We start from the raw sequence: 94,853 nt of genomic DNA, 5'->3' as shown, positions 1-94,853 counted from the left end.
GAAGCACCGCCGCCCGACGCCGAACGGCGAGTGCGCCGGACAGGTGCCTCGGACTCCTCGTCGGGTTCCTGATCCGTGGCACTGTCCTGCAGGTCCTCGTCCTCTTCGTCCTCTGGAGGTTCGGTGTCGTCCAGTGCCTTGCGGGGGTTCCTGATCCGATCACTCAGCGAGTCGATGCGGCTGCTCGTCGCGCTCAGGGCGGCGGCCTTGACGGCGCCGACCAACTCACCGCGAATGGTCTCGGTCATCTTCGCCAGCTCTGGGGATGCGCTGAGACCGCGCTGCAACAACGCCTCCGGTGAGCCGACCTTGCCCGCGGCCCCTGCCGCCGCGACCATCAGTGCCAGCCGCATCTTGTGCGAGCGCCCGAGGAGGTAGCCGATCCCGACCCCCAGCGCCATGCGCGCTCCTGTTTTCATAGTTCATTCCTTTGCGATCAATGCCGTTGTGAGTCCACGACGGACCCGACGACCGCCGGTGTGGCGCGAAGAGAACCGCTTCCCGGTGGCCGTCGTCCCGACCGGTTGGGTCAACTGATGTGTCCGCGGCTGGGGAACGCGCGCAGGGCCCAGATCGCGTGGTTGTTACGGCCGCGGTCCTTCCGGGGGTGAAGTCCGGGGCCCGACCGGTGGCATGGTCTCGGATGCCGCGTGCCGTGGGCGTTCGCTGAATGCGACATCCTGGTCACGCATGGCGTCTTCGCGACCCCGTTGGTACGCCTCGGTGTGCGCCCGGGCCTCCGGAATCTCCGCTTCCACGCGGTTGAGCCACCGATCCCACCGCTGCTGCATCGGCCGCAACAGACCGCCGCCGACACCGATCACGATCACGCCGCCGACGGTGGCGAGGATGGCGATCAGGACCGGGGTCGTCACCTGGGTCGCGACACCGATCTGGTTGAGCGCGGCGATGACACCGAGACCGATGATGATCGCCTGCACCACCCTGGCCAGCACCCTGCCGTAGCTCAGTCCGCCAAGCGCACCGAGCATGAGTTCGGCGACGGCGTTGGCCACAGCGGTGACCACGACCACGATGATGACCGCCACGATCGCCCTGGGCAGCCACGCCACGATCGCCGACAGAATGTCGCTGACCGGATTCGGTCCGAACACGGAGAAAGCCAGCTGCAGGGCAACCAGCAACACCGCGTAGTAGACCAGTGTCGCAATGAGACCACTGGCGTCGTATCTGGACCGAGCGAGAGCGTTCTTGACACCTCCGCGTTCCACCGCGCGGTCGAAGCCGACCCGCTCCAGGAGTACTTTCACCACCTTGCGCAAGGCCTTCGCGATCAACCAGCCGATCAGCAGGATGATCAGGAAGATGACGACCTTCGGCGCCCACAATATGATGTTGCGAACAACATCGTTCCACGCGCCACGAATGTCCATTCGATTCCACTTCCTTCCGGCGCACGCACGTGCTCACACACCGACGCCCGCGGCAGACCGTCTCGATCTACCTGTCCGACTACCCCCACACCGTCCACAAGAAACTGTCTTCTCACATATATCCCCGCAACCGTCCATTTCGGACCGAACGGCGCCGGAGATATAAGATCCACACTGAGCCAACCAAAGGCGACAGATTTCGACTCCGCCACAGCAGACCGTCACCGACGCCTGCCAGGAGGCTTCATCGTGGCGACTCAAAGATCAAAGCGAGGCCTTGCGGAGAGGCAGGAAACTCATCTTGCGACACCTTGCGAGCGCACGAACACCGAGCGTCGCAAGTGGCGCACCGTCCACTTATGACCGGCGTTTGACGCTTTCCACCACGGCTATCCACACACCACAACAGCTCCAAACGCGATCAACGTGAGCGGGATGGCGCGGCGGGCTTGTTCCGCCGGCACGTTGTCGCGGGGGAAGCGCTCAGGCGGCGGGACACCCGCCGTCGACAAATGAGTGGAGACGTCATGGACATCACCGGCATCCTCAGCGCCTTGATCATTGGCCTGGTCATCGGCGTACTCGCCAAACTGATCGTTCCTGGCAGGCAGAAGACGCCAATCTGGCTGACGATCCTCGTCGGCATCGTCGCCGCGTTCATCGGCACAGCGATCGCCCGAGGGATCGGCGTCGAAAACACCGAAGGCATCGACTGGATCGAGGTGGCCATCCAGGTCGCCATCGCGGCCGTCGGCGTCGCACTCGTCGCCGGCACCCGTCGGCGCAAGTCGATCCTGTGACGGTCAGCCTGGTTTGCGGTGATCCATTGCCGCCGCACGTCCTCGCTGGCGGTGGAAGCGCGCCCGCGGGCGATCAGAATTCAATCTGCGTGCGCGGCGCTCAAAACATGTGGGCGTGACTACACCGGTTCGAGCTATCCAATAGCGCGCGAACATACAAACCGCGCAAGCTTGCCACCTGCGGGGACACAAACCCCCTTCAGACACGAAATATCGCAAATTTGCGACCTCTGCGTGGCCAACTCGTCGAACGGCACCGGATGAGCACTGCTGAGGCTGTGCACCGCGGGAAGATGCCACGCGATCGCGTCATGGCTTGCCATTCGCCCTTCGCCGGCGATCAGCACCGGCGGTGCCGCGCCGAGTACCGCCTCCACCATCGCGTGGCACGACGCGGTGACAACGGATGCGTCGGGCTGCACGATCAACGTGCGACGGCCGATCCGGATTCAGAGAGCGGAGTGTCGCAGCAGCTGGCCAAGCGGCTCATGGAGTCCTGTCACCGAGGACCAGACGCGGCCGGTCGTCGAGCTGATGGGCCACCTTGAAGGTCGCGTCCAGTGTGGACGGTGAGGTCGGCACCTCTTGGAAGGTGATGGCAGCAGATCGTTGGTGTTTTCGTTGAGGCCGCGCTGCCACGGTGAGTGCGGGTCGCAGAAGTAGATCTGGAATCCTGTCAGTGCCTCGCGATCTCCTCGTGCAGGATGAGTTCGCGGTCCTGGTCCCAGCTGAGAGTTCTGCCAAGCGGTGCGGAGATGTCGGCGGTCTGCGCAACGAGCGCGTCTCGGGTCTGCGGACGCCCCCTGAGGAAGTTCGCAACCAACCGATCGGATTGCGGGCGGGTGACGGTGGCGAGGGCGCCAAAGTGACTCATCACCCGATGAGGTGAACCCTGCAGCAGCAGCTGATCGGACGCTCCGAGTGGCCGCTATCTACATCGAGCAGGTCTTGCCTCGGAAGTGGAGGGAACTGGCGCGGGCGATCCTGCGGTCACCGAGACGGTTGCGCCTCAACACAGTGCTGACCTCAGCGCAGAGCGGACGACTCGACCACGGCGGAGGCAACGTGACAAAGGCGATCAAGATTGCGAGCATCACCACCGGTGGGGTTTTCGTCCTCGTGGTGTTCATCAGCCTGATCGGCTCATCGCCGGAAACCGTACGGGCAGGCAAGACCGAACCGACGGCGTCAGCGATCACCACGACGGCCGACGTGCCACTTCCCCCAGCGGCCACAACGGCAGCACCAACGAAACCTGCGGCCGCACCAACGACCGAGAGCAAGCAAGCAGCCGTGCCGGTTGAGCACAGGTCCGCCCTCAAGAAGGCCGAGTCGTACGTCGATCTCATGCACATGTCGAAGCAGGGAGTTTACGATCAGCTCACATCCGACTACGGCGAGAAGTTTTCCGCGGCTGCCGCACAGTATGCGGTCGACAACCTGAAGGCCGACTGGAACGCTCAAGCCCTGGCAAGTGCGAAGAATTATCAGGACACCATGCACATGTCGCCGTCCGCTATTCACGATCAGCTGACCTCCGAGTACGGCGAGAAGTTCACGGTGGCGGAGGCGGACTATGCCATTGCCCATTTGAACGACTGACGACGTGACATGTTGCGGAATCACGTTGCCGATCGAGGAGGAACGACCTCGTGCCGCTCGGCGGGAACAACCGCACCGCAGGAGCTTGCGTCGGGGCCCAGACCCGTCCTGGGCTCGCAGGCGGGCGACGACGCGATTCAGCCCAACGGGTGGCTCACGACAAACATCGAATGGTCGCTTCTCCCTGCAAAATGGAGGACCGGACGCGGATGCCGGATCAGCGGCCCGGTCATCGGAGCGACCACCTTGACGAAGTCCGACGACAGCATCGACACAGCAGCCAGCACGCTCGAGGACGAGCTCGGCCTGCGACATGTCGTCGTGCACGGCTACCGCCGCGCGTTCAGGATGGCCGGCAGTGGCCCGGCCCTGCTGTTCATTCACGGGATCGGCGACAGCTCGGCCACCTGGCTGCACGTGCTGCCGAAGCTGGCCCGGCATTTCACCGTGATCGCACCGGATCTGCTCGGCCACGGAGGGTCCGACAAGCCGAGTGCCGACTACTCCGTTGCCGGGTACGCGTGTGGCATGCGGGATCTGCTGGCTGTGCTGGACATCGATCGGGTGACCGTGGTCGGACACTCGCTCGGCGGTGGCGTGGCGATCCAGTTCGCCTACCAGTTTCCCGAGCGGTGTGAACGGCTCGTTCTGGTGGGAAGCGGCGGCATCGGCAAGCACGTGCATCCGCTGCTTCGGCTGGCTTGCCTGCCCGGCGCCGACCTGGTCATCTCACTGGCCACCACTGCGCCGGTCCTGCTGGCCACCTCGCTTCTCGCCCCGCTCGTGCGCGACGTCGGTGGCCTCGGACTCGGGTCCGACCTCCACTACGCCCTGGAGCGGTTCCGCTCGTTGGCCGACGACACCAGCCGACGAGCGTTCCTGAGGACCTTGCGGTCCGCGGTCGACTGGCGTGGGCAAACAGTCACCATGCTCGACCGGACCTATCTGCTCCTCGGGATCCCCACCCTGTTGGTGTGGGGTGATCGGGACCGGGTCGTCTCGATCGACCACGCGGATCTCGCACGGGCGGCCATGCCCAACAGCCGCCTGGAGATCTTCACGGGCGCCGGTCACTTTCCCCACCAGGCCGATCCCGAACGATTCGTCGCGCTGCTGGCAGACTTCCACGCCGCCACCGCGGCTGCCCGGCACGACCACAACCTCTGGCGCACGATGCTGTGCACCGGCCACTTCAACCGCGCCCAGCAGGAGCCAGTCGCACCGGAAATCCTCGATGCGGTGCACCAGGCCACTCACCCCAGCGGCTCGTGACGGCGTCCGCCACGGGCTGAGTTCAACGGTCGGCCGCGGCAGCGGTTCTCCTCGATCGGCCTGCGCAGCGCTGTGAACTGGTCGGCAGCCTCGAGGAACAGCGCGGCGGCCTGGGTGGTCTGCCCGGCCGCGCGGCGCAGTTCGGCCCGGACCTCCCACAACACGGCCGACCACGGACCGCCCTGCCACAGCCCGCTGATCCGCTCCGCCTCGGCGAGGTGGCGGCGTGCCCTGCCCAGGTCGTTCGCGCGGGCGCAGGCCCGTGCCGCCTCGATCCGGAAGCCCGTCGAGCACGGCCGGATGCACGTGCGGATGGACGACGGCACCGAGGCCGAGGCGGGCCCCGGCGACGCGGTCCTGATCGAGCCGGGTCACGACGCCTGGATCGTCGGCGCACGCGGCCATCCCCGGCACCGGCACCGTCACCAGCCCGGTGACCGTTTCCGGCCGCACGGGCAATGCCCCTGCCAACCTGAGGGTGAACGTGGACATCAAGCACAGCGCACGCGGCGACCTGACCATCGACCTGCTCGCGCCGGACGGCAGTGCCTACCCGCTGCTGACCGCCAAGGAGTCCGACGACTCCGCCAACCTGGCAGCTCCCCACACCGTCAACGCCTCCGGCGAGGCCGCCAACGGCGTGTGGCGGCTACGGGTGCAAGACGTCTACCGCGCCACCGACAGCGGCTACGTCGACTCCTGGCAGCTCGTTTTCTGATCGAGGTCGTGGTGCGTGAGTGTCATCGGAGACTGACAGATTCTGCGCCGAGGTCGGCGAACCGGCATCGTCCACACAGAACGTTGCCGCTGGAGAGTCACCCGCGGGCTCCCACCGCGTGGCACAGGTCCCGGAGAACCTGCACTCCGACGGTGAGCATCGCCACGTCGATGTCGGTGCTGCCGGCCAGCCCGGCATAGGCGGAGCGGGCGCGGGAGAGGGCGTCGTGGTTCTTGCGCGTCCACTCGTGCAGGCCGTTGGCCGCGAGGACGTCGGTGGCGATCGCGACGGTGAGCGCGGTGAGCTCGTCACGCAGAGCGGCCTTGGCCAGCTGGACCCAGTGCGAGTCCGCCGGCGTGATCGGAATCGTGGCGTACAGCCATGTGAGCCCCAGGGTCTCCTCCGCCGCAGCACAGGTCATCTGGAGGTCCACCACGTCGAACCCGCTGTCTTCAGCGGCCGCGGCCAGAGGGAGAGCCGCCTGCATCCGCGACGCCGCCCAGCAGGCTGTCAGCAGTTCCTCGGAGATGCCGAGGCCGGCGAGGTCGCGCAGGCTCCCGCCGAGCGACGAACCGTCCTCAGCGGGAGGTTGTGCGGCCATGGCCGCGCCGAGCCGGCCGACGGCAGGGCGGAACACCGCCGCCTCGGCGTCGATCGCCCCCAGTTTGCTCTTCCGCCGAACCAGCCACGCCACGTTGTACTCCAAGGCCCGCTCGAGCGAACGCCGGAGCGGGATGGTCGGCGTGACGGGGTACGGCGCGAGCCCGTCCCACAGCTCGTTCAGGCCGAGGAGGTTCTCGACGACCAGCACCGACCTGATCACCTGATCGGTGGGGGCGCCGGTGCGGTCCTCGACGCGATAGATGAAACCGGGGCCGACCCGGTTGATCAGCTCGTTGGCCAGCCGCGTCGCGACGATCTCGCGCGCCAGCTGATGAGACGAGATCTGCTCGGCGTACTCCTCGCGCAGGGCCTCCGGGAAGTAGCCGGTCAGGACGTCCGCCATCCCGGCATCCTCCGGAATGGTGCTCTTCCGCAGGATTTCGTGCACGAGGTTCTTGGCATGCGCCAGAATCACCGCGATCTCCGGCCGGGTGAGTCCGCGACCAGTTGCCCGCCGCCGCTCGATCTCCTGGGCGTCGGGCAGGTGTTCGCGGACACGAACGAAACCGTCGTGGGTCTCGAGATCGTGGATCACCTGCTCGTGCCGGTCCAGGGCCGTCAGGCCGTATCCCTCCTCGACGCTCATCGCGAGCGTCAGCCGCTCGCTGTCGACCAGTACGGCATCAACGACCTCGGCGGAGCAGGCGGCGAGGATCCTGTTGCGCCGCATGCGGTCGATGAGCCCCGACTGCTCCGCCGAACCCAGCAGGATCTTGAGGTTGACCTCGCGGTCGGAGGTGTTGACTCCCGCGGCGTTGTCGATGAAGTCGGCGTTCACGCGTCCTCCGGCCGTGGAGAACTCGATGCGCGCGAGCTGGGTCAGTCCCAGGTTGCCCCCTTCGCCGACCACGCGGCAACGCAGCCGGTCGACCGGCACCCGCACCCGGTCGTTGCCGCGATCCGCCACATCGGTGTCGGACTCGTGCGAGGCCCGCACGTAGGTGCCGATCCCCCCGTTCCACAGCAGGTCCACCGGCGCCTGGAGCACCGCCTTGACGAGTTCGTCGGCAGACAGCACTTCCGCGTCGACACCGAGCGCGGCCCGCGCTTGCCTCGACAGCGCGACAGCTCGGCCCGACCGCGAGAACACACCGCCGCCGGCAGAGATCAACACGGGGTCGTAGTCCGCCCACGACGATCCCTGCAGTGCGGCAAGCCTCGCTCGCTCAGCGAACGAGGTCATCGGATCGGGATCGGGGTCCAGGAAGATGTGCCGGTGGTCGAAGGCGGCGACGAGGCGAAGCCGGTTGGACAGGAGCATGCCGTTGCCGAAGACGTCTCCTGACATGTCGCCGATCCCCACGGCGGTGATCTCGTCCTGCTCCGGGTCGATGCCGAGCTCGGTGAAGTGCCGGCGCACCGCCACCCAGGCTCCTCGTGCCGTCACGCCGAGCAGCTTGTGGTTGAAGCCGGTGGAGCCACCGGAGGCGAACGCGTCGTCGAGCCAGTGCCCGGACTCGGCCGACTCCGCGTTCGCGAGGTCGGAGAAGGCCGCAGTGCCCTTGTCCGCCGCCACCACGAGGTACGGGTCGGGGCCGTCGATGGCCACGACGGCGGGTGGGGTCACCACGCCGGCATCGGTGATCGTGTCAGTGACGTCCAGCAGGCCACGCACGAACAGCCGATAGCAGCGACGCACCACGTCCGCCGACTCGGCAGGCGCCAGATCGGCGATGGAGGCCTTCACGACGAACGCGCCCTTTGCTCCGGCTGGAACGATCAGTGAGTTCTTGACCTGCTGGGCCTTGGCGAGCGCGATCACCTCATCCCGGTAGTCCTCGGCCCGATCCGACCACCTCAGGCCTCCCCTGGCCAGCGGGCCGTACCGCACGTGCAGACCTTCGACGTCCGGGTGGTGCACGAACGTCTCCACCCGAACCGCGGGGTCAGCGGGAAAGGGCAGCCTCGCCGGGTCGAGCTTGAGCACGATGGTGGCCGGTGCCCGGCCGGCCTGGTCGCGCCGGAAGTAGCTGGTCCGCGTGACCGCGTCCACCAGACCCGTGTACCAGTCGAGCACCCTGAACTCGTCCCTGGTCGTGGCGGCGTCGGCGTACTTCGCGAGCCTGTTGTCGACCGGTGGGAATCCGCTGGGGTCGAACCGCTGCTCGAACACCTCGATCCAGTGCTGGACGAACTGCGGGTGAGCCGACAGGATGCCGCGCACGTACGACGCGCTGGCGCCGAGCCCCGCCTGGCGGAGGTACTGACCGGCCGCGCGAACGAGCTGAACCTGCCTGGGGCTCAGATGCGCCTTGAGCACCAGCGAGGCGAACTCGTCGCGGTCCACCTCACGTTCCCACGCTGCGGTGAACGCCTCGGCGAGCAACGGCAGCAACTCGTCCAGACGAGGGTCCTCGACCGGCGCGAACACGAAGCTGTCCTCGGCCTCATCGGGCTCGTGGTCGGTGAGGACCAGTCCGAGGTGCTCGAACAAGGGCAACACGTGCGCCAGCGGAGGCCGGCCGCCGCGCCAGCCGACCACGCAACTGAGCCGCGAATCGTCGGCCGCCCACGCGACGCGGGGTGGCACTGCCGGTGCCCTGCGCAGGTCGGCCACAGCCATGTCGCGCCTCCGCTACCAGGCTATGTCCGACCGGCGAGGACCGCAGGAGGACTCCATCATCCCGTGGCCGGGCTACTGGGTCTTCCACTCCGCGTTGTCGGGAATCGACTTGTCCGGCACCACGACCTGGATGATGGACGGGCTGGTCGAGTTCGCCAGGGCACCCGCCACGGCGTCCTGCAGCTCCCCGTACGTGCTGACCTTCCAGCCCCGGCACCCGAACACGTCGGCCAGCTTGCTGTAGTTCCACGGGTGCAGGACGCATGACTCGTAGAACGGCTTGTCCGTGTGGAAGACCGTTGAGTCGGCGAGCCATTGCTCCACGCCGTAGACGCCGTTGTCGATCACGAAGATGACGGGGTTGAGCTTGAAACGAGTTTGCGTCGAGAGGCACTGGGCGGTCATCTGGAAGCCGCCGTCACCCGAGAACACCATCACTCTCCGGCTGGGCCCCTTCGCCAGGCAGAGTCCGGTCGCCGCGGCTGCGATGTAACCGATCGACGAGTAGGACGACTGAGCGACGAACGCTCCCTGGCCGGGTACGTCGAGCAGCAGGCTGCCGAAGTAGTTCAGGCTCGAATCGCTGCCGACGATGGTGTCCTCGTCGATGTACTGCTGAACGAAGTCGTAGAACCCCTGATAGGTGATCTGATCAGTGGAAGCCGTGGTCGGTGCGCCGTAAACCGGCTTCTCCGGCACACTCCACACCTTGGGTGCGAGCCGTTTTTCCAGGATCCCGTCGATCAGGTGTTCCAACGCGACCTGGCCGCCGAAATAGGTTCCGAGCTTGACCGCGTCCATCGACGCGAAGGCGGTCGTGTCGAAGTCCGGATCCCAGCCCAACGAGTTGATGTCGGTCAGCCAGACGCCGAGGGCCAGTGTGAAATCGGACCTCTTGACCAGGTCCGCGACGGCGGCCGACGACGCCTGGCCGTCGAGCACGCCGAAGAAGTGCGGGTCGTCTTCAGGGAGTACGGACTTGCTCATGAGTTCCGTGACGAACGGGACGTTCAGTTGCCGGATCAGGCTCATGGCCTTGTCCTGAAGGCCCAGCCGGTCGATCTCCACACCGACCCAGATCAGGGGGTTCTCCGCGCTGTCGAGCTTCGCGCAGATCTGCGCCACCGACTGTTCCAGACTGACCTCGTCCGACAACACCCTGGCCGGCTTCAGAACGCCTCTCGGCGGCTCGCACTCCAGGTCGACCATGTCCTCGAGCAGTTCGACGTACACCGGGCGCCGTTCGCTGATGCACTGAGTCAGCGCATAGTCGATCTCCAAAGGAGCAAGGTCGGGATTGTCGATTCGCACGGTTGCGACAGTGATGTGCTCGAACGACTGCCGATCGGTTTCTCGCCCGCTGATGAAGTGATGCGAACTGAAGCCGGTCTGTTCGAAGGTGAGCGTCCTCTTGATGCTCGGCGTGCCGTTGATCAGTACGAGCGGAACCTTCTCGACGTAAGCACCGGCGACGGCGTTCACCGCGCACAACGCACCCGCGGAGTAGGTGACGCAGAGAGCCCCGATGCCCTTCAGCCTCGCGTACCCGTCCGCCGCATAACCGGCGTTCACCTCGTTGACTTCTTCGATTATCTCAATGCTGCTCGGCGTGACATACCGGTTCAGCCAGTCGATCGAGTAGTCGCCCGCGATGGAGAACAGGTGGTCCAGGCCCAGTTGATGGAGCCGGTCCACCAGGTATTGCCCTACGGTGTATCGCTCGTTCATGGTTGAGCACCTTCGCAGTCAGTAGTCGCTGGCGTCGCCGAACAGTCGGGGCAGGTAGATGTCGAAAATGCCCGGACATTTGCGTTCGGGATACCGTTGCAGCATGAAGTCCTTGAAGGCGTCGTTCGTCAACCCGCTACCGATCGCCCGTTGAGCGGCCAAGAGGTACTCGATGTTGCGAGCGACTTCGTTCTTGTCGGCCGGCAGACCGTGGCCCGGCATGAACAGTTCGTAGTCCGACACCAGCATTTCCCGCAGTACCCGGATCCAGTGAGCCATCTGTTTGGTCAGATAGAGATGGGTACCGCTGTAGATCAGATCCTGGGCGAAGCACACCCCGAGGTCGGGAAGCCCGATGGTGAGCTGGAAGTCGATTTCCGCCTCTTCCACCTGCTCGAAGACGTACCTGACCCCGTCGATCGTCTCTTCACTGAGGCTGACGACCTTCTGGGGCACGACCACTTCGCCCGGCACCAGGTCACCGAGCTTCCAGTGGTCGCTCACCGAGTCTTCGCCGTGTTCCTGGATGAAGCTCGCGGTTTCAGCCAACGCGTAGACGGTGACGTCGCTGAACGCGGTACCCAGACCGAACCAGTGATCGGGGTGCCGGTGCGAGACGTACAGCCGTTCGATCGGCTTGCCCAGACTGTCGGCGTAGTCCCGGAACGCCCTCGCGTACGGAGCGAGAAACTGCGCGTCGACGAGGACTAGTTGGTTCCTGGTCTCGATGATGTGCGTGGCATTCGCGATGTTGTCGTACGTGAAGGACGAGACGAAGGTGTGAATCCGGACATCGCCCGCCTGCTTGGCGACCATGGTGATGGGATCTGACAGTTGAGCCGGCATTCGGGGCCCTCCTGAGGTGGTGGAGAGATGCGCCTGTCAAGCAGGGTCAGACGCGGCTGGTGGCCAGGCGCGACGGGTCGGATGACTTCCGGGCGGCGCGAGCGACCTGCTCTCGCAGTTCGTCCAGCGCGGCCATGGCAACGTCGTAGGCGCTGTCGGCGTTGGGCGTCGGCTCGTCCTCGCCCGGCCGCCAGAAGCGCCGGCGGGCCATTCGCATGGAGCTGTCGAACGGCGGGATCGCGTTGAACACCTCGATCAGGTACGGCCCGCGATAGACGGGTTCGAGCTCGTTCAGGACGATGTCCCACGGGATCCAGCTGTCCCGCACCGCGCCCCGGTCAGGTGCGGAGAGGTGGACGTAGTAGAGCCGATCCCGTCGTGCCGCTCGGGCGACGTTGTCCCTGAAGACCGATGGCCCCTGGCTTTCCATCACGACCTGGGCGGTGTCGATCGTCACGCCGCAGTGCCGGTGCTCGAGGCCGTCCAGGAAGTCCAGCACCTCGGAGACCATGTTGGGCGGGGGTGTCTCCCAGCTCTTCACCGGTTCGATGGCGAGCTTCACCTTCTGCGTCTCGGCGTAGGCGGCCAGATCCTCGAAGACCGAACGCGCCGCGTGATAGCGCGACTTCATCCAGTCGAGGAGGGCGTCGCTCCAGATCGGCTCACCGGAGTCCGTGACCGGAAAGACGCCGTAGGGGTAGAGGAACGGTCCTGACATGATCGAGTCGCCGCCCAGGACCCGGGTGATGTCGACGCGTGACTTGAGGTAGGACAGGGCCTGGCTGCGCTGTTCCTCGTAGGGCGACGTCGGGTCGAAGGTCCGCGTGGTCCCGACGTTGGTCGTGAACTTCACGTCCTTCAGCCCTGCCTTGTCGAACGCTTTCTTCAGGCCGACGTAGCTTTCGACCTCGAGCCGGTGGTCGACGGCCACGGGCCGGGAGGCGATGTGCAGGTCGAAGCCGTCGTAACCCATGTCGACGAGGGTTTTCAGATGGTTGATCAGGATCTGTGTGTAGCGCGGGTCCTGTGGCCTCAAGTCGGCCGTGAACATGAAGAAGCTGAAGAACACGTCTCGTTCGAATGTCGCGTCCATACCTGATGTCCTCGCTGTTCTGAGTGGTGCCCGAACGCCAGTCCAACGGCTGCGATTCCGGAGTGCGCTACCAGCCCAAGACGTCGGCGAGGTAGGCGCGGGCCTTCTTGGCGTACTCGAGCGGGATGGCCTTGTTCGGGTCCTGCTCGGCCTCCACGACGAGCCACCCCTGGTAGTCGGCGTCGGCCAGCGCCTCGAGGATCGGCCGGAAGTCGATCGCGCCGTCGCCGGGCACGGTGAAGACGCCGAGCTCGACGGCCTCCTGGAACGACAGACCTTCTTCACGCACCTGGCTCACGACCTCGGGCCGGATGCTCTTCAGGTGGACGTGGCCGATGCGGTCGGCGTGAGCTCGTGCCAGGTCCAGCGGATCATCGCCGGCGAAGGCGATGTGGGCGGTGTCGAGCAACAGGTGGACCAGGGCCGGGTCGGTCGAGGCCATCAGCCGGTCGACGTCGGCTCTGGTCATGACGCCGGTTCCCATGTGGTGGTGGTAGCTGAGCCTCATCCCGGCCGAGTTGGCGATCTTGCCGAGTTCCTCCAGGCCCGACGTCAGGCTGTCCCACTGCTCGTCGGTGAAGACCGGGCGGTTGGCGAACACGTCGACGGGGAGCAGGTGCGACGAAGCTCCGAACTCCGCCACGACCACTTCGGTCCCGCCCAGCGCCTTGACGTGGGCCAGCGTCTCCTCGAAGGCGGCGATCGTCTTCTGCCGCATCTTGCTGATCGTGAAGTACGTGCTCGTCCAGGGTTCGGACACCTGCAGTCCGCGGAGATCGAGAGCGGCCTTGAGCACGGCGGCATCGGTCGGGTACTTGTGCCCGATGCTGCAGCCCTGGAAGCCGGCGAGCGCCATCTCGCTCACGGCCTGGCCGAAGGGAATGCCGGCGTCGATGGAGGGGAAGTCGTCGTTCCACCACAGGGTGCAGCAGACGCCGAGCTTCACCTTGTCCGGGCTGAGGCGGTCACCCAGTTCTGTCATTTGGCTGCTCTTTTCAGGTAGCGGGGCTCGATGCGAGGTGGCTCGGCCCAGGTGCCGTAGCCGGGCGCCTTGGCGCCGGGAGGATTGGCTCCGATGGCGCGCCAGAGCAGCCCTTCCTGGTAGGAGGCGGCGGTGACGGTGGAGGTTTCGGCTGCCGCGTTGGCGCCGTAGCAGTCGGTCCACTCGGGTGGCAGGCCGTACCACGTCCCGGAGTACCAGAGCTTGATCACGTTGCGGGCGACCGGTCCGAGGCGGTCGTCGCTGAAGATCCGGTGACGCAGGGCCCGGTCGAGCCGGTTCCTGTCGGGGCTGCCGTTGTGACCGGCTGCGTCGGCCCTCGCCGCCCGGTGGGCGTTCAGGAGTGCGGTGACGACCTCGTCGCCGCAGGCAGCCCGCGCCTTGGCGAGGTAGTCGTCGGCCAGACCGGTGCCGAGCAGGTCGGTCTCCCCGAAGGCCGTGAGGTCGACCGACAGCGCCAGGAACTGTTCGGACAACTGGCCGGTCACCACGTCGCCTCGGCCATCTCGTCGGCTGTCGTGGAAGCGTCCGGATCGGACCAGGACACCGGCGGGATCTCGAAGGTGGGAGCGGCATTCAGACCGCCACTGCCTGGCAGCGGGTTGCGCACCAGCCGGGTGAACTCGTCGCGCAGGCGGAACATGGACCCGACGGCGTCCTGCATGAGGTTCGGTCGTCCGTTGAACGTCTTGGTGAGCAGGGCGAGGAAGGCCCCGTACTCGGCGTTGAACTTGCGGGCGGCCGCGGCGAGTTCGGATCCCAGCGGGTAGTCGGTCAGCCGGGCACTCACCTTCACCGGGTACACGTCGTCCCAGGTGATGCTCAGCGGTGGCCCTGTAGGTGCGTCAGGGTCGTCGCCCACCTCGTAGTAGCGGCCGAACTGCAGCTGACGGAACCGGTAGTAGTGGGCCAGTTCGCCGTCGGCGTCGTGGATGCCCGAATCGAGGCCCTCGCCCTGGTCGGCGATGAAACGGAGCGCTTGCAGGGCGGAGTCCAAGTCGGAGACGGGAATCACCGACCCGCCGCCCGAGTAGAAGTACTCGGGTCCAACCTGCCGTGCGGGATCCCCGCAGAAGAGCTCGGGATCGACGGCCTCCACCTTCTCCAGTCCTTCGATGATCTCCTCGTAGAACTCGCCGATGCTGTAGAAGCGCATCCCCTCGACCGTCGGGCTGGAGACCAGCAGCGAGCTGCTGCCCTCCGGTACTGGCACCAGCCGTGCACGAACACCGGGAGCGGCGCCTGGGCGCTCGATCTTGCAGAACGTCTCGATCGCCTCCGGGGAGAACGGGCGGAGGTCGACGGTGAAGTCGTCCTCCCCGTCCGGGAGGTAGGCGGGGTAGGACGGCACGAAACCGGGGCGGGTCAGGTCGGGTTTCCCGCCGATGGCGTTCAGGACGTTGGCGGCCAGCGTCAGGTGCAGCATCTCCTCCACCGCGGTCACCCGGATGATGTGAGCGGCGTCGGAGTTGGTCGTGGGACGGATGGAGTAGTACGCGGTCAGGTAGGGCGGGATGGTCGCGTGCTCGAGCGCCATCGCCGTGTGCAGGTAGCTGATCAGGTCGTCACGGTTCGCGATGGTCGGCGCGGTCACCCGGTTACCTCCTGAAGTCGGCCGTTCGTGCTGACGGCGATCGGTGCGGTCTCGGAGTCGAGCTGGGCCAACATGGCCCGGACGCTGCGCAGGCACAGGGCGGCGACGGTGAGCGTCACGTTCGACGTGCTCACGGTGGGCAGGCTCCCCCCGCCGACGAGGTAGAGGTTCTGGTGGTCCCAGCTCCGCTGATCCACGTTGACCACCGAGGTCGACGGGTTGCGGCCCATCATGTGGGTGCCGGCGAGATGGTTGCCCCCTCGGATCTCGTAGCCCTCGCCGCCGTACACCGCATAGCCCCAGAAGTTCGGGTCGTACTCGGTGTGGTCCTCGGCCCCGAGCCGGGCGAAGATCCGTTTCGACAACTGCCGGGCGTACGCCACCCCGCGCATCGTGTAGTCGGGCAGGTCGTAGGTGAGGATGGGCCGCATGTTCCCGAGGTTGTCGGTGTAGGCCGGGTCCACCGTGATCCGGTTGCTCGGGTTGGCGGGGACCTCGACCATGAACGCCAGCTGCAACTGGCGGGACACCCGGTCCACCAGGCCCTGGCGGAGGGACTCGCCGTAGCGGCCGCCGGCGTCCACCAAATCGACCAGGTCGCTCATCGGTGCCCCGCGTGCCCAGCCCCAGCCGTCGTTGTGGATGTCGACGCTGAATGCCGCCTGGTGGCGCCGGAAGTGCCCCCCGCGCAGGTCCGTGATGCCGCCGGTGCAGTTCGTGCCCCGGAAGGTGCCGGCCACCTCCGGGAGCAGGCCCCACGCCAGGAGATAGGCGTGGTCCATGAAGTTCCGCCCCATCAGGCCGCTCGAGCCGCGCAGGCCGGAGGCCAGCATCAGCCGGGGGTTTTCCACCGCGTTTGCGGCCAGGATGAACAGCCGGCCCCTGGCTCGCACGGTGGTGAAGTCCGGGCTGTCGGGCCGGTCGTAGCGGCGGTACTCGATCTCGGTCACCCGGCGGGTGACCTTGTCGACGTGCACCTTGTAGGCCACCGCCTGGGCCACCAGGTCGACTCGGCCGCTCTGGAGCGCGACGGCGAGGGTCTTGCCCGCGTGGTACTTGGCCTGCACCGGGCAGATGGGCACGCAGTTGTTGTTGCCCTGGCACCGTCCGCCGACCTCGACCTGGTACGTGCTCACTGCTCCCCGCGGCACGTAACCGTTCCCGCCGTCGTAGGCCGGGTTCGGTATTCCGTTCCGCCCCTGTGGCCACGGACGGACCCGCAGCTTCCGCTTCTCCCCGCCGAGCTCGACCGGCATCCCGTCCAGGTCCCTGGCGACCATCTTGTCCAAATAGGACAGCGGCAGGCCCTTCATGGGGAACACGTAGTCCTCGCTGAAGGTGATCCCGAGGTAGGCCTGGTCCTCCACATCGGCGGAGACGCCGATTTCGCGTTCGGCCTCGTCGTAGTACGGGGAGAGGTCGTCGTAGGTGAGCGGCCAGTCAGCCCCTTCGCCGTAGAGCGTGCGCATCCGGAAGTCCTCCGGCAGCATGCGCGGCGTCTTGGCCTCCCAGTGCATCGTGGTGCCGCCGAGAACCCTCGTGTAGGTGGTGTCGGTGGCGAGAGGTCCACTTTGGACGATGTAGGCCGAGGCGTCTGGCGTACCGGGCACGATGCGCCGTGCGTCGGTGCCGCGCGGCATCGGGGCGTTGGCCACGACCGGGTACGGGGACTGGTTGTCCTTGCCGGGTGCCGCGTAGAAACGGTCGAGGTAGCTTTCGTAGCCCCTCAGCGTGAGGTCTTCGGCCGAGCCTGCTTCGAGGATCAGCACTCTCTTGCCCGCGTCGCTCAGCCGCGAGGCGATGATGGCGCCGGCGATCCCGCCGCCGACGATGACGGCGTCGTAAAGAATCTCGGCCGTCGCCGCGGGGTCGGTGCGCTTCGCCGCCCCGTGGGGGAATTTCACGTACATGGCGCAGTCACTCCTCTGCCAGGCCGCGGGGGTCAGACGGCCTGCGCCCGAGCTCGCAAGGCGGACAGGTAGGCGGCGTAGCTCCACGTCAGGTTGTGCACGCTGCGCTCGTAGCCGGTGGTGCCGTCGAACTGCTCGGAAAGCTCCAAGTGATCGCTGTGATAGACGACGGCCCGCACCATGGCGTCACCAGTCGCCACCAAGCCGGCGGCCGCTACCACCGGGGCCGTCGACGAGTCGATGCCGGACTGGGCGAAGAAGGGAGCCGACAGGTCGTCCAGGGGTACCTTGCGGCTCGACCTGATCTCGGCCGCCAGGCGGTAGTGCAGCTCGGCGACATTGCACGTGGAGAGGGCCCACGGGTGACCGCCGAGCACCGGGTGGGCGGTGTCGCCGTCGTAGACATCTCCCGGGTAGCGGCCGAACAGTGGCCCGATACCGAAATTCTCCTTGTCCGCCTTGTTGATCGGGTAGAAGGCGATGCCGCCTTCCTCCCACTGCGAGCGCAGCTGGGCCGCCGTCGCCAGCAGCTTGGTGTCCGTAACTGGAATGGCGCCGTAAACGGCTGACTGGACGATGTCGATGTTCGGGTCGTAACCGCTGACGACCGGATTCTGCGGTGATGGCGGGGTCCCGTCACCGGGGTCGGCCAGCAGGCTCACGTACTTGCTCCCGTCCCAGTGGCCGGCGAGGGCCTGACGCAGCCACTTGATGGCGGGCCGCAACTCGGCCGGCTTGTCGATGCCGGCGATGGTCGAGGCCTGGATCTCCTCGAAGCAACGCAGCTGGGCGGACCGAGCGAAGAAGCTGAACCCGCTGTGCTCCTCCCACAGGTTCGTGGTGGGGTCCTGGTAGACCTCGAGGAGGAAGGCGGTGTTCGAGTTCACCAGGTCGACCGCCAGCTTCTGGGCACCGTGATCGAGCTGGTCGAACGCGGCCAGAATGGTGATCGACTGCAACGCCGGACCGTCGTTCTGCTCGGTCCACGGGCGGACGTCGCCGGCGATGGTGAAGCAGGCATGCCCCTTGGTCGGCTGGGCGTTGGAGTGGCAGAGGTCGGCGAACTTCACGTAGTCGTTGAGCGTCTGCACCGTCCCGTCGGGGCCGGTGGGCATGGCGGCCTTGACCACCTCCATGGCCGTGATGGCCCCGTCGCGCACCCAGTTGAAGACGTAGTCCTCGTCGGTGCCGGGGGTTTCGGCGGGAAACGACGGGGCGGCGATGACGCAACCCGGCTTCGAGTCCCGGGAGATGTCGCCCGGCGACTGCGGATCACTGAAGATGAAGCCGTCACTGGCGATGTTGCGGAACATGAAGGCGTACATGACCGGCACGAGCGCCGCCAGGTCCACCGCTCCGGAGGCAAAGGAGTTCTGGACCGTCGCCCGAACTCGGGAAGTGTCGTCTGGCCGGTTCGTGCGAGCGGGCACATCGGACGGGATGGTGGACTCGACCATTTCTGGACTCCGTTGTGTCGAACGGATTTGGCTTCGGGGAGCAGCTAGTTGTTCTGCCGGTTCTTTCGCCATCCAAGCCGGTCACTGGCCGCCGTCTTCGTGATGGCCGCGGGTCGGAGCAAACCTTCCGATACGCAAACAAAGTGTCCGAGCGCGAGCCCGGGCCAGGAGTGACCATCAACCCGACAGTCGGTTTGCCACCCGCCCGCGACGCCTCCAACTGAGTCAATGCTCGACCCCACCCAAAAGATCGTCAAGACCCGAAATCAACGTGCGCCCAATGGTGTTGAGCCCACGCCGGAAGCAGCGACGATTTGTACGTCGCACCGCGCGGTGCGCAGAGGGACCTGTAATCACGGCAACATTTTGATCGCCGGGTTGAAAATCACATTCACCCTGTTCATCGACGCGCCCACGAACTTTGATCCCTCTTTCAGGCGGTGACTGGAGGTCGAGAGCCTCATCCACACTCGTCGATCAAGCCGCCGTTGACTGACCCGACCACGCATCATGACGCCACATGTCGCCGCGCTCAGCGAGGCCGACGGTGGTTGTAGTGGGAACACGCCCACCACCCTCGGTCCGCCGCCACAGGGCGACGTGGTCGCGACGCCTATTTCCAGAGAATGAAAGTTCGTCGATATCACCAGGGTTGGCGATCACCGTCGGATTGGCCCTTTGAAGGGAAAAGAGGTACCCATTCCACATGAACACGCGAATGGATCACCCTTGCCACGTGCGAGGGTGATCCATCTCGGACATTCTCTTACCCCACGGGATTCTAACGATGCAGCAGACCCGTCCAACATCCGTCACTGCTGACTTGCTGGCTGTCTTCGCCCTGCGTCCGTCTCTCCCGGACCCCGAGACGGGTCGTCACGCCCGCGACTACTACACAGCCTCGGCCCCACTCTCAAGCCACCAGCCGGAAACGGGCCTGCCCGTGACTGTCCCGGATGGACAGTCATCGGGCGACTCTCGGGTGGTTCCCACGTTCACCAAGTAATCGATCGGCCAGCGAGGCGCCCAGCTCTACTCCGGCAGCATCGCCACGGCTACGCCGCAGACCTTCACCATGGCCTCCCCACCGTTGGAACTACACGGCTTCGGAGTTGACGACCGGACACAACCCCGTCCGGACATCACGCGCTGCACACCGGCCCATATCCACCAGATTGGATCCGACTTCGCTGTTACGAAGCGTCAACCGCTGGTTCACTCTCGTTACACCGTCTGGCCTTGCCGAACAAGCCCGCACCGTCTGGCAGTCCCGGCACGTCCCGCCCTTGTCGGGGCCGCTTGCCGCCCTTCCCGGCGTTCCTCCAGGTCAGGCTGCCCCCAGGCTTCACCCGGCAGCTGCGACAGCCGGGCGGGAAAGGTCTCTCACCCCTCCTCGATCACCTCGGCGCCTCGTGGCGCACAACTCCGCCGCAAAGAAACTGGCCGCTGACCTCAAGATCTGGTTCGCCCGCCGCAGCTCACGATTCTCCCGCTCCAGCCGCGCGACCCGCTCCGCCTCGCTTGACGTGGTGCCTGGCCGGTCACCGGCGTCGATCTCCGCGCGCTTGCCCGGGATGCGTTGCTCCGTGCGGGAAATGCTGACCCAGTTGGCCGGCATCGGAGAAAGTGTGTTGACCTACCCCTCGACCGGAGGTCGACCCAAAGCCCGTCGCATGCTCACCGAAACCACCCCCGAACAAGACCGACTCGCTACCGTCTTCGGGCTAGGCTGGCTCGACCAGTCAGCGGCGACGAGGGGTTGGGGCCTGTGGCTCGGCGTTCGGACTCACCGGTGGTGATCCTGAGCATTCTGCTCGTGCTTTCACTCGCCGGGTGGTTCGGCTTCGACTACCTGCACGAACGGCTCTCCTCTTCGAGCTGTGACACGGTCGCCACGCTGAGCGTCGTGGCCGCGCCGGGCATCGCCTCGGCCGTGGCCCGTGTGTCGGAACAGGACGGTGCCGCGTGCTATCGAGTCGAAGTGATAGCGCGGGAATCCGCTGAGGCCGTCGAGTCCCTCGCGCAGGCCAAACCGGATGTGTGGATCCCGGAGTCGTCCCAGTGGCTGCTGCGCGCCCAGCGGCGGGGTACGTGGGACATCCCCGTCACGGGCCCGTCGATCGCGTCCTCGCCCATTGTGCTGGGGCTGACCGAGACCGCCGCGCGGCGGTTCGGCTGGCCAGAGCGAACGCCCACCTGGGCCCAGGTGTTCAGCGGCGAGCCGGCGATCGGATTCGTCGACCCGGCCGTCGACCCGGCAGGCCTGTCGGCGTTGATCGCCACAGGTGAGCTGACCGGATCCGCTCCGGACCCGGCCGGTTCCTATGCCCTGACACTGCGCAAGCTCACCAAGCACGCCGTCCAGAAACCCGCCGAGCTGTTCGATCCCGCCCGGCCACTGGACGGCGTGGTGACACCGGAGTCGGACTTGGGAAAACACGGTCTGGTCGGGGTGTACGCCGATCCCGCCGTGCCTTCGCTGGACTACCCGTACGTCGTCCTGCCCGGTCCCGATCAGGGCAAACGTGATGTGGCGCAACAGTTCCTGAGTCGCTTGCTCGACCAGACCTCCGCCGGGCAGTTCGCCGAGGAGGGCCTACGCGGGCCCGACGGGCGGGCGCTCGGGGGTTCGAGCGCCGCAGTGGTCCGACCGGTCGCCCCTCCCGCCGACCCCGACCAACTGCTCAACCAGTGGGCGGCGGTCAACCGCAGCGCCCGGATGCAGGTGCTGCTGGACGTGTCCGGATCGATGGCCCAGGTCGTCCCCGAGGCCGCCACCGACCGGATGACGCTCACCATCCGGGCCGCCGAGTTGGGCATCAGGCTGTTCAAGCCGACCACGAAGATCGGCCTGTGGCGGTTCTCCACGAACCTCGACGGCGACAAGGACCACAAGGAACTCCTGCCGGTGCGGCCGGTGGGTGAGCTCCTGGCCGACGGCTCGCTGAACGAACTCCGCAAGGTCAAGGCGATCCACAACGGCGCCACCGGCCTGTACGACTCGGTGCTGGCCGCCTACACCTCGGCCCGGCAGAACTGGGAGCCGGGCCGGATCAACCTGGTGGTGGTGCTCACCGACGGCAAGAACGAGGATCCCCAAGGGATCACCCAGGAACAGCTGCTCGCCCAACTGGCCGAGTTGCAGGACCCGAAACGGCCACTGCAGATCATCGGCATCGGCATCGGGCCGGACATCGACCCGGTCGAGCTGCGGGCGATCTCGCGGGCGACCGGCGGCGACGCCTACACCACCGAGGACCCGACCAAGATCGTCGACGTGTTCTACGCAGCGATGGGCAGGTTGCTGAAGACGTGACCACCACCACCGAACCGCGGCAGATCGTCCTGGCCTGGCCCCGGCCGATCACCCTGGCCGCGGTCGCGATCGGCGTCATCCCGTTCGCGATCCACGCCTGGATGGCGTTCAACGGCTACTTCGGGCACGACGACTTCGTGATCCTGCACCGGGCGGCGGCCCACGGGCCGTTCGACCTCGACTACCTCTTCCAGGACTACAGCGGCCACCTGGCGCCCGGCATGTTCCTGCTGGCGTGGTTCATCACGGCGGTCGCGCCGCTGAGCCACGTGTTCGCCGTGCTCCCGCTGCTCATGATGCTCGCGGTGGCGTCCGTGCTGTTCTGGCGGGTGCTGACGCGGTGCTTCGGGTCGCGCTGGACACTGCTGTTGCCGTTCGCGGTGTACGCGTTCTCCCCCCTGATCCTGTACCCCACCCTGTGGTGGGCCTACGGCGTGCAGCTCTTCCCGTTGCTGCTGACCATGTTCGGCGCGATCAACGCGCACCTGACCTACCTGCGCACTCGCGCCACGAAGCAGGTCGTCATCACCCTGCTGTGGACCGTCGCCGGGCTGGCCTTCTACGAGAAGGCGGCGTTGTTCATCGCCGTGCTGTTCGGGCTGACGCTGCTGCTGGGCGAACGGGTGCCGTGGCGGGTGTGGCTGGCGCACGGGGTTCCCCTCGTCGCGTTCGCCGTCCTGTTCCTCAGCCTGACCACCAGCCGTGTCAAGAACGACCTGCCGTCCGCGTACTCCATTGTGGAGTTCGTCGGCCTCGCGGTGGTGAACACCTTCCTGCCGGGGTTGTTCGGCGGCCCGTGGACCGGTCCCGCGCCCGGCGCGACCATCTCGACGTCACCGCTGTGGCTGCGCCTCACCGTGGCCGCGGTGGCCGTGGTGGTGCTCGTGGGCGGACTGCTCAAGGCGCCGCGGCGCGCTGGGGCGGCGTGGCTGATGCTGGCCGGGTACTTCGCGGTCGACTTGGGGCTGGTGATCGTGACCAGGCTGCCCGAGATCGGGCCACTGATCGGCAACGACCCCCGGTACGTCGCCGACGCGGTGCCGATCGCCGTGCTCTGCGCGACGTTCGCGTTCCTCGAACCGGGCGAGCGCACCGGCGGCCTGAAACGGCCGGTCGTGCTCGGCCTGGTGACGCTGCTCGGGATCAGCGCCACGTTCAGCTTCCTGTGGCTCGCACCCGGTCTGCGGTTCGCCAAGTCGGAGCAGTACGTCAGCACCGCGCGTGCCGCGCTGACGGCGAACCCGTCGATCGTGCTCTACGACACGCATGTCCCGAGCGAGGTCATGTCGGAGTGGTTCGTCTACGACAGCCTGGCATCCAGGGTGGTCGGTCTGCTCCCTCAGCGGCCGAAGTTCGACCAGCCCGCGGAGGAGATGTTCCTGTTGGACGACAACGGATCGCCGCAAAAGATCACCGGCGTCAAGGATCCGGTTGTCGGCAGGAAAGGTCCGGTGGCCGACTGCGGCTACCCGGTCGGCGGCCAGGTCGTGACGATTCCGCTGAGCAGCCGGGTGGAGGGCCGTCGGCTGCTGCGGATGGAGTACTACACCTCCAGCGCGGGCCCGGTGCGGCTCGCGCTGGGAACGGTCGCCCAGGAGGTGAACCTCGTCGAGGGCCTGCACGTGCTGTACGTCGTCGTGAACAGCGGCTCAGACCGGCTGGAGATCAACCGCGGCACCGAAGTGGACCCGATATGCCTTGTGGACGTCCGGATCGGTTCCCCTACGACGTGACCGGACCTAGACTCCGCCGAATGACATTCGACCAGGTGCGCCGCGACTGGACCCGGCTCGGCGAAGCGGATCCACTGTGGGCGGTGCACGTGGCGCCGGACAAGCGCGGCGGCCGGTGGGAGGTCGACCAGTTCCTCGAACTGGGGCGCCAGGACGTGGCGGTCGCCCGTGAGTGGCTCGCCGGGCTCGACCTGCCGGTGACCTGGCGGCGGGTGCTGGACTTCGGGTGCGGGGCCGGGCGGCTGTCGCAGGCGCTGGCCGAGCACGCCGACGAGGTCGTCGGCGTGGACGTCTCGCCGCCGATGCTCTCCACCGCCGAGAACCTGGACCGCAGCGGCGGGAAGTGCCGGTTCGTCCACAACGACACGCCGGATCTGCACCGGTTCCCCGACGGCGATTTCGACCTGGTCTACACCGAACTGGTGTTGCAGCACCTGCCGCGCACGGCGATCGAGGGCTACCTGGCGGAGTTCATGCGCGTGCTGCGTCCCGGTGGCGTGGCGGTGTTGCAGTGCACGACGAGTCCGTTGTGGACGCTCAGGGGCATGCTCTGGCGGTTCGCGCCCTACCGCCTGGTGGCCTGGGGGCAGCGCGTCGTGCTGCGCTACCCGGCGCCGATGCGGATGACCGCGCTGGCGCCGGACCGGCTCCGCGCCGTGGTGGCCGAGCACGGCGGTGAGGTGGTGGACAGCGTGTCCGAGGACATCCCGGTCAGCCACTGGCGGTCCACGAGATACGTCGTCCGCAAGAGGTGACGCGCGTCAGGGTGGCCGTGGGCTTGCACCGCAACCCCACGGCGTGGGTCATGCTGGGTCTCACGCTGCTGTCGTTCCTGCAACGCCCCGGCCGCACGACTTTCGACACCAAGCTCGACCTCGTGGTCGACCCGCTGGCGTTCCTCGGCCGCGCGCTGCACCTGTGGAACCCCGCGGCCAGCGGTGGCGAACTGCAGAACCAGGCGTACGGCTACCTGTTCCCGATGGGGCCGTACTTCGCGGTGTGCCAGGTGCTCGGGCTGCCGCCGTGGATCTCCCAACGCCTGTGGTGCGCCCTGCTGCTGTGCGGCGCGTTCGGCGGTGTCCTCGCGGTCGCGCGGGCGCTGCGGATCGGCACCGCCCCGGCGCAGTACCTGGGGGCCGTCGCGTACGCGCTGGCGCCGCGGATGCTCACCGAGATCGGCCCGCTGTCGGCGGAGATGGTCGCCGCCGTGATGCTGCCGTGGATCCTGCTGCCCTTGATCAAGGCCGACCGGATCTCCTCGCCACGACGGGCGGCCGGCTTGTCCGGGCTGGCGACCCTCGGCGTCGGCGGGATGAACGGCGCGCTGGTGCTCACGGTCCTGCTGCTGCCCGGTCTGTGGCTGCTGACCCGGCAGTGGACCGCGCGGCACGTCCGGCTCGTGCTCTGGTGGTTCGCGTCCGTGGTGGCGGCCGTGCTGTGGTGGTTGCTGCCGCTGATGCTGCTCGGCGAGTACAGCCTGCCGTTCGTCGACTACGTCGAGTCGGCCGCCAACACCACGGCGCCGACGTCGCTGTTCCAGGTCCTGCGCGGCACCAACCAGTGGGTGGCCTACGTCGTGCAGGGCAGCCCGTGGTGGCCCTCCGGTTTCATGCTGGTCGACAACCCGGTTCTGATGCTGGCCACCGGGCTCCTCGCGGCGGCCGGCCTCGCCGGGCTGGTCCGCCGCGGACTGCCGGAGCGGCTCTTCCTGACGATCGGCGTCATCGCGGGCGTCGCCGTGATGACCATCGGCTACGTCGGGGCGCTCGACAGCCCGCTGTCCCACACCGTTCGCGCCCTGCTGGACGGTCCGCTGGCCCCCCTGCGCAACGTGCACAAGTTCGAGCCCGGCCTGCGGCTGCCGTTGATGCTCGCGTTCATGCACGCGGTGTCACGCGTCCGAATCCCGGCCGCCGCGACCACCGCGGTCGCGGGCAAGGTCCGGCTCGCCGTCGGCGTCCTGCTGGTGGCCGTGATGGCCGTGCCCGCGTGGACGCTCACGTTGCGGCCGGGGCCGGGGTGGCAGGAGATCCCGGACTACTGGCGTTCCGCGATGACGTGGCTGGCAGACAACGACCCGGACGCCCGCACCCTCCTGCTGCCCGGCACCGGGTTCGGCGAGTACACCTGGGGCAAGACGGTCGACGAGCCCGCCCAAGCGCTGGCCCGGTCACCCTGGGCGCTGCGCAGCCAGATCCCGCTCGGCTCGGAGGGCAACATCCGGCTGATGGACGCGGTCGAGGACGCGCTCGCCGACGGGCGCGGCGCACCCGGACTGGCCGACTTCCTCGCTCGGTCCGGGCACAGGTTCCTGTTGGTGCGCAACGACATCGACCGGGTCGCCACCGATGCGCCACCGGTCACGATGATGCGGGACGCGCTGGCCCGCTCCGCCGGGATCGAACGCGTGATGACGTTCGGCCCGGTGGTCAAGCCGGGTGACCAGCCGGTCGTCAACTCGATCGACCTCGACGCCGCGCCCGCGCCCGCGTTGGAGATCTACGAGGTGAAGCGGTCGGTGCCGCGCGCGGTCGCGGTGAACGCCGAGGACATCGCGACGGTGAGCGGCGGGCCGGAATCCCTGTTGCCGCTGCTCGACTCGGGAGTGCTGCGGGGAGATCGTCCTGCCGTGCTGGCCGGTGACGGCGGCTCGCCCGAGAGCCGGGACTGGCTCGTCACCGACGGGCTGCGCCACCGGGAGCGCAACGTCGGGCGGGTGCGCGACAACCTGAGCCAGACGCTCGCTGCCAACGAGCGGCCGAGGCTGGACCGACCGGTGTCCGACATCCTGCCGTTCCCCGGTCCGGAGCACCTGACGGTCGCGGCCTACCGCGGGATCCGCGGCGTCACCGCGTCGAGTTCGGCCGGGTTCGCGGACTCCGTCCGCGCCTCCGACCCGTCGTCCATGCCATTCGCCGCGATCGACGGAGATCCGTACAGCGCCTGGCAGTCCTCCACCCTCGCCGGACCGGCCGAGCAGTGGCTCGAAGTCGGCCTGGACACACCGCGGGTCGTCGACCAGGTGGCGCTGCGGATGGTCGACGACATCCGGGTCGGCTGGCCGGTCACCCGGATCAGGATCACCACCGACTCGGGTTTCCGCGACCACGAGGTCGCCAGGGGCTCCGCGGAGCAGGTGTTCGCGGCGTCGCCGGGGCTCACGAGCAGGGTCCGGATCACCGTGCTGTCGGTGGCGGCGCAGTTGACCAGCGGCTCCGTCGGCATCGCCGAACTGTCGGTGCCCGGAGTGACCGCCCAACGGGCGTTGCGGGTGCCCACCGACGTCCTGCCCGGCCCCGAACAGCGGACGACCTTCGCCTTCAGCCGCGGCCCTCAGCCGCGCTACTCCTGCACCGGCACCGACGGCGACCAGCGGTGCGACGTGGGACTGGCCAGGAGCGGCGAGGAACCCGACGGGATCCACCGGCTCTTCCGCACCCGCGACGACGCCAACTACCGTCTCGAAGGGACGGTCCTGCCCACCGTCGGCGGCACCCTCCCTGTCACCGCACCGGGGTTGACCGTCTCCAGCACGACCCAGTTGGCCGGTGACCCGGCCGCCGCGCCTCTGGCCGCGGTAGACGTGAACCCCACCACGACGTGGATCGCCGACTACACCGACGAGGAACCCACGCTGCGCCTGGCCTGGCCCACCGCCCGCGACGTGACCGGCTTGCGGCTGACCACGTCGGCGCTGTCCGGCGCGTCCCGCCCGACCGAGGTGCAGATCACCACCCCGCAGCTGAGCCGGACCGTGCCGGTGTTCTCCGACGGCTCGGTCGACTTCGTCGCGACCACCGACCGGCTGGACATCACGATCAAGAAGAGCGAAGGGGTTCCCGACCGCGTTCCGGGACCGGTGGGCATCAGCGACGTCGAGATCGTCGGTGCGCCCGACCTGGTGCAGCCGATCCCACTGGACACCCCGTTCACCGTGCCGTGCGGCTCCGGCCCGGCCATCACCATCGACGGAACCGCCTACGCCACCACGGTTTCCGGCACGCTGCGGGACGTGTTCCAGCACCGTCCGCTACCGCTGGGCACCTGTCGGGACCTGGTCGAAGGCGTCGACCTCGAAGGTCGGGAGCACGAGGTGAGCACAGCTCGATCTGCCTCCTTCGTGGTGCAGGACCTCACCCTGCGGCCCAGTACCGCGGCCGCCACCGAGCCGCCGCCGGGTCACCGCGCGATCGACTTCGAGCAGTGGGGTGCCGCACACCGTGAACTGCGGGTGGCCGCCGGGCAGGCCGCGGTCCTCAGCATCCCGGAGAACGCCAACGACGGCTGGGTGGCCAAGGTGGACGGCGAGCCGCTCGCCCGCACCAGGATCGACGGGTGGCAGCAGGCCTGGGTGCTGCCGGCCGGTGGCGTGACGACCGTGGTGCTGGACTTCGAGCCCGACACGACCTACCGGCAACGGCTTCTGGTCGGCGCTGTCGCCGCGGCGCTCCTGCTGTTGGTCACGCTTTTGCCGGTGCGCAGACGGGTCCGGATCACCACGTCCCCAGCGGGCAAGCGGTGGGTGCCGGCGGTGCTGGTGGTGCTGCTCGCGGCCGTCGGCGGGATCCTGCCGGTCGTCCTGCTGATCGCGAGCCTGCTCGTCCGTGCCGTGGCCCAGCGGTTCACCGCGCGGTTCAACGTCACGGCCTTGATCGTCGTCGCCGGAATGGCGACCGCCACCGGGATCGCGGTCGTCGGACGCCTGCAAGGACACGGGCAGGACTGGGCGTACGGGACCGCCACGCAGGCCGCCATCCTCGTCGCCCTGGCCGCGGCGGTATCACCGTGCCTCGACTGGTTCGACACGGGACCGGAACTCGATCAGGGCTCCGAAGCAGGCGAGCAGGGCGGTGGCGGTGATGGCCCCGGCGACGACCTGGGTCGGCGAACCGTGCCACCAGCCGAGAACGAGCACGACCTCGAACCCGGCCGCCAGCCAGGTCAGTGACGTGGACCGGCGGTCGGCGCCCGCGATCCTGGAGTACAACAGGATCTGCACGAGCGACAGCAGCGATCCGACCACGGCGAACGGCCACACCGGAAGGCTGCTCGCCGCGTAGGCCGAACCGCCGACGAGCGACACCACCATGCGGCCGAACACCGCGCAACCCAGTACCACCACCGCGTCCACGGCGGCGCAGACGCCCAGCGCGATCGGCACGATCCGGCGGCGGGCCTTCTCGTCGGCCAGCTTGGGCAGGACGACGACGGCGATCGCGTACGGCAGCCAGTACGCGATCTTGGTGATCACCGAGCCCACCGCGTACTCCCCCGCCTCACGGGCGGGAAGGCTGTGCCGGGCCAGCACCAGGTCCAGGTTCACCAGCAGCACCAGCGCCAGCAACGCCTGCACGGTGTGCAGCACGTCGCGCACGTGCCCTGCGGTGCGGGGGCCCGGCACCGGTCTGCCGCAGATCAGCCAGCCCACGAAGGCGACGACGACCGACCCCGCAACCGTCCCGGCGAACGCCCCTGCGGGCGTGCGGAACACGAGCAGGCCAAGCAGTGTGCCGCCGACCCGCCCGACCCCCTCGGTCGCGATCAGGTGGGCCATCGACCGGAACCGCTGCGTGCCCTGCAGGACTCCGTAGCACAGGCCGACGAGCGTGATCGGCGCGAGCGAGCAGGCGAGCAGCAGCACCGCCCACGGCCCCGGCAGGTGCAGCAACGCCATCAGCACGGGCGAGACGGCCAGCGCGGTGACCAGGACGGTGGCACTGGTCATCAGACCGAGCGTCACCAGCGGCCCGCGATCCTGTTCGGGCGCCCGCGCCACCCGCAGGGCGATCACGGTCTGCAAGCCCATCGCCGGCACCGCACCGATCGCCAGGAGCGCCAGCAGCGAGCCCATTTCCCCGAAGACCGGCGGCGCGAGCAGCCGCGCGGCGATCACCGTGAGCAGGTAGCTGGCGACATTGTTGCCGCCGAAGGCCACCGCGACCGCGATCGCGTCGACGCGGGTCCTGGCCGGAAGTGTGTCCGCCACTGGCTTCGTCCCCTAAGTTACCGAAGGGTAGTGGTCGGGGAACTATAGTCCCGCAGTCCAGGTTCCGGGCTGCCGACGAGAAGTGTGGGTGCGATGCGGCTGGTTCTGCCCGCGGTGTCCGCCGTGCTCGCCCTGCTCGTGCTCACCCCGTTGCTCGGCCGCGGCTTCGTCCTGAACTACGACATGGTGTTCGCGCCGGACCAGTCGCTCCTGCCCGACGGCCTCGGCCTCGGCTCGGCGCTGCCCAGGTCGGTCCCGGCGGACGCGGTGATGTCGTTCGCGACCGCCCTGCTGCCGGGCGACGTCGTGCAGAAGGTCGTGCTCCTGGCGGCCTTGTTCGCCGGTCCGCTCGGCGCGGGCAGGCTCGTGCCCACGAACTCGGTGGCGATCCGGGTCGTAGCCGCGGTCTGGTACGGGTGGAGCGCGTACGTGGCCGAGCGACTTTTCATGGGTCATTGGCCGTACGTGGTCACGTACGCCTGCCTGCCGTGGATCGCGGCGGCCGGGCTCGCGGTCCGCCGAGGGGAACCCAAAGCGCTCCCGAAGCTGATCCTGGCCTGCGCTCCCGCGGTCCTCACGCCGACCGGTGGAATCATCGCCGCGGTGCTCGCGGTCGTGTGCTCGGGCCGCCGCAAACTCGCGGTCACCGTGCCGGTCACGGTCCTGCTGAACATGCCGTGGCTGCTGCCTTCCGTGCTGCACCCCGGCGGCTCACTGTCCAGTCCGGACGGTGTCGGGGCGTTCGCCGCCAGGGTCGAGAACTGGGGTTCTCCGGTCACCAGCGTGCTCGGCCTCGGTGGGATGTGGAACGCCGAGGTCGTGCCGGGCAGCCGGGAGATGCCACTGCTGCCGGTGATCACCCTGCTGTCGGTCGCCGTAGCCCTGGTGGGGCTGCGTTCGCTCGCGCCGCGATGGGGCCTGGCGCCCGCGCGTTCGTTCGTCGTCCTCGGCGCGATCGGCGTCGCGATCGCGGTGTTCGGCACGTTGCCGGGCGGTGGTGACGTGCTGGCGTGGGCGGTTTCCCACGTGCCCGGCGCGGGTCTGCTGCGGGACTCGCAGAAGTGGGTCGCGTGGTGGGCGCTCCCGCTCTCGCTCGGGTTCGCCCTCGGTGTGGAGGCGGCGGGGAAGTACCTGACCAACAGGGCCGCGCTCGTGGCGCTGGCGGCGCTGGTCCCGCTCGTCACGATGCCCGACTTCGCCTGGGCGGGGTTGGGGCGCCTGGAGGTGGTGGACTACCCGGCCGACTGGAGTGCCGTGCGAACCGTGCTGGCGGCGGACGACGGAGCGGGCGACGTGCTGGCCCTGCCGATGTCCGCGTTCCGGCGGTTCTCCTGGAACGGTGACCGGACGCAACTCGATCCGGCGCCCCGGTTCCTGCCGAGGACCGTCGTCATCGACGACGTCGTGTACGTCGGTGGCAGACCGGTGTCCGGGGAAGACGGCAGGGTCGCGACGATTCGCCGGGCGATGGCCCGCAACGACGATCTCGGCGCGTTCGGGATCGGCTGGGTGCTGGTGGAGCACGGGACCCCCGGCTCGGTCGACCGCGGTGTGCTCAGGGGTCTGCGGGAGGTGTGGTCCGGGCCGTGGCTGACCCTCTACCGGGTGCCGGGGGTGATCGCGCCGCCACCGGCCGGAGCGCCGCGATTGCCTGTTGTCGCAGGAGATCTCGGTGCATTGGCGGTTGTCGCGTACAGCCTATTGTGGCTGCTGTTACCAGCCGGTAGATTCAGCCGATCCAGCTACTCGCGGACAGCTGAGGAGTAAGCGTGCGCACATTGATCGGTGCCGTCATCGCCGTCGTCGCCGGGCTCGCGTTCGCCGGTGGCGGAACGTACGCCCTGGTCAACTCTCTCGCGCCGGACAAGGGCGTCGAGTTCAAGAACGCCCCGGCGCCCAACAACTCCAACCCCGACACCGTCAACTACGGCACGCCGTAAGGTGCCGGGCCAGGCGACGCTGGACCGGTCGATCCGCCTGTTCAAGGCATTCCGCAACGAGCAGACCGACCGGGACACCTTCTACCGGTTGCTGGCCGAGGACTCCGCACGACAGGTCGCCGAGTTCACCTCCCTCGCCGGCCGGAGTCTGCTCGACGTCGGTGGCGGCCCTGGGTACTTCGCCGACGCGTTCCGCGCGGCCGGCGCCTACTACGTCGGCCTGGATCCCGATGTCGGCGAACTGTCGGCCCGCGGCGAGTACACCGCAGGGATGATTCGGGCCAGTGGCACGCGATTGCCCGTCCGAACGTCCTCAGTGGACATCTGCTATTCGTCGAACGTGCTGGAACACGTGGACGAGCCGCGCACGATGCTCGACGAGATGGTGCGCGTGACGAAGCCCGGCGGGACGGTGTTCCTGTCGTTCACGCCGTGGTACTCCCCCTGGGGCGGCCACGAAACCTCGCCGTGGCACTTCATCGGCGGCCACTACGCCCGCCGCCGGTTCCGGGACAACCACGGCCAGGAGCCCAAGAACCGTTACGGGGAAAGCCTTTTCGCGGTGTCCGTCGGCTCGGCGCTGCGTTGGGCACGGAACCACCCGGAGGCAGAACTGGAACGCGCACTTCCCAGGTACCACCCGTGGTGGGCGACCTGGGTCGTGCGCGTTCCGGTGTTTCGCGAGGTCGTGTCCTGGAACCTCGTGCTGGTCCTGCGGAAAAAGCCCTAGGGCCCGTCCTCAAAGCCAGAAGGTGAGGGTGGCCAGGTCGATCATGGCTTGGTAGGACAGGGCGGTCTTGTCGTATCGGGTGGCGATTGCGCGGAACTGCTTAAGCCGGTTGAAGCAGCGCTCGACGACGTTGCGGCGCTTGTAGATCACCGGATCGAAGAGAGGTGGGCGGCCACCAGCCCGGCCTCGACGGACTCGGCCGTCGCGTTGGTCGCGGCGTTCGGGGATGGTGGCCCGGATGCCGCGACGGCGCAGGTAACCGCGGATGGCCCGGCTGGAGTAACCCTTGTCCGCGATCAACCGCGCCGGCCGCGTCGCGAGCCGGCCCGGCCGTGCCGGCGGGAACCACACGCCCGCCAGCACGGCCTCGAACATGGTGCAGTCATTGGTGTTCCCGCCGGTCAGTACCGTCGCCAGCGGGCGGCCGTGTCCATCACAGGCGAGGTGGATCTTGGTAGACAGACCACCTCGTGACCGGCCGATAGCATGATCATCTGGCTCGGTCTGCCCGCCACACGACCCGCTCGCCCCCCGTGTGAGCACGCGGACGGCGGCGGGCGCCGGCCGCGTGCTGATGGGCACGCACGATGCTGGAGTCGACCGAGACCTCCCGGTCCAACTCGTCGATCGCCTCCGCGATCACCCGCACCTTGGCCACCAGCATCGTGAGGGTGCCGTTGCGCGACCACCGCCAGAACCGGTTGTAGACCGTCTTCCACGGCCCGTACCGCTCCGGCAGATCACGCCACGACACCCCGGTCTTGGCCTTGAACAACATCCCGTTGATCACACGCCGGTCATCCACACGAGGACGCCCCTTCGCGCCCGACACCGGCAACAAAGGCTGCAACGCCTGCCACTGCTCATCAGTCAGCTCATGCCTGCGCACCACGACACAAGATCAAAGCACGTCAGACGAACGGGCTTTGAGGACGGGCCCTAGGCGGTACGGCGGCGGCCGGCGAGCAGCAGGACGAGGCCGACGGCCAGCAGGAGGCCACCCGCGATCCACAGGATCACCGGAAGACCGGTGAGCAGCCACAGCTTGGACGTGTTCTCCTCGGCCACCCGCACGTTGTTGTCGACCGTCTCCTTGTTGAGCTCCAACGTTCCGTCGAACACCGCGGTGCCGTTACCCGCGCTCTGGCCCGAGGTGCGCAGCTCCTGCTTCACCGACTGACGCACCTTGATGAGCGCGCCGGTGACCGGCTCGACCCACAGCGTCTTTTCCGCCTGGTAGTACAAGCTGGCCGAGACGGTCGGTTCGGGCCTGTCGATCAGCGAGCCGGGCACGTCCCGGCTGTCGACGTTGGTGGCCGGCACGGACTGCTTGAACCGGTACACCGGCAGGCCCTGCAGTGTCTCCTCACCGTCGAACTTGGCGTCCACCGGCTTACCTACCCCGCTGTCGTACCAGGGGTAGGTCCGCTTCTCGGTCTGGAAGGGGAACTTGAAGTTCAGGCCGGGGAACTGAGCCTGGCCGCGCGTGCCGGGGATCTTCGTGTCCTTGCCGTTCTCCGACTTCTCCTTCTGGAGGTACTGCGTGGTGCAGGGTGCGACGGCCTCCGCGGTGAACCGGTCCAGGCACAGCTCACGCACGCTCGCGCTGAGCGTCAGCCTGTCCTTGTCCTCCCTGATACGGGTGGCCTCGTTCCACACGGTCATGCCGCCGGCGGCCTGGGCCTCGGGCGCCCGCAGGTTACCGGAGACGCGCGTGCTCGACGTCACGCTGAGGTTGCGGCGGATCTCGGGCTTTGCCGGGCCTCCGTCCTGCGGCACGTAGACGAGTGCGGTGACGCCGCTGCCCTGGGCCACCGCGGTCGTGTTGGGGTCGTGCGGGATCTTGGCGAGGGCCGGATAGGCGTAGAACCGCAGCAACAGCCCGGTCGCGATCCCGAACACGCCGAGTCCGAGCAGGACGAAGGTCAGGACGCGTCGCAAAGGTCCTCCTCAGGAACTGGGCCGCCGACGCGGCCTGTGGTTGAACTGTCGAGCAGGGTGGACACCACGGCGACGAACATCCGTCCGCTGGTGGCCCAGTCGAAACCGGCGGCCCAGGCCCGGCACGCGTCGGCCACGACCGAGGCGTCGTCGGGGCGGGCCAGCAGCGTGAGAGCGTCGTGGATCGCGCCGCCGACGTCCTCGTCGTCCCGTACCAGCCAGCCGGTCTCCTTGTGCCGCACGGAGTCGCGCAACCCGTCGACCTCGCGGCAGACGGTCGGGACGCCGTGCGCGGCCGCCTCGATCACGGCCAGTCCCCAGCCTTCGCCGTCAGACAGGGTGACGTTGAGCCAGGATTCCCGCAGCAGAGCGCTTTTCGTCGAGTCGTCGACGAAACCGTGCATCACGACGGAATCCGCGAACGGTGCCGCGGCCTTGCGCACCGCGGCTTCGTCCGGTCCACGGCCGATCACGTGCAGGCGCAGACCGGGCCAGTGGCCGCGCAGCGTGCCGACGATCTCGATCAGCCGGTCGACCCGCTTGTGCGTGACGAGCCTGCCCAGGCACACCAGCGAGGGGTGCGAGGAACGTGTGCCGTCCGCGGACGGCGGGTGGTCCGTGCCGTTGGGCACCACGAAGATCCGGCCACGCCAGGCGAGGCGCTCGCGCATCGCGCGCACGGTGGACCGCGACACGGCGACCGTCACCGCGTGGCGGTAGACCTTGCGCGCGGCAGGACCTTCGAGCCAGCGGCCGATCCGGGCCAGCCACGGCGGGAAGTGCACGGCGAACTGGGCGTCGTGCACGTGGTGCACCACCAGCACGACCTTCGTCCACCTGGCGACCACCAGGGGGCTGAAGAAGGGGATCCCGTTCTGGCAGTCGATCACCAGGTCGATGCGACTTCGGTTGCGCAGCAGCCACAACAGCGCCCAGAAGTACACCGTCCACCGGCCGCCGCGACGCACGGTCGACTCGTCGCCGCCGCTCTGCCCCTCCCCCTTGGCCGTGAGGAAGGTGACCTGCGCCCCGGCGGCGGTCATCGCGTCCGCCATGCGGGCGGCGTATTCCTCGGCGCCACCGGCGTGCGGATGCCCGCGGTCGCGCCAGTTCACCACTACCACCCGCGCACCGTTGAGCGGTGGTCTCACTCAGGCCACCTCCGCCACGGATGTCATGACCGGGGCGACGGCGGGCGTCTTCTCCGCGCCGAGGATCGCCCGGATCCTGGCGAGCGCGGCGAAACTGCGGCAGCCGTCCCGCATCGGGCGGAACGTGGACCCCGGCACGTCCCTCCAGCTCACCGGCAGTTCGACGATCATCGCGCCGATCCGTTGCGCCCTGGCGAGCAGTTCGACGTCGAACGCCCACCCCGGTGTGCGCAGCGGTCGGAAGATCGCGTCGGCGGTGTGCCGGTCGAAGAACTTGTAGCCGCACTGGGTGTCGCCGACGCCAGGCACGATCGCGTTGGCCGCGCGCCGAAAGGCCCACGCGCCTGCCCGCCGGACCTGGTTGTGCCTCGCACGCACGATCGAGTTCGGGTGCGCCCGCGATCCGACGACCACGTTCACGCCGGTGCTCAGGAACCTGAGCGTCGGCGCCAGCGCTGCCATGTCGGTCGCCAGATCGGCATCGCAGAAGCCGACGTAGCGGCTGTCGGTCCGCAGCACTCCGGTCCGCACCGCTGCGCCCTTCCCCGGCTGGGCACAGCGGACCAGCCGCACCGGGATCGATCCGGACCGGTGCTCGCGGGCGACCTCGCCGCTGCGGTCGGTGCTGGAGTTGTCGACCACGACGATCTCGCACGGCTCACGGGTGGCTGCGAGCGCCACCGTGAGCGCGGACAACGTGGCCGACAGCCGCGACTCCTCATTGCGCACAGGCACGACAATGGAAAGCAGCGTCATGTACTCGCCGTTATTCCGAGCGCACAGAACCCAGCATGGTGTCGCAAGAGTCCTCCCATGACGTGACGCAGGTCTCAGGACGGCGAAAGTTACCCAACGGTAGTTCCCTGGAAATGAAAGGGAAGTGTGATGTGTGTCACATTCTCTGCGGAGTAACAGGCACCTTCGAACTTTGTACCTTTCAGCGTCAAAAATTGAGCTGGACGGGCTAATCAGATGACCGATGACCGGATGAGCATCCCCCACCGAACAAAGATCCGGCGATGCTCCCGCCACGCGCCAGGCGGGAGCATCGCCGATAGGCGAAGAACGCAGGTCAAATCATCTGAATGGATCTACCAACATGTCGAAGTAGCAGGTCAGGCGCTCCTGATACCACAAGTCCACGCACTTGACGTCGCCATCCCAGGCGTCAGTTGCATATCGATTCAAACAAGATCTCGACCATAAACACAAAGAAAACAGCCGCCCGATTCAAATAGTTAATAGATACAGTCCGTTCCGTAATAAAAGCAAGGAATTCGGCTACATCACGATCAACGTGTCCATTCACGGGTGAGTACCCGGCCCGCCCTCGACCCGTGCGGCCCGCGACCAGGAGCTGACCGGGAAGATCAAGCGAGTGCACAAGGACCACTACGACGTCTACGGGGCGCGCAAGGTGTGGAGGCAGCTGAACCGGGAGGGCGTCGACGTGGCCAGGTGCACCGTCGAGCGGCTCATACGCGAGAGCGGGCTGCGTGGCTTGCTGCGCGACAGGTCGCCGCGCACCACACGCCCGGCGGCGGAGACCGGCAGGCCCGCTGACCTGGTGGAACGTGACTTCACGGCCACGCGCGTCAACGAGCTGTGGGTCGCGGACATCACCTACGTGCGCACCGCCGCCGGCTGGGTCTACGCGGCGTTCGTGCTCGATGTCTTCTCCCGCATGATCGTGGGCTGGCAGGTCGCCACCAGCCTCTACACCCAGCGTCTCGCCGAGGCCGATGCTGTCGCATCCGTTGGCAGCAAAGGAGATTCCTACGAAAACGCCATGGCCGAGGCGTTCAACTCGTTGTACGAGGCCGAACTCGTCCGCAACCGCGGGTCATGGCGAGGCATCGACGACCTCGAGCTCACCACCGTCGAGTACATCGACTGGTACGACAACCGGCGCCTGCACGGCGAGCTCAGGCACGTGCCACCTGCCGAGTACGAAGCACTACACGCGATGACCCACCCGGTCACCGCAACCCTGGAAACCCAACTAATCCAGTCTCCACCCAACCCGGTACTTGACACCTGCTTTGTCTGCGGGAGAAGAACTACACCATCCGCTGGCAACCGGCCAGCCCCACCCTGATCCGAGCCCTGCTCCAGCACCGCGACCAACGTGGCACCCGCCGGCCATCACCCGAGCCGTTGCTCCGCTACCGCGGCGGAACACCGATCAGCCGCCGGCGATACGACGGCCTCTGGCGACGGGTTGGAAACCGACTCCCGTGGGCGGCCGCACAAGGCATCTCCACGCACTGGCTGCGACACACCACACTCACCTGCGTCGAACGCCATTTCGAACACGCGGTCGCCCACGTCTACGCCGGCCACACCGACCACCACAACGACACCACCGGGGTCTACACCCGCGCCCAACTGCCTGAGGTCGCCGCCGCGCTCGCCGCCCTCGTCGGCGAATCACATCCGCTTGCGCCCCAACAGCCGCAGAGCAACCTCACGCTTCTCGCCACTACGAGGTGGGCGACATGACCGAGGCCACCGTCCCGCTGTTCGTGCCGCCATCCCCGACAGCATCACCGATATCGCCCTCCAACCCGCTCCGATTGCAGCAGATCCCTCAACCGGCCCGCACACGCTGTTGACGATGGTCATCGCGAAGATCGACCACTCCGGCCGCATTCCCGCTCCCGATGTCATCGCCGCAACGCACTGGGCCGTCGGCGACCGCACCCATGCTCACTCAGTACCGACGCCATCATCGTCCGGAGAGCAACCAGCGAACGTCCGGCGACTCCAATCGACTCACGACGACAACTGTTCATCCCCCGCAGGTGCTCGAGCACAATTCGGTCTCAACGCCATGGCCGTGCTGGACGACGCACTGCGCTGATCCGCGGAGGCGCGCGGCCCTTCCCACGCCCACGAGCCTCGCGAAACGTGAGACAGTTGAGGTCTGCGCCCCTCTCGCTCCTGGCCGCAGGCTCATCCTCATCCGGCGCGGACGTTGCCTCGTCCAGGCACGTTTCGCCGCCGCCGGAAAGTTCGCACCACTCCACGCCCACGACCGGGCACCTGAACAACCCCACGAGGGAGATCTCCCATCACCGCTTCCGCGCTCACGCCGGCCATGACCGCTCCTCGCACCCTCACCGACATCTACGGTCCCGACGTCGCCGTTTGCGCGCGCCCCGCCCAGGAACCGGCGGTGCCGTCGAGCAAGCACCGCAACACCCGCGACGTCCTGTCCGCCCGTCCCCTCGCCGTCGCCGCCACCACCCCCGTCATCACCAGCGCGGGCGGCACCGAACCCAACCTGGTCGCCGCCCTCCGCGACGGCGGCCTGCCCGTCGGCACCGACCCGCGCGAGTTCCGCACCGAAGCAGAGTTCGCCACCCGCGTCAGCGAAGCCCTCAGCGACGGACTCCGCCTGTCCATGGAATATCCCCAGCCCACCAGCCTGTATCCCGACGAACGCTCCGTGAAGAGCACCGAGCTCGTCGGCTATCTCAACAACAAAGCCAGCATCAGCACCTTTGTCGACCCCCGTTTCCAGGCCCGCCGCCAGATCGTCACGATCGGCGAACTCGCCCAGGCCGCCCCCGTCGAGAAGTCCTGGGTTCTCAAGGCCGCCACCAACGCCGCCCACGGCGCCAGCCTCGACGTCTACCTGCACCGAGCCGGGGATCTGGTGACCCTGCCCGCGTTCACCGACGTCCTGAACGAGGTCGTCGTCGAGGAATACCTGAACATCCACCGCAACTGGGGCATCCAGCTCTACGTCGCCGCCGACGGCCAGGCCCGCCTGCTCGCCGTCACCGACCAGCGCGTCGACGCCGACGGCATCTACACCGGCGGCCGCTTCGGGCTCGTCTCCCCGCTCCCCGCCGACCTGCTCACCGAATGCCTGGCGATCGCCCAGCGCGCGGCCGACGTCGGCTACCGCGGCATGTGCAGCCTCGACTGCGCCCAGACCCACGACGGCAAACTCGTCATGCTCGACCTCAACTTCCGCATCACCAGCGGCTCCGTCCCGCTGCTGGCGCTGCACACCATCCGCCCCGATGCCCTGAACCGCCCATCGGAGTCCACGAAACTCACCACCGCGGCACCCATCGCCGCACTGCTCGCAGCGCTGCGGCCGGCGCTGGAGCGCGGAGGGCTCCTCGTCACCGGCGGCCACGACACCCGCCGCACCGACAACCCGATCAAGCGGACCACACTGCACCTCGTCGTCTTCGGCGACGATCCTCACGACGTGACCACCCGCCGCACCGCGCTGGAATCCATGTACAACCACTGACCGATCCGGATGACTGTCCACTATGGATCGGCTGGCCTGCTCGACACCTGCGCAGAACCTTCACAGAACCTCCCCACAACACGGCCAACGCAGACGGTGCCCCGGCCGTCTTCCGGTCATGTTCACCACGTGGGTCGAGAACTTCGAGGCCGAAGCCGCACGCCGGAAGCGAACGGGTGACCCCGACTGGGCCGTCGGCGCACGGCTGCACCCCGACGTCGTCAAAAGCGTGCAACGGTTCCAGGTCGGCGAGTCCGGCGACGGCGCCAACCTGATCGCCAAGGCCGGGGGCGGCACGTACGGCGAGGCGGTGCGGTTGTTCGTCGCCGAGGAACAGAACCACGCGCGGCTGCTGGAGCACCTGCTGCGGGCAGCCGGCCAGCCGACGATCAGTGCACACTGGACGGACGCGGTGTTCGTGCGGCTGCGTCGTGCGTTGGGACTGCGGCTGGAGCTGATGGTGCTGCTCATCGCGGAAACCGTGGCGCTGCGGTACTACCGGGCGTTGCGGGACGGCAGCCGGGACCCGCTCACCGCCGCCGTCGCGGACCGCATTCTGCGGGACGAGGAGCGGCACGTTCCGTTCCACCAGGCCCGGCTCGGCCGGGTTCACCGGCCCGCACGAGCGTTCTGGTGGCTGCTGTTCGCCGGGGCCGTGGTGACGGTCGCGCATGATCACGCGCCAGGGCTGCGGCAGCTCGGCGTCGGGCCGTGGCAGTTCGTCGTGCAAACGCTCCAAATCGTTCGACGGCAAGAAATCATGGACGGCGATGCGCGACGTCCCACACGCACGAACGCGCCCTGATCTGGCAACCCGACCGTCCTCCCCGGTGGGGTCTAGACCATCGCTTGAACACCGCCTCCTGCCGGCGCGATGATGGTCGTCCCCTGCCTCCGTGTGGAGTTGACCATGAGACTTCGACGTTCCACCCTGGCGATGGCGGTCAGTGCCGCCGTGTGCGCGGGCCTGTTGGTGTCAGCCCCTACGACCGGAGCTGTTGTCGTCGGTGCGTCGAGGGAACTGATGAGCAGCGCGTCCGGCAGGTGTCTGGAGGTCCCGGGCGCGAACACAGCCGATGCGGTTCAGTCGGCGGCGTGGTGAAGTGCCTGGACGTCCGCGGTGGCGGGACCGCGAACGGCACCTTGGTGCAGTTGCGGACGTGCCGGGTGGCGGGCATCAACCAGACCTGGATGCAGCGGACCCTGAACCGCCCGGCCGGCGTGTACTTCCAGGACACCGGCGCCATCGAGGGATGGGACCGCGCCTACGAGCAGAAGAGCAGTTCTCCTCAACCGATCCGCAGGTCCGACCGATCACCGGCGCGCACCTGCTTCACCGAGGCGTCACAACCGACGTGGAGTCCGATGTGGACGGTCCCCACAACCGGTGGTTCTGTCCCGTTGCGGGCCTTCGGGCAGCTCGTACCGCAACCCAGGCCGGCGGTGTTCGCGCAGGACCAGTTGGGCAGCGACCTCAGACCTGGCTGACGGCCGAGGCGTCCGGCAGCGGCGCGGTTGCGATTTCGCGAGCTTCGTCGAGCGGGACTCCGAGCATGCGCAGCAGTTGTTCGGCCACCTCGTCGCACGTCGCGTCGGTGACACCCTCCGGGTTCGCCAGCGACACGTGCAGCACGGCCAGCAGCGCGCCGGCTGTGGTCGCCAGAGCCAGCCGCGGCTCACCGACTTTGAAGCGGCCGGACGCGATTCCCGTCTCGATGTCGCGCAGGGCACGCGGAGCGAGCCCGGCGTCGGCGTCGATGTACGCCATCCCGTGCCGCACCAGTACCTGCGCCGTCTCCGGCCGCGCCACCGCGAGGCGCGCGGTCAACCGCATCGACTGCGCGAAGGCCACCGCCGGATCGTCGACGTTGCTGCTGAGGTCGTCCAGCAGTCGGCCGAGCTCCTCCAGCACCTCCGACACGGCCGCCTCGAACAGCTCGGCCTTGCTGGCGAAGTGGTTGTAGAACGAACCGAAACCCACGTCCGCTTCGTCGGTGATGTCCTGAATGCTCACCGTGGTGTGCCTGTCGCCGGCGAGGAAACCGCGCGCCGCATCGATCAGTTTCTGACGAGTCTGGGCCTTGCGCCGCTCTGTGCGCGTGGCGGACTCGGCACTGCCGGATCGCGGTGTGGCCATATCTGCAAAATACTGCATGCCAGTCCTGATGATTCAATCAATGTGAACCTCACCCATAACGGTCAGTTGAGCTCGCGCAGTGCAGCGACCGGACAGACGTCGACAGCGGCTCGCGCCACTGCACGGTGCTCGAGCGGCACGGTCTGGCCTTCGAACCGGTAGACGACCTGCGCGTCGTCGTCGAGGTCGAAGACGGCAGGAGCCTGGCCGGCACACAGGCCGTGGCCCTCGCAGCGGTCGTGGTCGACGGAGATCCGCACGGGTCTCCCCTTTCGTCAGGCGGGAACGAGTTCGAGCGGCAGCCGGTGGAGACGGCGGATGATGTCCGGCGCGTATGCGGGAACGTCAGGGCGTCGGGGCAACGTTGCTCCTCACGGTGAACCGGGGCAGGGAGAGGCACAGCCGGGAGAGGCTGTTGCTCGTGCTCAGCACCGTGCCGTCCGGGCGGATGACGGCGGCGCGGGTGCGACCGGCACGGAGCCAGTGATGCAGCTCGTCGGAGCGCCGGGTGGTGACGAGCACCGCCCCGTACTCCTCGACGGCGGCGCGTTCGGCTTCCGTCGGGGCGATCGCCGTGACAACGGCGAAGCGGCCGGCGGCAACGTCGTCCAAGCGGCGTCCGTCGTCGAGAAGGGCGTTGGGACACAGCCGTCCCGCCAGGGTCCGCCGCAGACGTGGCCGCACGACCAGGCCCGAGCGGCGCAGCGGGGGTGTCTCGCTGTCGAGGACGTGGACCGACAAGCCAGGAAACAGAGCCAAGCGTGGTGCCAGCACCCGGCGGAGGAGTTCACCGAGCCGGCCGCCCTCGGTCATGGCCGTGCCGATCAGCTTCGCCATCCGGATCATGGCGCGCGCGTGCGGCTTGCGCTCCGCCTCGTAGGTGTCGAGCGCCTGTTCGGGCAGGGTTCCGCCGAGGACGCCCGCGAGCTTCCAGGCGAGGTTGACGGCGTCACGCAACCCGGCGCCCATCCCCTGCCCGACGAACGGAGGCGTGAGGTGCGCCGCGTCGCCGAGCAGGAACACCCGCCGGTCCCGCCACCGGTCCGCGACCTGCGCGCGGAAGGTGTACTCGGCCACGCGAACGACCTCCAGCTCGTCCGCCGGGATCTCCCCGGTCCACGGTCCGATCAACCGGTGCAGCCGGTCCCGGTCGTGGAAGTCGCCGCCGTTCTCGCCCGGCAGCAGGCGGAACTCCCAGCGGTAGCGGGTCTTGCCGATGCGCATGTAGGTCGCGGCGCGGCCGGGGTCGCAGACCTGGTGCACGCCTTCCCATTCGCCGAGATCGGCGGTGGTGGCGATGTCGACCACGAGCCAGCGCTGGTCGAACTTCAGGTCCGTCATCGCCGCGCCGATCGCCTTCCTGGTGAGACTGTTGGCGCCGTCGCAGCCGAGCACGTAGTCCGCATGGATCGTCTCGCACTCACCGGTGACGCGGTCGGTCACTTCGACCCGCACCGGTCCGACCCCGCCCTGGACGATCCCGGTGACCTCGGCGTTGCTGCGGAGGGTGGCCGTGCGGGTGGCCTCCAGTCCGGCACGGAGGATGCGCTCCAGGTCGGGTTGGTCGAACATGTTCGCGCGCGGATAACCGTGGCGGCCGGTGTCGGGGGCGCGCCGGAACTCGGCCAGCACGCGCAGGTCCGGGTCGAGCAGCCGCAACCCGTGGCAGTGCCACGAGATGGCGGCGAACTCGCCGGCCAGTCCGAGGCGCCCGAGGATGCGGTAGACCTCGTCGTCCAGGTGGACCGCGCGCGGCTGCGGGAAGACCGACTCCCAGCGCTCCAGCACCACGCACTCGACGCCGTACCGGGCGAGCAGTGTCGCGGCGGCCAGCCCGGTGGGGCCCGCGCCGACGACTACCACGGGAACCTTCACGACGACGCGCCGAGAGCTGCGAGATAGGCCGCGACGAGCACCGTGCAGACCAGCGCCGGAGCGATCTCGCGGATCCCGTCCCGGTTGCGGGCGTGGGTGATCACCGCGCCCGCGAGCAGGAGCAGCAGACCCGCACCCGCCGAAGCCCCGAGAACCGGCACGGTCAGTCCGAGGAGAAGTCCGCCGGCGCCCGCCAGCTCCAGCGCACCGATCCCCCGGTAGGCCGCGACGGAGAACCCGGCGTGCTCGGCGAGTTCACGCATGCGTGGCAACGCCAGCACTTTGCCGATGCCGAGCAGCACGAAGAGAACTGCCAGCAGAACGGACAACACCGTCAACACGATCATGATCTGTCCTCTGAGGTCAGCCTGGGAAGCGGTACGAGATGGCGTAGCGGCCGAGCAGGTCCTTCACCGCGGACTCGTCCACTTCGGACGGTACGGTGACCGTCACGACGACGGTCCCGTCCTCGATCACCGCGTCGGCGTCCACTCCGTCGAACCCGGCGAGCGCCTCGAAGATCACGCGGCGGGTCGCGTCGGCACGCAGCGGAAGCTTGTAGGGCTTGCCGATGTCGGTCACCGGCAGCGCGTCGAGCACCGTGACGACCTTCGGTGCGGCGGCACGCTCAGGCACGCGGTCGGCAGCCCACGCCAGCAGGTCGGCCTCCGCCGCGGTAACCCCGGGGGTGAGGGTGACGTACGCGACCGGTACCTCGCCGGCGTGTGGATCAGGGCTGCCGACCGCGCAGGCGGCCGTCACCGCGGGATGCGCCAGCAGGGCGTCCTCGATGACGACGGGGTCGATGTTGTGGCCGCCGCGGATGATGAGGTCCTTGGCCCGGCCTGCCAGGCTCAGGAACCCGTCCCCGTCGAGGCGGGCCAGGTCGCCGGTGTTCAGCCAGCCGCCGGCCAGCCTGCCGCGTCCGTCGAGGACGTGACCGCTGTCGTCGCGTGCGACGACATAACCGGGAAACACGGTAGGACCGCTGATCGCCAGGACGCCGGTCCGTCCAGGCGGTAGTTCCTCTCCGGTGTCCGGGTCGACCACCTTCATGCGCTGGTACGGCATGCGCTGGCCGAGCGCGTCCGGTCGCGGTCCGTCGGGGAAACTGCGTGCACTGGCGCAGGTGGCTTCGGTGAGCCCGTAGCCCTCCACGAGTGAGACGCCGGTGTGGGACTGGAAGTTCTCCCGCACCGCAGCGGGCAGTGGTGAGGCACCGACCATCGCGAAGCGCAGGCTGGTGATGTCGGCGTCGAGCGGACACTGCGCGAGAACCGCGTACACGGTGGGCACCGCGCTCATCGCGGCGATCCGGTAGTGCTCGACGATCTTCCAGAACTGCCCGTACAGCGCGAGGTCGCGGTAGCCCAGCGGACCCGCCCACACCGTCGGCTGGCCCTTGAACAGCGGCGCGAGCAGGGTGACGACCAGCGCGTTGACGTGGAACAACGGCAGCGCGGCGAAGACGACCGAATCGTCGCCGAGCAGCGAGTTGAGGGCGATCATCCACGCGTCGGCGACCTCGTTGGCGTGCGTGTGCGCGGCCAGCTTCGGCGCACCGGTGGTGCCGCCGGTGTGGAACAACGCGGCCAGGTCCGACGACAGCGGCAGCGCACCGGCGAAAGCGTCCGGGTCCGATTCGGCGGCGAGATCACCGAGGTGGCCCACGCATACGCCTTCGATGGCGGGCAACGGCTCCGGGACACCTGCCGCGCCGGTCGGGCGCAGCACGAGAATCGCGTCGAGTTCGCCGGCCAGTGCCTGCGCCCTCGCCCACACGTCCGATGCCAGTTCCGGCCCTGCGGTGATCAGGACCCGTGCACCGGAAAGGCGGAGCAGCTCGGTGAGGTGGTCGCGGGACAGGTTGCCGTTGAGCGGCGCCGCGATCCCGGCCAGCTGCGCGGCCAGGGTCGCCGGCACGAGGTCGGCGCAGTTGGGTGACATCAGCGCCACCGCGTCGCCGCGCCGAACACCCAGCTCCCGCAACAGGTTCGCGTAGCGGTGCACGTCCGCCAGCAGACCGGTGAAGGTGCGGTCGACGGGCTCCTGCCACCGGGTGGCATCGGGCAACACGCTGATCGCCGTGCGCTGCGGCCACAGCCGGGCGGCGCGCGCCAGCAACGCGTAGGTCGACTCGGGCAATCCCCTGTCGGCAAGTGGCACGGCTTCGATCGCGGGCAGGTCGGCGGGTTCGGTGTAGCGCGGCCACAGCAGGTTGTCGGTCATCGCGCGTACCGCACCTTCGTTCGCTGGGTGCCGAGGTCGATCGCGCCGTCGGAGGTGGCGACGCGGGCTTCGATGACGTCGCCGTCGGCCAGGTACTTCGGGTTTTTGGCCTGTCCGTTGAAGAACAGCTTCCACTTCACCGCGGCGGGCAGCAGGGCGGCGATCTTCTCGACGGCCTTGGGCGGCGCGGACAGCGCGGTGCCGGCCGGAGTCCCGGTCAGGATCAGGTCACCGGCGTCCAGTCGCTGGAACCTCATCAGCGCTCGCAGCGCCTCCAGCGGCCGGTAGATCATGTCGGTGCCGACGCCCGAGTCCTGCCGGGTCTCGCCGTTCACCGACAGCGTCAGCCGCAGGTCGGTGAACCGCCTGAACTCACCGGCGTCGAGCAGCACCAGCCAGGGCCCGACCGGGGTGAAGGTCGGATAGGACTTGGCCTCGTAGAACTGGGTCTGCGGCAACTGGATGTCGCGAGCGGACACGTCGTTGGTCACGACCAGACCCGCCACGAACTCGTGCAGGCTGCCTTCGGTGACCTCGGTGCCGACCGGCATCGTGCGACCGATCACCAGTCCGATCTCGACCTCGTAGTCGAGCAGCCGCACGTGCGCCGGTTTCAGCACGTCGTCGACCGGACCGCTGATCGACCCGGACGTCTTGCGGAAGAACGTCAACGGCACGGTCTCCGGGTCCATCCCGGCATCTGCCACGTGCGAGGCGAAGTTGGTCATCTGGGCGACGACCCGGCAGGGCGCGGTGATCGGCGAGACCAACGCGAGGTCCTCGACGCGGTCCGTGGCCGCGCCGGCGACGGCAGCCGCGATGGCCTGACGGTCGGCCAGCAGCTCGCCGGTGGTCGTGGCATCGGTGCTGATCTTCACGGCTCCACCGGCCGTGGCGACGTACCAGGCGTCGGCGGTGCGCAGAATCGAGGTGCTCAAAAGTTCTCCTGGGGACGGGCGCGGTTCACGTGCGGGCGACCTTCATCAGGCCCAGCAGGCGGCGGAGATCGAACTCGTTGTCCTCGCGCAGTGCGGAGAGCAACGTGCGCAGCTCGCGCAGGGACTCCTTGCCCGGCTTGACGCCGAGGAAGTCGGCGGTGGCGGGCGGTCCCCACTGCGCGAGGCCGGAGGCGGTCATCGGCGCCCAGCCCGGTTCGAGGGTGCAGTCGAACAGGTCGCCGTCGCTGAAGTGCTCGACCAGGAATCCGTCCGGGTCGCGCCAGTAGTCGAAGATCTGGCTGCCCTGGACGTGTCGGCCGATGCCCCACGAGCGCTGATAGCCGTGATCGTGCAGGTACTCCCCGCCCGCGGCGAGCGCGTCCAGGTCGGCGACCTGGTAGGCCGAGTGCACGTACCGATTTGACGGACCGAGCGTCAGCGCCAGCGTGTGGTGGTCGGCGGGGGTGGCGCCGCGGTCGCAGCGGATGAAGCTCATCACCGGGCCGCGCTCGCGTTGTCCCAGGTAGTACAGGAAGTCGCTGACGATCAGTCCGAGGTGCTTCAGGTACCAGTCGAGCGTCTGCCGGTACGTCGTCGTCTGCAGCACGACATGCCCAAGCCGCTGCACCCGCGCGGGCTCCCGTGGCGGACGCTGCGTGGCGTTGGTGCGCCGTGCCGCGCGGCCGAAGTTGAGCGTGTGCGGAACCTGTGGCGGTAACGCGCGCAAGTCGTCGGTGCCGGAAACGACCCGCGTTCGCAGACCGCTCGGGTCGAGCAGGTCGACGGTGATCCCGCCCAGGGTCTCCGGCAGCTCGGTGACCCGATGCCCGGTGGCTTCGGCCAGCCGCAGCACGTCGTTCGGATCAGCGGCCCGGAACGCCGGGCCGAGGAACCTCGACCTCGGCCCCCTGCGGATGATCACGCACGGCGCGCCCTCGTCGGTCCCGCGCAGGTGCAGCTCGTGCCTGGTGCGCAAGCACGTCGTGAAACCGAACGCGCCCGCGAAGGCCTCCGCGCGCTCCAGGTCGGGCTTCGCGAACTCCAGCCAGGCCAGGTCGTGCACCTTGATCACCGGGTTCCTGGCTCGCCCGGGGTGTTCGCCGGCGAGCGCGCCGTGCTCGCTGTGCAAGCCGGTGTGCGGATCGCTGTGGTCGATCACAGGCCGCTCCTTCCGCGTAACTGATGACATCATCAGTTACGCGGAAGTAATCAGTCAAGGCTTTCTGATGACTTCATCAGAAACGATGGGAGTCGTCACACCTGCTGCAGAGGGCGCGCGACCACCGCGGGGTGATCGGCGCGCAGGCGAAGCCTCCGGGTCGACAGGTAGCGACGGCGGTCCGTGACCAGCACGGTGGCCAGGCCGCCGATGAGCAACCAGGCGCACAGTTGCGCCGCTCCCGTTGCCAGGCCTGGCCCGCCGGTTGACACCGCCCGCAGAGCCACCACCGCTCCACGGGTCGGTAGGTAGCCGGCGCGCGCCGTGCTGGCACGCGACCTTCCCGGGCTGGACGGGCCGTAGGTGGGTCTGGTTCCAGATCTTCACCCAGCGTTTGATGATGGAGTTCATGCGGGGCATCCGAACACCGGTCAGCACCGTCGCGGCTGACCAAGGCGGCTGTACAGGAGTGCGTCCTGCGGCTGGTCGGGACGCTGCGGATTGCCGCCAACCGGCCGGTGACCGCCGGGTTCAGAGGTAGCTGACGCCGGTCAGTTCCTCGGCCGCTGCCCAGAGTCGCTTGCCCACGGCCGGATCGGCGGCCTCCCGGCTGAGCCGGGCCTCGGTGACCCGGCCCCGCGTCTCCCAGAGTCCGGACGGGCCGAAGAACTGGCCGCCCCGCACCTCAAGTCCGGTCGCGGCCAACAACTGTGGCAGCGCGCCCTGTTCCACCGACTGGGTGGCCAGCAGGCCGAACCGCGCGATCATCCGCCCGAACCGGCCACGGTGCTCCCAGGCACGCGGAGTCAGGTTGGTGCGAGTGAGACCGGGGTGGGCCAGCACGCTGATGATCGGCGATCCGGCGACGCCCAGGCGACGGTCCAGCTCGACACCGAAGACGGTGGTGGCGAGCTTGGACCGGCCGTAGGCGGCGCTGGCACGGTAGTCACGCTCGAACATCAGGTCGTCGAAGTCCAGGTGCGCGGATTTGTGGGTGATCGAACTGAGACTGACCACCCGGGCCTCCCCCGCCGCGGCCAGGTTGCCGAGCAGCAGGCCGGTCAGCGCGAAATGGCCCAGCATGTTGGTGCCGAACTGCAGCTCGAAACCGTCGGCGGAGGTGCGGCGCGGTCCGAGCAGCACCACGCCGGCGTTGTTGACCAGCAGGTCGATCACCGGGTGATCGGCAGCCAGCTTCGCCGCGAAGGCCCGCACGGAGGCCAGGGAAGCCAGGTCCAGCTCGCGCACCTCGACGTCGCCGCCGATCCGGCGGGCGGCCTCCTCGCCGGCGGCGGTGTCGCGGACGGCCAGCACGACCTGGGCGCCGTGGCGGGCAAGCTCAGTGGCGGTGACCAGGCCGAGGCCCGAGTTCGCGCCCGTCACGACGGCGACCCGGCCGCGCTGGTCGGGGATGCGGTCGGCCGTCCATTCGGTCATCTGCTGCTCCTGGAGGTGTCAGTGCGCTGGCACCGACAACGCTAGGAGCGATCCGGGACGGCTCACTGGTTCCCGGTTGCCTGGGTCCAAGAGACCTACCTTCGGCGGTCGGGGCCGCGGCACACTTGCGGCGTGAGCAGCCCTCATCCGTACGCTCGTGAACTCGGAGACTTCCTGCGCGCCCGACGCGGCCGGCTGCGTCCACACGACGTCGGCCTGGAGCCGGGCGGGCGGCGCAAGGTCACCGGGCTGCGACGCGAGGAGCTGGCCCTGCTGGCCGGGCTGAGCACCGACTACTACCAGCGGATGGAGCAGGGCCGGGAGGTGCGCCCGTCCGATGACGTCCTGGACGCGCTCGCCCGTGCGCTCGGCCTCGACGACAAGGAACGCCGACACCTGTTCGCTCTGGCCCGCGCCGCCCGCCAGCCGATGCCCGCCCAGGTGAACCGCGGTCCGGAACAGGTGCCGGATCACACACGGCGTCTGCTGCGGATGACGGACACCCCGGCGGTCGTACTCGGCCGGCATCTCGACCTGCTCGACTGGAACCTGATGGCGGAGGCGCTGCTCGGCGCCCCGGACGGCTACCCTCCCGACCGGCTCAACATGCTCCTGCTGATGTTCGACGACACGCTGACCGGCGAACGGAGCTGCCCGGACTGGGAACGGCAGGCCCTGGACTACATCGGCATGATGCGCGCCGCTGTCGCCACCGACCCCACCCATCCCCGCGCCACCGCGATCGTCGGTGAGCTGAGCATCCGCAGCGCCGAGTTCCGGCGGCTGTGGGCCCGGCACGACGTACGCGAATCGGTCAGCGGCACCAAGACCTTCAGTTTTCCCGAGACCGGCGACATCGTCCTGGACTGGGACACGTACCCACTGCCAGGCAATCCCGGCCCGATCATGCTGGTCTTCACCGCCGAGCCGGGCAGCGCCGACGCGGACCGGCTGCAGCTGCTGGCGTCGTTGCACGCGACCCGCTCAGCGCTCGCCAACGAGCACTTCTCCTAGTACTCCAGCCGCACGTCGTGATCATTTACCGTGCTGGGCTTGTGTCGGACGATGAGGATCTTGTCGCATGGGTCGCGGGTCTGGACGAGTTGTTCGGGCGTGTGGCAGGTCGGTTTCACCGGGCAGAACCACGACGTCGTGCCCGTGCCTACGTGCGTGGTTGCTGGCGCCGCTGGCAGGCAAGAACGGGTGGACGTTGGCCGAGGCCGCGACCACCACATCGTGGTCGCCCACGAACCCAGTGCCCGTCCACTCGCCGACCACAAAGCCCACACACGACGAGCCCCGCAAGCAGGTAGCTCCGGACCTCGGCGTCCTTGGCAGGCTTGGCCACCCGCATCCCCTGCACCGCTACGAACGTCTCGTCATCAACGAGAGGCTCGTGTGCGATCTGCTCAGACACCTCCCACTCGCTGACCGGGTTGTACCGAAGCGCTCCTGAACCGCGGCCACCTGCCTTGTGGCCGGCCGTGCTGCTTCGCTGCCCGTTTCCCTGCTACACAAGCTCATTGCAACGCGAACGAGCGTGCGCCGGCTCGCGAACCTGCAAGCAGGCCAACGCGTCCTGGCCCAGCGGGCCGTGGCGCGTCCGAGTTCAAACCCCTGGGCATGCTCGTTGACCGGACCGCTCCCCGCCCATGCCCATGATCAATGCGATCGCGTCCTCCGAGCACGCCCCCGGCGTCAGAACCTCCTGCAGCAGCAGGCCACGGATCGCGGCGATGACGACCGTGGCTTTCGTCAGGGCTTCCCCGGCGCCGAGCCCTTCGCGCTCCGCCAGCGAGGCCAGCATCCTGGTGAGGTCGTCCAGCGACGAGATGAACTCGCGGAAGTCGTCCGGGCTGTATGCGGCCAGCCCCACGACGTGGAAGAACCCGCGGATACGCGACAGCTGCTCCGGGCGGGTGTAGGCCCGCCAGGTCGCCAGGACGAGGTCGTCGAATGTCCCCTGCCCAGCGGTCCTGAACAGCGCCTCGTTGTCGCGGCTCCGCTGCGCCCCGAGCATGGCCGCCAGGACGCCCGTGAGCGACCCGAAGTGGTACCGCAGGAGCGCGTGGCTGGTTTCGATCCGGGCCGCGATCTCGCGGAGTGACGTCTCCGGTGGCGGAAGACCGTCGTCGAAGACGTCGAGGAGCCGCGCCAGGAGGCGCTCGCGTGCGTCGCCGTTGCGTGCCGTGCTTGACAGGACCACTCCCCTAGTTTATCCATTGGAAAAGAGATTTATCCATTGGAAAACCGGCCGGAGGGCTTGTAGGACGTGAAGGACCTTCGATGAACACCATGTGGCACGGCTGCCTCGCCGACACCGACTACTTCGAGCTGCGTTCCAGCCGTGGGCACGACTACGGCGTCTGGGTCACCACGCCGCCACGCTACGACCCGGCCACAACGCAGGCGCCCGCCGTGTACGTGCTCGACGGCAACTGGGCGGTGGGCCAGACGGCCCCGCTCATCGTCACCCAGCAGGACCCCATGCAGAAGATCAAGCCGTACATCCAGGTCAGCGTCGGCTACGCGGGCGAGGAAGCGGAGCATTGGGCGAGACTGCGCAACAGGGACCTCGTGCCACCCGGCGAGCCCGTCGCCCAGGAGTTCCTCGACGCCGTGGAAATGGGAATCCAGGCGGGTGCGATGACCCGCGAGCAAGCCGGCGCCTATCTCGACGAACTGCGCCACACCCAGGGCGACGCGTTCCTGCGCTTCCTCACCGACGAACTGCACCCCCGGATCGAACGCGACTACAGCACGGCCACGAGCGGTCACGGCCTCTTCGGCTACTCCTACGGCGGACTCTTCAGCCTCTACGCCTGGCTCACCGGCACCACGCTCTTCGAGAGCATCGGAGCCGGCAGCCCCGGCGTCGCCAGCGAGGGCAGCCAGGTCTTCACCCAGATCCAGGAGCTGGGCGACCAGCCGGCCAAGCTCCACCTGACCTTCAACGACCGGGAGCTCCTCGGGAACGTACCCATCTACCAGAACCTCACGAAGAACGCGGCCACCGTCCTGCACCGCCTCACCTCCCGCGGCGCGACCGTCACCAGTGAGGTGCTGCGCGAAACGCACGTGACCGGCCTGCAGGCCTCGTTCCTCAGCTACCTCAGGACCTGCCGTGCCCTGTGACCTCCAGAACACCTGAGCCAGGGCGATCACGCCGAACACCGCGAAGACCACGCCGGCGACACACTTGGATCCGGTGCGAGCGTCAAGTCTTCCTTGCCACAACGAAAAGCTCTTGGCCAACCGCATCCAGAACGCTGCAGTCGAAACGCGCGACTTCACCGACGACGTCGGTCCACGAGACCTCCATCAGCAGCCTGGCAATGCAAACCCGGCAGCGCTTGCAACATCTGATCGCGCGATGCTCCACAAGACTTTCCTGCGTTCCCAGTCCCTCTCGATCTTCTGAAGGAGGCTCTCCGCAAGTTCGAGATCTCCCAGGCCAATCGCGGCGTCGGCGACAGGGGCCAGGATCCAGTCCCTCACATCGCTTTCCTCCACCGCGTCTGCGATCATCTGTGCCTCTGACACCAGCCGTCGGGCAACATCCACTTCGCCTACGTCACAGGCGGTTCGAGCCATCCTTCCCAGCCACCAGGCCCGGACTTGATCTTCCGCTGCGGTGTTCGCCAGCCGTTCTGCGTACGCGAGCCACGCCCTCGACATAGGACTCCACGCACAGCCCGATCTGCCGTCCGGCCTGGATGTCCAGCCCGGCTGCGATCAGCCACGTGTTGATCACGGTGTCCATGCAGGCGTGGTGGACGACGTTGTTCACGTGCCCGTAGACGTCGTTGTCCGCCCAGCGGGTCGGAATCCGCTGCCAGTACCGGTACTCGTCACGCGCTCGAAATTCCTGCTCGCCTGGTCGAGTCTGCTGGCGAGCTCGACCCTCGACCGCACGCCGAGCCGCGCGAAAATGTTGCGCAGGTGGTGCTCGACGGTGCGGTGGCTCAGGAACAACCGCGCGGCGATCTCGCGGTTCGTGGCACCCTCGGCGACCAGCCCGGCGATCTGCGCCTGCTGCGGCGTCAGCGCGGCTGTGCCGCTCGGCTCGCCGGCGGTGTCTCCCGCCGCGCGCAGCTCGGCGCGGGCGCGGGCCACCCAGTGATCTGCCTGGTAGGACTGGAAGATGTGCAAAGCGTCCCGCAGATGTCCGCGCGCCACCTTGGGTTTGCGGCCGCGGCGCAGCCGGTTTCCGTACAGCAGCTCGGTCTTCGCGAGTTCCAGGGCGGTGCCGGCCGCCCGGTGCAGCCGGATCGCCTCCTCGAAGTGCTCGTCGGCGGTTCCGCTCGCCAGCAGGGCGTGGCACCGGTGTGAGAGCGCCAGCCGGGCCGTGCTGCCGGTGACGTCCGCCCACTTCTCGAACCGCCGCAGTGCTCTGTCGCCTGTGGACGGTTGACCGCAGGCGACAGCGGCCTCCACGACGTGCGGTGCGGCCATCACCTTGACACCGGCGTGGCCACGGTGCAGGCGCAGCCGGTCCAGCGCGTCGGCCGGACGGTCTCGGGTCAGGTCGACGCACGCGAACGCCCACGCACGGAGCGTGCCTGGCCGGATGAGTCCGCGCTGGGTGATGTGTTCATCGGCGGTGTTGATCCGGTGCAGCGCACTGTCCGCATCACCGCGCAATGCCGCCAGCAGAGCGAGGATCGTCAGGTGGTCGACCACCGCGTTGTGCTGCCCGATCGCCGTCGCCGCGTGCACGCCCTCGGTGGCGGCCGTCAGCGCCGCGGCGTGCTGGTCCAGCAGCAGCGCCGACAGCGCTCGGTAGACCAGCGCCCACGGCACCAGGGCGGTCAGTCCGCACTCTCGAGCCGACGTGACCGCGCTCGTGGCCATCTCGTGAGAACGGGCGGCGTCGCCCAGCACGTAGGCGGCCTGACTCCCCCAGATCCGTGCCTGGGGTCCGGGAACCTGCCCGGCGAGCTCGATCACCGTACGGAGCGCGGGCAGAGCCTCGTCGTGCCGTCCGGCGAACGTCGCGGACATCCCGGCCAGGTGATCGAGGGTGAGGCGGATCTCTGGCGGTTCGTCGTCGCGGCGGATCGCCCTGGCGAACTCCGCGGCGGCGGCGTGCCGACGCTGGTCTCCCGCGATGTTCGCCGCCTCGCCCGCGAATCCCAGCGCGGCGACCGCGAGCGCGTGGCGGGTACCCGCGAGCCCCGTCGCCGCGCGGACCAGGCGGTCCGCCGCGAGGTCCGGCAGGCTCTCGCCCAGTTCGATGCCGCCAGTGACCAGGTCTATGAGCGCCAACAGCTCCGGGCTGTCGGTCAGCCGCACCGCCGTGCGCAGGACGGCACGTGACCGGTGCGGCGCGCCGTTTGTCCAGTGATCACCGGCGGCGTTGAGCAGTCGGCGGGCCTTCTTCTCGGGGTCGCCGGTCAGCTGGGCGGCCCGGTCGTGGTCGCGCGCAGCAGTGGCGAAGTCGCCGCACCGGCGGGCGTGCCGCGCGTGCGCGGTGAGGACGTCCGCGAGGCCGGCGTCCTGGGTCGTGACCGCCTCGTGCCACGTGCGACGAGCTCCTGGCGGCAACGTTCGCGCCAGTTCGGCCTGCGCCCGCAACCGCAGCGCCGGCGGCACCTCCGCCCGCACCGCCGATCGGACCAGCCTGCGCGGGTCGAGCAACGGGCCGGCCTCCACCACGGCGTCCAGGTCGAGCCGTGCCAGTGCGTCGGCGTCGAGTTCCTCGTCCACCGCGGCCAGCGCGACGACGCGCTGAGCGCGGGGTGACAGCGCTTCGAACCGAGCCCTCCAGCGCAGACGCAGCGAGCTGTTCTCCGGCAGCACGTCCGGCGCCGGCGCCGTACCACCGAGCTGGGCGGACGTGAGCGACCCCGCCAGCTCGGCCAGCGCCAGCGGGTTACCGCAGGCCAGGTCGGCGAGGTCCACGGCGAGGGGGGCGGGCACGCCGGGCACCAGGTCGTGCAGCACGCGCAGGCTTGTCGCGCGGTCCAGCGGGTCGAGGGTCACGCTCGGCAGGCCGCGCGGCTGTCCCTCGGTGGCGATGAGCAACGCCGCCCTCGTACCTGCGACATCACGGGCGAGCCGCACGAGGTCGTCGCCGAGAGGGGCGACATCGAGAGAGGGGACGTCCACACACAACAACGCGTCATAGGTGTACCGCACAGCGTTGAGCAACGCAGTCTTGCCCAAACCGGCCTCGCCGCGCAGCACCAGCACCCCACCGCACCCAGCGCGCGCACGGTCGACCAACGCGTCCACGGCGGCGCGCTGCCGGTCACGACCACGCAGCATCCGGCCAGTCTTACGGCCCCTTGAGGACCTGCGGAAGAGACGGCGCCGAAATTCACCTACCGCTGTTGGACTTCTGACCGAACTCGGGCACCAAGACCGGTGGTTGCACCGATGCGAACGGGGGCGCAGGGATTGCAGGGTCGAGACGTCCTCGGTTCCCCTGCCGAATGAGGTGTACAGCGACGTGCAACTCCGCAGACTGATCCCTGTCGCACTCTCCCTGCTGCTCCTGACCGGTACCGCCCACGCGGCGAACAACCCGTACGAACGCGGCCCCGCGCCGACCGTCGCGAGCATCGAGGCCGCGCGCGGACCGTTCGCCATCTCCCAGACGCCCGTGCCGGCTCCGGTCAACGGCTTCGGCGGCGGCACGATCTACTACCCGACGGACACCGGCGCCGGCACGTTCGGCGCGGTCGCGATCTCGCCCGGCTTCCTCGGCACACAGGCCAACATCTCGTGGCTGGGCCCGCGCATCGCGTCGCAGGGCTTCGTGGTGTTCACCATCGACACGATCTCCACCTGGGACCCACCGGACAGCCGCGCCACCCAGCTCCTCGCGGCGCTGGACCACCTGACGCAGCAGAGCAGCGTGCGATCGCGGATCGACGCGTCCCGGCTCGGCGTCATGGGCCACTCGATGGGCGGAGGCGGCGCGCTGCGCGCGTCCGTCCAGCGCCCCGCACTGCAGGCCGCGATCCCGCTGACCCCGTGGCACACCACGAAGAACTGGTCGACGGTGCGCGTGCCGACGATGGTGATCGGCGCCGAGAACGACTCCGTCGCGCCCGTCGCGACGCACTCCGAGCCGTTCTACACGTCGTTGCCGTCCACGTTGGAAAAGGCGTACCTGGAGCTCAACAACGCCTCGCACTTCGCGCCGAACTCGCCCAACACCACGATCGGCAAGTACAGCATCTCGTGGCTCAAGCGGTTCATCGACAACGACACCCGCTACCAGCAGTTCCTCTGCCCGGCGCCGGCCCGCGGCGATCTGATCGAGGAGTACCGGGAAAACTGCCCGTACATCTGATCAGGCGAGTGGGAAGGGCGCCACGACCGGCGCGTGATCAGATCCGGGCTCTCCCTTGTGGCCGCGGCGGTCGGTAGGCGCTGGCCATCGCGTTCGCGAGTCAGGAGCACGCAGCGTTGGTTCGGCCATGTCGTCGCGCGGTCCTGACGACCTCGAGCGGTTGAGTGGCACCGACCAGGAAGACTTCGACGTCCCTACGAGCCGGGAGCCGGTCTTGAGGGAGACTCCGGTGTCACCAGGGCCGCTTGGCCGGAATCCGGAATGACGAGCGAGGGGACATCGATGGCCGGGTCGGTCGACAGCGGTCGCCAGCTCCCGGCGAAGTGCCTGTCGGACATCGCATCCGGCTTCAGCGGCAACCTCAGACCGTGTTGCACGGTCGACGCCGCAGTAGTGCAGAGCAGGTCCGAGATCATCTCGGTGCTCCCGCCTCCAGCTGAACCAGCCGGGTCTCGTGGTGCGCCCAAGGCGGCATCAGCTTGACCGCCGGTGCTACGACGTGCCTTCCGTTGACTCCATCCTACGCCGCTCCAGCTGCGGGAAGGTCCGAGGAGGTCAACGCCGCGGCGAACGACAACGCCGGGCAGCAACACCGCCTTCTCCTTGCCGTCCATTGTGGAGCGTTGGTGGAGGGCACCCGGCGGACGAAGCCGCGCAGCCGAGTACGAGCACGACCGGGATCGCGAGCAGGGATCAAATCGAGTTCGTCCACCAAGCTGTCGTGTTGCGGAAGTGCCTCGCCCAGGCCTGCTCGCCTCACAGGCACTCGATGGCACATCCCGATCAGGCGCCTTCGTGTCGAGGCGTTGCCGGACCGACCGGCGCCAGCGCCGCTAGCCGATTTCGGGCAGTGTCGGGACGGACCGCAGCGCGCGGTTGCTGCGCGGCTCGGTACGAGTCTTGGTCTCGCCGACCTGACGGATCAGTTCGTCGCGGACCTCGTTGAGCGCCGCGGGAAGCTCTCGCTGGGCCGAGGTGGCAACGAGGTGCAGCCGATGGCCGTGGTTGATCCAGCACTGCAGCATGACGCGCTGCTCGGCGCCCTTGCGGTCCTTGAGGCTGATCTCCAGTTCGATCTCGTCGTCGCGGTATGACCGCAGACGCGAACCGAGCGCCGCCAGGCGATCCACGACCCAGTCGCGTTCCGACGAGTGGAAGCCGCTGGCGAGGTGCAGGCGCTGTGCGATCACTGAAGCATCTTCGGGAGTTGCGTTCATGCGTTGTCGCTGACGGTGCTCACTGAAATCTCTCCTCATGACCAAGACGAACTGCCTGCCCTGCGGGCGGGGAGCTGGTCTCAGCCGCAGATCTGAAAACGTCGAAATATCTCTTTCGCATACTCTATATCACCCGCGCGCCCTATCACCTGAAATTCATATGAGAATCCGGCGATGACAGCCCTTGGGTCGCCGAGGAGCACAGGCAATCCCGCATCCAACCCGCCACAGCGGCATCTAGCAGCGCGAACGAGCCGACCGGCGGCGGTGCGCTTGACGCTTCGCAGGCGCCTGCCGACGACACAATCAACGCGAGATATTTCAGCCGATCAGGAGCGGAAGGGTGTAGGGTTGATTTTTCCGAGAACATCTCGCACCTGAGCGGCCTAACCCAGGTCGTACTCGGTGAAACCTGAACCGGCCGTTTTCTCCGGCCGAGTCAGCTGGATACCACAGCCCCGAGAGTGAGAAGTGCGCCTGCAGCACAGCAGGGTTTGTGACCGGCGTGGCAGGGAACTCCGAGCAGAGGCAGGCGGACACCTGCCGACACACCGATGACCCCAGACCCCGGCGTCGGAAATCGACACCGGAGGTGTGGACGTGGTGAGCACCGACCGCGGTGACGTGCCGCCCACGCGGGATCCGATTCCCGCGGTGCTGCGGGTCAGCGCGGCGTTGAGCTGGCGCTTTCTGGTCGTGGTCGCGGCGCTCTACGTCGTCGGTGTCATCTTCAGCAGGCTGGCGGCACTCGCCGTGCCTCTCGCGATCGCGCTGCTGCTGGCCGCCTTGCTCGCACCGGCCGTCGCTTTCCTGATGGCACATCGAGTTCCCCGAGCCCTCGCCACCGTGCTGGTGCTGGTCGGCGGACTGCTCCTGCTCGGCGGGATGCTGACGTTCGTCGTGGTGACCTTCGTCAACGGCCTGCCGGACCTGGCCGCGCAACTGGCGCGCGGCATCGACGCGATCTCCGGCTGGCTGGTCAACGGCCCGCTGCAGCTGAGCGAGACGCAGCTGCGCGACTTCGCCGACCGGATCGTGAAAACGTTGCAGGACAACCAGTCCGGTATCACGACGGGCGCCATCACCACCGCGGCGACCGTCGGCGAGACCCTCGCCGAGATGCTGCTGGTGCTGTTCGCGCTCGCGTTCCTGCTCTACGACGGACCCCGGATCTGGCAGTTCCTCATCCGCGTCGTCCCCGATGGACCCCGCAGGCGGGTCGACGTCGCGGGCCGGCGCAGCCTCGCCGCACTGGTCAGCTACGTCCGCGCCACCGGAGCAGTCGCGGTGGTGGACGCGATCGGCATCGGCGTCGGACTGGCCGTGCTGCGCGTACCCCTGGCGGTTCCGTTGGCGGCGCTGGTGTTCATCTGCGCGTTCGTCCCGATCTTCGGCGCGGTGGTGGCCGGCGCCGTCGCCGTCCTCATCGCACTCGTCGCGAACGGTCCCCTGACCGCGGTGATCGTCCTGATCATCGTCATCGCGGTGAACCAGCTGGAAAGCCACATCCTGCAACCGTTCCTGCTCGGACGCGCGGTGAAGCTGCACCCACTCGCGGTGGTCCTGGCCATCGCGGCAGGCCTGCTCGTCGCGGGCATCGCCGGCGCACTGCTCGCCGTTCCCCTGCTGGCGGTGCTCAACTCCGCGATCCGCTCCCTGCGCAGCGAAGCCGACGAACACGTGTCACCCGCCGACGTGCACACCAGCCAACCCGAGGAGTCCGGCCCGGACGAACCCGGCCTGGACACCGAAGCCGAGAAATGAACCCCACAACGGCTCCACACAGCCACCTACCCGGAGCAGATACATGACCTCAACGCACGACGTCGTGGCAGATACGACTGACCGCCCTCGCGGCAGCGACTTCGCCCGGCTCACCAAGGAACTCAAGGCCGCCGGCCTGCTGGATCGGCGGCGCGGCTACTACCTGCTGCGGATGGCGGTCAACGCGCTGCTGCTCGGCGCGATCGCCGTGACGTTCGCGCTGCTGGGCGACTCCTGGTGGCAACTGCTCACGGCAGCCGCCCTGGCCGTCGCCTCAACACAGCTGGCATTCATCGGCCACGACGCGGGGCACCGGCAGATCTTCCGCAGCCACCGCCACAACAACGTCGTCGGGCACCTGCACGGCAGCCTCACCGGCATCAGCTACCAGTGGTGGGTCGCCAAGCACAACCGCCACCACGCCAACCCCAACCACGAGGACCACGACCCGGACATCGAGATCCACGCCCTCGCGTTCAGCCGCGCACAGGCTGCCCAGAAACGCGGCCTGTACAGCTGGATCACCAAACACCAGGCATTCCTGTTCTTCCCACTGCTGCTCGCCGAGGCGGCCGTGCTGCGCATCTCCGGCCTCGTCGCGTTGTGCCGCAACGAACTGCGCAACCCGTGGCGCGAAGCCGCACTCCAGATCCTGCCGATGATCGCCTACCTGACGGCCTTGTTCCTCGTGCTGTCACCGGCGAAGGCCATCGTGTTCATCGCCGTGCACCAAGGCCTCATGGGCGTCTACCTCGGCTGTTCCTTCGCACCCAACCACAAGGGAATGCCGATCATCACCGAGGGTCAGCGCCTCGACCACCTCCACAAGCAGGTGCTCACCTCCCGCAACGTCACCGGCGGCCGCTGGGTCGACGCCCTGCTCGGCGGCCTCAACCACCAGATCGAGCACCACCTCTACCCGCACATGCCCCGCCCGAACCTGCGGCGCGCACAACCCGTCGTCGAGAACTTCTGCATCCGGCACGGCATCCCCTACAGCAAAACCACCCTGCGCCGCTCCTACGCCCAGGTACTGCGCCACCTGCACGACGCCGGGTCACCACTACGCCACCCGGGACAGTGAACGAGCAAAGCCCGCCGGTTGGGCTCAACCGGCGGGCTTTGTGGTTCGTGCGTGCACGCCGCTGGTCGACCAGCGGCTGAACACGGACTAGGCGGGGACGACGTTGTCCGCCTGCGGGCCCTTCTGGCCCTGCGTGATCTCGAAGGAGACCTTCTGGCCTTCCTGGAGCTCGCGGTAGCCCTGGGCGGCGATGTTCGAGTAGTGCACGAAGACGTCGGCGCCACCGCCGTCCTGCTCGATGAAGCCGAAGCCCTTTTCAGAGTTGAACCACTTGACGGTTCCGGTGGCCATGTGCACTCCAAGCATGATTCGGCACCCGCACGATGCGGAGCCGGAGGTGATCCGTCATGGCCGCGGAGACGCTGAACAGCAAAACGCCCGTGACACGTGATCACGGGCGACCGGTACTTCGGAACCATGACTGATGGCACCACACTACACCGGCTGCTCGGCGGTGGGTCCACCGCGTCATCGCCAGGCGGGCGCGAAGTCCTCTTCGGCGTGGACGACCATCGACTCCAGCAATGGGCCCCGAAGGTGGTGGCCATTGCGACATCGGCGGCGTCCCTGCCACGACCGATGTTGCCCCGTCGGCTGGTACGTCGAGGTCCGGCAGGTAGCCGAAGACGTAGCGGGCCGGAATGTTGAGGTCCCGGCAGAACGAGATCGCGATCTGCCGCACCCGGCGATAGCCGCGCGGCTGCGCTCCTGTCGGCACCTCTGCGCGCTAGGTGAAGGTGCACCCGATGCGCAGCAGCCGGGTGCTCACAGGCAACTCCTCGGCGGCAGGAAGGCTCGGACTGTTCGACCGGGGTGGGGCAGTGATCAGCGCACCTGCTCCGGGATGTGGTCCAGCGCGCCCAGCACGTGCACTGCGAGGCCTCGTGCGTCCTTCTTGCTGAGTTTGGCATGCGCGGACAGCACTTCCTGGACGAGCCTGACTCTGCGCTCGTACAAGGACACATAGGTCGACGCGGTCATGAGGTGCACCTGCTCTTCTGTTCTGGGATTCCTTCGATCTGTGTGGTCACGCTGACACCCGCGGCGAGCAGGTCGTCGACGGTCTGGGAGTTGTCGCGATCCGCCGCGAGCATCATGGTCTGGTGCGCGGCGGCCGCGTCGGTGTGCGACGGCACGACGAGCAGTGTGAGACGGCGCTTGTCCGCCGCGAGCACGTCCACGGTGTGCGCGGGCCTGGAGATGAACCCGTCGAGCCGGATCTGGCGGCCACCACTGATGATGCGGCGGGGCGCGGAGTCCCACTCGGTGAGGTTGTAGCTGACCCGCAGGACGTCGCCCAGCCGAACTGCCAGCGTTGCGAGCAACGCCGGCAGTTCGGCGGCGAGGTCCCGGGAACGTGGCCACCAGGCACCGTCGACATGCCCCGTCGTGGGCGCCTTCGGCCGCAACCGCAATCGTTGCGGATGACGAGGCCGCTCGGTGACCGCAGTGGCCACTGGGGCGATGGGAAGGTGGGGTGCCGACGTCATGCCGGGACTCCCGTCCCCGGCCGGAAAAACGGCCGGTATAGGTTTCGCCGAGCACGACATGAGCTTGACCACCCATGTGCGAGATGTTCTCGACAGCTCGACTCTACACCGATTCAGTCATGATCGGCCGAAATGTTGCCAAATTTCGCGAAAAACACCTCCAGCAGGCAAACCTGCAGCTCAAAGCCTCACAGCTGATTCTCAGGAAGCGTTCGTCGGTTTTTCTGATCAGGCAGGACTCGCTCATACGCGCCGGTGATGCGTGTAACATGGAGGCAAAAGTGCCGCTTTTTCAACAGCCTCCTTGATCCTTCCCGAAATGGCCTGACGATCCATATCGGACCATTTGCTCGAACATCACCCGGCCAGAACACGCAGCCGGGGGACGGAGTACCGATATGAGCACGTCGACCTGGACCACCCACGCGTTGACCACGGAACGACTGACGTTGCGGCCCTGGCTGGTCGACGACGCAGAGGCCGCGCTGGACGTTTACGGCCACGCCGAGGTGACTCGCTGGCTCAGCCCCGACATGGACCGGGTGCCAGACCTCGCGGCCATGCGGCTGCTGCTGCAGCAGTGGAGCGCCGAAGGTGCCCGGTTGCCTGCTCCGGCAGGTCGATGGGCCATCCAACGCAACACCGACGACCGTGTGATCGGCGGCGCCATCCTGCTCCCGCTACCGCCAGGCAACGAGGATCTGGAGATCGGCTGGCAGCTGCGCCCCGACGCCTGGGGCAACGGCTACGCCACCGAAACCACCCATGCGCTGGCGGCCTGGGCGTTCAGCCAGGACGTCCAGGAGATCTTCGCCGTCGTCCGGCCCGGCAACGCCCGCGCCGCGGCCACCGTCCGGAACAACGGCATGCACTGGGTCGGCGAGACCACCAAGTACTTCGGTGTCGAGCTGCAGGTGTTCCGCCTCCGCGTGGCCGACCTCGACCTGACGGCACCCACGGCACTCCAGCCGCCCAACCTCAGTGGCGACTGACTCCCTCTGTCGCGGAAACCACCATCAAGGAAAACAGGGCACACGTGGATCAGCTCAGCCTCGGAGTCATCGCACAGTCCCGCAAGGAGAACGAACTCCGGCTTCCCATCCACCCGCTGCACCTGGCTCGGATCGACGCGGATCTTCGTGACCGGATCTACCTCGAACACGGCTACGGAGAACGCTTCGGCGTCTCCGACGAGCAACTCGCCGCATCCGTCGCCGGGTTGCGCTCGCGCGCGGAGCTCATCGCAGAATGCGATGTCATCCTGCTGCCCAAACCGCTCGCCGAGGACGTCGCGGAGCTGAGGGAAAGACAGGTGCTGTGGGGATGGCCGCACTGCGTCCAGGACGAGAAGCTCACGCAGCTGGCCGTTGACCGGCGGCTGACGCTCATCGCTTTCGAGGCGATGAACCACTGGACCTCCGACGGTTCGTTCGGCCTACATGTCTTCCACAAGAACAACGAGCTCGCCGGCTACTGCTCGGTCCTGCACGCCCTGCAGCTCATCGGCTCGACCGGCGACTACGGGCGGCGGCTGCGCGCCGTCGTGATCGGCTTCGGCGCAACCGCGCGAGGCGCCGTGACCGCCCTCAACGCGCACGGGGTGCACGAGGTCAACATCCTCACCAACCGCGGCGTCGCGGCCGTCAGCTCGCCGATCCACTCCGCGCGGATGGTCCACTTCGACCACGACGCCGCCAATCCGCGGCGCAGTCACGCTTTCACCGACGGCGGCCGCGTGCCGCTGGCGGGATTCCTCGCAGAGCACGACATCATCGTCAACTGCGTGCTCCAGGACACCAACGCGCCGCTGACGTTCCTCGTCAACGACGATCTGTCCACTTTGGCCTCGGGAACGCTGGTGGTCGACGTCTCCTGCGACGAGGGCATGGGCTTCGAATGGGCGCGCCCCACCTCGTTCGCACAGCCGGACTTCCTGGTGGGAGACCACGTGCGCTACTACGGCGTGGACCACAGCCCGTCCTACCTGTGGAACTCGGCGACCTGGGAGATCAGCGAAGCGCTGCTTCCGCACCTGCGCACGGTGCTCACCGGCGCCTGGGACTCCAGCGAGATCATCCGGCGCGCCATCGAGATCCGCGACGGAACCATCCAGAACCCCCGCATCCTCTCGTTCCAGCATCGATCATCGGAGTACCCGCATGCACGTGTCTGAACTGCAAACCGCCGTACTGACCGACGACACCGGCCACTCCGACGGTGCCGGCATCTGTGCCGTGTGCCCTCACCTGTGGCACGAGCACGACCCGATCGGCGTTCGCTATTGCACCGCGACCACGGCTGCCGCGCTGTCCCGAGGCTGCATCTGCCGGTGACGCACGACACCTGATGTCACCACGGGAACTAAACCGGCCACGACGGTCTTGTACGGGATGGTCGTAGAGTTTTGTGTTCGTGGTTCAACGCGGAGAAGGGCTTCGGGCCCGCAGAGCACCTCCGTCCGCGCCGCCTGACCTCACATCGTGCTCCTACCAGCTGACACACGCTGACGGAGACACCGACCCGGTGCCCCTCGACCATCCCCCGATCGAGGGGCACCGGCCTCATCACGCCGGTTTTGCCGCCACCACACGCGAGTTCGCATCACCGGGTGAAAGTGCATGAGTACCCGCCTGCCAGAACCTCGCTCCGTACAGCCACTCCGGCTCCAGCAGACGGCGCTGGTCCTTGGTGTGCGCCTCGATCGTGGTCACCGACAGACATCAGGCCCTCGCCGACCCACCGCCGCGCCACGGCGGTCACCCGGTCCAAGAACGCGCTCCTGGACGTGAACGGCGCCGCCACCCACACCTCGTCGAGGAATGTCGACCCGTCCGCGCGCACGGGGTGCCAGCGTCACCTCGCCGAGCCTGAAGTGCAGCGGGCTGCCCGCGACCGGCTGGAGGTTGCCGGCCAGATCGCCGGAGAGCGCCGCACGCCCGCACAGGCCGAGTTCCAGCAACGCACGCCGCGCATCGCGCGCCACGAGGTTGATCGGGCCGTACATCAGCGACTGCACGAGAGGCTGGTCCGGCGTGCGCTCCGCCCGCAGCCCGAACGGCATCCGCACGCGCACAACATCCCCGCTGCGCCACGACCGGGACAACGTCACATAGAGACGAAGTACAGCAATCACAACGCCACGCCCACGATCATGCCCTCAGAACGACAGAACAAGATCACCGAAGCTCAGCGCATCAGTGTGGAGTTCTGACACCCCACAGGACCTCGCTGGCGTGCCTGGCCGTCCTGGACGGGGTGCCGGCCGTCGAGGCGGTCGCGTACGTGCGGGCGCGCTACGACCACCGGGCGGGCGAGACGCCGTGGCAGCGCCGCTACGTCGCCCGCTTCGAGGCGTCGTGGGACCGTCCCGGACGGTCAGGCGTGCTCGACGGCGTCGGCCTGCGGGCCCCGGTCGCTCTGCCGGATGCGGAAGCGCACCCGCTCGCCGGCCACCAGGGGCTCGCCGGAGACCACCGAGACGTGCACGAACAGGTCGGGCCCGCCCGCGTCGGGGGTGATGAAGCCGAAGCCGCGGTCGGCGTCGTAGCGGGCCACCGTGCCGTTACCGGCGCGGGCTGTGGGCCGGATGGCCGAACGGGCCTGGCTGGGGGCCGCGGCAGCCTCCACCGGCTCGCCGGTGGCCACGAACCGCACCTCACGCGCCTGACGACCCTGGTCCACGGTGACCGTGGTGAACGAGACCCGGTCGCCCTCGGCCGGCAGGTACAGGTCGTCGACCAGGGCGCGCACGTGCAGGAAGACGTCACCCGCCCCGTCGTCGGCGGCCACGAAGCCGAACGACTTCTCCTCGTCGAACCACAGGACGGAGCCGTCGGCGCCGTCGCCGGGCGTGACCAGGGGGCCTCTGCGGACCCCGGCGTCGAAGCTCAGCGGCACCAGGTGCTGGGCCTGCGGCCCCTTCTCGCCGGCGACGATGACGAAGGCCACCCGCTGCCCAGCCGCGAGGACGCCCCCGGTGACGATGGCGGAGGAGTGCACGAACACCTCCGCACCCCCGCCGTCCGGCGCGGCGAACCCGTAGCCCTTGGCCGGCTCGTACCAGGAGACTGTGGCTAGCACACCCAAGGCCGCGTCAGGCGCGACGTCCCCGGTGACGGCAACGTGCAGCGCCTGCGGACCGCGGGGTCCCTCACCGGTCTCGAACTGCACCGTCTGGCCCTCGCGCAGCGCCCGGGCCGCGCCCTCGCCCTGCACCTGCGAGACGTGCACGAAGATGTCGGCGCTGCCGTCGTCCGGGGCGAGGAAGCCGAAGCCGCGCTCGAGGTCGTACCAGCGGACGGTTCCCTGCTGCACGGTGCACTCCTGGTCTAGCGGGTGGTCGAGGGTCCAGTATCCCAGGCGCCGTATGTACATCCTGATCCCGGCGCGCGGCAGCTCCGCCGTGAGTACATCGCCGAAGTCACCGAGTTCGCGCGCCGTCACCAGCCGTTGCCCGAGTATGCGGACGTGTGGGGTGCCAAAACTATGCCTGGTGGTCTGACCTGCGCCTCAGGCCGCCACAGATTCGTACTCGTTGATCAAGTGGCCGGCCGTGGTGGAGTGCGTAAAGCTGAGGGTCACGTTCGTTGGTCAGCAGTGAGCTGTACCGCCCGGACGAGACCGTCACGACCGTGGCCTTCCTGCTGGGATCACGGGTGATGCCGAGGACGCCGGGCGCCGCGTGGAGCGGCTTGCCCGATTCCGTCACCGAACCGGCGCTCTCGGACGGACCCACGATCTCGGCGGTGGCGTTGGCCGGCACGGTGGTTGAAAGAGTTCATGTCCACCGGGCCGAAGGAGCCGTCGGGCTGGATCGAGTTCCAGCGCTCCCAGATGGTGGTGACGCCCTTGCCGATCTCGTAGCCCCACGAGGGATAGTCCTCTTTGGACAACAGAGCGTTGTTCGGCACTTCTGCGGCGTGGTGTGATCCTCGCCTGCATCGCCTCGGCCTGGGCCGAGCAGCCGGCGGCGGAACCGGTTGCCGAGCCCGTGGTCGGCGCAACCCACCCTTGGTCAGGTGTGAGTTCTTCCGCCACGGGTAGCCGCTGCACGAGAGCTGGCGAGGTCGAGGAGGAAGACGTAGTGGCTACCCACAAGCCGGGCAAGCTCGTGAAGGCGGCACTCGAGAAGGCCGTGGACAAGGTCACCGAACTGGTCAACCCACCGATCCCCGGAGCCCCGAACAGCGAACCGCCGTCACTCGACGAGCCGACCGACCCGCGTGAGCCGTTACCGCCCAAGCCGGACCAGGCCGGGCCCGAGACGGTGTCGCCGACCGGCGCTCCGACCGGTGCCTCGCAGCTGTCCCAAGGACAACAGGGCGACTTCCTCACCACCTCGGCTGGCGCACGGCTGTACGACACCGACCATTCGTTGAAAGCCGGAGAGCGCGGACCGACGCTGCTGCAGGATCACCACCTGCGCGAGAAGGTCATGCACTTCGACCACGAGCGCATTCCGGAGCGGGTCGTGCACGCACGCGGCTACGGCGCGCACGGCGTGTTCGTGGGCTACGGCACGGCCGCGAACGTCTGCAGGGCCGCGTTCCTGGGTGACGGCGTCGAAACGCCGGTGTTCGTGCGGTTCTCGACCGTGCTGGGCTCGCGCGGATCAGCGGACACCGTGCGCGACACCCGCGGGTTCGCGACGAAGTTCTACACCCAGGAAGGCAACTTCGACCTGGTGGGCAACAACATCCCGGTCTTCTTCATTCAGGACGGGATCAAGTTCCCGGACATCATCCACGCGGGCAAGCCGCACCCGGACCGCGAGATCCCGCAGGCGCAGAGCGCGCACGACACGTTCTGGGACTTCGTGTCGACCCACACCGAAGCGACCCACCACGTCATGTGGAACATGTCCGACCGCGGCCTCCCTCGGTCCTACCGCACGATGGAGGGCTTCGGCGTCCACACGTTCCGGCTCGTCAACGCCGCCGGTGAGACCTCGCTCGCGAAGTTCCACTGGAAGCCGAAGCTGGGCGTGCACTCCCTGATGTGGGAGGAGGCGCAGATGATCAACGGCATCGACCCGGACTTCCACCGCCGCGACCTGGCCGACGCCATCGAGTCCGGCGCGTACCCGCAGTGGGAGCTCGGCCTGCAGATCCTGCCCGACACGCCCCGGCAGACGTTCGAGAACATCGACCTGCTCGACCCGACGAAGATCGTGCCGGAGGAGCTCGCGCCGGTGCAGCCGGTCGGGATGCTGACGCTCAACCGCAACCCGATGAACTTCTTCGCGGAGACCGAGCAGGTCGCGTTCCACCTCGGCAACCTGGTGCCGGGCATCGACGTCACCGACGACCCGCTGCTGCAGGCCCGGCTGTTCTCCTACCTGGACACCCAGCTGACCAGGCTCTCCGGGCCGAACTTCAACCAGATCCCGATCAACCGCCCGCACGCGCCGGTCAACGACATGTTCCGCGACGGCTTCCACCAGCACGCGGTGCACGCCGGTGTGGCCCCGTACCGGCCGAACACCCTCGACGGCGGCAACCCGTTCGAAGCACGAGCCGAGGACCGGCCCCTGGTCGAGGTGGCGCAGCCGTTGCCGAAGGCGGTGAAGGTCCGGCAGTCGCCCACATCGTTCGCCGACCACTACACGCAGCCGCGGCTGTTCTGGCAGAGCCTCTCGCCGGTCGAGAAGGAGCACGTGGTGCGCGCGTTCACCTTCGAGCTCGGCAAGTGCTACGAGCAGGCCATCAAGGAACGCCAGCTGCTGGTGCTGGCCAACGTCGACCCGACGCTGTGCCGGGAGGTGGCGCAGGGCCTCGGACTTCCGGCGCCGGCAGCCACCGTCCGGCCGAAGAAGGTCACGCCGAGTCCTGCCCTCTCCCAGATCGGGCGGACGTGGCCGACCGACGGACGGATGATCGGGATCGTGGTCGATCCGGCCGATCTCGACGGCGTGCGAACGCTCCGTGAGACGATCCTGGCCGGCGGCATGGTGCCACTGCTGATCGCCCCGACCGGCGGACCGCTCAACGACGAGAGCGGCCTGGTCGCCCAGCGCACGTTCCTCACCGCGCGGTCGGTCGAGTTCGACGCACTGCTGCTCGCAGGCAGCCCACCGCCTGGCGCCGACGCGGTGCCGGCCAGGGACGCGAAGGCCGGCGCACCGGCCGGCGCCGTCGATCCGCGGGTCGTCCTGATGATCCAGGAGTGCTTCCGCCACGCCAAAGCCATCGGCGGCTGGGGAGGCGGCCGCGCCGCCCTCGAGGCCGCCGGGTGCGCCACCGGGCCGGGCGTCGTAATCGACGACGACCCGTCGGCCGTGCTCAAGGCAGTGACGATGCTGCTGGAATCCCACCGCGTGTGGGAACGCTTCCCCGCGACGATCTCCTGAGGAGCCCGGTCGTGACCACGCAGCTCACCGAGCAGGAGCTGACCTTCCTGCGCTCGATGTTCGACCTGGCCCGCACCGGTGACACCGACGGGCTGACCGAGGCCATCGACGCGGGCGTACCGGTGAACCTCACCAACAGCTCAGGCGACTCGCTGCTCGTCCTCGCCGCCTACCACGACCACCCGGAGACCGTCCGGGCGTTGCTGGAGCGGGGCGCCGACACCGGGCGGGTCAACGACCGGGGACAGACGGCGCTCGGAGCGGCGGTCTTCCGCCGCTCCGAGCGCACCGTCCGCCTGCTGCTGGACGCGGGAGCGGACCCCGCTCTCGGACCGAGGTCGGCGCTCGACGTGGCCAGGTACTTCGACCTGCCGGAAATGCTGAGCCTGCTGACCGAACGGTCCTAGTGCTCCAGCCGCACTTCGTGATCGGTCCCAGGTAGCTTACCGATCTTGTGTTGTCTGAAGAGGATCTCGCTGCCCTGGAGCGCGGGTTGGACGACCTGTTGGGGCGGGTGGCGGGGCGGTTCACCGGGTAGACCCACGACGTCGTGCCCGTGCCTGGTGAACGAGACCGGTTTCCTGAAGAAGGGCACTGGATCCGCCGGAGTGCAGCGGATTTCAACGTCCTTCTCACGATCGGTCATGCGCAAGAGCCATAGCGCAGCAAGGCATACGAGGCGGTGAGATAAGCGAAACGGACTGGCACGGCCGCGATCATGCCGGATGACCGGCAAGACGCCGATGCCTACTGACCTGCACGGACATACTTCTCGGCACGCACACCACTACGCGGCCTGCCCTTGTGGCCGTGGTGCGGGGCACTGCAACCTGATCGCCGGGGCGCACGGTGGTCAGGGCACGACCAGGAACACCCACGTCCGTCCCGGGGCCAGGGGAACCTCGGTGCCGTCGGCGGCGGTGTAGCGGGTCGGCTCGGTGGCCGTCGGGCGGGACCATGTGACGTCGAAGGCGAGGCCGTCGCGCAGGACCACACCCGAACCGGACCCGACCGTCACCACGACGGGGGACGGCTGACCGCTGGCGTCCTCCACGTACTGACCCGATCGGGTGGAGACCTGCTGCAGGACGACGGTGGTGGCCTTGACCTGGCCCGACTCCGTCGACTTCAGCGGGGACCCGTCGAGCGAGATCGCCCAGCCGCCGTTCCAGGCAAGGTCGAAGCGGTCACCCAGGTAGGTGACGTCCCGGCTGGTGACCGGACGTCCGCCGGGTGGGGCCGGGCCGGTCTGCGGGGTCTTCGCCGGACCGGCGGCCGGTCCGGGCAGCCGTTGCGGCCGGACGTAGAGGTTGTGCGGCGCAACCCTGGCGTTGTCCCGGGAGTACGCGTCGGCCACGTCCTCCGGTGTCGCGCGGACCAGACCGGACCGGCCGAGCATGGGCGCGAGTTCGGGCGCGGAGCCGGAATAGGCGAGGACCGGCTGCCCGTACTGGGCCAGCAGGTCGAGGTCCGTTTCGCGGGCGCTGCGCACCGGTCCCACCACCTCGGGTGGTGACGAGTACACGGCGGCGAACCGCGTCAGGCCGCCCTCGACCGGTTCCACGTACACCACGTCGGCCGATCCCAGACCGGTCTGTGGACGGGCGGCGGCGGCGTTGTCGATCTTGACGACGTACACCCCGGGCAGGGTGTTCGCGGACGTCGTGGGCGAGGTGGTGGCCGTGCCGGGCTCACCGCCCCGAGGCAGGAACACGACGACAGCGGCGATCGCTGCGGCGACCGCCGCCACGGCGAGAGCGATTTTCATGCGCACGTCCCGGCCTCCCCAGCGCTCCATCGTGAAATTCGTCCGCTTTCTCCGACGACCCGCCACCGGTGGCCCTGCCACCACGACCGAAAGTCCTCAAGACGAGTGGAGCGCCCGGCGCAACCGTTCGTACTCCTCGGTATCGATCTCACCCCAGGCCAAACGCCCGTCCAGGATGCGCGCACCTGTCCGCACCCCGCCGCGCAAGGATACGACCGCGAACACCACCGCGCCGCCGAGCAGCACCAGCGTCCACAGGACCGTGGGCAGCACGACGTCCCGTTCCGCGCCATAAACCCAGTGCGTGACACCTCCGTGACGCTTCCCAACAGGCCGGCTCGGGAAAGTTCGCGACGCGGTCGGAGCTCCTTTCCGGACAGAGGCCAAGTCCGGAATCGTCGTGCCCCCGTCGACAACCTCCAGGGAGTTGATTGATCGGGGACGTCGCATGGTGGCGAAAGGAAGCGTTGCGGACGTTCCTCGCGGCGTGGCGATACTCGTGGATGACTCCGCCGAGACGGTCTTGTCGGTCTGGTGGTCATCAACAGGCCCCAGCTCGTCGTAGACAGCCTGGATGAACGCTTGGACGTCACGGGCTTCCGGCTCGGCGGTGAAGCTGCCGCTGATCGGGAGCTGTGGCACATCTGGCAGGCCAACCGGCTGGACCTGCACTCCGAGCAGGCGCACGCCTCGCCGTCCACAGGAAGCAGCCACGCTCGGCCGGCTGGCCGACATCCACGAGGCGGAACAGGATGCTGCGGCCCGAGCAACGCGCTGCGGCGGGCACTCTCCAAGCGCGGCACCACCCTGACGCCGCCGACCTGCGGCAGGACTCCGCGTCCTCGCCTCGCTGTGGGTGTCAAAACACGGCCGCTGCAGCCTGACCTGTGCACCAGGCGCGTGGGTTCGTACTCGTTGATCAGTCCGCGAGGACTGATCAACGAGTACCGACCGCCTCGTCGAGGAAGCCACCGGACTGGTGGCGCCACAGCTTCGCGTACGTCCCGCCCACGTCGAGCAGTTCCGCGTGGGTGCCCTGTTCGACGATCCGGCCCCGGTCGAGCACGATCAGCCGATCCATCCGCACGACCGTGCTCAGCCGGTGTGCCACGACGATCGCGGTGCGGCCCTCCATGAGCCGCCACAGCGCCTCTTGGACCAGCACCTCGCTCTCCGAGTCCAGCGCACTGGTCGCCTCGTCCAGCAGCAGGATCGGCGCGTCACGCAGGATCGCCCGGGCCAGCGCGACCCGCTGCCGCTGTCCGCCGGACAGTTTGATGCCGCGTTCGCCGACCATCGTGTCGAACCCGTCGGGCAGCGCGTCCGCGAACTCCGTCACGTGCGCGGCATGCGCGGCACGGTAGATCTCGGCGTCCGTCGCGCCTGGCCGTGCGAACGCGATGTTCTCGCGCAGCGTCCGGTGGAACATGGCCGGGTCCTGGGGCACGTACCCGATCAGGCCGCGCAGGTCGGCCTGACTCAGGCGGGCGATGTCCTGACCGCCGATGAGGACGCGGCCCCGATCGACGTCCATCAGCCGCAGAAGCAAGCGGGTGAGCGTGGTCTTGCCGCCGCCGGAGCGGCCGACGAGCCCTATCCGCGTGCCCGCCGGGATGTCCAGGTCGAGCCCGTCGAACAGCGGCTCACCGCCGCCGTGCGTGAACACCACGTTCTCGAACCGGACCTGGGAGTCCTTCACCCGCAACGGTTCCGGGTGCACCGGGTCGAGCACGACCGGCGGGTCGAGCAGCAGTTCGGTGAACTGAGCTGCCTCGGTGAGCGCACTCTCCACCTGCCGGTAGATCTGGTTGAACTCGAACATGATCCGCGTCGCGTTCCCGAAGTAGGCGAACGTCACGACGATCGCCTCCACGCCGAGCCCATCACTGACCCCGATCGCGACCACGAGGCCGAGCACGTTGGTGAGCACGGACAGCGGTGCGATCACGGTGTCGATGCGCAGGTTGTTGTAGTCCCACGACCGCAGTGCCAGCGTTCGCTGCTTGGCGGCACGGGTCCGGTGCTCCGCGCCCTCGCGCCGCTCGGCGGCGAACGCCCGCACCGTCTCCATGTTCGTCAGCGTGTCCGAGACGTGGCCGGACACCTGGGCGATGGCGGCCTCGCGCTCGTCGACCAGCCGCTGGCGTTGGCGGATGAGCGGCGCAACCACACATCCCGTGACCAGGATGAGGCCGAGCAGCACCGCGACGAGCACCGGGTGGTAGGTCCACAGCACGACGCAGGCGAAACCCAGCGGGATGAGGTTGGCGAAGATCTTGAACGCCAGCGTGTCCACGAAGTCCTCGAAGCGGAACGCGAAACTCAGCACCCGTTTGGTGAGCGACCCGGCGAAGTTGTCGTGGAAGAACGCCGCGTCCTTCCCCAGCAGTTCATCCATCGCGAGGGCGGACAGGTTCTCGATCCCGCGGCCGTCCACGCGGTTGAGGCAGTGCAGGCCGATGCGCCACAACAGTTCCGAGAGCAGCATGAAACCGGCGAACGCCAGCACGTACGGCAGGACGGAGCCGAGGCTTGTGCCGCCACCGCCCGCAAGCCTTCCCACGAGCCCGCCCACCGCCAACGGCGCGAGGTAGAGCTGACACGTGACGCCCAGCGCGGGCAACACGAGTGCGCCCGCGGTGATGAATCCGTGGCGCCGCAGTTCCTTTCCGTACAAGCGCAGGGCGAGCGGCACCGCGTTCTTGCGGACGGGCCTTTCCGAACCTGGCACGACCATCCGCCCCCCTCCGGACACCTCGGCTTCCTCATGCTGCCGCAGAGGGGCGGATGGCAGCGATCGAATATCGCCGCGTGGACACGGCCGGCGGAGTGACTCGCGACGATGCGGTCGCGATCTCTGCGAGGTGGCGGCGCCGCGATCCGAGTCGTTGTGGGGGCACCAAAGCACGGCCTCATCCGTCTGATCCGCGCATCAGGCTGCCACAGGTTCGTACTCGTGAGTTCTGGAACAGGTACCCCAGGTGTGAACGGCGAAGGCGGTTCGCGGCGAGAGTGTGCGGCCCTGGCGCCTTGTTGCCGAGCAACCGGACCTCACCGGAGTCAGGGGCGTCCAGCAACCCGACCAGGTTGAGGACTGTGGACTTCCCTTTCCCACTCGCACCGGTGATCGCGATGAACTCGCCGGCCTCGACGCGGAGGTCAAAGCCGTCCAGGACCTTGCGGCTGCCGTATTGCTTGCGCACTTCCAGGAGTTCGCAACAGAATTCCGCCACTACAGCTCCTTCAATCGCTTGACCGCGTTCCGGCGCTCCACTATGCGCGCAACCACGATTACGAGCAGAGCCTCGACCACCAACGACACGAGAGCCACGGCGAGTAGTTTGGGCAACTGGGCGTACGGGTTCACCTCGATGCCGGGCACCGACATCGTCTGCCGTCCGAGAAACACGACCGCAGCGGCGGCGATGAGGCTCTGAACCAGCCATGTCCCACCCAGCAGGAAAAGCAGCTCCCGGTAGGACCGGATGAACCCGATGCCGTGGAGCCTGCGCACGGTGAGGCGCCTGCGCAGCCGATCGGAACCGATGACCACTATCACCGCGTTCAACACGATCATGACGAGCAGCGCGCCTGCGGCGAACGCGATGGCCTGGGTCAGGCCGCTGCGCAACTCGCTGATCTGTGCGCCGATGGCGTCGTGCACGCTCACCAGGTGTCGCAGGTTGTCGTTGAGTTTGAGCTCCCGCAACAGCGGGCCGAGGTCGGCCAGCACGGCCGCGGGATCGCCGTCGACGCGAACCTTCAACGCGGTGTCCAGACCACCGGTGATGGCGTTCAGCCGGTCCACCGTCAAGCTGTTCGCAGGCGTCATGACCTCGATCACGGGATCGGTGATCATGTTCCCGTGATCGGGGTTGACCTTGGGGTCGAAGCCGAACACCTTCTGCCCCGAAGCCGTCCAGATAATGCGGATCTCCTGGTTGACGAACCGCTCGGGCGCCTTCACCCCGACTATTCGTGCCTCCGCCTGCGCGGCGCCGGTGATTCCCTGTCCCCCAGCTCGCATCCTCTGGAACAGCTCTTTGAGCTGGGCTTCTCGCGCCTTGAACTGTTCCGGGCACGGCGACGATCCATGCCTGTTCATCGTCCGCGACGGTGATCTGCTTTCCTGAGTCGTCCACGATCGGGTACTGCTCGAGGTAGTTGGTGTTCACCCGGATCGGCGGCGCCGGCCAGGGCGACGACGGGTCGTTCGGCGCGCCGGCCTGATAGTTGACGGAGTCGATGTAGAGCGCGCCCGCCTCTTCGAGGACCGGGTACAGGCGGCGTGCCTCCGCGACCGACGAGGCGTTGCCGCCGGTCTCCAGCTCCTGCTGGTCATCCCCGACGAGACGCGGGTAGAAGATCGCGTAGTTCTGGACTTTCTCCCAGGGAGCCATCGACTCCAGCCGCTTGTCCAGTTCGGCGAACTGCTGCCACACCACCGGGAGCGAAGAAGGCCCTGCAGGAGATCTACAACGCCGAGGACCGCGACCACGCACTCGCAGCGGTCGCGGCGTTTGAGAAGACCTACGGCGAGAAATGGGCCAAGGCCGTCAAGAAGCTCACCGACGACGTGGACGAACTGCTGGCGTACTACGACTTCCCCGCCGCGCATTGGATCCATCTGCGCACGACGAACCCCATCGAGTCCACGTTCGCCACCGTCCGCCTGTGCACGAAGGTCACCAAGGGCGCCGGCAGCGCGGCCGCCGCCTTGGCCATGGTGTTCAAGCTCGTCGAGTCCGCCCAGCATCGGTGGCGGGCCGTGAACGCACCCCATCTCGTCGCCCTCGTCCGCGCCGGAGCCCGCTTCGAACGCGGCCAGCTCGTTGAACGGCCACGGATGACTGCGGCATGAATAGGGTGGCGGACCTTCCTCAAAGTTCGAGATCATCCGACCATGTCGGATGACGCGCCAGGACAAGTCCTTCCGGTGGGCTTCGGGTTCCGGCCGTATCGCGGCGACGAAGACCACGGCCCCATGGCCGTGGTGCGGCTGGGATGTGCTGAACGGGACCGGATCGACGCCCATTCGGTTGTGGAAGGGCTCCCGACAGCGGCTGAGATCGCCGAAGCCTCTGCCAAGCTGGAGGAGCCGTCCAAGAACCAGATCCTGGTGGTGCACGACGGGAGCGTGGTCGGCTACTCGACGATCCGGTGGTGGCAGGAGCGGGACGACACGTGGCTGTACCTGCACCGCGGCTACCTCTTACCCGAACATCGCCGTCAGGGCATCGGCTCAGCCATGCTGAGCTGGGGCGAAGAGCGGATCCGCCAGCTCGCCAAACAGCATGGAACGGCCCGCACGGCAGTGATCGGCGCGAACGCCATGGCCTCCGAACAGGACGCCACGGCGCTACTGCTCGCAGCCGACTACCGACGTGTCTTCAGCCTGGTCGAGCTGAAGCTGGGCGATCTCCGGCAGTTGCCCGAGCCGGGCAGCGAACTGCCGGCCGGGATACGGACGGGGCCGATCGGGACAAGCCACTACCGTGCCGCCTGGAGGACGGTCGTCGATTCGTATGCGGATACCAGCCCCACTCGAAAATGGACTTTCCAGGACTTCGTCGACACCGCTGACCCGGCATGCTGGAGAGCGGCATGGAACGAGCAGGACATGGTCGGCGTCGCCCTCTGCTCCATCCGCCGTCACCACCACACCGTGGGCGAGGTCGAAGAGTTGAGTGTCCGGACGGACCACCGACGCCTGGGAATCGGCCGGGTCCTGCTGCTGGATGGGCTGCGAAGTCTTCGCGAGCAGGGTGCAACGACTGCGCGGCTGTTCACGGGCACGGCAAATCCGCACCGGTCCTACGATCTTTACGAGAGTGTGGGGTTCCGGCGGCAGAACGAGTACGTCCGTTACCGCAAGCCGCTTGCTTGATCAACCGGTCATTTGACTGTCCGGTCAGTCCACAGGATTTGACAATTCCTCGCGTCGAAGAACCTCGCCGGAGCACCCGACAGGACATGCCGCTGATCGCGGTCCTACTGCCTGGCGCCCTCGGCGACCAGATCGCGCAACTGTTCGACGATCTGTCCACCCTGCCGCGCAGGGCGGCGACCCTGAGCGGGACTCCCTTGCCCTCGATGACGATCACTACATCGTCGAACACGACGACACCGTCGATCTCTTCGAGGCCGGCCGGTCCCTCGATGTGGACGTTCGTGACGGCCTGACTACCGGGCAACGCCCGCTGGATCAACGCAACCGCGTGCTCGTCGACAGCACGTGCGCGCTGTAGGCCGCTTCGGGAACGTCCGCGCCAGCAGAGTTTCGACCAGCAAGTGGAGATCAGCCGAGAACGCGGCGAGGTTGACTGGAAGCGCCATCGGGGCACCCGTGTCTTCGCCACCAGGGCCGAGAGGACTCGGCAACACGGCGATCGGCTTGGTGCGGTGCGGCGGATCCACGAGAACAGAACGCACAGGCTGCGCTGCGCCCGGCTCGATTCCCAGCGCCTTCACGATCGCGGCTGACCAGGCGCCTGCACCGGAGACACCCAGAACTCAGCAAGGTCCTCCTGCACTACGGGCTCGAGCTCGCCACCTCGGAGAACGGACTGGCTCCCGGTGCCCGCCGCGACATCGAGGCCGCAGTGCGCGGCCGCCTGAACCCAGCCGCGCCTCGAAGAGAATTACACTGCCGATCCCTCCGCCGTCGCGGATGTGCTGATCCGCCAACCGCTTCCGCTCAGCCGATTGACCACTGACGCATCACGGTGCTGTCCTCCCTGATCGGCACCGTCGGGAACGCGGTCACTGTCGGACTGTGGTCCAAGCCGGCGGCACGTCATCGCCAGCACGATCGCCGGACTGCTTTACGCCATCGCCTCGGCCGCAGTCGCCTTCGGCTACCTCGCCGTCTACATGGCACTCGCCCTCACCGCACTGGCCTGGGCCGCCCAACACCTGTGCCGCTCGAAAGTCGTCGTCCGCAGTAGATCGACGATGACACCGTCTCGAGAGCATGGCCGGGCGATTGTGCCTCTGCTGTACAGGGCGATACGGAGGTTGCTGTCCGAGTGCTCGTACTTGCGCTTCGCCGGCAATGAGCGATCCAGTCCGCTACAAGCCCTGCGCATCGGTCCTGGTTCTCCGTCCTGTCCAGATTCGTGGATCATCAGCGATGGAAAGCGTCTGACTGGCCGCCCGCTTCAAAGCCAGTGCGAACGAGGTAACAACCTGAACAGGATCGTGCCAACATTCTTAACTCACAGCGGAAACCCGCGTCACCCATGTACCCAGTGCCCGTCCATCCGCCGGCCACAAAGCCCCGCATACGACGAGCCCCGAAAGCACGTAGCTCCGGACCTCGCCTTGGCAGGCTTCGCCACTCGCAACCCCTGCACCGCGACGAACGTCTCGTCATCCACGAGTGGTTCGTGCGCGATCCGTTCAGGCACCTCCCACTCGCTGACCGGATTCCACCGCGATGCTCCCGTGGTCAAACCAGTCGAACCACGCGGTGCCCTCGGTGACGTACATGCCGATCACCCGGCCGGTGAAGCCGGTGGCGACCTCCGTGGACAGGTACCTGCCGTCGAGCTCGGCCAGCGGCTCGGGGTCCGTGCCGACGTGGAAGGCGACGAAGTCGGGTGCGGCGACGTGCAGGCCCGACAGCCTCTCCTCCCCCACCGACCACTTCCGGGCGGACCTGGTGGTGATCACGAGGGCCACCGGGCCGGCCGGCACGGTGCGGGTGGCCACGACCTGGCGCAGGGGTCCGATGCGGGCGATCACGCTCGCCTGTCCGTCGACCACCTCCAGGTCGTAGTGGTGGCCCTCGTCCAGGCGCACCGACAGGCCGGCGCGACCGGCGCTGTGGTCCAGCAGCACCGCGGTCCGGCTCTCGGGGTGCTGCTGGCGGCGGCCGACGAAGGTGCAGCCCGGCTGGTCCAGCGTGCCGCCGGTGGCGTGCAGGGCGAGCCACCCCTGCCGCTCGGTCAACGACCACGAGCCGTCCGGGCGCGACCGCGGCGAGATCAGCCGGGGTTCCAACTCCGACGCGTCGAAGTCGTCGCGCTGCGGTGCCGGCTCCTGCGGTCGCAGGACGCCCGGCGCCCGCTCCCTGAGGTTGACGGGGCCGACGCGCGGCCAGCCGTCCTCCCACTGGACGGGGGTGAGGAACGTTTCCCGGCCCAAGACGTGGAACTTGGGGCTGTAGCCAGCCGGGCGGGTGGCCAGCAGGACCATCCACCACTCGCCGTCCGGTGTGGTGACCAGGTCGGCGTGGCCGGTGCTCTGGACCGGGTGGTCGGTGCTGCGGTGCGACAGGATCGGGTTGGCCGGCGCCGACTCCCACGGACCGCGCGGCGAACGGGCGCGCGCCATGGCCACGGTGTGGCCGCGTTCGGTGCCGCCCTCGGCGATCAGCAGGTACCACCACTCGCCGACGCGGTACAGGTGGGGCGCCTCCGGCCACTGCAACCCGGTGCCGGCCCAGGCGGGGAACGGGTCCTCCAGCACCTTCCCGCTTTCGGGGTCGATGCGGGCGATCTGCACGCCGGAGAAGCTGGGGCCGTCGGCGCCGGCGAAGGCGCACCAGCAGTTGCCGTCGTCGTCCCAGGCCAGGTCGGGGTCGATGCCGGGCAGGCTCAGCCACACCGGGTCCGACCAGGGGCCTTCGGGCCGTTCGGCGGTGACGACGAAGTTGCCGCCCTGCGAGACGTTCGTGGTGATCATCCAGAACCGGCCGCCGTGGTGCCGGATCGTGGGGGCGTAAATGCCGTCGGACGCCATCGCGTCGGCCGGCAGCGGCAACTGTGCCGGGCGGTCGAGGACGTTGCCGATCTGCCGCCAGTGCACCAGGTCGCGGCTGTGGAAGATCGGCACGCCTGGGAAGTACTCGAAGCTGGAGCACACCAGGTAGTAGTCCTCGCCGACCCGGCACACACTGGGGTCGGGGTGGAACCCGGGGATCACGGGGTTGTCGTAGAACGACGCGCCGGAGTTCGGTGAGTTCATGGTTTTCCTTGTTGTGCGAGGGCTTCAGCCCTTGAAGGCGCCTTCGAGGATTCCGGCGACCATGCGGCGGCCGACCAGGACGAACAGCACGACCAGCGGGATGGTGGCCAGGAACGAGCCGGACATGGCCAGGCCGAGGTCGACGTCGTAGCTGTTCTGCAGCGCCTTGATGGCGATCTGGGCGGTGTAGCGCTCGGGTGACTTGAGCACGATGAACGGCCACAGGAAGTCGTTCCACGCGGTGACGAACCCGAACAGGCCCAGGACGAACGCGGCCGGCCGCACGATCGGGAACACGATGCGCCAGAACACCTGCCCGGTGCTCGCGCCGTCGATGCGGGCCGCCTGCATCAGCTCGTCGCTGATGGTGGCCGAGATGTGCTGGCGCATCCAGAAGATGCCGAACGCACTCGCCAGGCCGGGCACGACGAGCGCCTGCAGCGTGTCGACCCAGCCCAGCTCGGACATGATCAGGTACTGCGGGATGACCGAGAGCTGCGTCGGCACGGTCATCGTCAGCACCACCACCAGGAACAGCGCGTTGCGGCCGGGGAAGCGCAGCTTCGCGAACGCGAAACCGGCCAGCGCGCACAGCACCGCCTGGCCGATCCCGATCGAGGTGGCCACGACCAGGCTGTTGAGCAGCGACTGCACGAACGGCACCGTGTCCATGACCAGGCCCGCGAGGTGGAGGAAGTTGCCGCCGGGCACGACCTCCGGCGGCATCCGCGTCGCGGTCGCGGTGTCCGTCGTGGCCACGATGAACATCCAGTACAGCGGGAACAGGCACACGACGGTGGCGACGCCCAGCAGCAGGTAGGTCCACCAGCGGACCCGGTCGAGGCGCCGACGGCGCGGGGCGGTGGTGGTCGTCATCGGTCCGCCTTGATCCGGGTGGACAGCAGGTAGTTGAGTGCAGCGATCGCCACGACCATGACGAACAGCGCGACGCCGACCGCCGAGCCGTAGCCGAACTCGAACTGCCCGAAGCCCTGTTCGTAGAGGAACAGCGTCAGCGTCTGGCACTGCCGCACCGCCCCGCACGTGAGTGGCGCGCCCGTGGCGATCAGCAGTGGCTCGGTGAAGATCTGCAGGCCGCCGATGGTCGAGGTGACCACGGTGAAGATGATCACCGCGCGCAGCGAGGGCACGGTGATGTGGCGGAAGCGCTGCCACGGGCCCGCGCCGTCGATGGCCGCCGCCTCGAACACCGAGCGGGGCACCGACTGGAGCGAGGCCAGGTAGAGCAGCGTGGTGTAGCCGAACCACCGCCACATCACCATGGTCGCGATCAGCAGGTGACTGCCCCAAGTGGACTGCACGAAGTCGATTGGCTCTACGCCGACCAGCCCGAGCAGCCAGTTGAACAGGCCGTAGTCGCGGTCGAACAGCTGCACGAACACGATCGCCGTGGCCGCCACCGAGGTGATGTACGGGACCAGCACCGACATCCGGAAGAACAGCGCGAACCGCAGCCGGGCGTGGTTGAGCACGTGCGCCAGCACCAGGGCGAGCAGCAGCTGCGGCACGGTGGACAGCGCCCAGATGCTCACCGTGTTGCCGGCGGCGTTCCAGAACCGCGGATCGCCGAACATCCGGACGAAGTTGTCGAACCCGATGAACACCTGGTCGCCGATGGGGTTCCAGTCGAACAGGGCCACGTAGAACGTGAAGGCGAACGGGAACAGCCCGAACACGCCGAAGATCACGAAGAACGGGGCGATGTAGGCGTACGCCGACAGGCGCTCGCCCACACCCGCGATCTTCTTGGTCCTGGGAGGAGGTGGCGCGGCCCTGGAGGCCTGGGAGAGCGTGGCGGTCACGGCGGTCACTCGCCGATGGCGGTCTTGATGTTGCGCAACGCGTCGTCCCACGCCGTGGCCGGGTTGCCGCCGCTCTGCTCGACGTTGGTGATGGCGTTGAGGAACTCCTGGCCGATGGCCGCGCTGTCGGGGCCGATGTAGAACGGCTTGAGGCCGAGCAGCGAGTCGGTGTAGATCTTGCCGGTCGGCGCGTCGGAGAAGAACGGGTCCTTCGCGTCGGTGAGCTTCGAGTCCTGGTAGACCGCGGGCGTCGAGGGCAGCGCGCCGACCCGGGCGAAGTGCTCCAGCTGGCCCTGCGGCGACTGCATCTCCTTGATGTACTCCCAGGCCGCCTGCGGGTTCTTCGCGCGCTTGGGGATGGCCAGGTAGCTGCCGCCCCAGTTGCCGGAGCCGCCAGGGATCTTCGCGATGTCCCACTTGCCCTTGGTGTCGGGCGCAGTGCTCCGGATGCTGTTGAGCATCCACGACGGCGCGGACACGGCCGCGTACTGGCCCTGCGCCATGCCGGCGCTCCACGCGCTCTCGAACGAGGACTGCCCGGAGGTGATCCCGGCGGTCGCCGCCTTGATGCCGAGGTCGAACGCGGCCTTCACCTGCGGGTTGGTGCTGTAGACCAGCTTGCGGTCCGCGCTGTAGTACTTCTCCGACACCTGGTTGACCGCCTGGTAGAACACGCTGGTGGCCGCGTTGTCGGTGAACGCCTTGCCGGTGGCCTGCTTGTAGCGCTTGCCCGTCTCGATGAACGCGTCCCACGTCGGCCACAGCGCGCTCACCGCGGCTCGGTCGGTGGGCAGCCCGGCGGCGGCGAACAGGTCGGTCCGGTACGCCACGGCCATCCCGCCCACGTCGGTGGGCACGCCCAGCACCTCGCCGTCCTTGGCGACGCTCTGCCGCCACACCCAGTCCAGGTAGTCGCCCTTGACGTCGTCGGCGCCCAACGTCCGCAAGTCCACGAAGTTCTGCGGCTGCTGCACGAACTGCGGCAGGTTGTCGCCCTGGATGAGCACCAGGTCCGGCACCTTGCCGCCGGCCAGCGCAGTGGTCAGCGACTGGGCAGTCTCCGTGGAGGTGCCCACCTCGGTCAGCTTGATCTGGATGTCTGGGCGCTTCGCCTGGTACGCGTCGACGGTCAGCTTCTGGTTTATGGCGGAGAACGACCAGAACTCGAAGGACTTGCCGTCGCCTCCCCCTCCGCCTCCAGTGCCGGGTGTGCAGGCAGTGAGGAGGGCCAGGGCCGCAGCGGCGCTGAGCAGGGGTGAGCGGAGTTTCACGACGTTTCTCCAAGGTGTGCGAGAACAAGTGGCACCGCCACCGCGCGGTGGGCCACCGAAAGCGGGCGATCGCGTGAATCGGGTCGAACTCCTGCCTCACCGCACGGTCGAAACTTTTCGTCTCAACCGCGATTGTTAGCGCTCACGACAGTAAGCGGCGCCACAGGGGTCGTCAAGAACCGTTGTGCTACCTGCAATCGCCCAACCATAAAATGGTCCACAGTGGACCTCTGCCACAAACTTTGTGAACGCGAACTAGCTAAAAGTTTCCAAACCCTTTAGCGGTGACGGCCTGGTCGACGTTGGGGCTGCTGACTACCCGGTCCATGCAGCTCAAAGCTTTGCGCTGTTGCATCTGCTGTCCGTGAGCGATCGGGACAGGGACGTGGAAGTTCGGCGGCCTGATTGTGCGGAGCGAACCGTCCACAATGGATATTTGCCGCCGCCGCCAGGACGCTCCTCGTCGGCTGGATCCTGGTTCAGGTCGCGATCATCCGCACGTTCAGCCGTCTCCAGCCGGTGATGGCGTCAGGAGGCCTCGCCGTTCTGTTCTGCGCCGCCACCGGGACCAAAGTCCTCACCCGGAAGCGACTTCCCAACTGCTTCCTCCCGGACCTGATCGCGCAAGCACGGAGGCGATCGGAACAAGAACAGCCGATGCGCCTTCCGGTTCCGTCCAGCACCCGTCGTCGAGGAGACACCTGTGTTTTCAGCTGCTTCGGCGCCGTGGTCCGCCGTTCATCGGTCGAGTCAGCGAAAGGCGTCTCCGAGCCGGTATGTGAGCGCGACTCCCTCAGGCCAGCCGACACGCACGAAGGCGTTCAGCAGTGAGCGAATCGAGGCCAGCAGGTCGGGGTTTGCCGCAAGGTACTCGCGGAACTCAGCGAGGTAGCGCTCGATCAGCCCAATCCAACCGCGCACGGCGATGGCCTCGACGCAACGATCATGCCCTCAGGACTGCAGAACCTGATCACCGCACCTCAGCGGGTGAGTACGGAGTTCTGGCACCCCACAGGCTGCACGGCACCCTCGGGGAAGCCGCCTCCGCGGCCGCCCGCACCAACCACACCTACCTGCACACCCGCTACCGGCAACTGGCCGACCGCCACGGCAAGAAACGAGCCCTCGTCGCCGTCGACCACTGCATCCTCACCGCTACCTGGCACATGATCACCAACGAAGTCGGCTACCACGAGGACTATTTTCTACTCAGTCCCACATCCATGGCGCGTGCCGAGGTCGTCGAGGTGCCGTTGCACCCGCTCGGCGTCGGTGTCGCGGCCTTGTTTCCGGTAGAGCCCCAGCGCCGCGCCCCACACCGCGCGGGCCTCGTCGTACTGGCCCAAGGCCGCGTGCGGATGACCCAGTCCGTCGAGGCCGTTGGCGAGTTCATATGTGTTTCCGAGGTCTCGGTACAGGGTGAGGGACTGCTGGTAGTGGTGGATGGCCTGCTCGTGACGGCCGGTGTGGTGATCGATGTAGCCGAGGCAGTCCCAGGTGGCCGCCTCACCGTGGGCGTCGGGATGACGGCGGTACAGGGCTAGCGCGGCCTGGCAGTGGTCGCGGGCCTGCTCGTGATCGCCGAGTCGGGCGGCGCACCAGCTCATCTCGTTGAGCGCCCAGGCTTCCCACACCGGGGTGTCGAGGGAGCGGAAGATGCCCAGGGCGTGGGCGGCGTGCCCCAGTGCCCGCCGCTCGTCTCCCCACAATCCCCACGCGCGCGAGAGCATCCGGTGGGCGTGGGCCTGGTTGGCGTGGTCGTGGTGGCGTTCCGCCAGCACAAGGGCCTGGTGCAGGTGTCTGATCGCCTCGTCGCGCCGTCCCAGGCGGGCGTAGGCGATACCGATGTGCCGGTGGGCCAGGGTGTGGACGGCGGGATCGTCGACCTGTTGGGCGGCGGCGAGTCCGGCCTGCCAGACGGCGAGCCGATTGTGGCGGTGTCCTCGCCGGAGGTGGAAGGTGGTCAGGGCCCAGGCCAGGTGCCACACGGCTTGATGCCACTGGTGGATGGTGGCGGTGTGCTGGGCGGCCAGCAAGCAGGGGTGTTCGCTGTCGAGCCAGGCCAGCGCTGTCGGGATGTCGGGCAGCGGGTGGGGGCGGCTGCTGGGTTCGGGCGGGTCGAACTGCTGGGGGTGGCGGTGCGGGTTCAGGAGTTGGTCGGCGGTGTGGGCGGTGTGCCGGTAGAAGTCGACCACCCGCCGCAGTGCTGTCCTCCGCTCGTCGCCGGGCAGATCGCGGGCCGTGGTGGCGGCGTAGGCACGGACCAGGTCGTGCATCGCGTACCGGCCATTCGGCCGCCGTTCGAGCAGCGACGCCTCCTCCAGCGCGACCAGCACCCTGCGTGCGCGAGCTGGAGACAGGGCGGTGAGGGCGACCACGGCGGGCAGGGTGGTGTCCGGGCCGGGGACGATGCCCAGCAACCCGAACACGGTGCGCTGCTCGTCGGTGAGCCGGCGCAGCGACCACGAGAGGACCGCGGGCAGGCTGGCGGCGGGGTCGGTGTCGTGGTCGAGCATCTCCAGGCCCAGGTCACGCAGCTCTGCGGAGATCTCGGCGAGTGGGAGGGCGGGGCGGATGGCGGCGTTGCGGGCGGCGATCGACAAGGCCAGCGGATAGCCCCCGCACAACTCGATCAGTTCGTCGACCGCGCCTGGTTCCGCGGCGACACGGCCGGTGCCCAGGCGTGCGGTCAGCAGGGCACGTGCCTCGGCGCGGGCGAGCACATCCAGTTGCAGATGTTGGGCGCTGTGCCGGTCGATCAGCGATGCCAGCCTGGTGCGGGCGGTGATCAGCACGGTGCAGGCAGGGCTGCTCGGCAGCAACGGGACGACCTGTTCGGTGGCGGCGGCGTTGTCCAGCACCACCAGCATCCGCCGATCCGCGATCAGGCTCCGGTACAGCGCGGCCTGCGCATCCAGGTCCGGCGGGATCCGGCCGGGGTCGACTCCCAGGGCGTCGAGGAACCCGCGCACCGCCGCAGCAGGGGTCATCGGTTCGACGGCGGGACTGAACCCGTGCAGGTCCACGAACAGCTGCCCATCGGGGAAGCGGTCCAGGTGACGGTGCGCCCACGCCAGGACCGTCCAAGTTTTGCCAATTCCCCCGGCCCCGCCGATCGCTGAGACCACCACAGTCGCACCCCCGACGGGCACGTCGACGGGCACGTTGGAGCGGGCCGGTCCCCGCACGGACGGCGTGGTGGCGGTCAGTGCCCGGTCCAACCTAGCCAGCTCCGCCGCCCGTCCCGCGAAGTGCGCCGGCGCGGCGGGCAGCTGGCGTGGCACCACCGGCGCATGTGCCACAGGTGCCGCGTGCAGGTGCACGTCACCGTGCACCGTCCCGGCTTGCACCACCGCACCCACAACATCGTGAACCCTGTTGCGCACGCCAGGCCCGTCTCTGTCGGAGGGCTCGGCGTCACGGTCGTCGGGCTGGTCCAACTCGGGTGTCACGAACGGAGGACCCCTCCCTTGTTCGGTCACTGACTGGTGGGATACCAGCGTTCCACCACGTCACCGGCACACTGGTCGGTACCTCCGAGATTCACCCGACCGCCCGAACCGCCCTGCAAAGACGTATCCACCTCATACACGGCCTGGAATCAAGTGGTGATCCAACATCTGGACCGCTATGTGTTCCACTACAACCACCGTCGACCACATCGAGCGCGGCACCACACGCCACCACGACCCGATCGCACAGCCGGGCTGAGATCCATACGTCGCCAGCGAGTCCGCGGTGGGCTGATCAACGAGTACGAACCTGTAGCAGCCTCTTCTTCGAAACAGTCACAGTCACCGGCGCACGAATGTCCGTGCTGGCCGTGATCGAACACGCACACCGCCGCATCCGGCTCCTCAGCGTGCGAGGGCACTGAGACGAACGGATCCGCCGTGCACAACTCTGAGCTGCCGCAACGAGGTCAGCCGGGCGAGCAGGCCGAAATCGAGGTCGCCGGGATCGCGAACAGTGAGTTCCTGCGGGGTCGGCGGCCGGGAGACGTGCTGACCGCAGCCGCTGATAGCTGCCCCTACCAATTCGTGACCGTCGCTGGCGTCCGCGCGACCCCTGACCGTCCGGAAGCCCATCCGCACTCTGGCACCTCGCGGCACGCCTCGCGGCGGTTCATACTGGATGCTTCTGGGCTGGCTCATCGAGGCTGGTGGATCACATGCGGATTCCAGGGCGTCGACCGCGGCGGGGCGCGAAGGTGGCAGGTGCCAAGGATTCCGCCGCCGTGCGTCTGGTTGCACTGCGGTCGCTGCTGGAGGTGGCCACCTGTGCGGTCGCACTCCAGCCCGCCGCCGAGGAGATCATCGGCGCCTGCGCGCAGCCTGGCGACGTCCCGGCGCAGGTGGCCCGCCGGGGCGGCCGGGTCGCGTCCGACTACTGCCGGCTGCACGGGTGGGCGATGGACCTCATCGGCGACGCCGACCGCGCGTCGCTCGAGTTCCGATTGACTGAGCTGCTGCACTACCACGCCGAGATGATCGACACGTGCCTCAAGCTCGCCTTTCCGAAGTTCCGGAGCCCCAGGCTCGAACAGCGGCGGCTGGCGTTGCGCGGACTCGGCGAGCCGGCACGCACCCTGCGGGACGCACAGGCGGCGCTCGCGCTGTGGATCTCGGACCTCGAACGGACCGACGGCGTCGAGCCGCCACACTGAACCTGTGCGTGCCGAAAACACGTACATGCAGCAGTTCAAGGCGCGTGGCGATACTCCATGATCCGTTCGCAGTGCGCGTTCATCCGGGAAGCGCGCGGTTCCTCGCCTGCCGCACCGTCCAGTCACGTGTCGGATGCGCGGTGACGCCGGTGATGTGCAGGCGCCCGGTGCAGTGTTCGAGAAACGCCAGCGCGTACAGACGTTGGCCGAGCACGGTGTCGATGTGGAGGAAGTCCGCCGCGATGATGCCCTCAGCCTGCGCGGTCAGAAACCCCGCCAGATCGCGGAGCCGGATCGATGCGCGCGCGGTTCAACATCTCCCCAGACCGTCGAGGCGCCGACGCTACCCGGCCCGGTCAACTGCCGACGAAGCACGGCGTTCTCGTGCCGCAGCAACAGAAGCTCTGCGTCCTTGGCTGACTCACTGCGAAGCAGCAGCGTCTTGCTGGTGAAGCCGGTCGCAGCGAGCAGGGTGTGACAGTGGGCGCCGGTCAGAGCCATGGCCCGTGGATCGCCGAACCTCCCACCGTCACTTCTCCCTTACTTGCAACGCTTCCAGGCGAAGTGGTGGACGGTGCCGAAGAAATTGTCGATCGAGTCCATCGCCATGTAGCTCGTCGTGGTCTTCGGATCCGACGTGCCCGCGCTGACCCGCAGCTCGGTGTTCACGTACAGGTACCTTTTCTCGTGGCACGGCCGGTATGGGGGCTCCACCGGGAGATCGGACCTGTCCGAGGCCAGCCAGTCGTCGTTCAGCGGGCCCTTGAAAGTATGAGTCCAGTACCCCGGTGTCGTCATGCCCTGGAAGTAGTGGTTGCTTCTCTCCGTGCCGGTAGCGCCGATTTCGAGGTGGGCGAAGCCGGTGTGGTCGACCTGGTGGATGGCGAAGGTGAAGTCCGCCGGCGCGTTCACCTGAAGGACGAGCTGGCAGTTCTTCCGGAAGTCTGTAGGCCTGGTACCGACACCGACCGCGGCGAGGTAGTCGCTGTAGAGCGCGTAGAAGGCCGAGTTGTCCTGCGCCACCGACAGCGAGACCGTGCCCGCCCGGCAGCCGGACCCGTTGACCGTGACCACCTCGATGGTGACCTCACCGGGCGGCGGCCTCTCGGCCGACGGGACGACGACGGTGGACATCGCCATGACGGCGGCCGCGATCGTGTTGCTCATTCGACGCTCTCCTTCCTGCTCGGGCGCTCGGCGACGGCGGAGAAGTCGGTGTGATTCGTGATCACACGCAGGTCGGTGTTGATGTTGAACAGCCTGCGCTAGCCACACGGCGCGTGGACGATCGAGGCCACCGCCGTCTTGTCGGTGGCCTGCCAGTTGTCGCTGACAGGGCCGTGGAAGGTGTGGCTCTTCGAGGCCGTCTCGGGGTGGCCGGCGAAGCAGTAGTTCGCCTGTTCCTCCCCGCGCACGCCCGCCGCGAGGTGCCCGAAACCGCGGTAGTCGGCCTGGGCGAGAAACTGCTGCAGGTCACGGTGAACGCCGTGTTGTCGTCGGCCGCGGCGACCGCGGCCGTGCCGGCGGAGCACCCGGATCCATTGACCCGTGACATGCAACGTGGTCCAGCCTTTCGGGCATCTGGGAGGCGGCAGCGTTTGTACCCAACCCGATAACGGGGATCGCGAACGCGCCGGTCACCTTGCGATTACCTGACGATCCGCGCCAACGCGACGCTCGTTCCACCTCCAGACGAGCTGGAAGATGCGTCCCGGAATGCCGGCGAGGTAGAGCACCCTCAGCAGGGCCCCTCACGCGGCCGAACTGGGCCAGCTTCCCGGTGATGTCCAGTTCTGTTTGGACGACCACAGTGGACCCTGGCCCGGTACTCGGCCCGAGTTTGATCTTGGCGTTGCCCTCGTAGGACCCCCGTCGACGCCGACGAGTGATCGGTGGGTGCGGTGCTCGTTGTAGTGCCACTCCTCCGACTCGCTGGTCATGGGCCGGTCGTCGCGCTCGCTGCGGTCGGCCTCGTCCTGCCGGATCCAGTTACGCAGTGCCTCGTGGCGCACCTCGAACTGCTCGGCCAGTCGGCGGATCACCGGCTTCGGATCCGACTCCCGCCCGTCGCGACGCAGCCAAGTCCTTAATGGACTAATTGCGCATCGGTACGAGGGTGTCTGCGAAAGATCGATGAGCACGCTCACTAATGAGCAACCCGTAGTTTCGAAACGATCAAGAACTCATCTTGCCAGCAGGTGCCTTGGCGTCGATCGCAGACTGTGTTAGCGTTCACATAACAGTGTGTTCCGATTCGCGCACAGACCGGATCGGTCGCTGTTGCGCTGTTCGTGCTCGCCGTCAACGATGATGGGGTCCGCATGTGCAGTCCAGCACGCTTTCGACGTCAGCAGAAGACGAAAGTCTCTTTTCTGCGTCGTCGACTGAATTGCGCCACTGGGGCCAGGACAACGTGTGGACCTGGGACGCGGGTATGGGCAACAGCTGGCGCACCACCGGTGACATCGCGGCGAACTACAACAGCATGCTCAACATCTTCCACGCCAACGTCGGCCTCGCGAGCTACGCGGGATCCGGCGGGTGGAACGACCCGGACATGCTCGAGATCGGCAACGGCATGTCCGCGACCGAGGACCGGACCCAGTTCAGCCTGTGAGCCCAGATGGCCGCACCACTGATCGCCGGCAACAACATCCCGAACGCCAGCGCCACCACGGTCTCCATTCTCACCAACACGCGGGTGATCGCGGTCGATCAGGACGCGCTCGGCCGGGAGGGCTGGATGGTGTCCTCTCACAAACGGATCCTCTGGTCCTGCAACGGCCAGACGAACCAGCAGTGGCTGCGCAACTCCGGCGGCTCGGTGATCGGTGTCCAGTCAGGACTGTGCCTCGACGTCACCGGAGGGTCCACGGCCGACAGTGCGCTGGTGCAGCTGTGGACGTGCAACGGCGGCAGCAACCAGCGATGGACCCTGGGATAGGAGTTGCGTGATGGACCTGCCCATCGACCGCAGGCGTTTCCTCACCGCCGCCGCGCTGACCGGGGCCTCAGCCCTACCCGGTGGGTGGCTGTCCGGTACTGCGGCGGCGGCCGTACCGCCGCAGATCACCCTGCCCGAGCGGGGTATCCACGACACCAGTCCGGCCACGTCCTGGACGGACGGTTTCCTGACCGGCAACGGTGAGTACGGCGCCACGCTGTACGGAGCGCCGACGCTGGAGAAGGTGATCCTCAACTACCACCGCCTCGTGCTGCCCAACGGTTCCCGATCGCTGATCCCGCCGGTGATTTCGGGACGTCTGCAAAGTGTCCGGGACAAGGCGCTCGCCGGTGACTACGCCGGTGCGAACCGGGACTTCGCGGCCGGCTGGTCGCTGCGCTGGACCCAGACCTACCACCCGGCGTACGAGCTGCGGATCGCCACGCCGGACGTGACCACGGCCAACGACTACGGCCGCGTGACCGACTTCCGCACCGGCGAGGTCACCACCAGCTGGACCGACAGCTACGGCACGTGGACCCGCCGAGCGTTCGTCTCCCGCGCCGACCGGGTGATCGTCCACGAACTGACGCCGGCGCCCGGCCGGACGATCGATGCGACCCTGAGCGTGCACACCGCGTTGGACGGAGTGCCCGGCAACGTGGGCTTCGCGACCCGCGCCGCGGTCAGCAACGGTTCCGGCTACCTGAACCTGCGCGGCACCTATCCCGCCGGACAGGGCGCGTTCGGCTACGAGGGCGTCACGCGCGTTGTCGCGACCGGAGGCACCGTCTCCGCCAGCGGGACCACCATCGTCGTGTCCAGGGCGACGCGGCTGTTGCTGCTCACCAAGCTCGACCGGTACGAGACGCCGAACGCGTGGGACTCCCAGCCGCTGCACGCGGCGCTGGCCGCGGTCGACACCGACTACACCGCGTTGCGTGCACGGCACACCGCGGTCCACACCGCCTGGTACGACCGCTCGCGGCTGGACCTCAACGTCTCGGCCGCCGACCGGAGCCTGTCGGTCAGCCAGCTGATCGCCAGGCAGAACAACAACAAGAGCGTCATCGACATCGCGCTGCTGGAGCGCCTCTACGACTCGGGGCGGTACCTGTTCATCAGCTCCAGCGGGATCCTGCCGCCGCGGCTGACGGGGATCTGGACCGGCACGTGGACCGGCGCCTGGGCCGACGACTTCACCACCGACGCCAACATCAACCTCCAGGTCGCCGGCGGCAACATCCTGGACACCCCTGAGGCCATGCAGGGCTACTTCACCCTCGTCCTCGGCCAACTCGCCCAGTGGCGCACCAACGCGCGGAACCTCTACGGCGCCCGTGGTTTCCTCGCCCCGTCCCGTACCGACGGCGAGTACGGGCACATGCTCCACTTCGATGCCGGCTTCCCCGGCCAGACCTGGACCGGCGGCGCCGACTGGCTGCTCTACCCGCTCGTCGAGTACTGGGAGGTCACCGGCGACCAGGCGTTCCTGCGGGACAAGCTGGGGCCCGCGCTCATGGAACTGGCGCTATTCTACGAGGACTTCCTGACCCGAACCGACGCGAGCGGCAAAGTCGTGTTCGTACCGTCGTTCTCGATGGAGAACGCGCCCGGCAACACCCGCGTGTTGTTCTCCGTCAACGCGACCGGCGACATCATGGCCGGCAAGCACGCGCTCCAGGCCGCCATCGCCGCGGCCAACACACTCGGCGTGGAGCAGGGCAGCGGCCAGGGCGTCCAGCGCTGGACGGCGTTGCTCGGGAAACTGCCCGCGTACCGGATCAACGGGGACAACGCCCTGGCGGAGTGGTCTTGGCCGAGCCTGAACGACAACTACAACCACCGGCACGTCCACCACCTGTACGGGGCCTGGCCACTGCACGAGATCAATCCCGAGACCCGGCCCGACCTGGTCGCACCCGCGTTGCGGGCACTGGAGCTGCGCGGCGACGAGAACCTCTCCGCCCACGGGAGCCTGCACCGGGCGCTGGCCGCCACCCGGCTCAAGGACGGCGGGAAGGTCTACGCCAACCTCCGCAAGATCATCGGCAACAACATGGTCTTCCGGTCGCTGATGACCTCGCACAACCCGAACCTGGAGACCTACAACGCCGACGCCGCCCACGCGATACCCGGTGTGCTGGCCGAGGCGTTGCTCTACTCCCGGCCCGGCGTGCTGGAGATCCTCCCGGCCCTGCCCGGGCAACTGGCCAAGGGCTCGATCACCGGCGTACGGGCGCGTGGCCAGATCCGGGTCCACAACCTCAGCTGGGACCTGTCCGCCCGCACGGCCACGCTGTCCGTGACGTCGGCGATCGACCAGGACGTCACGCTGATCAGCCGCCGCGGCATGACGTCCGTGACCACCTCCGCGCCCGTCACCGTGTCGCCGCTGGGGCCGTACGCCAGAGTCTTGTCCCTGACGGCAGGCCGGCGCGTCGATGTCACCGTCGCGCTGCAGCGCGGGTACGTGCGACTGGTCAACCGGCGCAGCGGCAAGGTTCTCGACGTCACCGGAAACGGAACGGCCGACGGTGTCAAGGTCGTCCAGTGGACCTGGTCCGGCGGTGCCAACCAGCAGTGGCAGCTTCTGTCCAATCCGGACGGTTCGGTCCGCCTGGTGAACCGCAACAGCGGCCGGCTGCTCGAGAGCCCGAGCGGAGCCGGCCAGGGCACCCAGCTGGACCAGTGGCAGGACACCAACAGCGACAACCAGTGGTGGAAGCTCACCGACACCGGTGACGGCTACTACCGGCTCGTCAACGTGCGCACCGGTCTGTGCGCGGACGTGGACGGCGGCTCGACGAGCGACGGTGCCCGCGTGATCGAGTGGCCCGCCAACACGGGGACCAACCAGCAGTGGCAGATCATCGACGGATGACCCGATCGCCCTGGTTTCTCGCCAGGAGACGGGACATGCGCGGCAGACACCAGCCGGCCTTTGCCGCTCGAAAATCATCGCTGCAGCTCACGCCGCATACCGATACTCGTTGATCACCCCAGCGAGGATCCGGGTGCGAAGTGGTGGACGACATGCGCATTCATCCGGGGAGCTCGCGGCGTCGTCGCAATCACACGCAGTTCCTCTGCCTCGAAGACGGCGTCGAACGCGTCACCGTAGCGGGTTTCCCCGTGCGGTTCCTTCAGTTCTGCGGCAAGAGTTGCCATTGCTGGTTGGCACCACCGTTAGCGGTCCATTGCACGACTTGGGCACCGTCGCTTGTGGACGCTCCGTAGACGTCCGCCACGAGACCGTTGCCGACGTTGACGATCGTGAAGAACCCGTCAGCCGCCGACCGCAGGAACCACTGCTGGTTGGTGCCGCTGTTCGCGGTCCACTGCTGCAGCTGCAGGCCCGTGGTGGAAGAAGAACCGTTGACGTCGAGCACCTTGCCGGTCGCGTCGTAGCGCAGGGTGAAGGATCCGTTCTGCCCGGCGCTGATGGTCCAGGTCGCGTTTCCGTTCTGCTGCACGGCTTTGGCACCGTCGGCGGTGGAGTTGCCCGCGATGGCCAGCGGCTTGCCGCTGTTGCGGTTGACGATGCGGTACTTGCCCGGCGTGGGACCCTGGCCGGCGCCCAGGGTGAAGTACTCGGCGGCGTCGGTGAACGTGGTGACGCCGGACTTGCTGGTGGACAGGACGAGGTACACCCGTGAGCCGCTGGCGGGGGTCGTGAAGGACACGGGCTGGTTCACGCGCGAACCCAGCGGGATGGTG

General features: G+C 68.0%; 80 protein-coding genes and 10 pseudogenes. 36 read left to right on the top strand and 54 right to left on the bottom strand.

From position 1 onward, the window contains the following. Both DI276_RS50930 and DI276_RS16610 read right to left on the bottom strand, forming a co-directional pair. The coding region (locus tag DI276_RS50930) for a hypothetical protein (RefSeq protein ID WP_198680673.1) at positions 1–401 on the bottom strand (401 nt) is incomplete at its 3' end. A gap of 183 nt (positions 402–584) precedes the next feature. Next, entirely contained in the window at positions 585–1,394 is an 810-nt protein-coding gene (locus DI276_RS16610) for a mechanosensitive ion channel family protein (RefSeq protein WP_112264210.1), read from the bottom strand. A gap of 527 nt (positions 1,395–1,921) precedes the next feature. On the opposite strand from DI276_RS16610, the gene DI276_RS16605 reads away from it, so the two are divergent. The 3 genes from DI276_RS16605 (at position 1,922) to DI276_RS16585 (ending at position 5,068) form a co-directional block, all read left to right on the top strand. After that, positions 1,922–2,194, top strand: a complete 273-nt coding sequence (locus DI276_RS16605) for a GlsB/YeaQ/YmgE family stress response membrane protein (protein WP_112264209.1) — start codon at positions 1,922–1,924, stop codon at positions 2,192–2,194. 1,065 nt (positions 2,195–3,259) lie between these two features. After that, positions 3,260–3,796 carry an Ltp family lipoprotein gene (locus DI276_RS16590; RefSeq protein ID WP_198680672.1) on the top strand — a complete coding sequence of 179 codons (537 nt, stop codon included), beginning with the start codon at positions 3,260–3,262 and terminating at the stop codon, positions 3,794–3,796. Between the two features lie 246 nt (positions 3,797–4,042). Beyond that, positions 4,043–5,068 (top strand): alpha/beta fold hydrolase, encoded by a 1,026-nt coding sequence (locus tag DI276_RS16585; RefSeq protein ID WP_408610547.1) that lies wholly within the window; start codon positions 4,043–4,045, stop codon positions 5,066–5,068. On the opposite strand, the gene DI276_RS50925 is transcribed toward DI276_RS16585, so the two are convergent. Then, positions 5,050–5,394, bottom strand: a complete 345-nt coding sequence (locus DI276_RS50925; RefSeq protein ID WP_112264207.1) for a hypothetical protein — start codon at positions 5,392–5,394, stop codon at positions 5,050–5,052. The two genes, DI276_RS16585 and DI276_RS50925, sit on opposite strands and share 19 nt — an antisense overlap. 107 nt (positions 5,395–5,501) lie before the next feature. Between DI276_RS50925 and DI276_RS16570 the strand changes: the two genes are divergently transcribed. Next, positions 5,502–5,786, top strand: coding sequence for a proprotein convertase P-domain-containing protein (locus DI276_RS16570; protein ID WP_198680671.1), 285 nt, complete (start codon positions 5,502–5,504; stop codon positions 5,784–5,786). A 97-nt stretch (positions 5,787–5,883) separates the two neighbouring features. On the opposite strand, the gene DI276_RS16565 is transcribed toward DI276_RS16570, so the two are convergent. From DI276_RS16565 to DI276_RS16525, 9 genes are all read right to left on the bottom strand, one after another. Continuing rightward, positions 5,884–9,012, bottom strand: a complete 3,129-nt coding sequence (locus DI276_RS16565; RefSeq protein ID WP_112264205.1) for an NAD-glutamate dehydrogenase domain-containing protein — start codon at positions 9,010–9,012, stop codon at positions 5,884–5,886. 72 nt (positions 9,013–9,084) lie between these two features. Beyond that, positions 9,085–10,740, bottom strand: a complete 1,656-nt coding sequence (locus DI276_RS16560; protein ID WP_112264204.1) for an alpha-keto acid decarboxylase family protein — start codon at positions 10,738–10,740, stop codon at positions 9,085–9,087. 18 nt (positions 10,741–10,758) lie between these two features. Next, complete coding sequence (locus tag DI276_RS16555) at positions 10,759–11,586, bottom strand: MBL fold metallo-hydrolase (protein WP_112264203.1); 828 nt, start codon at positions 11,584–11,586, stop codon at positions 10,759–10,761. A 46-nt stretch (positions 11,587–11,632) separates the two neighbouring features. Then, positions 11,633–12,679, bottom strand: coding sequence for a sugar phosphate isomerase/epimerase family protein (locus DI276_RS16550; protein WP_112264202.1), 1,047 nt, complete (start codon positions 12,677–12,679; stop codon positions 11,633–11,635). A 67-nt stretch (positions 12,680–12,746) separates the two neighbouring features. Then, positions 12,747–13,661: a myo-inosose-2 dehydratase gene (gene iolE / locus DI276_RS16545; protein ID WP_112264201.1), complete on the bottom strand. Its 915-nt coding sequence runs from the start codon at positions 13,659–13,661 to the stop codon at positions 12,747–12,749. Next, complete coding sequence (locus tag DI276_RS16540) at positions 13,658–14,167, bottom strand: hypothetical protein (protein ID WP_198680670.1); 510 nt, start codon at positions 14,165–14,167, stop codon at positions 13,658–13,660. Before DI276_RS16540 ends, iolE begins: the two co-directional genes overlap by 4 nt. Next, the gene (locus DI276_RS16535; protein WP_198680669.1) at positions 14,164–15,273 is read right to left on the bottom strand and encodes a ferritin-like domain-containing protein; all 1,110 of its coding nucleotides are present in this window, start codon (positions 15,271–15,273) and stop codon (positions 14,164–14,166) included. The genes DI276_RS16540 and DI276_RS16535 overlap by 4 nt, the downstream gene beginning before the upstream one ends. Further along, entirely contained in the window at positions 15,270–17,183 is a 1,914-nt protein-coding gene (locus tag DI276_RS16530; RefSeq protein WP_112264200.1) for a GMC oxidoreductase, read from the bottom strand. Before DI276_RS16530 ends, DI276_RS16535 begins: the two co-directional genes overlap by 4 nt. A gap of 32 nt (positions 17,184–17,215) precedes the next feature. Beyond that, the gene (locus DI276_RS16525; protein ID WP_112264199.1) at positions 17,216–18,640 is read right to left on the bottom strand and encodes a glycoside hydrolase family 15 protein; all 1,425 of its coding nucleotides are present in this window, start codon (positions 18,638–18,640) and stop codon (positions 17,216–17,218) included. A 228-nt stretch (positions 18,641–18,868) separates the two neighbouring features. Here DI276_RS16525 and DI276_RS49980 point away from each other — a divergent pair, with 228 nt between their 5' ends. Then, positions 18,869–19,084, top strand: a complete 216-nt coding sequence (locus tag DI276_RS49980; protein WP_157984756.1) for a hypothetical protein — start codon at positions 18,869–18,871, stop codon at positions 19,082–19,084. Between the two features lie 988 nt (positions 19,085–20,072). Here the strand turns inward: DI276_RS49980 and DI276_RS52115 are convergent. Continuing rightward, positions 20,073–20,207 (bottom strand): annotated as a pseudogene (locus DI276_RS52115) (IS3 family transposase); the annotation flags it as partial. A gap of 4 nt (positions 20,208–20,211) precedes the next feature. Between DI276_RS52115 and DI276_RS53615 the strand changes: the two are divergent. The 5 genes and pseudogenes from DI276_RS53615 to DI276_RS53610 all read left to right on the top strand — a co-directional run. Then, positions 20,212–20,439 (top strand): annotated as a pseudogene (locus DI276_RS53615) (hypothetical protein); the annotation flags it as partial. Continuing rightward, positions 20,409–21,956, top strand: a complete 1,548-nt coding sequence (locus DI276_RS16515; protein WP_232836700.1) for a substrate-binding domain-containing protein — start codon at positions 20,409–20,411, stop codon at positions 21,954–21,956. The pseudogene DI276_RS53615 and the gene DI276_RS16515, both read left to right, overlap by 31 nt. Continuing rightward, entirely contained in the window at positions 21,953–23,689 is a 1,737-nt protein-coding gene (locus tag DI276_RS16510; RefSeq protein ID WP_112264196.1) for a hypothetical protein, read from the top strand. Before DI276_RS16515 ends, DI276_RS16510 begins: the two co-directional genes overlap by 4 nt. A gap of 20 nt (positions 23,690–23,709) precedes the next feature. Then, on the top strand, positions 23,710–24,444 hold the full coding sequence (locus DI276_RS16505; protein ID WP_112264195.1) for a class I SAM-dependent methyltransferase: 735 nt from the start codon (positions 23,710–23,712) through the stop codon (positions 24,442–24,444). A gap of 50 nt (positions 24,445–24,494) precedes the next feature. Then, positions 24,495–27,569 (top strand): annotated as a pseudogene (locus DI276_RS53610) (alpha-(1->3)-arabinofuranosyltransferase); the annotation flags it as partial. 900 nt (positions 27,570–28,469) lie between these two features. Here the strand turns inward: DI276_RS53610 and DI276_RS53400 are convergent. After that, the gene (locus DI276_RS53400) at positions 28,470–29,675 is read right to left on the bottom strand and encodes a lipopolysaccharide biosynthesis protein (protein ID WP_112264194.1); all 1,206 of its coding nucleotides are present in this window, start codon (positions 29,673–29,675) and stop codon (positions 28,470–28,472) included. Between the two features lie 93 nt (positions 29,676–29,768). On the opposite strand from DI276_RS53400, the gene DI276_RS16490 reads away from it, so the two are divergent. The 3 genes from DI276_RS16490 to DI276_RS16485 are packed head-to-tail and all read left to right on the top strand — an operon-like array spanning position 29,769 to position 32,345. Continuing rightward, positions 29,769–31,442 carry a hypothetical protein gene (locus DI276_RS16490; RefSeq protein WP_112264278.1) on the top strand — a complete coding sequence of 558 codons (1,674 nt, stop codon included), beginning with the start codon at positions 29,769–29,771 and terminating at the stop codon, positions 31,440–31,442. Between the two features lie 2 nt (positions 31,443–31,444). Further along, complete coding sequence (locus DI276_RS49975) at positions 31,445–31,615, top strand: hypothetical protein (protein ID WP_157984755.1); 171 nt, start codon at positions 31,445–31,447, stop codon at positions 31,613–31,615. A 31-nt stretch (positions 31,616–31,646) separates the two neighbouring features. Continuing rightward, positions 31,647–32,345: a class I SAM-dependent methyltransferase gene (locus DI276_RS16485; protein ID WP_112264277.1), complete on the top strand. Its 699-nt coding sequence runs from the start codon at positions 31,647–31,649 to the stop codon at positions 32,343–32,345. Positions 32,346–32,354: 9 nt separating this feature from the next. Here the strand turns inward: DI276_RS16485 and DI276_RS16480 are convergent. The 4 genes and pseudogenes from DI276_RS16480 to DI276_RS16465 all read right to left on the bottom strand — a co-directional run bounded on the left by DI276_RS16480 (position 32,355) and on the right by DI276_RS16465 (position 36,193). Then, positions 32,355–33,237 (bottom strand): annotated as a pseudogene (locus DI276_RS16480) (IS5 family transposase). A gap of 47 nt (positions 33,238–33,284) precedes the next feature. After that, positions 33,285–34,286, bottom strand: coding sequence for a DUF3068 domain-containing protein (locus DI276_RS16475; RefSeq protein ID WP_112264193.1), 1,002 nt, complete (start codon positions 34,284–34,286; stop codon positions 33,285–33,287). After that, the gene (locus DI276_RS16470; protein ID WP_112264192.1) at positions 34,271–35,437 is read right to left on the bottom strand and encodes a glycosyltransferase family 4 protein; all 1,167 of its coding nucleotides are present in this window, start codon (positions 35,435–35,437) and stop codon (positions 34,271–34,273) included. Before DI276_RS16470 ends, DI276_RS16475 begins: the two co-directional genes overlap by 16 nt. Next, positions 35,438–36,193 (bottom strand): glycosyltransferase, encoded by a 756-nt coding sequence (locus tag DI276_RS16465; RefSeq protein ID WP_112264191.1) that lies wholly within the window; start codon positions 36,191–36,193, stop codon positions 35,438–35,440. It abuts the gene before it with no gap. Positions 36,194–36,794: 601 nt separating this feature from the next. Here DI276_RS16465 and DI276_RS16460 point away from each other — a divergent pair. From DI276_RS16460 to DI276_RS16435, 5 genes are all read left to right on the top strand, one after another. Next, positions 36,795–37,535 carry an IS3 family transposase gene (locus DI276_RS16460; protein WP_269814266.1) on the top strand — a complete coding sequence of 247 codons (741 nt, stop codon included), beginning with the start codon at positions 36,795–36,797 and terminating at the stop codon, positions 37,533–37,535. A gap of 519 nt (positions 37,536–38,054) precedes the next feature. Beyond that, positions 38,055–38,300 carry a hypothetical protein gene (locus DI276_RS49970; protein ID WP_157984753.1) on the top strand — a complete coding sequence of 82 codons (246 nt, stop codon included), beginning with the start codon at positions 38,055–38,057 and terminating at the stop codon, positions 38,298–38,300. Positions 38,301–38,537: 237 nt separating this feature from the next. Beyond that, a complete protein-coding gene (locus DI276_RS52990) occupies positions 38,538–39,710 on the top strand; it encodes a hypothetical protein (protein WP_157984752.1) in 1,173 nt (390 codons plus the stop codon). A 118-nt stretch (positions 39,711–39,828) separates the two neighbouring features. Further along, the gene (locus DI276_RS16440) at positions 39,829–40,515 is read left to right on the top strand and encodes a ferritin-like domain-containing protein (protein ID WP_112264186.1); all 687 of its coding nucleotides are present in this window, start codon (positions 39,829–39,831) and stop codon (positions 40,513–40,515) included. A 290-nt stretch (positions 40,516–40,805) separates the two neighbouring features. Continuing rightward, positions 40,806–41,198, top strand: coding sequence for an RICIN domain-containing protein (locus DI276_RS16435; RefSeq protein WP_198680697.1), 393 nt, complete (start codon positions 40,806–40,808; stop codon positions 41,196–41,198). Here DI276_RS16435 and DI276_RS16430 read toward each other — a convergent pair. From DI276_RS16430 to DI276_RS16390, 8 genes are all read right to left on the bottom strand, one after another. Then, on the bottom strand, positions 41,185–41,847 hold the full coding sequence (locus DI276_RS16430) for a TetR/AcrR family transcriptional regulator (RefSeq protein WP_112264184.1): 663 nt from the start codon (positions 41,845–41,847) through the stop codon (positions 41,185–41,187). The two genes, DI276_RS16435 and DI276_RS16430, sit on opposite strands and share 14 nt — an antisense overlap. Positions 41,848–41,909: 62 nt before the next feature. Beyond that, on the bottom strand, positions 41,910–42,107 hold the full coding sequence (locus DI276_RS16425; RefSeq protein ID WP_112264183.1) for a ferredoxin: 198 nt from the start codon (positions 42,105–42,107) through the stop codon (positions 41,910–41,912). Positions 42,108–42,192: 85 nt separating this feature from the next. Then, positions 42,193–43,722 carry a bifunctional 3-(3-hydroxy-phenyl)propionate/3-hydroxycinnamic acid hydroxylase MhpA gene (mhpA, locus tag DI276_RS16420; RefSeq protein WP_112264182.1) on the bottom strand — a complete coding sequence of 510 codons (1,530 nt, stop codon included), beginning with the start codon at positions 43,720–43,722 and terminating at the stop codon, positions 42,193–42,195. Continuing rightward, positions 43,719–44,069 carry a DoxX family protein gene (locus DI276_RS16415; protein WP_112264181.1) on the bottom strand — a complete coding sequence of 117 codons (351 nt, stop codon included), beginning with the start codon at positions 44,067–44,069 and terminating at the stop codon, positions 43,719–43,721. The genes mhpA and DI276_RS16415 overlap by 4 nt, the downstream gene beginning before the upstream one ends. Before the next feature lie 16 nt (positions 44,070–44,085). After that, on the bottom strand, positions 44,086–45,951 hold the full coding sequence (locus DI276_RS16410) for an acyl-CoA synthetase (RefSeq protein ID WP_112264180.1): 1,866 nt from the start codon (positions 45,949–45,951) through the stop codon (positions 44,086–44,088). Next, entirely contained in the window at positions 45,948–46,889 is a 942-nt protein-coding gene (locus DI276_RS16405) for a fumarylacetoacetate hydrolase family protein (RefSeq protein ID WP_112264179.1), read from the bottom strand. Before DI276_RS16405 ends, DI276_RS16410 begins: the two co-directional genes overlap by 4 nt. A 25-nt stretch (positions 46,890–46,914) precedes the next feature. After that, the gene (locus DI276_RS16400) at positions 46,915–48,048 is read right to left on the bottom strand and encodes a VOC family protein (protein WP_112264178.1); all 1,134 of its coding nucleotides are present in this window, start codon (positions 48,046–48,048) and stop codon (positions 46,915–46,917) included. Between the two features lie 531 nt (positions 48,049–48,579). Further along, complete coding sequence (locus DI276_RS16390) at positions 48,580–49,485, bottom strand: oxidoreductase (RefSeq protein WP_112264177.1); 906 nt, start codon at positions 49,483–49,485, stop codon at positions 48,580–48,582. Between the two features lie 132 nt (positions 49,486–49,617). Between DI276_RS16390 and DI276_RS16385 the strand changes: the two genes are divergently transcribed. Continuing rightward, a complete protein-coding gene (locus tag DI276_RS16385; RefSeq protein ID WP_112264176.1) occupies positions 49,618–50,499 on the top strand; it encodes a helix-turn-helix transcriptional regulator in 882 nt (293 codons plus the stop codon). 41 nt (positions 50,500–50,540) lie between these two features. Then, positions 50,541–50,710 (top strand): annotated as a pseudogene (locus tag DI276_RS53605) (IS701 family transposase); the annotation flags it as partial. Positions 50,711–51,094: 384 nt separating this feature from the next. On the opposite strand, the gene DI276_RS16375 reads toward DI276_RS53605, so the two are convergent. Next, positions 51,095–51,691 (bottom strand): TetR/AcrR family transcriptional regulator, encoded by a 597-nt coding sequence (locus tag DI276_RS16375; protein WP_112264175.1) that lies wholly within the window; start codon positions 51,689–51,691, stop codon positions 51,095–51,097. Between the two features lie 80 nt (positions 51,692–51,771). Between DI276_RS16375 and DI276_RS16370 the strand changes: the two genes are divergently transcribed. After that, positions 51,772–52,620 (top strand): alpha/beta hydrolase, encoded by an 849-nt coding sequence (locus DI276_RS16370; RefSeq protein WP_112264174.1) that lies wholly within the window; start codon positions 51,772–51,774, stop codon positions 52,618–52,620. A 186-nt stretch (positions 52,621–52,806) separates the two neighbouring features. On the opposite strand, the gene DI276_RS49960 is transcribed toward DI276_RS16370, so the two are convergent. From DI276_RS49960 to DI276_RS16355, 3 genes and pseudogenes are all read right to left on the bottom strand, one after another. Then, positions 52,807–53,163, bottom strand: coding sequence for a hypothetical protein (locus tag DI276_RS49960; protein ID WP_157984751.1), 357 nt, complete (start codon positions 53,161–53,163; stop codon positions 52,807–52,809). Continuing rightward, a pseudogene (locus DI276_RS16360) lies at positions 53,162–53,314 on the bottom strand (thioesterase family protein); the annotation flags it as partial. The gene DI276_RS49960 and the pseudogene DI276_RS16360, both read right to left, overlap by 2 nt. Beyond that, on the bottom strand, positions 53,272–55,755 hold the full coding sequence (locus DI276_RS16355) for a LuxR C-terminal-related transcriptional regulator (RefSeq protein ID WP_112264172.1): 2,484 nt from the start codon (positions 55,753–55,755) through the stop codon (positions 53,272–53,274). The gene DI276_RS16355 and the pseudogene DI276_RS16360, both read right to left, overlap by 43 nt. 184 nt (positions 55,756–55,939) lie before the next feature. Between DI276_RS16355 and DI276_RS16350 the strand changes: the two genes are divergently transcribed. Beyond that, a complete protein-coding gene (locus DI276_RS16350) occupies positions 55,940–56,788 on the top strand; it encodes an alpha/beta hydrolase family protein (protein WP_408610542.1) in 849 nt (282 codons plus the stop codon). Between the two features lie 833 nt (positions 56,789–57,621). Here DI276_RS16350 and DI276_RS16345 read toward each other — a convergent pair. Then, positions 57,622–57,978 (bottom strand): HPF/RaiA family ribosome-associated protein, encoded by a 357-nt coding sequence (locus DI276_RS16345; protein WP_232836698.1) that lies wholly within the window; start codon positions 57,976–57,978, stop codon positions 57,622–57,624. Between the two features lie 630 nt (positions 57,979–58,608). Here DI276_RS16345 and DI276_RS16340 point away from each other — a divergent pair. Beyond that, the gene (locus DI276_RS16340) at positions 58,609–59,769 is read left to right on the top strand and encodes an AI-2E family transporter (protein ID WP_232836697.1); all 1,161 of its coding nucleotides are present in this window, start codon (positions 58,609–58,611) and stop codon (positions 59,767–59,769) included. 43 nt (positions 59,770–59,812) lie between these two features. Next, positions 59,813–60,853 (top strand): fatty acid desaturase family protein, encoded by a 1,041-nt coding sequence (locus DI276_RS16335; protein WP_112264169.1) that lies wholly within the window; start codon positions 59,813–59,815, stop codon positions 60,851–60,853. A gap of 87 nt (positions 60,854–60,940) precedes the next feature. Here DI276_RS16335 and DI276_RS16330 read toward each other — a convergent pair whose 3' ends face one another. The 3 genes from DI276_RS16330 to DI276_RS16320 all read right to left on the bottom strand — a co-directional run bounded on the left by DI276_RS16330 (position 60,941) and on the right by DI276_RS16320 (position 62,310). Then, a complete protein-coding gene (locus DI276_RS16330) occupies positions 60,941–61,144 on the bottom strand; it encodes a cold-shock protein (protein ID WP_112264168.1) in 204 nt (67 codons plus the stop codon). 534 nt (positions 61,145–61,678) lie between these two features. After that, positions 61,679–61,834 (bottom strand): DUF6307 family protein, encoded by a 156-nt coding sequence (locus tag DI276_RS50920; protein ID WP_198680696.1) that lies wholly within the window; start codon positions 61,832–61,834, stop codon positions 61,679–61,681. Next, the gene (locus DI276_RS16320; protein WP_157984750.1) at positions 61,831–62,310 is read right to left on the bottom strand and encodes a DUF5994 family protein; all 480 of its coding nucleotides are present in this window, start codon (positions 62,308–62,310) and stop codon (positions 61,831–61,833) included. The genes DI276_RS50920 and DI276_RS16320 overlap by 4 nt, the downstream gene beginning before the upstream one ends. Positions 62,311–62,741: 431 nt before the next feature. Here DI276_RS16320 and DI276_RS16315 point away from each other — a divergent pair, with 431 nt between their 5' ends. Genes DI276_RS16315 through DI276_RS49955 form a run of 3 tightly spaced genes read left to right on the top strand, consistent with a single transcriptional unit; the run spans position 62,742 to position 64,676 of the window. Beyond that, entirely contained in the window at positions 62,742–63,335 is a 594-nt protein-coding gene (locus DI276_RS16315) for a GNAT family N-acetyltransferase (protein ID WP_112264166.1), read from the top strand. A gap of 44 nt (positions 63,336–63,379) precedes the next feature. Then, positions 63,380–64,516: a N(5)-(carboxyethyl)ornithine synthase gene (locus tag DI276_RS16310; RefSeq protein ID WP_112264165.1), complete on the top strand. Its 1,137-nt coding sequence runs from the start codon at positions 63,380–63,382 to the stop codon at positions 64,514–64,516. Beyond that, entirely contained in the window at positions 64,509–64,676 is a 168-nt protein-coding gene (locus tag DI276_RS49955; protein ID WP_157984749.1) for an RGCVC family protein, read from the top strand. Before DI276_RS16310 ends, DI276_RS49955 begins: the two co-directional genes overlap by 8 nt. A gap of 231 nt (positions 64,677–64,907) precedes the next feature. Here the strand turns inward: DI276_RS49955 and DI276_RS52095 are convergent, their stop codons facing one another. From DI276_RS52095 to DI276_RS52065, 5 genes and pseudogenes are all read right to left on the bottom strand, one after another. Next, positions 64,908–65,054, bottom strand: coding sequence for a hypothetical protein (locus DI276_RS52095; RefSeq protein WP_232836696.1), 147 nt, complete (start codon positions 65,052–65,054; stop codon positions 64,908–64,910). Further along, a complete protein-coding gene (locus tag DI276_RS16305) occupies positions 65,051–65,452 on the bottom strand; it encodes a hypothetical protein (protein ID WP_157984748.1) in 402 nt (133 codons plus the stop codon). The genes DI276_RS52095 and DI276_RS16305 overlap by 4 nt, the downstream gene beginning before the upstream one ends. Positions 65,453–65,718: 266 nt before the next feature. Next, positions 65,719–66,423: a cold shock domain-containing protein gene (locus DI276_RS53265; RefSeq protein ID WP_408610553.1), complete on the bottom strand. Its 705-nt coding sequence runs from the start codon at positions 66,421–66,423 to the stop codon at positions 65,719–65,721. Positions 66,424–66,453: 30 nt separating this feature from the next. Continuing rightward, positions 66,454–66,657 (bottom strand): annotated as a pseudogene (locus DI276_RS52070) (cold-shock protein); the annotation flags it as partial. Positions 66,658–66,992: 335 nt separating this feature from the next. Continuing rightward, positions 66,993–67,253, bottom strand: coding sequence for an alpha-L-rhamnosidase-related protein (locus tag DI276_RS52065; RefSeq protein ID WP_232836695.1), 261 nt, complete (start codon positions 67,251–67,253; stop codon positions 66,993–66,995). 173 nt (positions 67,254–67,426) lie between these two features. On the opposite strand from DI276_RS52065, the gene DI276_RS16285 reads away from it, so the two are divergent. Together DI276_RS16285 and DI276_RS16280 are read left to right on the top strand one after the other, a co-directional pair. After that, a complete protein-coding gene (locus DI276_RS16285; protein ID WP_112264163.1) occupies positions 67,427–69,691 on the top strand; it encodes a catalase in 2,265 nt (754 codons plus the stop codon). A gap of 11 nt (positions 69,692–69,702) precedes the next feature. Beyond that, positions 69,703–70,098 (top strand): ankyrin repeat domain-containing protein, encoded by a 396-nt coding sequence (locus DI276_RS16280; protein ID WP_112264162.1) that lies wholly within the window; start codon positions 69,703–69,705, stop codon positions 70,096–70,098. 446 nt (positions 70,099–70,544) lie between these two features. On the opposite strand, the gene DI276_RS16270 is transcribed toward DI276_RS16280, so the two are convergent. The 5 genes from DI276_RS16270 to DI276_RS52055 form a co-directional block, all read right to left on the bottom strand. Beyond that, entirely contained in the window at positions 70,545–71,459 is a 915-nt protein-coding gene (locus DI276_RS16270) for a DUF3048 domain-containing protein (protein ID WP_232836708.1), read from the bottom strand. A gap of 96 nt (positions 71,460–71,555) precedes the next feature. Beyond that, positions 71,556–71,732 (bottom strand): SHOCT domain-containing protein, encoded by a 177-nt coding sequence (locus DI276_RS16265; protein ID WP_112264159.1) that lies wholly within the window; start codon positions 71,730–71,732, stop codon positions 71,556–71,558. Between the two features lie 664 nt (positions 71,733–72,396). Then, positions 72,397–74,214 carry an ABC transporter ATP-binding protein gene (locus DI276_RS16260; RefSeq protein WP_232836694.1) on the bottom strand — a complete coding sequence of 606 codons (1,818 nt, stop codon included), beginning with the start codon at positions 74,212–74,214 and terminating at the stop codon, positions 72,397–72,399. A gap of 157 nt (positions 74,215–74,371) precedes the next feature. Further along, a complete protein-coding gene (locus tag DI276_RS52060; RefSeq protein ID WP_157984747.1) occupies positions 74,372–74,692 on the bottom strand; it encodes an ATP-binding cassette domain-containing protein in 321 nt (106 codons plus the stop codon). Beyond that, positions 74,692–75,564, bottom strand: coding sequence for a hypothetical protein (locus DI276_RS52055; protein ID WP_157984746.1), 873 nt, complete (start codon positions 75,562–75,564; stop codon positions 74,692–74,694). Before DI276_RS52055 ends, DI276_RS52060 begins: the two co-directional genes overlap by 1 nt. A 339-nt stretch (positions 75,565–75,903) precedes the next feature. On the opposite strand from DI276_RS52055, the pseudogene DI276_RS16250 reads away from it, so the two are divergent. From DI276_RS16250 to DI276_RS16240, 3 genes and pseudogenes are all read left to right on the top strand, one after another. Beyond that, positions 75,904–76,320: pseudogene (locus DI276_RS16250) on the top strand (transposase); the annotation flags it as partial. Between the two features lie 42 nt (positions 76,321–76,362). Continuing rightward, positions 76,363–77,346, top strand: coding sequence for a GNAT family N-acetyltransferase (locus tag DI276_RS16245; protein WP_112264157.1), 984 nt, complete (start codon positions 76,363–76,365; stop codon positions 77,344–77,346). Between the two features lie 86 nt (positions 77,347–77,432). Further along, complete coding sequence (locus DI276_RS16240; protein WP_112264156.1) at positions 77,433–77,642, top strand: hypothetical protein; 210 nt, start codon at positions 77,433–77,435, stop codon at positions 77,640–77,642. Positions 77,643–78,860: 1,218 nt separating this feature from the next. Here the strand turns inward: DI276_RS16240 and DI276_RS16230 are convergent. The 5 genes from DI276_RS16230 to DI276_RS16210 all read right to left on the bottom strand — a co-directional run bounded on the left by DI276_RS16230 (position 78,861) and on the right by DI276_RS16210 (position 86,975). After that, positions 78,861–80,429, bottom strand: a complete 1,569-nt coding sequence (locus DI276_RS16230; protein WP_112264155.1) for a glycoside hydrolase family 43 protein — start codon at positions 80,427–80,429, stop codon at positions 78,861–78,863. A 24-nt stretch (positions 80,430–80,453) separates the two neighbouring features. After that, positions 80,454–81,305 (bottom strand): carbohydrate ABC transporter permease, encoded by an 852-nt coding sequence (locus DI276_RS16225; protein ID WP_112264154.1) that lies wholly within the window; start codon positions 81,303–81,305, stop codon positions 80,454–80,456. Next, entirely contained in the window at positions 81,302–82,261 is a 960-nt protein-coding gene (locus DI276_RS16220; RefSeq protein ID WP_232836693.1) for a carbohydrate ABC transporter permease, read from the bottom strand. Before DI276_RS16220 ends, DI276_RS16225 begins: the two co-directional genes overlap by 4 nt. Beyond that, complete coding sequence (locus tag DI276_RS16215) at positions 82,258–83,523, bottom strand: ABC transporter substrate-binding protein (RefSeq protein ID WP_112264153.1); 1,266 nt, start codon at positions 83,521–83,523, stop codon at positions 82,258–82,260. The genes DI276_RS16220 and DI276_RS16215 overlap by 4 nt, the downstream gene beginning before the upstream one ends. 1,205 nt (positions 83,524–84,728) lie before the next feature. Further along, positions 84,729–86,975 (bottom strand): ATP-binding protein, encoded by a 2,247-nt coding sequence (locus DI276_RS16210; RefSeq protein WP_232836692.1) that lies wholly within the window; start codon positions 86,973–86,975, stop codon positions 84,729–84,731. A gap of 785 nt (positions 86,976–87,760) precedes the next feature. On the opposite strand from DI276_RS16210, the gene DI276_RS16200 reads away from it, so the two are divergent. Beyond that, entirely contained in the window at positions 87,761–88,189 is a 429-nt protein-coding gene (locus tag DI276_RS16200; RefSeq protein WP_157984745.1) for a hypothetical protein, read from the top strand. 264 nt (positions 88,190–88,453) lie between these two features. Here DI276_RS16200 and DI276_RS49940 read toward each other — a convergent pair whose 3' ends face one another. The 4 genes and pseudogenes from DI276_RS49940 to DI276_RS53395 form a co-directional block, all read right to left on the bottom strand. Then, positions 88,454–88,690 carry a hypothetical protein gene (locus tag DI276_RS49940; protein WP_157984744.1) on the bottom strand — a complete coding sequence of 79 codons (237 nt, stop codon included), beginning with the start codon at positions 88,688–88,690 and terminating at the stop codon, positions 88,454–88,456. Positions 88,691–88,729: 39 nt separating this feature from the next. Continuing rightward, positions 88,730–89,356 carry a DUF4360 domain-containing protein gene (locus DI276_RS16190; protein ID WP_112264151.1) on the bottom strand — a complete coding sequence of 209 codons (627 nt, stop codon included), beginning with the start codon at positions 89,354–89,356 and terminating at the stop codon, positions 88,730–88,732. Between the two features lie 98 nt (positions 89,357–89,454). Continuing rightward, positions 89,455–89,744, bottom strand: a pseudogene (locus DI276_RS16185) (DUF4360 domain-containing protein). 196 nt (positions 89,745–89,940) lie between these two features. Continuing rightward, entirely contained in the window at positions 89,941–90,330 is a 390-nt protein-coding gene (locus tag DI276_RS53395) for a transposase (protein ID WP_408610540.1), read from the bottom strand. 248 nt (positions 90,331–90,578) lie between these two features. Between DI276_RS53395 and DI276_RS50910 the strand changes: the two genes are divergently transcribed. From DI276_RS50910 to DI276_RS16170, 3 genes and pseudogenes are all read left to right on the top strand, one after another. Continuing rightward, positions 90,579–90,806 (top strand): hypothetical protein, encoded by a 228-nt coding sequence (locus DI276_RS50910; RefSeq protein WP_198680665.1) that lies wholly within the window; start codon positions 90,579–90,581, stop codon positions 90,804–90,806. A 141-nt stretch (positions 90,807–90,947) separates the two neighbouring features. Next, positions 90,948–91,133 (top strand): annotated as a pseudogene (locus DI276_RS52980) (ricin-type beta-trefoil lectin domain protein); the annotation flags it as partial. A 10-nt stretch (positions 91,134–91,143) separates the two neighbouring features. Then, positions 91,144–94,017 (top strand): glycosyl hydrolase family 95 catalytic domain-containing protein, encoded by a 2,874-nt coding sequence (locus tag DI276_RS16170; protein ID WP_112264149.1) that lies wholly within the window; start codon positions 91,144–91,146, stop codon positions 94,015–94,017. 262 nt (positions 94,018–94,279) lie between these two features. Here the strand turns inward: DI276_RS16170 and DI276_RS16165 are convergent. Then, positions 94,280–94,853, bottom strand: a 574-nt coding sequence (locus DI276_RS16165; RefSeq protein ID WP_232836690.1) for an RICIN domain-containing protein, incomplete at its 5' end; no start/stop codon positions are given.

Origin of the sequence: Lentzea terrae, from assembly GCF_003265345.1 — a bacterium.
GTDB classification, from domain to species: domain Bacteria; phylum Actinomycetota; class Actinomycetes; order Mycobacteriales; family Pseudonocardiaceae; genus Lentzea; species Lentzea terrae.
Note: the sequence above shows the minus strand (reverse complement) of the source record. Positions and strands in the feature narration are given on the sequence as shown.

What these genes read in the sequence shown, in the direction of transcription:
- DI276_RS16610 (WP_112264210.1), bottom strand. Translation starts at nt 1,394, where the DNA reads ATGGACATTCGTGGCGCGTGGAACGATGTTGTTCGCAACATCATATTG.
- DI276_RS16605 (WP_112264209.1), top strand. Translation starts at nt 1,922, where the DNA reads ATGGACATCACCGGCATCCTCAGCGCCTTGATCATTGGCCTGGTCATC.
- DI276_RS16565 (WP_112264205.1), bottom strand. Translation starts at nt 9,012, where the DNA reads ATGGCTGTGGCCGACCTGCGCAGGGCACCGGCAGTGCCACCCCGCGTC.
- DI276_RS16560 (WP_112264204.1), bottom strand. Translation starts at nt 10,740, where the DNA reads ATGAACGAGCGATACACCGTAGGGCAATACCTGGTGGACCGGCTCCAT.
- DI276_RS16555 (WP_112264203.1), bottom strand. Translation starts at nt 11,586, where the DNA reads ATGCCGGCTCAACTGTCAGATCCCATCACCATGGTCGCCAAGCAGGCG.
- DI276_RS16550 (WP_112264202.1), bottom strand. Translation starts at nt 12,679, where the DNA reads ATGGACGCGACATTCGAACGAGACGTGTTCTTCAGCTTCTTCATGTTC.
- iolE (WP_112264201.1), bottom strand. Translation starts at nt 13,661, where the DNA reads ATGACAGAACTGGGTGACCGCCTCAGCCCGGACAAGGTGAAGCTCGGC.
- DI276_RS16530 (WP_112264200.1), bottom strand. Translation starts at nt 17,183, where the DNA reads ATGTACGTGAAATTCCCCCACGGGGCGGCGAAGCGCACCGACCCCGCG.
- DI276_RS16525 (WP_112264199.1), bottom strand. Translation starts at nt 18,640, where the DNA reads ATGGTCGAGTCCACCATCCCGTCCGATGTGCCCGCTCGCACGAACCGG.
- DI276_RS49980 (WP_157984756.1), top strand. Translation starts at nt 18,869, where the DNA reads ATGCTCGACCCCACCCAAAAGATCGTCAAGACCCGAAATCAACGTGCG.
- DI276_RS16505 (WP_112264195.1), top strand. Translation starts at nt 23,710, where the DNA reads ATGACATTCGACCAGGTGCGCCGCGACTGGACCCGGCTCGGCGAAGCG.
- DI276_RS16490 (WP_112264278.1), top strand. Translation starts at nt 29,769, where the DNA reads ATGCGGCTGGTTCTGCCCGCGGTGTCCGCCGTGCTCGCCCTGCTCGTG.
- DI276_RS16465 (WP_112264191.1), bottom strand. Translation starts at nt 36,193, where the DNA reads ATGACGCTGCTTTCCATTGTCGTGCCTGTGCGCAATGAGGAGTCGCGG.
- DI276_RS49970 (WP_157984753.1), top strand. Translation starts at nt 38,055, where the DNA reads ATGGTCATCGCGAAGATCGACCACTCCGGCCGCATTCCCGCTCCCGAT.
- DI276_RS52990 (WP_157984752.1), top strand. Translation starts at nt 38,538, where the DNA reads ATGACCGCTCCTCGCACCCTCACCGACATCTACGGTCCCGACGTCGCC.
- DI276_RS16440 (WP_112264186.1), top strand. Translation starts at nt 39,829, where the DNA reads ATGTTCACCACGTGGGTCGAGAACTTCGAGGCCGAAGCCGCACGCCGG.
- DI276_RS16430 (WP_112264184.1), bottom strand. Translation starts at nt 41,847, where the DNA reads ATGGCCACACCGCGATCCGGCAGTGCCGAGTCCGCCACGCGCACAGAG.
- DI276_RS16415 (WP_112264181.1), bottom strand. Translation starts at nt 44,069, where the DNA reads ATGATCGTGTTGACGGTGTTGTCCGTTCTGCTGGCAGTTCTCTTCGTG.
- DI276_RS16410 (WP_112264180.1), bottom strand. Translation starts at nt 45,951, where the DNA reads ATGACCGACAACCTGCTGTGGCCGCGCTACACCGAACCCGCCGACCTG.
- DI276_RS16390 (WP_112264177.1), bottom strand. Translation starts at nt 49,485, where the DNA reads ATGACCGAATGGACGGCCGACCGCATCCCCGACCAGCGCGGCCGGGTC.
- DI276_RS16370 (WP_112264174.1), top strand. Translation starts at nt 51,772, where the DNA reads ATGAACACCATGTGGCACGGCTGCCTCGCCGACACCGACTACTTCGAG.
- DI276_RS49960 (WP_157984751.1), bottom strand. Translation starts at nt 53,163, where the DNA reads ATGTCGAGGGCGTGGCTCGCGTACGCAGAACGGCTGGCGAACACCGCA.
- DI276_RS16355 (WP_112264172.1), bottom strand. Translation starts at nt 55,755, where the DNA reads ATGCTGCGTGGTCGTGACCGGCAGCGCGCCGCCGTGGACGCGTTGGTC.
- DI276_RS16335 (WP_112264169.1), top strand. Translation starts at nt 59,813, where the DNA reads ATGACCTCAACGCACGACGTCGTGGCAGATACGACTGACCGCCCTCGC.
- DI276_RS16330 (WP_112264168.1), bottom strand. Translation starts at nt 61,144, where the DNA reads ATGGCCACCGGAACCGTCAAGTGGTTCAACTCTGAAAAGGGCTTCGGC.
- DI276_RS50920 (WP_198680696.1), bottom strand. Translation starts at nt 61,834, where the DNA reads ATGACCGCGTCGACCTATGTGTCCTTGTACGAGCGCAGAGTCAGGCTC.
- DI276_RS16315 (WP_112264166.1), top strand. Translation starts at nt 62,742, where the DNA reads ATGAGCACGTCGACCTGGACCACCCACGCGTTGACCACGGAACGACTG.
- DI276_RS16270 (WP_232836708.1), bottom strand. Translation starts at nt 71,459, where the DNA reads ATGAAAATCGCTCTCGCCGTGGCGGCGGTCGCCGCAGCGATCGCCGCT.
- DI276_RS52055 (WP_157984746.1), bottom strand. Translation starts at nt 75,564, where the DNA reads ATGAACAGGCATGGATCGTCGCCGTGCCCGGAACAGTTCAAGGCGCGA.
- DI276_RS16245 (WP_112264157.1), top strand. Translation starts at nt 76,363, where the DNA reads ATGTCGGATGACGCGCCAGGACAAGTCCTTCCGGTGGGCTTCGGGTTC.
- DI276_RS16240 (WP_112264156.1), top strand. Translation starts at nt 77,433, where the DNA reads ATGCCGCTGATCGCGGTCCTACTGCCTGGCGCCCTCGGCGACCAGATC.
- DI276_RS16230 (WP_112264155.1), bottom strand. Translation starts at nt 80,429, where the DNA reads ATGAACTCACCGAACTCCGGCGCGTCGTTCTACGACAACCCCGTGATC.
- DI276_RS16225 (WP_112264154.1), bottom strand. Translation starts at nt 81,305, where the DNA reads ATGACGACCACCACCGCCCCGCGCCGTCGGCGCCTCGACCGGGTCCGC.
- DI276_RS49940 (WP_157984744.1), bottom strand. Translation starts at nt 88,690, where the DNA reads ATGGCTCTGACCGGCGCCCACTGTCACACCCTGCTCGCTGCGACCGGC.
- DI276_RS16190 (WP_112264151.1), bottom strand. Translation starts at nt 89,356, where the DNA reads ATGAGCAACACGATCGCGGCCGCCGTCATGGCGATGTCCACCGTCGTC.
- DI276_RS16170 (WP_112264149.1), top strand. Translation starts at nt 91,144, where the DNA reads ATGGACCTGCCCATCGACCGCAGGCGTTTCCTCACCGCCGCCGCGCTG.